The following is a 115,343-nucleotide window of genomic DNA, read 5'->3' as shown; positions in this document are numbered from 1 at the left end:
CAGGCCGAAGATCGTGTTCGATCTCACGGGCTACGGCGAGATCAGCGAGCAGGGCAGGCGGACCTGGCGGCTCGCGCTCGACGAGATCGGGGTTTCCGAGCATCTGAGCCCGGACCAGGTGCACGACTCGGGTGTGCTGAGCCTTCCGCTTCAGCTTCATGACGGATTGAAGGCTGGTCTAGCGTTGATGAATCCCGCCGCTGACCTGCCCCTCTGGCTCGATTTGGTGCGTCCTTACGGCTTCTTGGGAATTTTGCCATGGGAGCGTGTGCTGAGCGAGCAGCTTGCACGTCCCGTTCTCAGACTTCCGGATTTCCTGGTGCGTCCGCGCGAAAACGCGGACGTGCTGGAGGCGGCCATCCTGTTCGATCCGCCGCCGTCGATAGCGCGGGCCAACGCCGTGGACCAGCTCAAGCTCATCGTCGGCGAGCTGCTCGCCGGCTCGCCGCGCGCCCAGACCCGGATCCACATCTTTCCCAACGCCGCCTGTGCCAAGGCGTTGGCAAATCCGAGCGTCAAGCTTGACAAGCGCGCCCACGTCCACTCCGCAAGCGAGATCGCGGAAAGCGCGGCGGAGGGGCTAGGCTTCGTCTCGCCCTGGTTCGACTGGATCTGTGCGGCCCTGAAAGGGCAAAGCCTCGATGCGGTTCACTTCGTGTGCAGGGCGAGAGCGACGGAGGGCGCGGCTGTGCTTTTGCTGAGCCGCTCGCCAAACGCCGCAGAGGCCCAGATTCTGACGGCCGCCGAGATCGGCGATCTCGGGGCAGGCCTCGCAAGGCTCGGCGCCTGGGCGGCGATGTTTTCGCCGCCGCCGGGGGAAGCCGATCGCGCGGCGATGGCCTTCGTCGCCGACACGCTGGCGCAAAGTAGGCCCGGATCGGTAGCGTTCCATCCTGCGGCGCCGGACTGCGCGCAACATCTGCGCGAAACCTTCCGGTTTCTGTTCTCGCCGGAGCCGGCGCAACCGCCGAAGCTCGCCAAGGGTTTCCTGTATTGTCAGCCGGAGAGCGTCGCCGCCCATGCCGGCTTCCACGCCAAGATCGCGTCCACCATTTTGCCGTCGGAGCTTCCGGAACTCACAAAACAGGCGTCGTGGCTTGACCGGGTTCGCGCCAAGGCGGGGGTCTACATTCCGGTTCTCGGCCTCGATCTCAAGCAGGCGCCGGATTGGGCGGCCGCGGCGCAGCGCTACGTCGAAAGCGCTTCGCTCGATCAGCTTCGTCGTGTCTCGACCGACGTCTTGTTCAGCAAATCCACGGCCACACTCGACCAGGTCAAAGCGGCCGCGCAAAGCGAGACCGTGCAGAAGACGCTCTCTGACATCCAAAACATCGTCGGAAGCTATCTGAAGCGGTCGGAGTGACGCAGGCGGGAGATGGTGATGCGCGACGCGCTTGTCGAAATCACGGAATGGGCCGGCGGCGGTCTCGCCGCGCGCCTGTTCCGCTGCCGCGTCGACAACCAGGATTTTGATTATCCGAACGCGTTGACGTTTCAGCCGCTCACGCTCGATCCGGCCAAGCTGCCGCCTCTGGATACGGTCGCGAATGTCGAGGAGTACGGCACGAAGATCCGCTCCGAGCTTGCCAGCCATCCCGCGATAAAGGCCGAGCTGACCCAGATCTTCGGGGCGCCCGCGGATGCCCTGCTGAAGTTCTTCATCAGCCTTCCGGCGGGCGAGCAATATCGTTGGGAAGCCCTGTGTGAATCACCGCCCCGCAAATTTCTCGCGCATGAATGTGCGGTCAGCCGCCTTGCTTCCATGAACGACAATCCTGCCGACGTCCGGATGTTTTCCGGCCTGATCCGAATGGCCGCGTTCCTATCGCCGGCCCAAATCCCCGCGGCTAACGAGTTCGCCAGCATTGTGACTCAGGTGGCGGCTGCCCGCGCCGCAGGCCTCAACGTCGAGTGCACCATCTATCTCGGCGATGAAAACCTCTTGACTCCGCCCGCCGCAGGATGGCCCGCCGGGGTGAAGGTGGCGCCGATCCCCGGCGACGTCGAGGCGATGGACCGGCTATTGGTGGAGAAGCCGGTCGAGATATTGCATTTCTTTTGCCACGGCGTCGCGACCGTCGGACTCCAGGCCCTCGAATTCGCGAACATCAACGACACCGATATTGAAGCAAAGTCGGGATCGGTTGCGGTGTCGCTGGAGCGCCTTAATCAGATCCTGATGCTGACGAAGACGACTTGGCTGACCGTGCTGAACTGCTGCTCCGGCGGCAAGGTGGTGGCGCGGCTGCACTCGATGGCCCGCACCCTCACCAAGCGTGGCTCCCCGGTCACCATCGGCATGGCCGAGCCCATTCTGGATACGGACGCCTCAACCTTTTCCTCGGCCTTCTATGAGAAGCTGTTTGCGATGATGCGGGACTGCTTGGTCGGCGCGGCACCGAATTCGCTAGTGATGCTCGACTGCGCCTCGGCCGTCATCGAAGCGCGGCGTCGCGTGCACAACAAGTACCTGGTCGCGCCACCCGACGCCTTCGGCCGCTGGACGCTGCCATTGCTCTACGAGCGCGGCGCGCCGTTGGTTGTCAAGCTCGTGCCAGCGGAGGTCACGATCGATCCGGAGATGAAGCGGCGCATCGACACGGTTGCCGGCATGTTGCGGGTGTTGCCGCCGACGACGCCGGCCAATATGCGCAAGGATATTTTGGGCCTGCTCGACAACGACCCAAAGGTGCCCGCAGAATTCCGGCCCAACGCTTTTGGGGTGATAGGTGCGGCATGAGCGATCGAATCGAGCGACAAGGGGCATTGCAGATCAACGCCTGGGATGGGTCGAAGGCGCTGCAGGACACGCTACCCTCTCGTACACCATGGGCGCAGATCGAAAAGGCGACCGTGCAATTGCAATGGCTCGCGCCTTCCGCGCCGGCCGATCAGCGCGACTGGACCCACCCGGATGTCGGCTGGGGTGTCGTTCTTCCCGACAATGATCAGATCAGCGCCGCCGAGAACGCGAGGGGCGACGACGCGCCCGCGCCGATCCGCGACCTGCTCAAGGCGCGCAAGAACGCGCCGGTCCTGCGCTATCGCGCCGAGCTGCAGCAGGGATATTTGCGGCGCTACTATCCAGACATGCCGCCGCAGGACCTCTCGGTGCAGGCGCCCAATCCGGGAATCGGTAAGGGCAGGATCCCGCAATATCTGCTGATCGTCGGATCTCCGCAGCAAATTCCTTGGGCAGTACAATACGCCCTCAACATGTCGACCTTCGTCGGCCGGCTCGACCTTCCTGACGAAGGCCTGCGCCGCTACGTCGATGCGCTGATCAGCGATTGGGTCGGACAGTTCTCCGAGCCGCGAGCGCCAGTGGTGTGGAGCGTCGACTACGGCCTGTCCGACATCACTTGGCTGATGGCCGAGGCGATCGCCGGCAAGCTCTGGCAGGAATTTCTCGCCGATAAGGACCTAAAGGGGCGGGTTCGCTTCAACGCACGAGAGGCCACCGGGGCCGCGCTCAGTGCGGCGCTGCAGGAACGAACACCCTCGCTCGTGGTGACGACCAGCCATGGAATGACCGCTCCGCTCGACAACGAAGCCGCACTGCGGTCGCAGCTCGGTTTTCTCGTCGACGTCGAGCAGACGCCGCTCGGCCCGGCGAAATTCGCCGACTGGCGGCCGTCGGGCGCGATCTGGTATGCGCACGCCTGCTGTTCCGCCGGAACGGACAGCGAGTCCCGCTACAAGGACCTGCTGCCTGCGGATGGGGAGATCGGGCGGATGCTCAACGGCGTCGCGCGTGGCGCCGGGGCGACAGTGGCGCCGCTGCCGAAGGCGTTGCTCGGCGCGCCGCACCCGCTGCGGGCTTTCGTCGGCCATGTCGAGCCGACCTTCGACTGGACGCTGCGCGACCCCAACAACAAGCAGGTCGTCGCGCACGTGCTCAGGGCCGCGCTCTACAAGAATCTCTATCAGCAGGACAGGCGCACGCCGATCGGCTACGCGCTGCAGGACGTCTTCAAGGAAGCCGGCGCTTTCTACGGCGGATGGCAGGCGGCCGTGAAGCAGATCAACAACAACGTTGCCGGAATGCGGGACTGGGCCCTCTATCGCAAGCTTGTGGCGATGGATCGGCAGACCACCGTGATCCTCGGCGATCCGACCGTGGCCATGCCGCTGCTTGGCTGATCGCGCCGGCGAGGGTCAACTGCGGAAAGTGCTTCACTCAGGACACGAAAAGGAGATCCGCCTGACAATTTGCAATTAATGAACGAGAACCGACTCCTCACCGTCATACGTGCTTGTAGTTGTATTTCAAAAAAGGAGATTCCCATGACTCACGCACTGAATCTCACCTTGCCGATCAAGCAGGACGCTGAAACCCTGCAGAAGCTGAGAGGCCTGGAGGCGATCTTTGCCGACAAAGTCCAGCCCGCCATCGATGCGGCGCTAAAAAAATCCAAACTGGTGCATTTCGCGCGTGTCGTCATCATTGACGACAAGTACATCCAAGTCATTACGGAGTATGAAGGCTCGCATCAGGAATATACCGAATTCTTCCGGCGCGAACTGACGGAGGTGTTTGCTGCCATATTCGCACTGACGGACGGCTTGCCGGACGTCAGAGATCCAAATGCATTCTTCGAGTTCTCGAAGAAACATAATTTCCGATCACTGGGCAAGGCAACCGACGGGTCGACCGACATCTCCGGCAACCCGTCCGGCTGGCTGTTTTCAGCCTATGACCACATGACGGTCGAGGAGATTCTCACGAAGCTCGGGAGATAGCTTCCCAGGATCGAGTTCGTTCCGTCGGAGATGACACGCCTGGCTGGCTTTCGGTTCAACCTTCTTGCGAGACGAATGTGATGGTGGATCTCGGCAATGTGCAGTCAATTGTGGCCCGAAGCTCCACGAAGCCGCTGCTTGCGGTTCTGCTATTCAGGCTGGGCGATCCCGCGCATGCACGAGCATTTCTGAAGCAGTGGATGCCGCGCGCCTCTGCGGGCATGGCACCGGACGTCGGAGGGCCGACGTTCCATTTCATGTTCAGCTGGAATGGCATCGAAGCGCTGATGTCAGGCCGGCCCGGCTATGATGTGGCGCAAGGTCGCCGGGAGTTCGATGTCTTCTTCGTCGATCCGACGCAGGCGCCGGATGGTGGCATCGCCCCGCAACTTGGTTTCCTCGGCGCCAGCGCGCCGGGGACTTGGTGGGATCGCAGGTTCACGTCGAGCCAAGTGGATCTTGCCATTCATCTCGGGTTCGACAGCCCCGAACAAAAGGCCGATTGTCTCGCGGAAATTCGGCGATCCGCGGCAAGCTCAGGTGTGGAGGAGTTCGCGCTCGACAGTTGGGATGATCGCGCGCTCTCGGGCTGCCGGCCGGCCGACGGCCGGCTCCACTTCGGCTATCGCGACGGCATCACCTCGCCCAAAGTGGACTGGCAGGACACCGGGGCTGCCGGGAGCGTCGATTTCCGCGAGATCGTTGTAGGCTATCCAACCGAGGACTATCCAACGGCACCGCTCAGGCCGGGCATATGGCAAGACTTCGCCCGCGACGGCTCATTCGTCGGCCTGTCATGGGTCTATCAGGACGTCGCGGGCTTCAATCAGTTCCTGAAGGACAACGCGCCGCTGGCGCCGCCGAACGTCGATCCGGCGTTCGCTGAAGAATGGGTGGCGGCGAAGTTGATGGGGCGCTGGCGGCATGGATCGCCGCTGTCGAGGTTCCCGGACGGGCCGCCGCCGCGGCCCGAACTAGACGACGGATTCGGATACAGCGACGATCCCTCTGGCATCAAATGTCCGCTCGGGGCGCACATCCGCATTGTCAATTGCCGCGATCAGCCGATGAAATTCGCCAACCGGGTCCGGTTCCCGAAGGGGCCCCCACGCGTCGTGCGCCGCGGCTTTTCCTACGGGCCGCATCTGGAGGGCATGCAGGACGACGAAAAGGACCGCGGTGTCATCGGCTTGTTTTATTTCGCGCGGATCAACGAGCAGTTTTACACCCTGCTGCGGTGGATGCAGAAGACAGACTTCAGCGACGCGTACAAGGCCATCCCGAACGGATTGAACGGGCAGGATGCGTTGATCGGCAATCGGGAAGAGACGAAGGCGGAGAAGACCTTCCACGTCCCGCTTGCGGGGAAGTCGGCGCTGACACTTCAGCTTAGGGATTTTGTTCGCTACAAGGGAGTCGTGATACTGTTCTCACCCAGCATCGCGGCCCTGCGCCTGATGATGTCGTAGCGGAAAGATTGTGCCGGATGTTGATGGCCCCTGGAAGCGCAAGATTAGGCGTCGCCCGGACGGTCTTCGTCGAGGCCGGCGTGTCGAAGGCCGACACGACAGCTTAGTGCGACGGTGCCGAATTGAGCTCCAACGCGCCAACTTGCAGGCGAGCCGCTTCACCCACTCGCAGAGCCCGCATCGCGCTCGCCAGACGTGGTCCCGCCCAAGCTAGGCTCGCAGGATTGGCAAGGCGATCTCCCGGATCCCGAGCTGCTGAAGCGCCCGCAGTGAGCGTGTTCCTCCTGGAGAACGCTTGGTCACACCAGGTTCGCTAGCTGTTCGTTGGTCGTTCTCGTTGAGGTCGTAAACACAACCTCGAATCACGTTCGCGGTTGTATGGGAGAACGTCTGAGGAACGCTGCTCCCAGCTCCGCGGTTGAAACGTCGGGCGTGAGGCGGGTGGTATGGAGCGCAGGCGGCGAGGGAAAATGCGCAGACCGCCCCGCTATGACATGCAAAGCATCATCAACGCCGCACTCGCCCATGACACCGAGTTCAACCCGGTTCAGGTCGCCGAGGGGCTGCGCGGGCGAGGCGGAGATTATCGCACGCACAGAAAAACCACGACGCGACAATGTTCGTCAGTGTGGAAAGCAACGCTGCCGTTGCCCGAGATGACGGCATTGTTCTGAAAGGAGAGGTGGGCGCCGGTATAGATGCACGCAACCCTGTTTCTCGGGCGGCGAAGGTCAGAGATGCGCAATCGCGATGAACGCACGCATGGCTCGAAAGCCAGCATTCATATGACGGTATTGGTACTAACGGTCTCGATCGTTCCAGAGTGAGGCAATCGGAGCGGCGGACGGCCCTTAAACGCCTCCGCTCGTGAGCTGTCCCTGATCCGCGAGCAATCGCATTTTGGACACGCAGGAGTTGACACGCACCGAACTTTTTGTTGCAGTGGGCGCGGGGACTTTGACGATACATTTTACAGTGAGTAGCTCCGCTTCTGTTGGCTGATGCGGACGCGATATCTTTTTTCGAGATTTATTTGGGGGTGGGCGTGAACAAGTATATTGCCGTGCTTTGCGCGATGTTTCTGACTGGCTGCTCGGCATTTCCAGGATCGGTCGGAGAAGGGATTGTCGAAATTTCCCAGGTGACGGCAGCCATCGAGTGCGAATTGGCCGCGGTCGCGGTCGAACCAGATGCGGACGTGCGGAGCAAAGCACCCGAGACCTGGGGCAGTTTGACCGACCTCGACTTGACGCTCGTCCGTTCGCTCGGAGGTGACGCTTCCGCGACGGTGACGGCACCAGTCGGTCTGGGCATCATTTCAGCTTCACCGAAGCTCGGCGTGACAGGTACGGACACGCGAACCGGTCATATTCAATTTTCCACGAATATCGTCGCTGCCAAGAAGAAATATGGCGCTACATGCAGCGGGAACGATCCCTCCGAGACGCATATGGGATTGGCGAACTGGTTCATTGCCGCACTTAAAGCGACCGATAAGGCCTCGCTCGCAGGTGTGACGTATACCAAGCAGTTCGAAATCGTTGCCAATCCTGGCGCTCGCTTCGGCTACACTCTCATTCCTGTGACCAACACGGTTTCGATCGACTCAGGGATCGGCGGCTCCTATGATCGGACCAGCCGATTCTCAGTCGCTCTTGCGCCACAAGCGATCGAAGCTCCGAAGAAGCCAATACCGGTTTATATCGTTTCCGAGCCTAGCGCGGGTGCCGGTGCCGCTGGCCCGGGACTGCGAGGAGGCCGCGTGGTCCCCGCATCGCCGGCGAGGGTCACCAACAATCCGGAGCTATATTACCTGCTGCAGAGAAAATCGCCGGTCCCGCTGGCTCGCTGAGCGGAGACCGTTGCGTGAAACGGAGGGCTTCATGAGGTGGAATCTTCTCGCTCTCGTCGCGTTCGCCGCTCTATCCTCGACGTCGGCCCGTTCCGCCGACAAGGTCGACCTCCAGTTTCTGGAGACGACCCAAAGCGTGCAAAACGATCGGAATTCGATCGGTCTGATCGCGGGAAAGCGGACTTTTGTGCGCGCCTTCGTCGATTACCACGGAGCCGCCGCGGTATCGAAGGTCCGCGGTACGATCGAGCTAAAAAGGGCGGCCGGAGGCGTCCGGACGATCGACAGTCTGGATTCCGTCGAGACGACACTTGACCCGTCCGAGAACGGGAAGCTCGATGTCAAACGCAAGAAACTCGATCACAGTCTCGTCTTCGAAATCCCGCTGGACTGGAGCACAGTGGGCGAGGTTGCGATATCCCTGACAGGCATTAGTCTTCACGACGGCACGCGCTTGGTCTGCACAAACTGCGACAAGGGGACCACGGCCACATTCCTGCAGGCGGCTGGGGTGAAGGTCGTTCTGTTGGGATTGAGTTACAAGCGAGCCGGCAAGACCTTCGTACCTCGCGACGTCGATTACAAATCCGCCCTGTCCTGGCTTCGGAGAGCCTATCCATCCTCCGATTTCGAGTTTCAGACCAGAGTGATCGATTGGACGACCGCACCTGCGGCTTTCGATAAGGGCCTCAAATCGTGCAACAACGCCAATGCCGCGATCGCGGCGATCAGGAAGCTCGACGTCGCGAGCGGAAAAAACGCGCTATTCCACTATTATGGCCTCGTCTACTTCGATGGTTCGAGCGAGCTGAATTTCATGCGTGGTTGCTCGTCGCTGCCGCCGAGCCCAGATCCATCGGCCGTGGGAAGCGGGCCGGCCGGCGTGGGCTATGATTGGGACACGAGCCCCTCCTTTGCTGGTTGGTATGCGGGACACGAATTGGGTCACACGTTTGGTCGCCATCACCCGGTGAGCGGGTGTGGAGATCTGGACGAGAACGGAGGCGATACCGCATGGCCCAACAAAATACCGAAGAACAGATTGGGAAGCGCCACCGACCCGTTTGTAGCATTCGACCCGGGCGATCCCGAGCTTCCATCACCCATGACGGTATGGGGTTGGGACAAGGCCGCCGATCTCATGACTTATTGCAAGTATACGTGGCCTAGCGCCCACAATTACGTGGAGATATGCAATCGCATTTCGGCCGAGAACGGCGTGCAATGTCCTTTAGGCGCGACACAAATGGCTGCCGGTGCGCCGGCTCCAGGAATGCAGGATATTTCGGCCGGTCCTGGCGGGGCTCCACTGTCGATCAAGAAGAACCCGGGATTGTTGGTGCCGGTTGCCGATAAGGTCGATCAGCCGATGGCGGGCGGCTCTATTTCGGGACCTGTGATTTCGTTGACCGGCAGGATCGATCTGGATAGCGGAAGCGGGGAGATCTCGGCCGTCAACCGGCTGGACCGCTCGATCGAGAAAGCACCGACCGACAAGACCACGGAAACGCCGACCATCAAGTCCTACGATGCGCAAGGACGGGTCTTGTCCGAAGTGCCCGCGACAGTTCTGCTCGACTCCGATCGTGCGGCCGGTGATCCTCGCACGGGACTCGTGAGCGGCGAAGTTCCTTACTCGAATGACGTCGCTCGGCTCGAGATTTTCTACAAGGACAAGGTTATCGCGGCTCGTGAAGCGGCCAAGACGCGTCCGGCCATAAGCCAACCCACGGCGGATCTGCCGCGTCTAAACGACCTTCTCAAAGGATTGAACACCCTGACCGCGCCGGGCCGCCAGATCGGCGAGTTCACGAAAGCAAACGGCGCGCTGACCTATACCTGGCAGAATCAAGGAAGTAGCTCGGTCAAGTATACGGTTCAGCTCTCGACGAACGGCGGCAAGGATTGGAACACCGTCGCTGTAGAGACCCCTCAACACAGCATCACGATCGATCCGTCCTGGATAGAAGGCGCTTCGACCTTGGACGTCCGGGTGAGGGCGAGCGACGGCATTCACGAGACCATATCGACGAGCAAGCCTCTCGACCTGACAACGCGGCTTCCGCTGCAGTAATAAGTACGCGACGTCCAATGACGCCTGACGGGCGCCCGACGATGGACAGGCGCATCATCTTACTGTTTGCGAAACGAGAGGTTAGAACGTGGAAACACCCAAGCGGCTATCAGACTTCCCGGACGATGCTCCCGGCAGGTTCGGCTACTCAGTTGCCAAGGTCAGCCTCGCTGCAGTGCCTTTTGTTGGTGATGCCCTTCAAGAAATTCTTGAACGTGCCATCGGAGAGCCGCTGAGGAAGCGGCAGGAGGAATGGTTCAGGGAGATCGGTAAGGGTCTTCAGGACCTTCAGGACCGTCTGGATGGCTTCGATCCGAGAGCGTTAGGCGAGAACCCAGTGTTCGTTGGCGTCGTGTACGAGGCGACAGATCAGGCGATGCGGGCGCAAGATGACGAACGGCTAGAGGCTCTCCGAAACGTGGTGCTCAACACCGCCGCAGGCATCGCGATCGACGACGTGTTGCGTGGTACGTTCATGGATTACGTCGGCAGGTTCTCAACGGCGCACCTCCGCGTTCTGAAGGCAATGGACAACCCAAGTGCGTCACCCGCCATGGTGGCACAGGCGAAAGGAATGATGATGGGCTCCTTCTGGCCCGTACTGCTGGCTGGCCTGCCGGAGTTCGGACAGCGCGAAGACCTGCTCGAAGTCATCGTTGCAGAGCTTGAAGCCGAGCGGCTGATCGAGAGATCGTCGAAGGTCATGATGTCCGGCGATTCAATCATGAGCCGGAAGTCTACCGCACTTGGTAGAGCGTTCCTCCAGTTCATCAGCTCCCCGGCTGGCTGAGAAGCACACATTGAGACGGCATAGGGGCACGGGGGAACGCACCCTACCGTCGCCTTTGAGACAAGGCTTCAGAGCTTTTTGCCAGAATCCGCGATGAGCTATCCATCCTGAGAAACGAAGCTCTCACTGAGGGCATGTAGCTTCGCTCGGGCATGGGCAATGTCGTCAAAGGATGGCCGCGTTTAGAGCACTGACGCTTCGGAGCGCACCTCCGATGTTAGTCTCCAAGCTCGCTTCTGCAGCTATTGCATCCGCCTCCAGCTTCGCTTGCTGCTCTTCGTCGGGGGCGTCTTCGCCACCCAGATAGACATCCCAATTCATGACCCAAAGATCGCGTGAGAGCGAGTTCAGCTTGCCGATCAGATCTGCCCTTGCCAACGCAGCACGTTCTCCATCAAGCCGCAGCGCCGTTTGCTCGGACAAAAACTCTAGGAAGCGATCAACTCGTGATGCTGTGTCGTGCGCCCAAAAGCTCATGGTCTTGATGTGGTCTGGGTACCACTGCAACTCCTGCCGCACGAGCTCGGTCTCGCCAGCAAGATCGTCTCGCATCTTGTTGAGCGTGGAGATGCGATGACGGAGTGCGTCGCTCTTTAGAATGTCAGTCTGCATGCCCTGTAGGCGCACCTGTCGCCAAACTGGAAACACAGCAAAGGCAGCGATAGCGGCAGCGATCATCGTCTGATACCTGGAAAGCAGGAACTCCGCGCAACCGAATGGCGCGTTTTGAGGATCGAGTGGGCACCCGGTCGAGAAGGTAGCGCCGAGTGCGAAACCTGCAATGCCCGCGAAAACAACTGCTGCTAGGTAACACACGGCGGCGTTCCATGTTCGGTCGCTCACCCGCCGCATCAATATAGCCCCCTGGAGTTGTATCCTGACAAACATGCCACGGTCGGGAGCATTCGTCACGCTCGACGGCGGCGAACAGCCAGCTTTCTCGGTGCTGCACGAACTGCGCTAACCTTGCTTGCCACGGGCAGACCCTTCGCATTGGCGTTGAGCAACTCTACCGGGCCGCGAACGTCCTCACCGGAGCACTCGGCAGTCGATTGCGTGCACTGAAGCCAAGATCTGGAGTTCGACCGACGCAGCATCGCCAAGCATCGATCAAGCGCGACGAGCAGCGGCTGGATGCGATCCCGGTGTCGGGCCGGCGCTGGCAACAGCTCTGGTCGCCAGCATTGCCGGTCCCAAGGCTTTCCGATCAGGACGAGACTTCCGGGCATGAGTTAGAACTTTGACAAAGCAGAGCCCGAGCGGGCGCAAGGACAGGCTGGGTAGCATCAGCAAGCAAGGTCACGGCTATTTGCGCAGCCTGAAGGACGGGGCGCTCATGATGTTCATCTCAACCAAAACGCCTGCGCCGTGGCGTCGGAGTTCGTGATGAGGCAGAACGCTTTGACCATTGGCGCGATCTAATATGCCCTGGAGCCATTCTCACGCGCGAGTGTCTCATCGGCCGTTCGGCAAATCCTTTCTTCATTCTGCGAAAGCCTCGCACGCCGAACCTCGCAAATGGAGACGCCGCAGAACGGAAAGGCCTCACCGAAGCTTCTGCCGGCTAACGGCCCAATTCGCCGGGCTCTGGCCGATGTGCGCCAGGTAATCTGTATAGACAAGGGCCATCAGGTTACTTAGCGGTTCGATGCACAGCGGGGCTCCAGCGGTTGTTGAAATCAAACGAGATTCGCCCTGCTATGGCCTTGGTTGTCTCATGCCGCGAGCGTGCCCAGGGAGGCACAAGTGTGGCCGGCACGGCGGCTGCTAGCGTTCTGCAGGTCCAAACCCGCAAAAATCGTAAGCAGCGCTGTCGCTCTTTTCGGTTGAAATCTGTGCAGGCGTGAGCCAATAATGATGCTACTTTAAGCTTTATGCACCGACCAGCAGGTGCAACAAACGGTCACCAACTATAGATTGCGTGGCCGGGGATCGTTGCCGCTCGGGGAGGAAACTGGACGCGGGCCAGGGCACCTTTACAAGTTCAAAGCTTCAGCAAATGCGGGCTAACAGAAGGATTCCGAGATAGTCGCGAACCGATTGGTCCGGAAAGAATTTTTCCAAATGGTGCCGGTGGACGTGGCCAGCCATTTTCCAGAAGCGCTTCATCTTGAGAAGTGTGGAGCTCTGACTCAAAGCCAACATTCATAGGCGTGTTCTGAATACGACAGGTCTGAAGGTTTGGCCTACGCTTGGCGATCTAGATTTTGCTGTTCTTATTTGGGTGGATGATATGCTTCTGGCGATCCCTTCCCGTTGTTGCGGCGCAGTCCTCATATCCATCTCGATAGCTGTGCCAGTCAAAAACGCCTTTGCTCAGGTCGACATGCCCGGGGAGTATCGACAACTCGTTCCCGGGCTGCTCAGCCGATCAATTTTTAAAGGCGAGGCGGGAAGCCGCACCGTCGAGGTGATCGATCTTTTGGTGGGCCCACGTAAAGCCTCCGAAGAACTCACCGCGCCCGGTCGTGCAATGCTTGACGTGCAGGCCGGTGACGCGACTCTGATTGTCGACGGCAAGTCCCAGCAGGTGCGTCCCGGCACCGTTATTCCGCTCGATCGCGACCAGCGGATTACAATCGACAATACTGGCGGGGAACGCCCCTTTGTCGCGCGATTGATCGTGGTTTCGTCAGCGCAGCGCTGAGGCGCGGTTTTTGGAAAAGGGAGGGGCGCATGCTGGTTCGTTTGGCCATTTCCACCATAGTCAGCGCTATGATGGTTGGGTGCGCTGTCGTGAGCGCACAGCCAGCGCCCGAGCGAGATCCGCATTTGCAACCGGGTGGCGGAAGATTTCAAAACAATCCGGAGGTGCTCTCGCCAATCCTGCTCACAAGACCGATCTACGAATGCGCGCAGACAGTAGTCGTGAACGGTTATGTTCCAGATGCGCAGATCGAGATCTACCTTGCTGGCCAACCAAATCCCGTTGGTTCGGGCATTGCGTCCGAGATCGCCAATCAGCCTATCAGCGTCGCAATGCCATTTGAAATCGGGCAAGTCATCACCGCTGTCCAAATTGTGGGTGGAGTGAAGAGCAAGCCTTCGAATGCGGTGACGGTCACTTCCTATAAGGATGACTATCCGGCAGGCCTGCCGCAGCCGCGGTTGAATCCAGCGCCTTGTTACGACTGCGGACGGGCTGTCGGCATTGCCGACGTAATTCCTGGGGCATGGTGGAAAGTATTTGCTGAGGACCCGCTGGCGGGTGGTGGCTTCGGTTCGAAAATAGAAATAGGTGGCAACGCGGATTTTTCCTACACCTTTGTGACCCCTGCGTTTCGGAAGGGGCAACGCATCACTGCCCAATCCGGAATTTGCCGCGATGTCAGTGCGGTCTCGCGCGCCGAGATTGTGCAGTCGCAGCCGTCCTCAATACCCGGGCCGGTCGTTGACACCGTGTATGAAGGTGCCCCCGTTGCTGTGGTGCGCGGGCCGGCATCGAGTCCGCTGCTCAATGGCGCCGATATCAAGGTGTTCGCTGACAACATGATACCCAATCCCAACCAGGTCGGGGGACAACCCACGCCTGGCGGTGCGCAGCAGGTTGGACTGAACCCTCGCGGGAAGGGGACGGGCAACTATTGGGCGACCCAGGCACTGTGTAGTGCCAGTGCACCGGGACCGAAGACGCCGGCGAAGCCCTGCAGCCAGTTGCCGGCCGCAAGGATTCGTCAGCCGCTACCGGGTGACACGACCATCGAGGTAGTGGAGTTCGTCCCGGGATCAAGGATTAGCATTTACGCAGAGGCGGAAGAAATCGGTGATGGAGGTGGTGCTCAGGTCGCTCTGACGCGCGCGATAAAGGAAGGCGAGAAGATCTCCGTGGTGCAGTCGATGGGACGTTGTGTGGCGGATCTCGTCTACGTTGCCAACGCAGGCTGTGGAGACCGTGATCCGAAAGTCTGTTCCCGGGAGTGGCCAGCTTTTCGGCACAGTGGACTGCGCGACGCGCAGCAACCGTTTGACTCTCCACTGGCAGATCCGCAACAAGTCAAGTCGCTCAAGGTAAAGTGGACGTTCCGGCCGCCGGATGATCCACGCGGTTTCCGCGCATCCGCCATCGTCCACCAAGGGCGTGTTTACATCGGAAACGCAAATGGGAGGCTCTACGCTATCGATGCGGCAAGCGGCAATCTGCTCTGGCAATATCCAAAGGCCGGCGATCCTGCGCTGCGCTCGCAATATGAGACAGTCTCCGCACATAACCCTTCTTCCGAAGGACTCGCGGCGAGCGCATCAATCGGCACGGTCAGGGAACGAGATGCAGTGATTTTCGGAGCGCCGGATCAATCTGTCGGACGCGGTTTAGGCAGCGGCCGGCTTTTTGCTCTCGATCCCGCGAGCGGTGCGGAGATCTGGAAGTCTCCAGAGATCGCGGCTCTCAATGGGCTCACACCAGGCGACGGGCGGGAACTGCACGAGAATATCGGTTACTCCTCGCCGCTCGTAATCGGAAATCGTGTGTATGTGGGGATCGCAAACCATGCAGACAGCCCGATCCAAAACGGGCGTGTCGCGTCGGTCGACGTCAATTCAGGCAATATCGTTGCTTCCTTCAATTTCAAGGCCACGAACACCCGCGGCGGCGGAATCTGGTCCTCACTGGCGGGGGGGCTGTTGGGCAATGCAATCTACGCGACCACCGGTAATGCGCGGCTCTGGAATGGCGGAAGCCAACCGCAGCCAAGTGTCGATCATTCGTTGAGCCTGCTAAGACTGAATGCCGCAACTGGCGCGCTCGACTGGAAGCTCAAGCCGGTGCCATTCAACATGGATGATGATCCCGATTGGGCGTCAGGTCCTACGCTGCTGGACGCACGTTGCGGGGCGACAGTTGCTTCGACCCAGAAGGATGGCTGGAGTTATGCTGCGCGTGCGGGTGCCGGTGCGGGTGGAAATCCGGTGGTACGCTGGCAATTTCCTCCAACGGGCATCCCGTTTACAAGCGGAACCCACGGAGATACGCGCTATCTGATTCCGGGCGCTGCCTGGCGCGACACGTTCATCACGACCACCGGGGGCTATGCCGTGGAAGCCGGGCAGGTGCCGCCCGGCTTCACCCGGTTGCATGCGCTCGATGTCTGCGTAGCGCCTTCTGCCCCAGTGCGGTGGGTAGCAGACATTCCGGGCACAAGGAAAAATACGGCCTACCAGCTTGGGCCGCCGACGGTCACGCGGGGCATCGTGTTCTTGGGCACTGCCCGAGGGCACCTCGTTGTGCTCGCAGATCCATCGGTCTGGCCACCAGCCGCGTCGATATGCGATAATCCGGAAGTCTTACAGGCGGACTGCGTCTCGAACGGTTTCAGACTCGTTCCACGTCCGCAAATCCTCGCGGACATCGATCTTGACCCCGGTAACAATAGTGACCGCATTTTCGCCGAACCCGTTCTGGCCGATGGCCGCGTGTTCGTTGCGACAACTGCCGGCGTACTCTACATGCTTGAAACGGCAAGATAACCGGAGAACATCGATGAGCAGCGTCCCACTCCGCGTCCTCATCGCCACCGCCATACTCTCGTTGTCCCACCAGCCCGTTTGGGCACAAACTGCTGCAAATACGGCAGGCATTTTCGCTCGCGACCGCTACTCTGGCCCGCTGATCGCTCAACGCGCCGTCGGGAGGAACCGGCCAGCTGCAGCGCCACAAGCGGGTGGTGCGGGTCTCGATGTGCCGGTCGTTCACTATCAGGAAATGAGCCTGCGCCCTGGCACACAGGTGGCCGGCGCTACTACGGCGCCGCCGCCCCCGGCGGCCGGGGCAGGGTCTTCGCTCCCGCTCAAAGCTAGGGGCGGCTTTCTAATCTACGAGTTGAGGGCAGGAAAGCTCACGACAATCATCAACGGCAATCGGCAGGAGCGCGGGTTAGGGGAATTCTGGATCGTGGGACCCACAGACACCGTTACGCTTGAGACCGAGGATGATTCAGTGGTCCTTCGGACGATCCAGCTCGCAGATCAATAACTAAGCGAGCCGTCGCACTCGGCGCTTTACCGACAGTCGTCTCGAAATTCGGGCGCCAGCATTTGCGCCGACCCGGAGCACGTCATCCGGAAGCTGCGCCAGATCCATCCCGGCCATGGCTTGCCCTCCGCCAGCACAAGAACCGCAACTCGACACCGGTCGATCTCGTCATCCCGATCCCCCCTCAGCTCAGAAACGCGCACGCGGTTTGCGTCGAAAAACTGGCGGCGGCGTTCTGGACGTGCGCGAGGCATTTGTTCGTGTCGCCAGACGCGTCGCTGGCGCAACCGCGATTCCCTTTGGAGCAAAGGGAGGTTGACTGCTAGATTGGTCATTCCGAGAGCAAAGATAGTCACCTGTCATCAGTTCATCGGCTACCCTACGGCCAAAGCCTCGGCCCCGTTGGGCTGAACAAGGGGTATCACCGGGGCTGCTCCCCGTGGCGCTCAACCTTCCATTTGGGCACTTAGAGCTTCAGGCGATCGTCTCCAGTTTCACGCTGGGTTCGCTCCTAACGTTTGGGGTTTCTCGTCATCGGCGGCGTTGCTGCACTGCTTATCGTCCCCAATTCTTCGCAAGTGCCCGCGGAACGCTGGCAGGAATGGTCATTGACTTGAGCAAGCCGGCACAGTGGGTGGCACGGCGAGGCACCGATTGTGGGCCGCGGCGCAGATCCTGACGCTGCATGGGCTGAAGGCGGAACTGGCAGCCCGTGGGGTCAAGGTCTCACACAACGCGGTCTGGCTGTTCCTGCGCCGGGAAGGGCTGCGGTTCAAAAAAAACACTGTTCTCCCTCGAACAGGCTCGCGCCGACGTCTCGCGTAGGCGCCAGCGTTGGCGATCCTGGCAGGCCGGACTTGATCCGGGCCGGCTCGTCTTCATCGATGAGACCTGGATCAAGACCAACATGGCCCCTTTGCGGGGCTGGGGCCTCAAAGGGGCACGCCTGCGCGGCTTCGCCCCACACGGTCACTGGCGTACCCTCACATTCCTCGGCGCGCTCCGCCATGACCAACTCACGGCACCCTGCGTCTTCGACGGCCCGATCAACGGCGAATGCTTCCGCGCTTATGTGAAGCACCTTCTCTTGCCAACCCTGCGCGAAGGCGACATCGTCATTTTCGACAATCTCGGAAGCCACAAGTCCAAAGCTGTCAGGCAGATGATCCAGGCTGCTGGCGCCAGGCTCTGGTACCTGCCGCCATACTCGCCCGACCTCAACCCGATCGAACAGGCCTTCTCCAAGATCAAACATTGGATGCGGCAAGCTCGGAAGCGCACCATCGAGGACACTTGGCGCCACATCGGTCACCTCGTCCACGACATCCAGCCTCGCGAATGCGCCAACTACTTCGCCAACGCCGGTTACGCTTCAGTCAAAATGTGAAACGCTCTAGGTGTGTTGATCTTGCCTGTCCGGGTCCACCATTTGCAACCGCTCAACCATCGAAGTTACATTCATCCTCTCCAGCTCATGGAAATATTTTGCGGTCGCAAATCGATTGACAATGAACTGACCGCCGTAGGCGACCCAAAGCGCACCGCCAGGAGGCATGAGATTCGTGTCAATCACAGTGCTATGTGGAGTAGATGAAATGTTCGGCGGGGATCCTTTTTCGGCGTTGATTTCGCCTAGCCATGCTTCGTGACGTTTAGTCGCTTCTTCAGACAGAATATATTCGCCGCCCTGCATGGCGCCAATCAGAACGAAGACGCCAGCACCTTGATGTTGAAGCAGCGGTATGTCGTCTTCAGGGCCGTCGCGCCCCAAAACAAGCCCGCCGTATCGAGCGTCCATGATTGTTCTGCGCTCCAACTCAGCAAAGAAGTCATAGAAATTTAGACGAGGAGGTGCGGGCTTGGAGCACTCGGGGCAAGCCTCACACTCTAGCGGCACCTGGGAGGAGCAATGCACGCACGCAGTGCTGCCGGCGAATTGGGGACTGAAGTCGGTCAAGTGGACAATCCTCATGGGGCCAGAGGCAGGGCCGTACTTGTAATCTTCAACCGCAACGAACTGCAACCGTAACGAAAACGCAAGCCGCGATGCCGGGGCCCCTGTGCGGGCTTCAGTGCGCTGGGATGCAGTGCGTTACAGCTCGACGCCGTGTGACCGCGTGCTACGCCAGTAGTCGCGGATTTCCGCTTCAAACCAGCCCTCGGCCTCGTAGCGGGGATCACTACGCGATCGAAAATTCAAAAAATGATCATAGTGCTTGGTTTCGAGCCACGTCTTAAACGCACCAAAACTTGGATAGTGATCTGGCTTTTGGCGGTAGTCGGTTTCGCGCATCCATTCAAATGCTAGATGCCTTATCATTTGCTCGGCGTCGGCTTTTTTGTGCATGTGCGTCGTCAGGGCCATTTCCGAACGGGGATTCATGAGATCCAAGCTATTGCGCCAAACGTTTCTCTGCGTCCCGCTAGGACAGACGCGGGTTAAGGGGGGACTCCGCTCCATTCAGAGTCTGTGTAACCACGTCACGAAAGAGGGGTAATCGGGTGCCCTCCGTCCTTCCCATAACTGCACAAGCTATTGCCGCGTTGGTTTTCCGGCAGTTCAACCACTTGGACAGGAATTTTCAACGATGCGTCAATATTTCTCGAACAGATGAATGCGACCAAGATTTCAGACGTTTCGGCGATATGCTCGGTGACCTGAGATGTATACGCGGAAATCGGTATTCTTGGTTGAGTAAACTTGCGATGGTGCACGGCAATCGTGGGAGGAACGACCTCGTTACTGGCCGTCAGAGAAAATCAGAGACCTCGACCCGCTCATTTGGCTTCCTGTGTGCTCGACGCAGTTGCGAGTAGTCCTAATTGATTTGCAGAAATTCGGCACGTCCGACGTCAGCCCATGTAATGGCTGTCGCCTTTGTGCTTTCGCGATACCTCTTCTGCTAGGCCTTTAAACCATCCTTAAACTTGCATCCGTAGACATCGAAGCAATCACAAAGAGCGCCTGGGAGTCGAAGCTTAGCTCAATTACCTTCGTAGACTCAAAGTTGGGACCTAGGAAACCCTTCTCAAAAAGCTGCTTGCCGGTCAGCAGTGTTTTGGCCACCAACGGGGAGTCTGAGCCGTAATCCAGAACCTTCTGCTGCGAGTTTGGCACATTGATATTGGTGCGATCAGGATCAATTTCGTCGGCTAGCAAAATCCGGTAGATCGAGTCAGTCTTCACGGTGTGAAGACGCTCGCCGATCCCTCCGGACGGTCCCACGTCCATGGACATCGCAGAGTCGGGAAGGTGATCAATCGGGCGCTTCATTTGCTGCGGTTAGCGATCAACGAGGGGTGATCTTCGGGCGGGCTGCGGCAAACCGAAGCCCGCCCGAAGACTTACTTCAAAATTGCTGCATAGACTCAGAGCTTCAGACCATTGAGCAGTCCGAAGGGCGCCTCTGGCTTGTTGCCACCTGACAGTACGTCCCTCAAACCCAGAAGGCCGCCAAGGCCTGCTAGCGAGTTGTGCTGCGAGTTCAACGGAGGGCACAGGCTACGGATCAGCCGCTGCTCCACATCGTGGAAATGCACCTTGCTATGTACGTTCGTACGGTGAACCCATAGCTCGGTCGCCCCGTCGCGCTTAGCTTCGTCAATACGATCATGAGAGCCGATCCGACTGGCGAGATCCTCAGCTCGGCCGATGTAGTGCACGAAGCCGTAAGGCGCGACGAAAGCATACACGCAGTCGCGCCCCTGAGGCTTGGCATCGATCGGGTACCGCTGAAACTCGAACTTCCACTGCCAATCTTGCAGAGAGCGATTTTCTGCAAAAGGGGTATTGATCAAAGTGCCGTAAAGTGACATCGGTTAGTCCTCCATTGCGAGGCGCCCGGTTTCCCGATTCCCCAAGAAAAGGTCCGGGCGCGGTTCGCGCCACGAATCATTTCGCGCCGCGCCCTAGAGGGCACACGTAGAACAGATTCTACGCAACACCGCGCCGTGACTCGAGCAGTGGTTATTCGACCTTTTCGCAACCCACAGAGGATCGGGGCGGAGAGGCGCCTTACGCCCGATCCACGCTCGCGACTGGACCATCGTCCAGGAAGACGATCCCAGTAGATTTGATGTCCGACGAGGGTTGGGCTTTTATTGAGGTTGCCACTTGGCAACCAATGGCGTTCTTTATATGTTCGGCAAGCTGACCTTGGCAGCGGAGATTCGGCAAGATGAATATGGAACTTCTCACTGCCGTGAAGAAGCTTGCGAAGCGACGGGCGAGCGAAAAGCTGTCCCGTAACGCTGCGCTACGTCTCTTAGTTAAAGAGGGTATCAACAACACCCGCGGCGGACTGACCAAGGAATACGGCGGTGTGGCTTTGAAAAGAAAGGGCCGCGCTCTGCGTCGTAAATGAGCCGTTCGGCGACATCGCTGACAATAGGCTTCCACGGATGCAAGCGAGAGGTTGGTCTGCGCGTGCTACGGGGCGGCGATTTCACACCCAGCGAAAAAGCATATGACTGGCTCGGCCCAGGTGTCTACTTCTGGGAGGGCGACCCAGTAAGAGCATGGGAATGGGCCAGAGATCGAGGCTATCCTAACCCCTTCGTCGTCGGCGCAATCATTGATCTCGGTGAGTGCCTCGACCTTACCCTGCGCGAGAATCTCGAATATCTGAGCGTCGCCTATTCAGATCTGCGGCGTGTTCAGCGCCAAGCCAAATCCAGAGTTCCGGTGAATAAGGATGGTCGCCGCCTACCGAAGCGCGACAAGGTGCTGAGATTTCTTGATTGTGCGGTGATCACCCATCTTCACCACATGATTGCTGATACCATCACCGAAAATCCGTCCGCCCGGTTCGATACCGTGAGAGGAATGTTTGAAGAGGGCAAACCCGCTTTTCGTGGTGCTGGTTTTTATAGCCGGACACACACCCAAATCGCGGTACTGAACCAACGTCTTATTCGCGGTGTGTTTCGGCCCAGAAGTCTGGATAGCGAGTCGCTTAAGCAAGCGATGTCTGGCTCATAGTCCGGCCATTCACTTCCTCGCCTTCAGCCCGATCTCAACCAGCCGCCGTATCGCCTCCGGCCTCCCAGGTAGATCTTCTTGCTCGCGGACGAGTACGGCGATAGGCACGGCAAGCCTCGCGTATGTCTGCGACGACCGGGCAGGGCGCAAATAGCTTTGCCCGCGCCTCTTTACACGCCAGGATTCTGGACGCCTACCGTGTAGCCATGAGCTCGGACGGGCCGCCGCAAGTGACGCGGCGCGTCAAGGCCGGCAGCATAGCGGCTGCCGTAAACGGGTCGTGGGAGTGAAAGAGAGACAAAATCAGGCCCCACTGAGGCGGCCTTACTGCTTCGTCGCGTTTGCGGGGCCGCGGACCTCGGTCATTCCTTCCGCTTCACCTCAGGTCCCGCGGCCGCAATTGCGCGTTCAACCTCGTCAGCCAGAACTACCAGATGGGCGGCCAGCCTTGTGAACAATTCTCGCTTCTTGGGTTCAGTTGCCAGATCGCGGATCAAGGCGCACTCGGCAGCGTCCGTTCGGAGTTTCTCCAGCTGAGCCTGCATGTCTTTCATTGCAGTCGGTCCGTCCCAAGGGGAACTATACCCGGTGTGTGCGAAATTGGACAGAGCAGCTTGCCAGTTTTTCCTGAGCTCAAACCACCTTGGCGTTTCCCATTACCGCCAGGCACTTTCAGCGGCCCCAGCACCATCAGGATTGCTGGGGCCGTTTCTCTGCCGGTGTCGATCAGCCGGGGGCGCCTTAGCACAGGAAGCGATTCGAATTATGCACAGTGGGGTCAACAGCCCCGGACGCACCGAAGCGCTGAAGGGGATGGATTGGCGGCGCAGGCCCACAAAGCTGGCGCGCCAAGTTTAGACTGGCAATGAAGATCCCGATGCCAAAGCCGACGATAAAGGCCGAGATCGCATAAGCAACTACTGTGTTGATCGGCCGATCCACAGGCAACTGGATCGATGCCTTCAGGACGCGCCGCGGCACCAAACTTTCCAGCGCGCCGAGGCGCCCCCGTCAGCAAGGAGAGTTCTTGCTTGCAAAATAATGCCGTAAGGTCGTCGTAAGGGAGTAGTGTGGCCGAGTGCTGTGGGGCGGTCGGGCGTAATCGGCGAGGCCATTTTCTCAGGCTGGGAGCTTTTGGACAAGTTTAGTCTGGTCTAAGCGGTTAGCCGTGCGCGCAAAAAGGCGAGAACCTGAGGTCTGCTGAGCCGGGACTGAAGCGTCCGCCGCCTTGGAAATCACGCATCACAGACTCTGGTCTTAAGGGTAGACCCGAACCTATAGACAGTTCGATGCGTCGCACTGCCAAGTCACGCATTCGCCCTTTTCGGAGTGGCGAGGTGCGCGAGATCACCCTTACCTTCCGTCAGACCGCCATTGCATGAATCAGATGTGAGGCTTCGTAGAGCCGACCTGATTAGAGCCTTGTCCACATAATTTGTAAAAAATCTGGCGGAAGATGCGACACCAGAAGTTTCTGGTCAGAATAGGTCGAACGTACTATGCGGCCTCAAGGGGCACGACTAACCCTCCGGCAAACTGGAAAAAGCTGTGTGAGACGGTTGATGGCGTCCCTTTTCGAGAACACCATTCGCTCTGGATGCTCAGGGAACGACCTGTACGCGCCTCATCGACTTGCGCAAAGCCTCGACCAAGAGCCAAAACTGGGCGTTTGTTGTGTTTTTCCGCCGTGGTCGCGTGTTGATTTGGAACAAGCTTCTACGAAAGCTCGTGCCCATCTCGAGCTGGGCGCAGCCACCAATTCTTGTCTTGTTTGCAATGTTGTCCGGATGCCTACCGTCAAGCATCGGATTGGTGGAAACCTCAGCTGGAATTCCTACAGCATCCAGTTCGTCCAGAACGATATCCCGCAACTCTTCATCCAGTCCGCCAAGCTGGATTCTTCCGTTCGCTTGAGCATCCGTACAGCCGTGCAAGCTGATGCAACGTTGAGCGTTTTCAACGATCTTCGTCGCTATTGCCTCATCGTAATGAGAAGCTGTGACATGCAGATCGCCATTGCCTGATGGCAACAACCCTTCAAACAGCCATAGGTCATGCAATCCATAGCCGTCACCTGTCGTAGCCAGCGTTGCTGGATGGTAGCCGGCCGTCGCAAGAGCTATCTCGCTTGTGCCGGTCTCAATGCCGCCTCCGTGGAGAGCCATGACCAACTTTTGTGTTTCCGCGTTGTCCGTGGCTTGTTCTTCGACCATTTGACGCCACTCGTGGCGTAGCCATCTTTTTCCATATGTAATCCCTTCGGCGTTGTTCGGATCATCATACAGGGCCGTCATGGAATCGTATGTGTCGGGTCCTCGTGGCATATCTCCGATCTCCCATAGTTTGTTTGAGTGATCAAAGTCTAGTCGGTGCTATGGCTCTTGATAGCGAATGGTGGACCTACGAGTCATGGTGTCGACATTGCCGCCTGCCGCTCTAAAGGAAACGATCTTCGTGACGCAGAAGCAATGCGAAAATCCTTCGTGTGCACGGCATCGATCAGAAGCGGAAACAGCTGGCGCCTGGAGCGCGGGATTGTTCGCAAACTAAGATAGTGGAACCTGGACGTACACCCTTGAGCCTTGCACAAAGCGATGGTTAAGTTCAGGATGTTTGCAACAATGAAGGTGGCGATGAAATACATCGCAGCCACGGACTAGCTGCTCTGACTACGAGCGATCTCCACTCTGCTGTGATCGAGACAGGGGAGGCGTGGAGGCATGGTCGATGCGAGGCGCAGAATCGCAATCGTCGGTCGTCTGGGGGTTTACCCGATGGTCCGGCTGTCACTCCCAGGACGGCGCATACTGGCATACTTGGCGCTCCGAGGGCGGCCTCTAGCTCGGGGGGTGGCATCAGCCGAGCTCTGGCCAGATGTGCCGGACGATGTCGGGCGAGCCAACCTCCGCCGAGCGCTGTGGCATTTACCGCGCGGCTGGGTTAGCGCCGTCGGGGACGAGCTTGTGCTCGAGGCGGAGAGCGATCTCGTGCACGCGCATCGCGTGGCGGCGAGCGCACTCCACGGCGAACCGTTGACCCTCGACGAGATCACGCTCCTGTCGAACGACATCTTGCCCGGGTGGCACGAAGAGTGGGTCCTGCCGGCGCAAGAGGCATTCCATTTGCTCCGGGTGCAAGCCCTGGAGGCAGCTTGTCGGACGATGGCGGTGTCCGGTAGTTATGCGCTTGCCACGCAGGCGGGAGCGGCCGCCATCGCAGCGGAACCGTTGCGCGAGTCCGCCGCTGAGGCGCTCATCAATGCGCACCTGGCGCAGCGCAACCGGTACGAGGCGGCGCAATGCTTCCGGGCGTTAACCCGCCGGCTCCACGATGAGCTCGGCGTCGCGCCAGATCCCTCTCTCAGCAAGCGCCTCGCCGGCATCCGCTTGGTGGTTCGTTAGCCCTCTATCATCGTGAGCGAAGGAAAGATCTCGCACCCGTTGTGCGACGGAGTGCTTCGCTTTGCTCCTTTGCTCCGGATGACTGGAGAGATGAGGAGCGGCCCTCAATGAGGACGCGATCGGGACGCCAGGGCGACGATTGCGCAATGATGAGGCGGTCATCATGGCCACGCCGTGGCGGCGCTGGCCGGTACGACTTCGGACGGCCTCTGTGGTGAACTGGGCATGTTCCCTAGCCACGGAGCCGATCATGGCGATCATGGAGGACTTGCGCGAACTCGAGTGGACAGTTCAGTCCGAGCAGTACAGCCCATTTGCCGAGGCGGCGCCCGCGGACGCGCCGGCGCGGAGTGTCGGGTTCGCCGCCATGAGCGAGACTACGACACCCTTCGCGGAAGCGCCGGCCGGACTTACCGCCGAGCGGGAACAGGATCGCATGCTGGCCGAGGCCTTCGCCGAGCTGCGTGACGAAACCTTCGACGAGGCGCTGGCTTACCTAGCGGAAGAGACGGAACAGGCTGTTGCGGATCGCTTCGCGGGGGAGTCGCCGTCGTCCGCCCAGGAGCGCGAGCGCTATGCTGACGCACAGCTCGCGCCGGTCCGTTTCGAGTCCCTGCAGTACCTGGAAAGCCTGCAAAGCGGGCTCGCCGGCATGGACGTCGAATCGCTGAGCGAGGAGCAGCTCAACGAGGTGCTCGATCGCTTCGACCCCGAAATCGGCGAGCTCACGCCGGCCGGCGAGGAGTTCATCAGTAGCCTGGTTCGTAAGGCCAAAAGCGCCGTAACGTTCGTGGCCAACGCCGCCAAGGGCGTGGGCAAGGTGGTTGGCAAAGTCGCCGGTGCCGCCCTCGGACCGATCCTTCAGAAGCTCCGCGGCCTGATCAACCCGCTCCTACGCCGCGTGCTGTCCTTCGCTATCGGCCGGCTGCCAGCGGCGCTGCAGCCCGCAGCGCGAACGCTGGCGGCGCGCTTCACCTCGGAAGTGGGCGAGGACGAAGAGGAGAGCCTCGACGAGACGCCCATGTCGCCTGCGAATCTCACCGATGTCGAAGCGCTGGCTGAGTCGTTCGATGCTGCGCTGGCTGAGACGATAATCGGCGAGGCGGCGGGCGAGACGGATGGCGAGCTGGAGTCCTTCGAAACGCTTGACGGTGCGTACGGCATGGAAGGCCGCGAACTCGAGAGGCTGGCCTTGGCGCGCGGCGAACTGATTGATCGGCTACGCACCGCGCAAGACGAAGAGGATCTCGCTCCGGCCGTCGAGCAGTTCGTCCCGGCCCTGCTCGGCGCGCTGCGGCTCGGGATCAACCTGGTGGGTCGGCCGAAGGTTGTGGGCTTTTTGGCCCGCTATGTTGGGCAACTCATCCGCGGGTGGGTCGGACCGCAACTCTCCGAGCCACTCTCGAACGCGATCGTCGACACGGGCCTGCGCCTGATCTCGCTGGAGGCCGAGTTGCGGGAGGACAGTGGCGGGCGCGCCGACGAAGCAGGCCCTGTTGCCCTTGCCAGCGTGGTCGAGGATACGGTCCGCAGGCTCGCCGAGAACGAGGACTACATCTACGAGAACGAGGACCTGATGCAGCTCGCGACCGCGGAGGCGTTCAGCCAGGCGGTGGCGACCCACTTCCCACCGCAGTTCGTGCGACCTGCGCTGCAGCAAGCGCCCTCGCTTGGTGGCACGTTTATCGCCCGCCGACCGCGCAGTGTGCGGACCTATCGAAAGTACAGCCGCATCCCGGAGATCGAGGTCACCTCGCAGATCGCCGACGCGCTTCCAACGTTTGGCGGATCGAATGTTGGCGCGGCACTGCGCGCCGCAGGCGCGACGTTTCCGATCCGGGCGCGCATGCACATCTACCAGGCGGCGCCAGGGACGACGCTGCCGCGCATGATGCGCGTTGACCGCGCCACCGCCAGCGGCGGCCGCGGCTATGTCACGGCCTCGAATGTTCATCCCTTGACGCCCGGGGCCGCTGGATTGCTGCTGCGTGAGCCGCAGCTCGGCGTGGCGGTGCCCCCGGGCTATCTCCGCTCGCGCCATCGCATAGCGGTAGGGCAGCGCTTTTACGTGCTGGAGCCGATCGGCGCGGCCGGCGCGCTCGCGCTCCCCGTCAGCGCCGCCTCGCGAGAGGTCGCTCAGCGGCTGGCGCCGAGCCGTACCTGGACGGTGGTCAATCGGCGGCAGTCGCGGATTACCGTTGGCTTCTACCTCTCCGAAGCCGAAGCTCAGAGAATCGCCGCTGCTATACGGCAGGGCACCGGCGGCGCGGCGTTGCTGCAGGCGCTGATCGCGGCCTATCGTGCGATGGACAGCTCTACGAGTCCTCACGGGCACTTCCGGATTCTGGGTGAGGACGGTGAAGACCTCGAGGCGCGCGTGCTGCCCCTCGGAAAACTGGCGGGACGCCTGCTGCCGCCATCCTCCCTCGCGTTCCTGCGCCGCCGACTGCGCGGCTGGGTGCTGCCTGCGCTCGCGAATTGGGCGAAGACCAACGCGGAGGCTTTCGCTCGTGCCGCGGGCCATCCCGATGCTGGCGTCACCGTCCGGGTGCGGCTCACAGCCGTGCCGGGTCTAAACCTTCTGGGACAGGGCATCAAAGCCCAGTTAGGAGGCGGCGTTGCGGGCGCGCTAAGTACGCTGCGCGGCACGCCCTCCATCAGCATCTCCGTGACGCCGGGCCGGGGGCGGGAAAAGCGCAAGGGCCAGCAATGACGGAGGTCGCAAACCTCGGCCAACGACTCGTGGCGGCAGATCTCGAGCGGCAGGTTGCCCATTGGCTGGCCGCTGCTCGCACCTTCCGCGATGCCGAGGAGTTCGCTTCGCTGGAAGCCTGGCGGGCGGTCGAGCGCGACGTCGGCGCGCCGCTGCGTCGGCAGCTGAATACAGTCGTCGAGGAATTGATCGCGCTCGGCGATGCAACGGCCAAGCTGATTGCGACGGCGCGATACGATGCTGCGGCACTGAGTCAGGCCGCCGCCGCGGTCCAGCGCTTCCGCCGCCGCTATTTTCAAGTCGATGTCACCCTCGACTTCATTGGCGATGCCGTGAACACACGGACCAGCCCGGTCCTGCGCGCCGCTCTGACGACGCTCGATCGTCTGGCGGTCGCCAGCATGGTCTCCGTTCTGCAGAAGGCGAACAAGCCCGTGCCACGTGTCCTTGTCTACCAGGACAAGGGCACAGGCGCTTCGATCCTTCGCGCCGGCGTGCGGCTCTGGGCACCTGGTGCGGTGATGCCTTGTGCCGCAATCAAAATTGTCAGACATAATCTCTATCGTCCGACGTCACTTTTCCACGAGACGGGCCACCAGGTTGCCCACCTGACCGGCTGGAATCCTTCGGTCGGTGCCGCACTCGCGCAAGCTCTCGGCCACGACGAAGAGTTGCGGGCGATGTGGACGCCTTGGGCCAGTGAGATCGCGGCAGATGTCTACGCATTCCTGCACTCAGGCTACGCCTCGGTCGCCGCACTCTATGACGTAGTTGGCGATGCCGAGACGATACTGCACTGGCCGATCGGCGATCCCCATCCTATCGGATGGCTGCGCACGGCACTCGGTTGTGCCTTCGCGCGGCGATGTTTCAGCGAAGAAGGACCGTGGGTCGCCCTTCAGCGCTCCATGGAAACGCGCTTTCCGATTTCGGCGGCCGATACCACCCTGCAACCACTTCTCGTACGTTCGATGGCCGCGATGCCGCGCATCGCTGAAGCCTGTCTCTCCGCGGGAGTCCCCGCTCTCAACGGCCGCCCAATGACTGACGTGCTCGAGCCGGCGCGCGTGTCCCCGGCCGCGCTCTCGGAACTCGAACGCACCGTGGGCGCGGCACTCTGGACCTCTCCGCATTGGCGAGAGACCGAGGGCATCCGGATCGTTGCGCTGGCCGGTCTGCGCGAAGCCGAACATCCCGAGACCGCATCGGTATGGATCAACCGGGCTCGTGCATGGCTGACGAGCGAAGCACGAGCTGCATAACGCAAGGGAAAGGAAAGCCAATGGCGAGCACGAAAATCGACGAACTTCAGGACCAGATCGACAGGCTCACGACGATTGTCCAGAAGCCTCAGGAGGCGCTCGAAAAGCTCACCACCACGGTCCAGGAGCTTCAGGACCGGGTAGACAAGCTCACAAAGAGTGTCGGTCAACTCGCTCTTCTGAGCAACATCGACAACACTTTATCAAACGCGTTGTTCTCGATTTCCGATCAACTTCGGCCGCTGCGGGAGCTCGAGGGTTTGCGCGATTTGACCACGCAGCGAAGGCGCGTGGAACCTGAGCTCGCAGCTCGACTGGAGAACCTTAGAGAGGCACTGGAGCGTCCCAACTGGACGGATGCGGGTTCATTGACGGTGAGGGAAGACCCGGTTCGATTCATCGGGGGAAATTACGTTCCTTCGCCCCAACCGGCTATTCAAGGGCCTGGGTACATGGCTGCGCCTATTTTTGGGTCGACAATGGACCTTGGCTCCACTCGATCGGGGAGCGACGCACCATGATTCAGCAACTCGTCCAACGGATCTTGCTTGCCAATCCAGCGCTCAACCAACAGACCGCTGCAGCGATTGTCCTCGGTTCGGACCCACTTGATCTGGTGCTCCATATGGAGCAGGTCTGGGATGCCTTCGACCCATGGGCGCCAAACGGGCTACCGGCCGGGCCCGCTCGCAGATTACTGTGGGGGCTCGGCGCCTTTGGCTTGTTCGCTCCGCCCGCGGGTATCCCCGCGTTTGATCACCTCGGCTACAGCTGGGCGCTCGAGCAGACCAGAGCGGTTCAAATCCTGCGTCGCGTCATCCGTGAATTCCGCTCAGGTGAGGGTCTCGGGATTCCTTCCGTCGCCACTCAGCGATGGCTCGATGCAACAGAGACGCTGCTTTTCGGTGCGGCGAATCCGATTTCGGCATGGCTTTCCACGAGTGCGGTCCGGCAGGACGCGGAAGGCGTCCGCCGCAATGCTTACTGGCGGCTCTTCGGCCTCGACTTATCATTTGGCACCGACGACAACCGGCCGGCCGCCTACGACAAGGCAAACGCCGCCAACACCAGCTTCGTCCGGTTGTTCGAGGAGTTGCTGTTCGAACTCTGGCAGGCGATCATCAACGTGCAGAACAGGGTAGGGGTCAATACTTCTGATAACGACCGGATCTTCCGCATCGCTGAAGAGCTTCGGTTCGTGCTCCGATCCCGACGACAACAACAGATGCTGGGCCGCGAAGAGCTGGCCGCGACGACGGTCCTCGGTTGGGTCGAGCTCACACTCAGCGCGGATACGCCGGTCGTCGTCGACCTCCGCGCGCAGGCGACAAGTGCGGCCGATCGCTTGCGACTGATCGGCGAGCGGGTCGGCTTGGCTCCGCATAGCAGGTCCGCGGCGTTTTTCTCGATGTGTTCGGAACTGTCAATTTTCCTGCGCACCATCGAGTCAGGCGTCGTAACCACTCCGGACCTGGCCTGGATTCTGTATCTCGAGCCGGCGGCTGCGCCACCGCCACCGCCCACGCCGGTCGGAGTCGAGAGCCGACGCGTTATCACTGAGTGGGCGGCTGCGACCGGAAAGGATCTCAAGGCGCGCGGCAAGCCCATCGAAGTGAGCAGACCCCGGCTTGTCACTGCTCGATGACCGACTGCGACAGGAGCCGGGAGGTAGTGCGATGTCCGACATGATGAAGGTCTCACGACGCACGCTCGACGAACTCGGACTGGAGGTCCCGTTCGCAGCGCGCCTCGAGGCCGCAGAAGACCTCGACGCAGGACCTTTGCTGAGCGAACTCGGCGAGACGCCGTTCACGGAGCGAGGCTTGAAAGACTCAGGTATCTGGTCGGAAGCTTCGGCCGGAGAGTCCGTCGTCTTCGAGAGCGAGAGTTTCCCCTCGGGTCTCGTGTTGCAGACAACGTCGGGGGCGACCGGTCGCGATGAGGAGCACTGGGATCCGAACAATGTCGGCCTGCCGCTACTCGCGACCGGCCCTTCGGTCCAGGGTAAGCTCGTATCGCCGCATTTCACGGTAAAGGAGCTAGTCTCCAGCGGCGGCGATGCCTCTCATGTCGCTCGCATCTCGCCCGCACTCGTGAGCGTGCTGGAGGCGATCCGCGAGCGGGCGGAGAAGGCGGTGCAAATCACCTCGGGCTATCGCTCATGGGCTCGTAACAAGCAAGTGTACGCTAAGCGCAAGCAGAAACCCACGAACAGCCGCCACTGCTCGGGGCAGGCCGCCGACATCAAGGTCGCCGGAATGACCGGCACCGAACTCGCCAAGCTCGCGATCGATGCGGCAGGCACGGACCTCGCTCTCGGTATCGGCGCGAACTACATTCATGTCGATGTCCGTGGAACGTGGGTGCTCTGGACCTACTTTCCCAAAGGCGGTCCCGCCGACAAAGCCGCGAGGGAGGCGGTCGAGGGGCATCGCACGCGCGCGCTCCGCAGCCGCGCGCCGATACCCGTGCGGGCGGCAAGGCCGCCAGCCCCAACGGCGTCAAAACCGGCGCCGCCGCGGTCCAGCCCGGCCGCCGCCAACCGGCTCGTGGTCCCGCGTCACCCGCTCCTGCGCAGTCACCGCGGCACGGCTCCCGACCTGATCCTGCGCTGGAATCGCATCGAGAGGTCGGGCAACGTCGATGTTGTTGTCCACTTCCATGGCTTCGCCGGGCAAGGCGAGGCGATGCGCATCAATATCGACAAGGAGCCCATCAGCGGCCTCAACTTCACAGATCCGGCAGCTCCCGGTGTACCCGGCCGCGATCGGCCGACCCTCGGCATCCTGCCGCGCGGTCACTACCATGGCGGGACTCGTGGGGATGTGTACCACTTTCCAGCTCTGACGGGACCGGGGGCGCTCCAGGCGCTGGTGCAGGACTCATTGGCGCGGCTCAGTCGGCAGACCGGATACACGCTCGCCCAGGCACGGCTCATCCTGACCTGCCATTCCGGCGGCGGCGCAACGGTGTCGGCAATTCTCGCTCACACCGACCCTGACGAAGTCCACATCTTCGATGGCACCTACAGCCCGGGAGCGAACATCGTGCGGTGGGCAGAGAAGCGCATTGCCCGCGAGCTCGCCACGCCGCGTGCCTTGCCGCCGGCCATGCGCATCCTCTACAGGCCCGGCACGAAGAAGCATCCGGGTACGCAGCCGCACGCGGAGGACATAGCGCGCAGCCTGTGCCGCCCGCTCGGAGCGGCAGCCGCGCTGCGGCTGCGCCCGTTCTTCCGGGCCGATCGCACGCTGGTGGACCACAACTCGATCCCCCGCCGGTTCGGCTGGCTCCTGCTCGCGAATCCGGCGGCCGACCTTCCTGGCGTCACGACCTACGCCTGTGCGGGTGGTGCTTCGGGCGAAGCTGGCGAAGAGCAGGAGGCATCCGCCTTCTGGGAGAGCGCCGCCGAAGAGGCGATTGACATCAACCAGTCCCAGGTCAACGAGGCAGACGAGGCGCTCGCCTGGCTCGATGTCGAGGCGCCGTATATGGAGGAGGAAGAATTCGAACCGTCGATGACCGAGGCGGCAGGTTTGAGGCCGGAAGCCCTGGAAACGGAGCAGCCCGAGTCGGAGACGGGCGAGGGGCCTGACGGCGAGGAGCTGGACTCGTTCGACGAGAGCGAGATGTTCGACGAGGGTGAGGGCTTCGAGGAGGGTGAGGGCTTCGGCCAGGCGACCAGTACGGAACGGCTTGAGGAAGGAGAGGAAGGGGAAGCGGGCGAGGTCGAGCGGTTCGGCGAATTCGGCGACGAACGCGACACTGAGTGGGAAACCGATCAGTCCGAGGGTGAGGACATCTATGCCGAGGCATTGGTCGAGCCGATCGCCTTCGAGACTGATCTAGAGGGGGAAATCAGCCTGGCAGCGAGCGGCCTTACGCCGGCCGAGCGGAAGGCCATCGAGATCACCAGCACTTTCGAAACAGGAAAGCGCGGCGGCTTTTTCGGCTTGAGCGGAAACTTCGACGGACAAGGCCTGTCGTTCGGGCTGGTTAACTGGACGATGGGGACTGGAAGCCTGCAACCCCTGCTGCGTGACTTCGCCGCCGAGAACCCAGGCCGATGGAATGCAGTATTTGGGCCGGATAGCGACCGCTTTCGTCAGCTCATCGCGCGACAGGGCAAAGCCGCCGTCAAGGAGCAGCATAGCTTCGCCATCAAGGAGATGAACTCCTGCTCGATGAGGAAGGGCAAGCCCGTTTGGGCAATTCGCGAGCCTTGGTTCGGCTACTTCAAGAAACTTTCCGAGGATCCAACTTTTCAAAAAATTCAGCTGCGCTACGTCCGCAAGCTCCTGTCGCGGGCCGACCACTTTTGCCGAGAGTACAAGCTCCGCAGCGAACAGGCATTCACCTTCCTGTTCGATACGGTATCAAGCCACGGCCAGTGGTGGCCAAACAAGAAGAACCGAGACAAGCTCGTAGAACAGCGCCTGAAAGCACTCGCCGCTCGGTACGGCGAAGGCAAAATCCCAGAACGCGAGACCCTGCTCGCAATGGCCGACGTGCTGGGCGCGACGTCTGCCCAGCGTTGGGCGCAAAAGGTCCGGACACGCAAGCGCTGGTTCGTGACAGGCGAACACCCGCGTGCGCGCGAACTTGCGGATCTAAGGCCACGTCCTGACGTTGTCTATGCGGTGTCCGCGCCCTCCGCGCCACGGCAGCCTGCGGGGGTGTCCTCAGTGCCTGTGCTGAGCGCTCGGCCGTCACCTTCGCCGTCGACCACGGCGCTGTGCAGCGCGATTGTGCGGATCGCCGAGCAGGAATATCGACGCTGGCACCCGGCGAGCGGCATTTTGCGCGAGACCGATAGTGCCGCGGTGCCGATCCTGCAGCGATATTATCGCGAAGGGCTAAACAGGAACGTCAGCGCCGCCGACCTCCAGAATGCCACGTGGCAGCAGGCGCATCCGTGGAGCGCCGTGTTCATCTCCTGGGTGATGCGCACGGCCGGCGCCGGCACCGGCTTTGCCTACTCGGCCGCGCACCAGAACTACATCCGCACGGCGCGGCGCAACCGGCTGAACCGCGTGACGAGCAGCTCGTTCTGGGCTTATCGCGCGACCGAGGTCGTGCCGCAGGTCGGAGACCTCGTCTGCGCCTCGCGCTCCAACAGCGGCGCCACCTACGACAACATTGCCGATCCACAGAATCGGCCGACCCATTGCGACATCGTCGCTGAAGTTCGTGCAGGTTCGCTCAGAGTTATCGGTGGCAACGTCAGCCAGAGCGTCGACGCCAAGACGATCCGCACGCAGCCGGATGGCCGCCTCGCACTCGATGGCGCCCAAGCCCGATTTTTCGCGGTCCTGAGCTGTCGCGGCGCGCTGGCAGGCCTCGCACCGCAGCTCGGAGTAGTGCAGACGCTGCAATTTCAAGAGGGATCGCTGTCAGCTCATGAGACGTGAAAACACCGATTGAAGTTTGAGTCCGGAGCAATGGTTGCAGCCGACATGTCGGCAGATATTAGTGGCGAGCGACCCAAAGTAGCCGCTCGCCTTTCAGCGGGCGTTCACAGGCGCTTCTTGAGCTGATCCCTGGGTATTTCGATCGGTCCAGTAGTGACCATTCATCCTCTTGGGCGGCGTGCCGATAACGCGGTAGCGAAATGCGCCATAGTGGATTTCGGTCTGCGTGCCGCGGGCGAGCATGTCCGGGTCACTCTGATAGACGCCGATCACTTCGTAGACCCCGTCATTGTTGCGGATCAACCGCCCGGCAAGCTGAAAGGATCAGGAAAGAGGCGTCCGCCGAGATCGACCGGCTGATTGACTTCCTGGACGCCTCAGATCCCCACGTTATGACCGAATGCGAAAAGGTGATCGATGAGGTGCCCCGCGACACCGACGAACTTGAGGTGAGGGAGGGGGAAGATGAGGATGGCGATAGCGATCCGTCGCTCGGCGGCATTGAGCGGCACCCGAGTTGCTATGGCGTGGTGGACTGCCGAAATTGGACCGGCGATCAGACCGCGACCACGGCACCAAAGACCCGAGGACGAGCACGACGATGCCGAACCGTGGAGAGGATGCCGAGCCGTGTGCTAGCTCCTTCGATCGCCTGACTAACCAAAAGCATTCTTCGGCGGGCGATTACCTTATGGACTTGAGCAGGACGACTGCGGCCGCGAGAACGACGAGCCGTTGTTGAGTGAATGCGTCTTATCCGAGCCCTATGGGCTCTTGCAGAGGCTCAAATTTGCCAGATGGCGCGCTGAGTGCTGCTTTAGAGCTCGTAACCCACCGTCAACCACTTGTCGGTAGCGTTGCTCTATCGCGGATTGGTCAAGAGTACCGCGGTACGCAATGGTCATTGAGAACCCGTCGGCTTCCAGGCCGGCGGGTTTTTGAATGGCTAGCCGCCTGGGAGGTAATGCCGAGGCGACCGCAGGTGAGTGCGAGTCTTTCTTCTGATTTGGAATCTTCAAAGCAGAATCTGGTGCCGATTTCCGCGCGGTCGGTGCACCAGCCGACGTTGGCTGCTTGCACGATACGGGAAGCTTCGCCCCGTAACAGGTCAAGTTGTTTCCCCGCAGCACGAACAACCAGGCAATTCTCCTTCGGCATGAAACGTGCTCCAATTGCAATGGGACGCGCCAAAATTATCGATGCGAAAACGGACAACTTGGGGCGCAACAAAGCCCCTTCCTGATTAGCCGCGTCAGCAGGAAGGCCGCAGCGAAAGATCGCTGCGGCCCGCGCAAGGTCAAAAAAAACCGGGTGAAAAGATCTAAGTAAAATATGCAGCCAGCCCCGGCCCGCCCACCCTACAGCAGGGCTGACGGTTGCGGCACCTACAAATGTGAATCGAAAGTTAACGAGTGCGGGAAGGCACCGCCGGGCTGGCTGAGCTGGCGGGCCCTCTACCACAAGCACCGGCCCTTACGGAGTTGTGCTGGAGCAACACTGAGCTGCATTTCCTAACAGAGCAACCACCTGTTTCGAAAATGCACGCTATACATTTACCAAGCATCGTCACCGGCGGGTCTCGGATAACTTCGGAAATCGTCTGCCCGCCAGTTCACACTGGCGGGGCCCCTTGCTACCTGAATGGCGTGCCGCGCCGATCGTGCGGAACGTCGCGGCGCCGGCCGCAGGGGTCGTACCAGAGCGGCGCTTGCGGCCTTTCGCTTTGTCAGCAGACCTGTGTGCATTTGGACACACATCCGGGAATAATCGGCGATCAAAGAAACAGCAGGCCGGAGATCTGCTTGTGTTCCCGGTGAGAGCCGCAGTACCACGAGGCAAGAGCCGGTCCGGAAGCCCCAGCATCATCATGCCCGCCGGCCGATGCTGGGGCCGGCCCGGGAGGTCGTTTCTGTACGAGGCGCGTTTGGACGAGACTTGGAGAGTCGTTTTCGCGATTAGTGCGACGGTCATTGTCGTCGCTGGCTCGTTCTTCGCTATTCGGTTTATCATCGGTTTGCACCTCTGATATCGATCTGAATTGATCGCTCGTCCTTGCCCGAAAACGAGTCGTCCATCATCACGGTCGAAGCCGGCGCGAAGGTCAGCGCCGCGAGCACCGCAGCCTTGGCAGACGAACCGGGCACCGATATCCGAGAGCCATACATCCTCGGCCCGGCGGTGCGCTTTCGACCGACGTAATGGCCGCAGTGGCAATCGACCAGGATGCCGCGCAGTCCATCTCGCGCAGCTTGCCGAACGGATCTTGAGCGTGACGTTAGGTCCGCGGGCGTTGGCGTCGACCTGAACGAGGCATGTCGCCATCAAAGAGGCATCGTAAGTACCTGGCTATACCTAGCCGCCCCGAAAGCGAGCGAGCTACTGCCCGGTCGTGAGTTTGGGCGACCCCGACGGGGTCTTTGCCGGTTCACGCTGGCGCGCCACCGGCTTTCCAGCCTGCTTGATTGAGGTCAAAATCCGGTGTCCAGCCTACCGCACCGAACAAAAGCTGACGCTCAGCCCAGCGGCCCCGCAATCCACGCCCTCAACGAACGCCCAATCCGAGTGTCGCCGGTGTCTATGTTACGGGGGACGTGTCGCGGGATGTCCTGCTTGTCGCGGTCGCAATCTGCGAAGGCGCCAGGGCGGCCCTCGCTATTAACAAAGCATTCCTGAAGCGCGACGGACTATCCGATTAGGCTCTGCCTTGCGTAAGCTTCGATGCGGAAAACACGAGTGCCTGCAGAAAAACGTCGTCCTTGACCTCTTTGAAGTCGCCTTCCTCAACACATGAAGCATGAAAAAAAGTTTCTTAGCGCTCCGAAGGAGCAGGCCTTGCTTAAAGACATCGCCAGCCTTCCCTTCAGGAGTCAAGTTTCGGCTTCGCCGGCAAGCGAAAAACCGTCTCGTTCGGCTGGCGATACAACTTCAATAGCCGAGGGCTCAGCAAAGCAGACGACATGCCAAAGCTACTAGCAGGCCTTCGCGCGCGCGAAGAACTCCGCTCGTACTGCGCAAGGCGGCTTGCAGCAGGTCCTTGTAACGGAATACGCGGCCGGCGCAGGGATCGGCTGGCACAAGGACCGCTCCGTCTTCCGCGACGTCGTCGGCATCTCCTTGCTTTTGCGGTGGGCCGGTAGCCGCGCTGAACGCAACCAAGGTCCTGGAAACGCGTTTACTCACACGAGCCTAGCACTTGCCAGAAGGGGGCACCGGACTGGCTAGACAGTTGAGGATAAAACAATGGTCACCAAGAAGCACGGAATCGTAATTGAAACGCCTAAGGAGGCGTGGCAGGCGGAGCCCGGACCTTCCGTCTCGAGGCTTCTCTCGGCAGCCTGATTGCGGTTGCGGTCGGAATGGCCGTCGTCTGGTTTGTTTTCTTCCGCACATAGCCCGGAGCATGGTGGCGCTTCACCTGGCATGTCCGGCGAGCTCGTAATGGGAGCAGGTGCGAGCGTGTCTTTGCTGCCTGGACTAAACTACGAATGCTCAGCAAGCCAAGGCGACCGTTCCCCTCAAGAATGCAGCCTGACCTCGTCGTAGCCATGGATCTCCAACGCGAGGAAGAGCTGAAGTCTCAGCCCTCGGAGGGGTTTTCGTTGCGGCAGATCAGTTTTTCTCAGGCGACCTGAACGAACGGCCGCGAAGTACTCGTGAACTCGACCAATCTGCGGGTTGTCGCCTTCGACAAACAATCCGCAGCATCTCTTAGTCGACGTAAAGCGTTCGAAAGAGGTAGAGATCGCGCAGCATTCAGTTGTCGAGGGTAGCGCCAAGTCGCGTCCAAAATCGTTTACGCCGAGACGCTTCCCGCGGGCTTGGTGGGTGCGGGGCAACGGGCAAGGCAAGTTGGTCTTGCCTCGGGCTGGTCTTGCCGCACAAATGGGGCTTCTCAGACTCGTCAAGAACCTCAAGCATCTCGAGGATCTTCCGTCCCTGCGGAGTGATCATCCAATATCCTTGCTGCCGCTCGATCAGCTTTTGTCCAAAGACATCGAGGTTGGGCTCGCGGCTTGCGATGCGCTTCATCCGCGCCGGCCACTCGGGCCCACTGGTGTAAAAGATCGCAAGGTGCTTTTTGATGAGTTCAAGACTGGCTTGGCCGCCCGGTTGCCCAGCAAGTATCTTCAGTATGGACAGCTGAAAGCTCATAGGCGCACCTAACGATTCAATAAAGCATGACAATGCCTGGCTACCGGAGCGTCGTAGCGCACAAATCGGTTTTCAAACGGAAACCTGCTGATACGGCAACCAACGGGCCAGGGTACCGCATTTCATATGCAGCTTTCGAGCTTTCATATGCATTCGAAGCTGAAAGTTCTGCTTGCCAGAGCCGAGCTGCGCATCGCCTGGCCAGACCGGTTGATCGGAATCTATGCGTTCTTAATACGTTCTCCCGCCTTCGGCGATCAGCCGCAAGCTGATGGACCATCACCCGACACGCGCGAGATCGTCATGCGGCGATGAAACACGCCGATCTAGCTGCAAGCGCCACGGATGCCACCCCGAAACAGAAGCTCGAAATAAACGGCAAGGCGCCGATTTCAAGGAAGGCGCCGCATAGAGCCGGACAGCGGCACCATCAATTTCAACCGTGCACTGGAGGCGCTGACGAGGTCGGGAGCACCGGTGTCTCGTGCCCTTCACCAGCTTGAGCCAGCACTCTGTGATTGACGACAAATCTAGTTCGCTCCAGACAACGACCGTCCCCTGGTTGCCTGCCCCTGGGCTGTGGCAAACGGGGCAGCGTGCGCAAAGCTCAAGGAGGGGGGAGCGACCATAGTCTATGGCTCGCTACGCGCGCGTCTCGACATCTGTGATCCGCTCGCGCAAAGCGCGAGCTTCAGAGCTCGTTACGAGAAATCCTGCCAGGTCCTCATACCCGATGAGGTCGCCACTCACCTTGTGGTCAGCATCGTACCCCCGCGCGCCAAGCGTGCGATGCCGATTGTCTTGTTTGAGACATCCTGTCGCGCATCAAGTCAGCTTGGATGAAAGCGGGGATCATCCGTAATCAAGCTGTCGCAGTTGGCACGGGCCTTGAAGGTGAGATCTCATCGATTGCTCAGGAACGCAGGGATAGCTTACGGGATGATGGGCTTGCAGTGCATGGCGTGGAATCAGGTCCAAGTTCGAGCCTCCAACCTTCGGCATCAACGAAGTCCCGCACATGAATCGCCTTCTTGATCGATCTCGCTCGATCCTGATGCGCACCATTGCGCGAAGGTGATCGGGGACTTTGAGGCATCCAAGCTGTCTTTGCCACTTGCGCACCGCATCAGGCCGGCAACGAACCAGGGTGTGGGCTGACTACGAAGTGTGGATGCCTTGGTGAAGAGGCGGTGCTTCGCTCGCCGAGGCAAGCGGTAGCGTGATCACATGGACAAAATAGCGGCGACAAAGCCGGTATCGAACTTGGGCCCAGAAGTGACGAGACGGGCGACGATGCATTGTTTCGCTGTCGAGCTCGGCGAAACCGCGAAAATCGCCTGGCCAATGGTGCTGACGCAGGTTGGGCAGATCGCGATGATAACGACTGACCTTGCCTTGATCGGTCGGATCAGCGCCGAGGCGCTTGCTGCGGCCGCCCTAGCAGGCCGGTTCTATCTCATCAGCTTGACCTTAGGCGCGGGGCTACTAAGTGCCATCGCACCCATGGCAGCGCGGGCGTTTGGAGCGAATAATCTAGCCGCAGTACGGGGTGCGCTGCGCATGGGATTATGGGCCGCCATGGTCCTGTCTTTCCCAATCATTGCTGTGGCGCTGCGAGCAGAGCAAATCCTTATTGCGTTAGGCCAAGCCCCAGATGTGGCGCGGCTCGCCCAGCAATACCTCTTCGGATTAGGATTCGGCGCGGCGCCGGCACTTTCATTTTTCGGCATCCGCAATTTCATGGGCGCGGTCAACCGGCCACAGCCTATCTTCTGGATCATGCTATCAGCGACCCCCCTGAATGCCTTGCTGGTCTATATGCTGGTCTACGGAAAGCTTGGACTGCCTCGGCTGGACCTATTGGGGGCAGGTCTTGCGACCACGCTGGTAAACTGCAGCATGTTTCTAGCCGGCTTGTGGTTCGCTGCACTGCGTCGTCCGTTCCGTGACTACCATGTGCTTGCGCATTTCTGGCGCTTCGATTGGCGCGTCATGCGAAAGCTCATCGCAATCGGAGTGCCGATATCAATGGCTTCATGGATCGAGTCGGGGCTATTTTGGGCCTCGTCCCTCCTGGCAGGCTTGATCAGCACCAGTGCATTGGCCGCCCATCAGATCGCTGTCCAGATCGCCGCAATTCTGTTCATGATTTATGTGGGCGTTGGCACTGCCGCAGCCGTGCGCGTTGGCTATGCGGCCGGCCGCAACGACATTGCAGGCGCCAAGCGGGCACATTTAGCAGCGATGCTGATCGGTGTTGCCATAGCAGCATCGCTAACGCTCGCGCTGATCGCCGCGCGTTTCGAGATCGTCAAGCTGTTTCTGGGCAGATCGGCCGGTGAGGCAACGACTGGCCTTGCTGCCGAGCTGCTCGTTGTCGCCGCAACACTGTTCATCACCGACGCTGTCCAGTGCATTGCCGCAGGCGGCCTGCGCGGACTGAAGGACACGCGGATGCCGCTTCTGTTTGCGATCATTGGTTGGTGGCTGATCGGCTTCTCCCTCAGCTATTGGCTCGGTCTGAAAGCTTGTCTTGGCGCAACTGGCATATGGATTGGCTTGTCGACGGGAACGACGATCTATGCGGTGCTTCTCGTCTTGCGGTTCCGCAGTATGACAAGGCGCGCTCACTGATTTGCGCATATTACAACTGCCAAACGGCGACCATACGCCAGGACATTTACCAGGCCAAATGCGAGCCGGTCGAAACTCAAGATTGACTGCAATCAAACATCGAACCTCGCAGCGCGGCCCTCAGTGTAAGAGAGGCACGATATCGCATTTCTCGATCATTCCGTTTTAAAAATAGATGACCCAAGTGGCGGGCTCGTTCGGGAGCGGGTAGGCCTCCTCAAGACTTCTTTCGCAACTCGCCAGCTTTCCAATTTGTCACCTCCGGCAGAATGGCTCAACCGAGCCCCTCCCTCGAAATCGATTGCTGTGACAAGTCATGCGGCTTAGCCAATTGCAAAACACGCTGCCGCGATGACGTTCGACCGAAGCATGTCGATTGGCCATTGGCTGGTCGGTTGTCTGCGATCTCCGCAGCCGCCGAATTCCTGCCAAGCACACGTGGTGTATCGCAATTGCCGGAATCAAGCCGCCAAGCGATCCGCGGCAGGCACGATTCCGCGCTCAACCGCATGGTCGACCAGATCAGGATCGGCTACTGCGCCGTGCAGGTTCGATTGGACAGAGCCTTTGCTCTGTTGTTTGCGAGGCAATGCTCACATTGGCTTGCTGGGTATCCTAGGCAACCTCGTCGCTCAGAAGCCGCTAGCGCAGCAGCCGCCGCCCAATCTCCCCCGGCCCAGTCTGCGGCTGAGGAGAGCTGGTGGCGCTCTCACGGCAGTCATCCGGGCACAGTGCCGGGCTGCACGCCGGCGAAGTTCTGGTCAGCATGGCTGGGAGCTTCATACCGGCATCATTCTTCCGCAAACGATCGGCGTCGGTCCCCGCGATAAAGGCGCTGGGCAGCGGCACCAAGCCCCGGCCGCCCCCCGGTGCGCTGGTGCCAGCTAGACGAAAGCCTTACCATCATGTCCAACCGACCGGACCGGCATCGGGTCCTCATCGTCCTATTTGATGGGCTTCGGCCCGATCTCGTCAAACCATCATTGACGCCGAATCTGGTCAGGCTTCAGCGCCGCGGTGCGGTGTTGGCCCGGCAGCGGACCGTCTATCCCAGCGAAACACGAATAGCGCTCACGAGCCTCATCACCGGCGCAACGCCCGATCGGCACGGCATCGTCGGCAATCAGTATCTAGACCGGCACCTTCCGGCACCGCGCCTGGTCGACACAAGTGACGCGGGTCTGATCGAGGACCTTGATGCCGCGAGCGGTGGTCATCTACTCGGTGTGCCGTCACTTGGCGAGATCCTCGCGGCTAACGGCAAGACGCTGTCAGTCCTGGCTTCAAACTCGCCGGGAGCAACGCGCCTGCTGAACCACAAGGCCCGAAAGCTCGGCCAGTTGACGCTCTCCGGCCACTTCCCTTGCATCGCGACCTCCGCCGAGATGCTCAGACAGGTGGAGACCCTGCTCGGGCCGACGCCTGCGCCGCCCCCCCAGGGCACCCCAGATCTTGCCTCTCAATCGTTTCTAAGTTCAGCGTTCCTCGAGGTCATCTGGCCTCAAATTAGGCCCGACGTCACAATTCTCTCGTTCGGCGAGCCTGATAATTCCTCGCACGTTTGTGGAACAGGCGCGCCAAAGACCCTGGAAGCGATCAGCTTTGTCGATCGGCAGTTTGGCCGCGTGCTCGATTGGTGGGAAGCTGAAGGCGTGTGCCAAGGCGTGCACCTAATTGCAGCCTCTGACCATGGGCACGTGACGGTCCATGAGCGGGCCGACCTCTTCGAAACACTTGGGACTGCGGGGCTGCGCTGCAGCACGGCACCGGCGACCGGGATCGATGCCATCGTCATACCTGGGCAAGTCGGAGCAATTTACCTCGCTGAGCCATCGCAGAGCGTTATCCGTCGAGCCGTCGGGGCAATGATCGAAAGACCCTGGTGCGGTCCGGTGTTCACAGCGGGCGGGGCGGTCGATGGCATTGCACCCGGCAGCTTCGCCCGGCAATTGGTGTTCGCCGACCATGCCCGATCGGCGGATATCCTGTTCTCGTTTCGGTCGGACGGCGGCCTCGATCCATTTGGTCTTATCGGGCGCAGTTGGAGTGCAGATGGGCCAGTCGGCTTCGGAGTGCACGGCGGGTTGCATGCCAAAGAGATGTCGTCTGTCGGCATTTTGGCAGGACCGCTCGTCAAAGACGGCTTCGTCTCAACAGTCCCCTCAAATATCTGCGATTTTGCGCCCACAGTGCTCGGTCTTCTGGGCATCTCACGCCCGGCAATGATGACGGGGCGCGCCCTCACTGAGGTCTTCATCCACCAGGGTGGAGACGTGCCTCGGCCGATTGGAAATGTGTATGAGACCAGCAGCGGCGCATACCGCCAGCACCTTCGTCGCGTGCAGGTCGGTGGAGCAGTCTACCTTGATTCTGCCGACGTGTTGGATCATCTCAACAACCGGGCATAAATGAGTGTCGACGCAAGCCTCATCAGAGGAGGTTGCATCGCAGTGCATCTTTCTTCTTGCTCGTAAGCGCATCGCTCGAGCGTGATTCGGCAGCCATGCGCAAGGATGGCGCGAAGTGTCGCCATGTCACAGCGCGCAAACGATTGAGGCGCGCCGACGGCTGACACCTTTAGGCAGTGGCGCACCTTCCAGATGTCAGACCACCTGATCATGTGGCGACGAGCGTTGATCAAAAAGATGCTTATCTGAAGGCGTTAGCCGCTTGGGACGGCAAGTAGCATGGTCGAGCGCGCTGGGTCTCTCGTACCTTCGGGACAAGAGGGCGTCTTGTGTCCCGCTGAAAGAACTATCGCGGAAATAAGATCTTACTCGGACGCTGCTGATCGATGAATCGATATTTCCAGTTTCAGATCCGCCGGAGTTTGCTGTTGGAGGCTGTGAAGAGGTGCGTCGGTTCCGCGTGCGATAGGCGTCGCCAGTGTCGGTGCTGACCCGGCCGCACCTATTGTCAATACTGTCTTCAAAAGGAACAGCCGCCGACAGCGCGGCTATCACGTTGGACTTCATGGTCGTGCTGCTTGTGTTGGCGAGCCAGATGCGAACAGCATTCACTTAATCAATCGACCGAAGCCGTGCAGCGTGCGTTTCGTGTCCGATCTTAGACACGCCGCCCGTTTGTAAACGCACGTTGCGAAGACAACATCGCAATCGAAAGCCGCTGCGGATGCGAATTGCGTCCGCCGGCTTAGATCCTGCAAACCACAAACGCTGCGGAAGCGGCGCCAATCAGTCGGCCATTCGGTCTTCGTTGCAAGGTAACGCGCGTTCTGTGTTCGTGAGGTGAAATGCGATCCAAACTTCTTCTTGCGACGCGACAGCAGCTGCGCTCGCTGCAGGCAGCGCCATCAATTCGGCGGATAGAGCCTCGGTGTAATGTTGATAGCAAGGAAAAATTGCTGTCGGCTTACAGCCATTTCTGCAGTCCATGTGCTCCGCATAATACCGCATGCCGCTGCGGCTGGTCGCGACTAAGCTCGCGCGCCTGATGGTAACTTCGATGAGCAGCACGCTTTTGTCGACGCGGCACGCACACGTCAATCGATTGAGGGTGTAGATGTCCGACGATGTTGGACATGCGACATCGCTGTCTGGGCTGCTCCCGCTGATTTGAAGGAGCTTCTTTGGCACGAATAATGCTCAAGGTATGCGCAAACACATCGGACCGACAACAGTATCGCGTAAGGAACCTTCGATTGAGTTGTCGGACAGCCAGAGTTCGATTGAGTTGTCGGACAGCCAGAGAAAGACATCGATCGCGACTCACTCCTTGTGCCAACGAATTTTTATGGAGCTCTCAAACGACCATGCCAAGCCAGCAGCTGACGAACATTATCAATGACGCCGGGGCTAAAGGCCCACCGACCTCTCGTACTTTCTTCCCGAACTTTCGGGTTCGAGCCTCTACAAGGATTGTGATGTCTTCATATCGATGGGCGGCTCGCCTTGTTGCCGCACTGCTCACGACTTGCGCGCTCTCCACTGGCGGCCTGTTCGCCCAAACCACGGCCTCATCGGCTCCGCCCACCAGCTTCATGCTGAGTAACGGACTTCAGGTGGTCGTGATCCCAGACCATCGCACACCGGTGGTGACGGAGATGATCTGGTACAAGGTAGGCTCCTCCGACGAGCCAGCCGGCAAGTCCGGACTCGCGCATTTCCTCGAACATCTCATGTTCAAGGGCACCGACAAACATCCACTGGACGAATTCATCCAGACGGTGGCTCGCGTCGGGGGCAATCAAAACGCTTTCACGGGTGAGGATTATACCGCCTACGTCCAGCGCGTCCCGCGCGAACAATTGCCGACAATGCTGGCGTTCGAGGCCGATCGTATGACTGGCTTGGTTCTTAACGACGAGAATGTGCTGCCTGAGCGCGAGGTGGTGCTCGAAGAGTACAACACGGGCGCGAACGATCCCAACGAGCGCCTGAGCGAACAGATCATGGCCGCGCTTTACCTCAATCACCCCTATGGTCGGCCGATAATCGGCTGGCACCATGAGCTCGAACAGCTCGATCGTAAGGATGCGCTGGCGCTTTACCGCCGCTTTTATGCACCGAATAATGCGATCCTGGTGATTGCCGGGGACGTCGAGGCCGCTGACATCCGCCCGCTGGTCGAACGCAATTTCGCCTCCATCCCGGCCCAGCCCGCGATCCCGGCGCGGCGCGTCCGTACGCAGGAGCCGGAAACGGCCGCGTCGCGCGCCGTCACGTTGTCCGATCCCCGCGTCGAGCAGCCAAGCGTCACGCGCGCTTATGTGGTCCCCTCGGCAACAACTGCGGATCCCGGCGAGAGCGCCGCGATCGAAGTGCTCGCGCAATTGATGGGCGGCGGCAGCAATTCCTATCTCTACCGCGCCCTCGTCGTCGACAAGCCGCTCGCAGTCTCCGCCAGCGCCCGCTATTCGCGCATCTCGCTCGACCCAACCCAGTTCGCGATCACGGCCTCGCCGAAACCCGGCGTCAGCTTCGCCGAAATCGAGCAGGTGATCGACAGCGTCATCGCTGACATAGCGCGGAACCAGATCCGGGCCGAAGATCTGGAACGGGTCAAGACCAAGCTGATCGCGGAGGCGATCTATGCCCAAGACAACCAGATGGTTCTCGCGTACCAATATGGAGAAGCGCTCAGCACGGGACTGTCCATCGAGGATATCCAAAGCCGACCGGACCGCATCCGTGCCGTCACTGCGGAACAAGTCCGCACCGTCGCGCAAAAATGGCTCGACAAGGCGCGCTCGGTCACCGGTTATCTGATCAAGGACACCACCACCCCCAAGCACGAGGAGAAGCGTTCGTGAGCTATTCTTTTCTTCGAGTTGCATTCTTCCTTGCCACCGGCGCCGCCCTTGCGCTCGCGACCATCTCGCCATCGCAGGCGGCGGCAAAGATCCAACGCGTCGTCTCGCCGGGCGGCATCGAGGCCTGGTTCGTCCAGGACGCCACAGTGCCGCTGATTGCAATGGAATATTCCTTTGCCGGCGGAGCGGCGCAGGACCCTGCTGACAAACCGGGTGTCGCCAATCTCGTAGGCAATCTGCTCGCCGAGGGCTCCGGCGATCTCGACTCCAAGACGTTCCATGAACGGCTCGACCGCCGCGCCATCAAACTCTCCTTCAGCGCGACCCCCGATACGTTCCGCGGCAGCCTCCGCATGCTGCGCGACAACAAGGACGAGGCCTTTGACCTGCTCAGGAGCGCGCTGACCTCGCCGAGTTTCGAAGCGGCCGATGTCGAACGGATCCGTTCGCAGGTCATCTCGGGCCTGCGCCATGAGTCCACCGACCCGAACGCGCTGGCGAACCGCAAATTCCTGCAGGTCGCCTTCGGCGATCATCCCTATGGCCGGCAGACGAACGGTACCCTCGACAGCGTACCGACCGTCAAGGTCACCGACATGAAGGACTATGTCGGCCGTGTGCTTGCCAAGGACACGCTGAAGATCGCGGTGGTCGGCGACATTGATCCGGCAACGCTGGGTAAACTGCTCGACCAAACCTTTGGCGCGCTACCAGCTAAAGCGGAGCTCAAGCCGGTCGCCGACGTCGAAGCGGCCGCGCCGCCGCGTTTGGCCTACGTTCCCCTTGACGTCCATCAGACGGCGATCAGCTTCGGCGGGCCCGGCGTGAAGCGCAGTGATCCGGACTTCATGGCTGCCTATATCGTCAACCACATTCTCGGTGGTGGTTTGTCTTCCCGGCTCTTCCGCGAAGTGCGCGAGAAGCGGGGGCTGGTCTATTCGGCATCCGAGTGGCTCTTATGGATGGAGCATTCGGCCGTGTACATCGGCAGTAGCGCCACGCGCGGCGATCGCGCCGGCGAGACCATCGATGCCATTGCGCGGGAGGTGTGCCACATCGCCGAGGAAGGTCCGACCCAGAAAGAGCTCGACGATGCCAAGTCCTATCTCAAGGGCTCGCAAATGCTCGGACTCGACACCTCGTCCAAGCTGGCCCGCGAGCTGCTGCAATATCAGATAGATAAGTTGCCCATCGACTATATTGCGAAACGCGACGCGATCATCGATGCGGTCACGCTGGAAGATGCCGGAAAGGCTGCGAGGCGCCTGTGGGGCCAAGGGCTTCTTACCGTCCTGGTCGGGCGCGCCCCGCAAGCCGCAGCGCAGCCCGCTACCCCGCCGGCACCAGAGTTGAAGTGACTACCTCGTCCCTTCATGGCCGGGCTCGTCCCGGCCATCGATCTCTTCATGAACTTGCACCGTGATGATCAGCAGCCGGTACTCTAAGCGCGCTCGTGCCAAGTGGCTGGTGTAGCTGACGATCCTGCTGGCTTGATCCAGTTGCCGCCACTCAGTGGAACTCTGCTTCCCGCGAGCCTAGCTCCCAAGACGTCCACAGATCGATATTTAGATCCTATAGCTTAGTCGGCACGGTCAAAAACTGCTGATGAACCAGGGTTGACGCCAGAGCTAAAGCCAGAAGACACAGGCGCTAAATCATAGAAAGTGTGTAGCACCGGCACGCCATGAGCACGACGCTCAAAAGCACATAATTCGGGATAGTTCTTCATCGCCGGCTCGGCGTTAGCCATTTCTTGTCTCTCCCGAACAGAGAAATAATCATAAGACGTTGCAGCCAGCTCCGCCGAGAAATGGCCTGACTTGCGAAAGCGCGCTATTGATGCGCAACCGCAGGCAGAATGAAGACCTATCATCAGGGTAGCAAGGAAAGTATAACAAGGAAGACATGAGAGGACTCGATGCCTTGCGTCACCCCCGCGCAGACGGCCCGGTCGCTGAGCTGGAGACCTTCCTGGACTCGACCTCGATCAGTAGCGTAGTTCGAAGCCGAATAGTTCGTCATCCAGCTTTACTGCGAGGTCTCCCTCGGTTGTTCCTGGCAGTCTTCTGCTAAGCCGCTTCCAGCTCGACATGACCGGCGAGGATGGGAAGTGTGGTCCTTTGTCGGAGGGTTCTCGACCTGAACCGACTTGGCTTTCGGCACTGGAAGGGAAGTGAGAACGGTCCGGTGAAGCCGTTGCTGGCAGGAGGTGAAGCTGCCGATCGTCGCTGTTGCGGCGGTAAAGAACGAGGCGGAGCTCGAAGGGACGACGCCCTTCGCTTGCCGATCAAGTACGAGAAGGGTTTGAGAAGAAACCGCCGAAGAACACAAAGAGACTAGATTACCGCTCGTCGCCGATCGACAATTCCACAAAGGCTCGCAAAAAAGGAGGCCCGAACCAGGAGCGTAGTCGGCTGCCTCGCCGAACGCGTCTGCGTCGTCCTTACCGTCTGCGAGCTTATCGCCCGCGCTAATGAGGCCTCATCGGCCCAAGCCGTACGACAGCCGAGGAGCGTGGAGCAAGAGAAGGACTCTTGCGAGAGATTATTCAAGCAATCAATCGGTCCGAGCCGGCATGCAGCGTGCGTCGCGTGTCGGACTTTAGACGAGCGGCCAGTTTCAAACGCACCAATCTTGTAGGGAAGACAACATCGCCATTGAAAGCCGCTGTGCGTCCGCTGGTCCGAATCCTGCACACCACAAGCGCCGTGGAAGCGAGCCAACAACGCCAGCCATTGAGTTGGCGTTGCAAGTTTGGCGCGCGTTTTGTCTACGTGAGGAAGAATGCGACCCCAACTTCTTTTTTGTGGCGTCACAACAGCTGCGCTCGTTGCAGGCGGTGCCGTCAATTCGACCGATCTTAAGCGGGCGGTAAATGTCCCCACCGCCGTCTGGAGATGGACCGGAGGATATATCGGTGGGCACGTCGGCGGGGGTTACGGGCAAACATCATTCAGCGATCCCTATGGCAAGTCGCTCTATGGAGACGTTGTCCAAACCCCCGTGTTTCTGGCGGGAGGTCAGATCGGTTACAACTGGCAGAACGAACGATGGGTATTCGGCGTTGAACTGGATGCTAGTCGCGCTGCCTCAGACGGTACAAACACCTGTCTTGCAGCCTCCAGCTCTGTCATCAGCGCAAACTGCAGCGCCGGTCCAAGCGTGTTTGCTACCGGAACGGGTCGCCTCGGGTATGCGTTCGGCCCGCATGGCCAAACACTTGTTTATCTCAAGGGAGGCTTGGCGTGGCAGAACAATAGCGGCGTTGTCGCCAACAACAACGAATTCGCTGAGGACAGCACTTACCGATCTGGCCGGGCGCCACAGAATTCCACCCGTTTCGCCTATGGTCGTGTCGGTGGCACAATCGGCGTAGGCGTCGAGCAAGCACTTACGAACGCATGGTCCCTGAGCCTAGAGTACGACTATCTGAAGTTCAACGGACCAAGTGTTGCGACTCCTCCGACCCTGCAATATCCGCCGTTCGCAACCGTCCCCGCCAACACGACCGGCCTGTCCAGCAGCTATCACATCGGAAAGCTTGGACTGAACTACCATTTTGACGCACTCCCACAGGCGCCAGAGCCAGATACGCCGCTATACGCAAAGAAGCCGACCGTCAGCGCCTCGCCCAGTGGCCTTGCTGGCGGGTGGTCGCTGGAAGGCGGCACACGGCTGTGGTTGAGCCGGGGGAGGTTTCAATGGGATGTCGGGAGTACTGATCTAATATCAAGGCTCACTTATCATGGGCTTGATGGGATTTCCGGTGAGTTGTTCGAGCGGCTGGACAGCCCTTGGGGAATCTTCCTGAAGGGAAATATCGGATTCGGGCGCTTCAACGACGGAAAAATCAACAATGAAGATTGGGGCGTGGACCCGCTCGCTTATCAAAACCACCTATCAGGCCAGGGCAACGGAAGGTTCACGTATTATACCGCCGATGCCGGTTACGATGTCCTGCGCGGCAGCACCTACAAGGCTGGCGGGTTCATGGGCTGGAGCTACTACGGCCAGAAGTCTGACTCGATCGGATGTGTGCAGACGGTCTCCTCCAAGGCACCTTGCCTCGCTCCGGGCGATAGAAGGATTATCGGCAGCCAAGACACTGACTGGAATGCGCTGCGCGTCGGCATCAGCGCCGAGACCACATTGCTAGACCGCTGGCGCATAAATGCCGACATCGCTTACTTGCCATGGACGGATTTTCGCGGGCGCGACAACCATCTGCTGCGCCATTCAACGACCTTCGACGATCAACGCGGGAGTGGTGGCGGCGGTGGTGTGCAGCTCGAGGCAGCCCTATCCTACTCTATCACCAAGAACGTCAGCGTTGGCATCGGTGGCCGGTATTGGGCGATGTGGACTCCAAACCAAAGGAAGCTGCTCCAGACCACGGCCGAGGCGGAGAACTCCTATCCTGTAACCTATGGGCCTTCTTCTTCGAACTATCGCATGGAACGATGGGGCACATTTTTCCAGGCCTCCTACAAATTTGACTGAACTGCTTGCTCCTCGTTCCAAGCTTCAAGCGCTCGACGTTATCTGGTCCAACGTCGAGCGTGCGAAGATCTGGTAATTGCTTTGGCTCCCTGCAGCGGCATCCTGGGTCTCCCTATTCCGTTCGCCATGGTATCTGCGCGGGCAATTTACGTTGCGTCATTTGTTTGGCTGTCTAGTACAAGCCGTGCTCGGCTATTTCCGTCGGCGTTGATGTAGACCGCGCGAGAAACAGACGTCCCGCTTGCCGCCGACGGCCGTGATGCGACTGGGCTAGGCTTCCGTGTTCTTCCGATACATGACGCAAACACCGATCTAAAATCCAAACGCGTGTCCGATTCCTTGAAGCGCCTTCGAAGTCGGATGCGCCATACCAAGTGCCGTCGCGGCGACCTGACGCTTCGTAAGCTAGAATAACTCCAGAGCTCAGTTTGCGAGGCCCAGAGCATGCCGCATCTCGCTGGCGGCTGAAGAAGCCGCAACTCGCTCGCCCGCGCTTCCCCGAGATCGACATGCGAACGCAAGGTACGAGTACCCGACATCCAGACAAGCCAGTGTCAAGTGTTAGCTGCGCTTGTAGGTTGACTTTAACGGCATGTCAGTCTTTGAAGCACCAGTCGCGAGTTCTTTAATGTGACGTCGTCATTGCGCATGAAATCGTCCTCCTAAAATTTATCAGATCGTGGAGTTGGGTTGATGGCGTGAATGTCACGAGCTCTACAAAGTGTAGTAGCCATTCGATGAGACATTTCTGTCTCACAAGCATTTAAGCAGGCGAGAATCAAAGCTACACGTGGCACACCGATTGCCTAAGGATCTGTGAGCCGTCTTGGGCAAACCGGTCCTGGCGGCCTTGCCCAAGACCCGCTTTGGAGAGTGAGCCCGCCCATGTTGTCCGATTTTGAAAATCAATCCATAAACCGAGAGGTCGATAGGCTGAACCTTCCGAACTCTCGGATCAAGCACTTCGCTCCCGTCAGCTACGCACAAGGCGGAGAAGACGTGATTGTTGAAGGGATCATGGCTGCAAGGCTCTGCAAAAGCCAGAGAACCTGGGACAGTGTGTTCTATGTCGAGATCGGCGCTAATCACCCCATTTCTACCTCGAGTACGTATCTTATGTACCAAAGAGGCGCGCGAGGTGTTTTGGTCGAACCCAATCCTGAATTGGCTGCACTGATCAGGACAGCGCGACCGAAAGACATTCTCGTGCCATCAGTTGTCTTGCCGTCGCCGAGGCCGTCTGCGACGCTTATCATTGGAAACGCGCATGAGCTTTCCTCAGTGGATGAAGCGCATATTGCGAGTTTCGGGGATTTCGACGGCTTGGGAGGCATCCGAGAACAGATCGAGGTAAGCGCTCTTGGAATCAATGAGCTCTTGAATGCCTATGCCAACAGAATTGATTTCTTGTCGATCGATTGTGAAGGACTGGATCACGATCTCGTCAAGGCCATTGACTACGAGCGCATCAGGCCGAGCATTATTCAGTGCGAGCCGAGTGAGCATTTTTTGAAGGGTAACAGAGGTCGAATTATCAATCTGATGGAATGCAGATCATATCGGCTTGCTGCAATGACTGATATCAACGTTATCTTCGAGCGAGTGACGTAGAGCGGCCGCGCGATTCAAGCGGATGTCATCAACATCTTTGAAAGTTCCATCTGCAGCGCAGATCATCGCGAATGTACCGCGGGAAAATACGCAGCAGAGTTGAGCCAAACTGTGCGGGCGTGGCGCATGCGCACCTAATGTTTCCGATCTTGACCGCCTCGCCAACGCCCCGATGCGACAAATCGATCATCAAGCGCGACATGGGCTGACGCCACAGGAGCGGCTACGTATGCGCAACGAACGCAGTCGTCCGCTCATGGTGGCAAGAAAGCTTAGGCTGCGCGGCGATGTGCAAAGATCTTCGGCCAGAGTTAAGGCCGCAAATCCATTGTCTATCGCCTAACCCGATGAGGCGGTCTGACGGGCGACCCTGACGGGGGACGGTTCTTGTCGTGCAACCCTGCTGAGCGCAAGATCCGGGCCGGGGCAGTCGTCCGCCACAACTGGAGGTTTGCGGGTTTGTTGCCGGGCTTGGCGCCTAGTCCCCCCGGGATCACTGATGCCGATCCTCACGCTTGGCCCACCGAAGTCCTCACCCGCCTAAGGACAACCCCGCCAAGCGCCTCCCTCGCGTCTGATATCTTAGCCCGCCGGCCTCATCAGTTGCCGTTGATGGATTTTGATCAGCGCGGAACGCGATTGTAAGCCGCTGCTTCTGTATCACAAAAAGCTGGCGCTTCCGATCTTCGGAAGAGCCGAGACGACTAAAACAAGGAAAGGGGAGGGCAGACGACAGGCGCGAACGCCGTGCGGGAGCGATCGATGTTCGAGCGAGGAGTCCTGCTCCCCATTCACCCGATTTGCTGCTGAATAGGTGCGAGACGGCAGGTCTTGGAGCGGGGGAGGCGCTGTGCGCCGGCGCTGACCTGTCGCCCACGATGTCGCTTGCTCGGCTTGCAAACCACCAGGCGCAGGATCTGGAGGAGGTCTGGAGATGAGTGTTGAGCTTACGATAAAGGAGAGATCATACACCGTCGACGTGGCCTCGGATAGGCCGCTGCTGTGGGAGTTTCGCTGCGTGATCGGGCTCACCGGCGCGAAATATGGCTGCGGAATGCTCAGTACGGCGCCTGCACGGTCCACGTGGGCGGTGACGCAGTCGCGTCGTGCATCACGGCCGTCGGTGACGTTACGCAACCAGTCATCACAATTGAAGGATTGGATGCAGAGGGTAATCACGCCGTTCAAAGGGCATGGCGAGAGGAGCTCGTCCCGCAATGCGGTTATTGCCAGGCAGGACTGATCATGCAGGCCGCTGCACTCCTTGCTGAGATCAGCGATCCCTCCAATCAGCAGGTCAGCCATGCAATGGCGGGAAATATCTGCCGCTGTGGTTGCTACCAGCGGATCCAGTCTGGGGTGCGCCCTAGAGCGGCGATTGAGCTCGAGCACAATCATCAAAAATTGTTGGCCACTAGAGGAGTGAAGGGATGTCCAAGGTAAGCAGGGCGCGCGCTGGAGTATGGGAGACCTTTAGCGTGATCGTCGGAATTGGCCTAATGGCAGGGGTCCTCGGCAGTGCGGCGGCCGCTGCCGATGAGACGACCGAAAAGCGGCTTCTCAATGCGACGCAGGAAACGAGCAACTGGCTGCATCACCACCGCGACTACACGGCACAGCGTTACTCACCTCTGAGCCAGATCAATCGGAATACCGTCAAGGGGCTGCACGTTGCTTGGACAATGGCGCTGGGCGGTATCGAAGGTGGCGGCATTTGGAGTCACGGCGGCCTCGAAGGAACTCCGATTGTCGAGAACGGATTCATGTATGTCACCGACGGATGGGGATCTGTCTACAAGATCGATCTTCACGGCGGAAACGGAAATCTGGTCTGGAAAATGGACCCGAAGACCGACCACGACTGGGCCGGCGCAATTGCTTGTTGCGGCGTCAACAATCGAGGCGCTGCGCTATGGGACAATTTTGTGATCTCCCATACCCTTGATGGGCGTTTGGTTGTGACCAATAAGGACGATGGCAAAATCGCCTGGGAGCGTGAAGTGGCCGATCCCGACAAGGGCGAGGTGATCACTGGCGCGCCTTTGATCGTCAAGAACATGGCCATCACTGGTGTGGCGGGTGCCGAGTACGGTATCCGAGGTTGGGTTGCTGCCACCGACCTGAAGTCTCAAAAGGAAGTGTGGCGAACCTATACGATCCCGGCAAAGGGTGAACCGGGGAACGAAACCTGGAAGGATGGTCATGATGCGTGGAAGACGGGCGGCGGATCGACTTGGGTGACTGGGTCGTACGATCCGCAAACTCACTTGATCTACTGGGGCGTCGGAAATCCTGGACCGGATTTCGATTCCGAATACCGTCAAGGCGATAACCTTTATACTGATAGTACCCTTGCGCTGGATCCAGACACCGGCAAGATCAAATGGCACTTTCAGCACACACCCAATGATCCATTTGATTATGATAGTGTTGCGGAGAGAGTTCTCGTCGACCTCACGTTCAATGGAAAGACGCGCAAAGTCGTCCTTGAAGCCGACCGCAACGGCTTCGGTTATGCGCTCGACCGTACCGACGGCTCCTTCCTTTGGGCCACCCCGTTCGTGAAGAAGGTAACCTGGACCAAGGGCATCAACCCTGAGACTGGGAAACCGATTGAGTATGATCCCGGCAAACCCGTGCAGACCTACGATCCTCAGGCTACGCTGAACCGGAAGAACACGCATGTCACCATTTGTCCGGGACATAACGGTGGCAAGAACTGGCCGCCAACCGCATACCATCCGGACCTGAACACCTGGTACATCCCGGTCATCGAGAGCTGCGACGAGTTGGATAACAAGGAGACCAAACCTGGCGACTGGAAGGCTCGTGAATTCTTCACAGGGGGCGGTCCAGTCGTGAAGATGCCCATAACAGGAAGCGTGACAGCTATCGACGCGACCACAGGTAGGGTCACGGGAAAGTATGAGACCAAGTATCCAATGCTGGGCGGGCTTCTTGCAACTCCTGAGTTGATATTCGCTGGCCATCCCTCCGGAGAGCTTTACGCTCTCGATGCCAAGACTCTCAACAAGCTATGGGAGTTCAACACGGGCGGCGGGGTCAACGCTCCACCCATGACGTTCTCGGTCGACGGAAAGCAATATATCGCGATTCTCGTGGGGCTGGGCGGCGCATGGGACAAGTGGAACCTTGATTCCACAAAGGGCCTGGAGAAGGTCCCCCCGGGCTCCATGCTTTACGTTTTCGCATTGTGATCCGCTGGTTGGCGAAGTGGGCGCTTCAGTGCGCCCCACTTCGTCGATAGTTCAAAAGAAAAGGAATGGAATTGACAGTTGTGCGCGCGAATCAGAGGGCTAAGAGCGCGCTGCGCCTTGGCGCAATTAGCTTGATCGCAGGCATTTGCTTGGCGCTTCTCGCGCTATCAAACTTGGCTCGGGGCGAAGGTGGCACACCCGTACCGGGGCCGGTTGTCAACGGAGTGCACCGTGCGCTCGATGAAGGGCAGCGCATCTACGAAAAAGCAAATTGCGTCGGCTGCCACAAATGGCATGGCGATGGAGGCGGCGGTTATGGTGGCGCAGCGCTCTCGTTGCGAGCAACACAGCTCACCCGCGATGAAATCGTCGAGGTCGTCCATTGTGGACGGCCAGGAACGGGAATGCCGCACTTTGATCGTGACGCCTACAAGGAGTACCGCTGCTATTTAGGCATCACGGCTCAAGACCTCGGCAAGGATCTGCCTCCGGATGCAGCGACATCTCTCCGGGCGATGGAGATCGAGAAAGTCGTTGACTATGTTCTCAAGCGTATCAAGGGGAAGGGGCCGCCAAGGTATCAAGACTGCACTGACTTCTATGGAGAGGGCTCACGGGCCTGCGAAGTCTACAAGAACATCTCGATCAACTCGCAGGCGACCGAGACGGAAAAGAAGCCATGACCCGAACACCATCGGTCTGGGTGCTACCACTGTTACTCCTATTAACCGCGCGCGGTAGCGCCAATGCGGGGGAGGCCGCCGATTTGCGCGACCTCAGTATTGGGATGTCGGTCGCCAGCATCCCGCCTGAGGAGTATATCAATCTTGCTTGTGCCGGCAAAGAAGGAGCCAAGCTGGCTGGCTGGAACGACTTCCAAGCGTGTCCCGCTGATCAAACGGGTTTGCACAGTCTCTCGTTTCGCTTCAATGACGACCTCAATCCACTGGCGGTGCTCAGCGATAATTATCGGGGTACGAAGCTCGGCGGTCATCCCGTGCTGCTGACGGGCCTCGTCGACGGCACTGGCGCGTTGCAAGGTATTCGGATCGACACGGATCCGAACGCTCGTCCCTTCTGGCGAAAGAAAGCATATCTGTTGGCACTCATAGTAAGAGCTCGATATGGGGAAGCCGGGTGGAGTTGCCGAGAGACAGAACCCCACGAAGGAGAAGTCCCGGTGGGCGGTTTGCTTATCAAGGAGCACTGCGAGAAGCGCGCAGGGCGCCGTCGACTGGTTTTAGATCGGGAAGTCTACCGCCGTGCCGGCCAGCCTCTGTCCGACTTTGTCAATGCGACCCGATTTATCATCGAACAGACGAAAGGCCCATGAACAGGGTATTGCGAAGGACCAGGTTAAGAGTACCTGGCGATCTGCGGTACCTCCGTCAGACCAAGACTTTGCAGTGGAATGATGAGCGGCATAGGTCATGAGCCAGCATCGCTACGAGGAGCCTAACTGGCGGCTTATAAAGCGTCGACGCCGGAGCGTATCGCGTCCGATCGCAACTATCCGCTGGCAGACCGGCCTCGTCTGCTCCTCCTGCACTTAAGCCGCTGTTGGAGCAGTCCAGCAGCGGCCTCTTTTTGTCCTCCCGGTAGGGCGTACGAGAGCCAGCCTTCGGCCGCACGACAGCCTCTCCTCTTGCGCGCGGAGCAAGTCGTTGAAGCGATCAAATGCTGATCGAGAGATTCTGCGCGGTGATGGTGAGAAACTCAACAGGAGCGTTGCTCACATCGACATCGATTAGCCCGAGACGGCGAAGCACAGTATCCAGCGAGCGGCGCGCCTGGGTCGCCGGCGCACCATCGATGCAGATATCCATCAAACCGGACCGAAGACATTTTGCGGTGCCGTGACTGAGAGCGTGGCCAATCCAGAATACCTTGGCAGGATGCGTGTCTAAAGCAGCCGCGATTCCCTCTCTACCGGCACCTACGGTGTAAAGTCCGATAACGCGATTGTCGTCCTGCAACGCCTCGGCGAGCCGTTCTGCCGAAAGCAAATTGTCGTCATGTCCGAAAATGACAAGGTAGAAATGGTGATCACCATTCCTATGCTGTGTGAGATAGTCGGAGAAGCCGCGTATTCGCTCCCTATGTGCCCGGTAAGCTCCGCTGTGGCACATGGCGAGGAAACTGCCGCTACGTCCTTGTAGCATGTGCGACATATAGTAGGCGGCAGTCCTTCCCGCCGCATAATTGTCGATGCCAATATACGGCACATCCTCGCCGGCGCTTCCCGTCAGCAACTGCACAACTTCCACGCCCGACATGCGGACTTGGCGGATGCTCTCTGTAATTTTCGGATGGTCTGGAGCCAGAACGATAAGACCGGCTCGGCGAACTGGGGGCTTTGCAATATGTTGGGCAATAGCGGCGATATCGTCCTCTCGAACGAACGTTCGGTGCACTAAAATTGATGGGTCCAGCGAGGCAGAAATTCGCTGGAAAGTAGCGTTGAGGTCGGCATAAAACATCTCAGCCTCCGGCTGAACCAGAAGCACCTCGATCCGAATGATGCCGCTGTGAGGCCTAAATCGCCGATCGCCATATTTTAGTTTCTTCGCGGCCTTGATGACTCTTTCGGCTAGCTCGGTCCTCACGCCGCCGCGGTCGTTGAGAACCCGCTCGACGGTTGCAGTCCCAACATTCGCTTCGCGCGCAATGTCTCTGATCGTCGGACTACTCAAATGCCTGCCTCCGGCGTGACTTTGGTCAAATCGGAATCGGAACCTGCCGCTTAACTCGCTTACTCGCTCCAGTTGTCCTTGTGACCGTTGCTGTCTCGTATGCGGTCTTCACCGTTGTGTAGAATTCTTGCGCGCAGCGGCCTTGCTTGCGGGATACATAATTTGACGCTTTGCGGCCGCCGAACGGTACGTGATAGTCCACGCCAGCGGTCGACAGATTGACCATCACCATGCCGGCCTCTGCGTTGCGATTGAAGTGACTGGCGTATTTTAGCTCGGGGTGCAGATCCCCGACGAGAGGCCGGACGGGGTGTCGTTGGCGAGTTCAAGCGCCTCATCATAGTCCTTGGCCCAGATCACGGTGGCAAAAGGCCCGAAAATCTCCTTGCGCGCCACACGAATCTTGTTGCTCACGCTCCGCGAGCAGCGCGGGTGCGAGATAGAATCCGGGCGCCTCGCGTTTCAATAGCTTGCCCCCGGCAATAAGTTTGGCGCCTTCCGCCTGGCCAATGCTGATGGACTGGAGGTCCTGCTCGAGTTGGCTCTCATCGGCGACCGGCCCGACATTTGTCCCGGCTTTCACGGCATCGTCAATGACAAGCCCCTGCAGCTTGTGCAGAGCAGCCGCCTCTGGGATGTCATGCCGAGCCTGAATAGCGGAGTGTGACCGAGCGGGAAAGGCATCAGAAGCGGCGCCAATCGCGCGCTCAGTCTCGATGGCCGAGGCGCGGGCATACTCGCCCACAACGGCGCTGGTGTTCGAGGGGCTGATGTTTGGAGAGGCCTTCGCCGCAGCAAGCCACTCGCCAGCAATATGATTCTTTGTCATCGATAAGCTGCTCTAAACTCGGATCCGATCTGTATGTGCATAAACGTCGGTCTTGCAGATCACGTCGCCCGGTAAGTGACTTCAGCAGAGCTATTCAGCGTCCCCAGTGGAGAGCCAACGGGTTGACCCCGCGGGCAAGCTCAATCAGCCCGGCTTTCGTTTTTGGATGAATTTGCGCCAAGGGATGCCGCACAGCGTCACACCTGATGACGTTGCCTTCCCTCATCACGCTCTTGGCCGCGCGAAGGCCACATTGACGGTTCTCGTAGTTGATCAACGGCAGCACTTTTGCATACGCAGCCGCCGCGTCCGCGCTCCGACCCGCCTTATGATGATCGAAAACAGGGCGCAACAAATCGGGACAGAGCGCGCTCGACATCGTTCCGCTCGCGCCAGCTTCGAGATCTGCCATCATGGTAATGGCTTCTTCTCCGTCAAACGGACCAGCTATGGCAGCGTCTCCCGCTTCAATAAGGTCTCGCAGCTTCGCTGCAGCAAACGGAACTTCGATCTTGAAATAGTCAACGAGCTGCACCTCTCGCGCTAGCCGCACGAGAAAAGGTACCGAAAGCGTTACCCCGCTGAGAGGCGCATCCTGAACCATGATCGGGATTCTTGCCGCATCAGCAACGCGAGCGAAATGCTCGATCATGTGGGATTCGTCAGCCTTGAGACCTGAACCGTGATAAGGCGGCATCAGCATGAGAAGGCTTGCGCCTCTTTCCGCTGCATAGCGCGCGCGCGCCACCGCGATACGAGTGCTGAAATGACTGCAGGTCACCATCACCGGCTTGCGGCCGGCCACATGAGACAAGGAGAGGTCAACGAGCAATCTGCGTTCCTCGTCGGACAACAGGAATTGCTCGGAATAGTTGGCCAGGATGCAAATTCCGTCGACCTTCTGATCGATCATGCAATCCAGGACACGCCGTTGCCCCTCAATATCAAGATCGCCAGAGTCCGTGAATGGCGTTGGCGCGACGGGAAACAGGCCACCATAGATCGCACTTTTTGGTGATTGCATGAGCAAAGATCTCTCTCCGGGAAATGAGTAGCATTGAAACGAGCAGCTGGTGTAGGACGCATCGATCCGGTATCACGAACGTTCTATGGCTCGAGCAGTATGTGAGAAATGGCCCCATCCTTGGGCCCGAGCAATCTGCCAGGCATTACGATGGGCGATAGCGGTCAGCCCTCCTGCTATTCGGCCGCAATCGGCCGCAGGTGGCGCGAACACCGTTGAGGAGGCTTGGAAGCGCAACGAACGACTGTCGTTCGGCCTGTAAGTTTAGTGGCACCAGACAACACGCGGGTTCGTCTTCTGTCATTGGCGATCTCGCGCAGGTGCAGTTGATCCTCGAACGATCAACCGTGTTTCGAGCTCCACTCGGGAATGTATGTCCAGCGAAGTGTGATCTGCCAAAAAGTAGTTTGCTGCCTGTTCGCCCATCACTCGAGCTGGGACGTCTACCGTCGTAAGGCCGGGCGTGAGGTATTCGGCAATATCGAGATTATCAAAACCAATTATCGATATGTCTTCAGGTACGCGTAATCCAGCTTCCTTGCAGCCGCGCAAAACTCCGACAGCAAGCACGTCGCTTCCGCAAAATATCGCCGATACATCTCTATTTTGATTGAGAATGATCTTAGCTGCGGCTCGGCCACGGCTGAAATCGTACGGCGATTCCACAACGACAATGCTGGAGCGGTCTATTCCACGACGTTCAGCCATGGCCAGGAAACCCTCGAGGCGACCGGATGCACGATCGTTCTCGCGCGTTACGCCGGCTATGACTGCAAGATTCTTGTGACCCAGATCTGCAAGGTAGTTTGCTGCCAGAGCCCCGCCACTGCGATTGTCAAAACCCATGCTAGGAATCGAAACGTCTTCCGAGAGGGCATAGGTGACAGCAAATCTTACCTTGTGTTCGCGCAGCAGCTTCAGGGTTTCCTTTCGATGACAAGTGCCCACGAGAACAATGCCATCGACGCCCTTTTCAATGAGATTGCGTACAACGCGAATCTCTCGGTCCAAATCGTAAGCTGTTGCAGAGTACACCAGCGACGCACCCGCCGGCGCTAGCCGGCTCTCCAGGCCTTCCAGCATTCGAGTGAAAATCGCACTGTCTAGCGTCGGAACTATCACGCCGATCAGTCGGGAGCGCGAGGATCGTAGCGCGCGTGCTGATCCGTTGGGAACGTAGCCGAGCTCATCAACGATCCGCAGAATGCGCTCCCTCAAACCGATTGCGACGGTTTCCGGTCGGTTCAACACGCGGGAAACAGTGGCGATAGAACAGCCGGCCCGCTGAGCTATCTCCACGACAGTCGGCGATTGCCTATGGTTCGCACGAGCCACTTTTTCCAAAGCCATGAGCCTATTTCTTCCTCAACGAGCCCTGAAAGGCTGCGCGCCTGAGCATCCTGTGAAATCGTTATCATATCACGTTGTGGTCGGGAACTGAAATATGGGGCGAAAAAGGTCTCGTAACCGTCAAAGGAGGCGGCATTCCGAGCCAAACAACTTTTCCTCTTGCGTAGGGAAAGGGCGCCATGTAAACCTTTTCATAGATCGACCTCCATTGCGGCAGGTGCACTGGGCATCCCCGTTGTGATTGAGGCAAAGCTTGGTGGTCAGACGTAATGAGCCGGCGATTGGGCAGTGGAGAGGGCATGCGAGCGAAGGACAAGCGGACGGGCGAGGTGCCAGTTGTTACGGCTGAGCAAGCCGTATCGCTGATCTCCGATGGCGATTGCGTCTATTTCGGTGGTTCGGCTGGAGTCGCCATCCCTGAGTTAATCATCGACGCGCTGCGCGACCTTCATGCCGAGCGGGCATCTCCTAAGAACTTGATGCTGGTTGGCACGGTGGCCATAGGTGATTGGGCCACGACCGGGTTCAACAAATTGGCGGCCCCAGGACTGGTTCGTCGAGTCGTGGCGAGCGGTTTGAACAATTGCCCAGCGCTTGGACGCCGGGCGCTGGCCAATGAAATTGAAGCGTACACTATTCCCCAGGGCGTCTTGGCGCAGCTTGCTCGTGAAAACGCAGCCGGGCGCCCCGGTGTGATTACGAAAGTTGGGCTCCGGACATTCGCCGATCCTCGCATCGGCGGCTGCAGGCAGAGCGAGTGCAGCAAAGAGGATATGGTTGCTGTTGTGGATATCGAAGGAGAAGAGCACCTGCTCTACAAGACCTTCCCAATCCAGGTCGCGATCCTCAGGGGCAGCGTTGCGGACGAGAAGGGAAATATTTCGCTCGAGGACGAGGCCTATATTGGCGAAAGCATGTCGATCGCGGCTGCAACACGCCGCTCAGGTGGAATAGTCATTGTCCAGGTCAAACGGGTCGCCGCTTCCAATACGCTAAACCAGCGAGAAGTGAGAATACCTGGTGTTCTGGTCGACTACCTCGTCGTCGATCCCAATCAGCGACAGACTTATGCCACGGAGTACAGCCCGGCCTATGCGGGAAAAATGCGCGTGCCGGACGGCAAAATCGCTGCTCTGCCATTCGATGTGAGAAAGGTGATCGCGCGCCGCGCGGCGCTTGAATTGACCCCCGGAGCGACTGTCAACATCGGCTACGGTATCTCGAACGGAATTGCGGTCGTCGCTGCCGAAGAAGGCATATACCGATCAGTCACATTGACGGCAGAGCAGGGGGTGATCGGCGGTATCCCTGCGCCCGGTCAGGATGCCGGAGCTGGCACGAACTACGACATGATAGCGCCGCAACCGGATCAGTTCGATTTCTACGATGGCGGCGGGCTCGACATCGCATTCCTGTCTTCCGCCGAAGTTGATCGGCACGGCAACGTCAATGTGAGCCGCTTCGGCGACAAGATCATAGGACCTGGCGGGTTCATAAACATCAGTCAGGGCGCTCGAAAAGTCGTCTTCTCCGGCACCTTCACGGCGTCGGGATTGAAGGTGTTCCCTGACAGCGGTTCTCTCGTCATTGCGAGCGAGGGGACGGTCAAAAAATGGGTGAAGGACGTCTGCCAGATCACGTTCAGTGGCGTTTTTGCGAACGAGCGTCAGCAAGAGGTCGTATTCATTACCGAGCGAGCCGTGTTCAAGCTTACGCGCGATGGCCTGATGCTGACCGAAGTCGCGCCTGGCATATCAGTCGAAAAGCACGTGCTGCCGAACATCGAATTCGAGGTAGCCGTGTCGCCGGAACTGAAGATGATGGATGCCAGGATCTTCAAGAATGAGCCAATGAATTTGGCCGTCCGCTTCCTCGATAGCGCCGGACAGGCGTAAGGGAGGGCCGACGTGAAGTTCGTTACAAGAGACTACGTGGACAAGGTCGAGATCCTCGCAATGAATAGGCCAGAGCGGCGAAATGCTCTGGGCCAAGATATCTTGGAAGATCTGCTTGAATCGGTAGACAGGGCGGCCAACGATAAAGACGTCAACGTGATATTGCTGGCCGGAAACGGTCCCGGTTTTTCAGCCGGTGCAGACCTCAAGGATTTTTCGGCCGGCGACATCAACGACACCTTTGATCTGAATCGCCGACTGGGCGCGTTTGTACGCTCCCTCCCTCTTGTCAGAAAGCCTGTCGTCTGTGCTGTCGATGGGTTTGCCTTGGGTGGCGGCTTCATGCTCGCAGCTTCGTGCGACGTTGTCGTAACGGCTCCAGTAACGCGCTGGCATTTGCCGGAGGTTTCTCTAGGCTGGTTGCCCGGCTTCGGGCTGGATACCTTAGCTGCACGCGTTGGACCGTTTGCAGCTCGCTCCTTGAGCTGGAGCCCGTCTGCGATCGATGGCGTTGAGGCTCACAGGTTGAGGCTGGCTGACATCCTGTCGCTTCCAAGTGAAACTGCTCGCGAGGCAGCGCTCCACTACGCCAAGAGCTTGGCGGCAATGCCGGCTCACGCGGTGCTGACCACGAAGCAATTTTTTTCAACGTCGGTGACCGCGAGAGCAGAAGTCATGGATGACTTGGCGAATCGCTACTTCGCTCAGGACATCCTGCACGAGACCGCGCGAACGAGTATGCAACGCTTTCTTCCGAAGAAGACCGCCGGCACCTAGGTTCTTTGCAGGGAATGAAATGAACCACCTTACCCAGTCCCTCATCTTCGCCGAGCTGCCTGACCCGGCCATACTCCTGCTGCGCCTCAATCGCCCAAGGCAAAGAAACGCACTGAGTGCGGCCCTCCTGGGCCAGCTTGCCAATGCGCTTCGCGCGGCTCGTTCCGATGAGTCTGTGCGATGCGTAGTTCTCAGCGGTGATGAACGCGCCTTCTCCGCTGGTGCTGACATCAAGGAGATGCAGCAGCACGGCTTCGAGGCACTGAGCGATCCGTCACGGCAGGATGCATGGGAAATCATCGCCGGTTTCCCCAAGCCGCTCATTGCAGCCGTTCGAGGCGTGTGCCTGGGCGGAGGCCTCGAGCTCGCGATGCTCGCTGACATCCTACTGGTGGCGGAAGACAGCGTGCTCGCGCAGCCGGAAATCACGATCGGGATCATTCCCGGTGATGGCGCTACGCAGCGGTTGACGCGGATAGTCGGCAAGTCGCTCGCCATGCAGATGGTATTGACAGGTGAGCCAATCAGCGCGCAACAGGCGGTGGCTGCGGGGCTCGCGTCCGAAATGCTGCCAGCATCCGAGCTGCTCGGACGCGCGCTCGCGATCGCGCGTGTCATCTCCAATCGTGCGCCGATCGCCGCCCGTTTGGCCAAAGAATCGATTCAGGCAGCCTACGAAACCCCGCTGTCGGCGGGCTTGGCGATCGAACGGCGCGCGATCCGATATGCGTTCACCACCGATGATCAAAAGGAGGGCATGGCTGCCTTCGTTGAAAAGCGGCCACCGCTATTCTCCGGACGTTGACGAGCGGGCAGTCTTCGGATCGCCCATGACTTAGCAGTCGTCCGCACGGCAACACTCAACGGCGGTTCTTTGCGCCAAAATGTAAACGTTTTCATAATAGAAACGGAGGGAATGAATGACCACTATCGTTGAGCCCATTGGTCCAGCCACCCAACAAGCCATGGCGCCGGGCGCCTCGCATGAAAAACAAGTTGCTACCAGGAGCATGACCATTGCTCTGGGCGGTGGCGTAGCCCTGGAGTGGTACGACTGGACCGTCTATGGGATGATGGCGTCTTTTCTGTCGCCGCTCTTCTTCCCCTCCAGTGATCCCACGACTTCGCTGCTCGCAGCACTTGCCGTGTACGGCGCGGGCTTCTTCGCGCGACCGGTGGGAGCAGCGATACTCGGTCCCATTGCCGACCGCATCAGCCATAAGCGGGTGATGATGATCTCCATCACCGCCATGGCGTTGTGCTCGCTGCTGATTTCCGTCTTGCCCGGCTATAACGAGCTTGGCGTCGCAGCGGCGGTGATATTGCTACTCGTCCGGCTCATCCAAGGACTCGCCACCGGCGCTGAAGCGGGCGTTGCCAACTCCATTGCGATCGAACTTGCACCGCCCGGCAAAGAGGGACGGTATCTTGGCTTGATCAGTGGCTCATTCATCCAGCTCGGCGTCTTCGCATCCAGCTTGGTCGCCTTTCTCGTGAGTGCCTCTGTAGCTCCCGAGACAATGCACGAATGGGCTTGGCGGCTGCCCTTTGCGTTCGGCGGAGCACTCGGCCTGCTGATCATCTATTTGCGTAGCAAACTGCCCGAGACCTTAATCAAGCACGTCATGCACCGCGATGAACTGTCGCGCACTCGGGAAACTACAGGCGACGTGTGGAAGACACTCTGGAGCGTACGGCTTTCGCTGCTCGCCGTCATCCTGGTCGTCGGAGCGGTGCAGATCGCAAACTATGCCTGGAATGCCGGTTTGCCGAACCTGGCCAACGGAGTGTTCAAGGAGAACAGCACCTGGGTGTACGGCATCACGACTCTCATGGGCCTGATCTGGATCGTCACAGCGCCCTTCGTAGGCGCCTTCGCAGACAAGATCAGACCCTCGCGCGCATTTACGTTGCTGCGGCTGCTGCTCGTTGCGTGCTTCTTCCTCACGTTGGTCTATTCTGAGAAGAGCATTTCCACGTTCTTCTTCGTGATGGTGTTTGGCGGCGCAGTCGTTGGCTTCAATATGGCCCTCTACAACTTCATCGCAACGACCCTGATGCCTCGTGCGGTGCGTACGACCGGCATCGCTGTTGGATATGCGCTCGGCGTGTCACTGTTTGGCGGAACCTCACCCTATTTGCTGGTGTGGTTGCAGCATGCGCAGATGGCCTGGATGTTTCCCGTCTATGGATCAGTGGTCGCGGTGTTGAGCGTGGTTGTTTATCACGTCGCGAAAAGGCGCGGCCACGTCTACATCGGCGAGTGATAGCCCTCCGTACAGCGAGAGAGTTTTCTTGGGAGAAACCATGTCAAGAAGCGATTTCTTATCCGCCCGCGAGCGGATGTTGATGCGCATCGCGCAAACGCGTGATGTTTCCACAGCGGGTCTGCCGCATTGGGCCCGCACGGAGGATGGAAAATGGACGTTCACGTCCGATGGTGATTGGACCGGCGGAGCCTTCGTCGGCCAACTCTGGCTCGCCCATTTGGCCGATCCGCTACGCTTCCCGATATCTGACGCCCATTCTGCGCTGGCCCGGATGCTGCCTCGCGCCGAACGCCGGACGGCATTCAAGGGGTTCGGCTTCTATCACGGTGCTGCGCTTGGAAGTATCCTCTTCGGGGATGAAACGGCCCGTGATGCTGCGTTCACGGCAGCTAGGTCTCTGCAGCAGATGTTCGACCCGACACTGGGTTTGATCCCGCTAGGACAGGACGCTGAGGAGGCTAGCGCCGTGGGGATAGCCGAAAGCAGCATCGATACCCTCCAGGCGACGGGCCTGCTTTACTGGGCCGCGGATCAGCTGGGTGACGCGCACATGGAAGACGTCGCCAACGCCCACATGCGAAGAGTATTGGAGATCCATGTGCGCCCGGATAATTCGGTGATTCAATCGTCAACGCTCGACCCCCAAACAGGGAAGGTGCTGAGAACGCATACGCATAAGGGATATAGTGATGTGAGCACCTGGGGACGAGCGCAGGGTTGGGCGATGCTCTATGCCGCTCACGCTGCCATGGTTCGTCCAAAGCAGCCTTTGTGGCGCCAATATGCCGTGCGCGTGCTAGACTGGTGGATCCACCACGTTCCCGGGGACCTCGTTGCGTACTGGGACTTTGATGACCCGGCAATTCCAACTACCAGCAGGGATACTGCGGCGACCGCTATCGCAGCGGCAGCATCCTTGCGACTTGCGTCCGCGCTCGGACCGGTTGATGGTGCCAAGTACCAGGAGTTCGCGGAACGTACCGTGGCTCAGCTAGCTTCCAGCTATCTCACGCCTATCGCCCCCGGCGACCAGCGCCCGCTTGGAATGCTCACTGGGGGATGCTTCACCCACAAAGCCGCACGCGATATCGACACAGCGCCTGACGCAGAACTGATATTCGGTAGCTACTTCCTGTTTGAGTCTCTTGTAATCCTAACCGGCCTCGTTCCTACGGGCCGGATCTAGAGGGACCGACTAGGCCAAAAGCGAGGTCATGCGTGTGGCAAAGGCCACGGTGCTTAACGCAAAGAACTCATTCTTGACCAACGTGTCTTCTGAATGGGCTCGATTGTTGGCGGACTTGGTTCTCGGCGCTGTCAAGCCTCGAGCGGATTCAAAGAAGCCGCACACTTTCCGCCGTTTGGATAGATGTCGACCACATAACACGTTTCGGAAGCATTCGCCTCCTTCGTCGGTCTCTATGTGGTGGTGATACCGACGGGAGCGACCCTGTCCGCCAACTTCGCGTTCTACAGAAGGCGCCGCACTTGAGATCGTCTGGTACGGGGTGCTGCCTCGCTGCTCTTGACCGCACCTCCATTGCGACGCTGCCCGAACAAAAGATCGATCAACAGCTATGAACAGGAGAGGTGCGGTAACCGACCATTCCGACCAAAGGGCGTCATCAAACAGGGGCCGTGTGGAAAGAGTTTCGTCGACCAACTTGAACTATGACAGGCTGTTCGACGCAAGCCGGCCGGGGCATAAACACGGAGTGTGCGAGCCGGACGCTAGAAGTCGCAAGATAAGAGTGGAGCCTTTCAGCGCGCCAGCGCGCACATTGTGAGCTGAAGACGTACATTCGTAAGGTGCTCGGGAGGAGGTTTTAAATTGGCAGGCTCTCACAACGGAACGACGTCTTACGCTTGGACCAGGCGGTCGCACTCCATGGTCCGCAATGCCGCCATGAAGATCGACAAAATCGATGCGCGTCTTCTTGATCTGGTCCAACGCAATAACCGCCTGAGCAGTGAAGAACTCGGCGCGAAGGTGGGCCTATCTGCATCCGGAGTTCAGCGCCGACTGAAGCGGTTACGAAAAGAAGGCGTGATAGAATCTGACGTTTCAATCGTTTCTCCGAAAGCGATCGGCCGAAACGTGACTATGCTGGTAGCCATTTTCTTTGAGCGCGATCGCGCAGACATCATCGATCGCTTTAAGCGCGGGGTCCGCAGGATGACTGAGGTCATGAGCGGCTTCTACGTCACAGGCCAAGCCGATTTCATCCTTTTAGTAACTGCAAACAATATGGAAGAATACGAGCAGTTCACCCGACGCTTGATAAGCGAAAATCCCGACATAAAGCGCCTTGAAACTGTCGTGGTCCTGGATCGAATCAAAGCCGGATTCACCCTACCAATGGGATGTCTGGCATGCTGGTGATCGAGCTTGTCATGGCCGTGACCGACTGATCTTGCATCAAGCATGAATAGTTTTTGTGCTCTGGTAGCAGTCTAACGAGATCTCGGAACGCTTGGTCCGATGTCCATGCGGCCTCATTGGAGTAGGTATTGTTCCTGTATATCTGGCTCGACGCATGCTCCTCAACGTCGATGCCCCGGCAATGACCCCACGCTCTCTGCGATCTGGAGCTGGCACAGAAGTTAGGTCATTCAAAACACTTGGCGTGATCGATAGGTCACTACGTTTCGGGCGATCGACCGGTCCGTTGTTCGCGGTTGGCTCGGGGAATCTTCCGAGTATCAACAATCTTGCTCTGATTAACGCGCGTCGTGTATGCGGCGCGCTCAATGCGCTGGCGCAGCGTCAATTCGCGCCGGCTTTCAATTTTCTTGACCGCGACGGCGAAGGAATTTCGCTGCGAAGTCGTGCGCCAATTCGGTATGCTCTCTTCGCGCGACTGGCCGCGCCTTTACTCGGTCTCTCGTGCCTCAAATGGAAAGGAAAGCGTCATGAAAAAGAAGATCGCTGAAATCGGGACCACCATCCGCACGACCACTCCTTACATTGGCTGGTGAGGGTGCCGTGAACGCCATCGACCTGATGAGAGCATAGCGGCATCGGAGGGTGGTTCTTTCGACCACCCTCCCTTGTTCCGGGAGAGTAGAATGATTGAGTTGATCCAGCATCGCATTGCTCCGGTCATAACGTCGTCCGTCGAGGTCAATCCAATCACGATTGTGAAAGCGGAAGCCGGCATGGCACCCGTGCCGACGATCAAGTCGGCACTCGCGAGCTCTAGTTCGGACTTTTCAGTCACTGACGGCGACTGGCGGACGGGCGGTTATCTCGCCGGCCTGCAAAAGCTCATCGACGCCGAACTGAGGTGGGCTGCTGAAAATAGACCGAAACTTGTTGAGGCGGCACAACAATCCTTGAAGCGGCTGTTTCCGCTCCTGGAGTGCGATGCCTTTACCGTGCCGAAGGATCTGACCAACACCTCGAGCAGAGAGGAACGTACACGCTTCTATCATCACGAATATCAGAACAAGCTCCTCGTCGGACTAGCCGAATTCTTACTGAAGTGTGCCCGGGAGCGCAACGAACGTCACATCATCGTCATCGATCACGCGGATGCCCTGTCCAATTCGACCAAAAATCTTATCAAGCTCCTCGTCAGGCTGGACGACGATGCGCGCTTGTTTCGTTTTGTCCTGATCGATTACGAACAACGCCTCTATTTTCCGAACGCCAACGAAGTCCATTTCGGCAGATATAGCTGGCAGGAGCTGGCGCCCATTCTTGGCCGGGATCCCGCTGTAGAGAAACAACGGCAGATCTATGAGGCAAGCGGCGGAAATCCGCTAATTGCAGAGGCCTTAAGCACATGTGAGGCGGCCGGATTGCCGGTCATCGGCTATCTCGACCCGATTGCGATCGTAGACCTCTATCTAGCCAGCCTCAACATCGGCGAACGGCACAGTCTTCTCAAATCGTACATCGAGTCAGATTGCACGACGCCTGATTTGATTGCGCAACGGAACTATGCAGTATTCGAGCACGCGACGGCAGATCACCTTCATGAGCAACTGCACCGCGCTTGCCTGGATCGTTATAAGGCGGGCGAAGCGCCGCTCGTCATGATTCATGCGCTCGCAGTACGAGACAAGTACAAGCGGCTGGAATTGCTCGCAGAACCGAGTGGGATCCTCCAGAGCATTGGCCTGTATGATCTCTGGTTTGCCTACTTCGGCGAAAGTCTGGCTGATCCTGAGCTTCGTGCCTACGGATCGGGAGACGCTCCGGTGAACGCCGCCTTCATCGGTGCGGCCTTTGTGCTGTACTCGCTCGGGTGCGGGCGAGTGTCGGTTCCTTATCTGGATGAATTCCACAAGATTTTCCCAAAGAGCCAATATACACCGACCGTCCTCTATGCCCAATCAATGACGTATGGACGGTATCAGCAGCCGGTCAACCTTACGGTGGCCGAACAGTATGCGGTGCGCAATCTGGAGACAATCGAACGGGATTTCAAAGATCAGGACAAATATCATTATATCAAAGTGTTTGCAGAAAACGCGTATGCCTACATCAAAGCCAAGCAGAAAAGGTACGACGAGGCGCTTGCCCTATGCGCGGATGGCCATGGCAAGATGCTGGAGGTTTATGGCGAAAAGCGCTTCAAGCTTCACAAGTCAATTCTTATCTACAATACCAGTCAGGTCTATGAACTCGTCGATGATCTTTCTCGTGCCGAAAAGCAACTGCGCGAGGCTATCGCGTACGATCCTTATTACGGAGAGTATCATAATGACCTAGGAAACCTGCTTTCGAAAGTACCGGGAAGGGAAGCTGATGCTCTAGAGGCATATGCGCGCGCCATTGAGCTTTGCCCACCCTATTATGAGGCCTATCTTAACAGGGCCGCACTCCGCAACAGAATGGGAGATGCCGCTTGGGCTATGGCCGATCTCGAAAGAACGCTTGTTATCAAGCCAAAGGAATGGCGAGCTCACTTCGAGAAGGGCAACATCTTGATGCGGCAAGACAGCCCGAAAGCGGCTCTGGCGTCATATCTAGCAGCAGCCGAGATCAATTACAAAAGCGCTGATCTGCTAAGTAATCTTGGCCTCGTCTATTCGGAGCTCGGCAAGGCGAACGAGAGCATCGCGCACTATCTTCGAGCCCTCGAAATAGACCCTAGGCATGCGCTCACACACAACAACCTCGCCATAGAGTACTTCAACGATGGCCAGCTAGACATGTCACTGAACCACGCGACGGTCGCTGTTGAGATCGGGGGAGATCCAGACTACCTCCTCACCCGTGAGCATATTCAGGCGAGGCTGCAAGCGGATCTGGCTTCGCGGCGGGACAAAGCGCCTGCGTCCTCCCCTTGAGCATCATGAGCGTGCTGCTCACAGCCTGCTTGCCGTCGCACTAAGGCGGCGTGCAACACGGTTCGACAGGGATGTAGCTATTCGTCAAGGAGGCTCTGGGCCAATGTCTGGCGAAACTCGCAGACCGCTCGCGATGCTCTCGCGGGCTTGTCGCGGCGATCCTCGAGCACAAGGACCTGCGTCATCCTCGCTTCTGTATCAAGCGATATCCACTCGCGTTTATCGGCTGAGCTAGGTCATAATGAGTGAGGCGAGCGCACGGCAGCTGGTCTATCTGTCGCATCTGATGATTCAGATCGGCAGCTGGGCTTTCCGAATAGGCATCCTGATCGACCTCGTTCAATCCGGTATGAGTGCCGCCGGTGCTGGCGTTGCGGTCATGTTTGCTCCTATCATCTTTGGGAGCCTCTTCTTATCCCCGCTAGTCGACAGAAGTGATCCGATCACCGCCATGATGATCGTCAATGCAGTGCGAATATGCGCGCTGCTGTCCATCTTCTACGTGGACGGGCCCGATGCCATTTTGAGCTATGCTTGCATGGCCGTCCTGAGCTTGGTCCAGCCCGTCCACCTCTCCGCAGAAGTATCGTTCTTCCGTCGAACCATGTCAGAAGGCCGCATGATTTCAGTGCTGCGCAACATCGCCAATATCGATTGGCTTACCTATCTGCTCGGAATGTTTGCAGGTGCCGCATTAGCTGAGAAGTTGCATTTGCGAGGCGTTCTAGCGCTCAACTTATTGGCGGTCTGCCTATCCCTGATGATGCTCTTTGCCGTCAAGCAGCATTTCAAAAGGCTTCGGTCAGCGTCTGAAACGTCGTCGTCGTCCGGAACCATCCTGGATTTGGCACCGCTCTATCCCGCATTCTTTGCGGTCGTTCTTCTCAATCTCGGCGCGGGCATCATCAATGTTTATCCGGCAATACGCGCCACAGCCGGAGGAGTTCTGGACAAAGGTGTTCTACTGAGTATCGTGTTGATCAATGGCGTTTTGGCCCTGCTGGGAACCCTAGCCGCCAAGCCGATCTTCAACTGGATGGGGGCTTTGCCAACCATCGCAGGGGCCGCATTGCTGCTCGCCACATGCCTTGCGGTCATGTCACTCGATGCTGGGCTGTCGGTGGTGATCGCGTCAAGCAGCGCAATGCTTGGCTTCGGCCAAATATTTGCGGTTGCCGCTCACACGCACATGGTTTCGACGGTGTCTCTGGATCGAGCCGGTCGCCTTTCCGGTCTATTTCAATGTTGTACCTGTAGCGGTGCCATGGGAAATGGCATCGTTGTGTCTCTTTTGGGTGATCGGCTCCCTTTCGGCATTATCGTGCTGATATGCGCGGCTAGCGCATTTCTCGCTTTTGCCGTTGCGATCTTCGCCATCGTCAGATCTGGGCATCCTCAAGTTTCGTGTCCTGTCGATCGATAGATCCGAGATCAACATGATGCCAAAAGATCAGCTGTTTCTTTTAGAACAACCTTTTTCAGATCCTGCATTTCCCGGACAGCAATTCTGTTGCTGGCAATGCTCGCTGCTGGAAGGGGTGCTGTCCGCGTTTCCAAGCTGCGCTACGAGACTCGATGTTTTTCGAATTGCGTGGGCCAAGCCACGAGCCGCTCTCATCGAGAGGCTCGGCCAGGATCATCAGTCAGCGCCGGTTCTCATTTTCGATAAGGGAAGTCCTACGCCGAAGAGCGCGAAGTACGCGAACGGGTTCGCCTATGTCACCGATCCGTGTTCGATCCTCCAGCTTTTAGCCATGCGCCACGGATTTCCGGTCCCTCATCCGTGAAAGGTCTGCCTTGTTGCCCTGACTATCAACGGACTGACGCCAACAGTGACTGCTCGGCCTCTCGAGTTGCGCCTTTAGAATGCGAAACCAGATCATCCCGGGTGAGTATTTCTGAGAGTACCCAGCTCCGAAACTCTTTAACAGCGGTCACATTTCGCGCGTGTTCATTGATGAACATGTGGATCGAGCGATCGATCGGCACAAACCCAAATGGAGCCACAAGCTCTCCCTTTTCAATATTGTTTTTGACCAGGATCTGCGAGGTTATCGCGGCCCCAAGGCCACTTTTAGCCGCCTCGAGGGCCAGAAAAAATGTATCGAACACGACGTGGCGCGATCCCCGCAAGCATATTGCAGCTGCTTCGGCCCATTCGTTCCAAGCATCCGGCTTGGCGGACTCGCGCAGCAGAGGGATAGAGATAATGTTTTCGGGGCTTTTGATCGCCTCGAGCGCGACGGGCGCACACACAGGCCCAATCGTCTCGTTCGATACGTGCACCTCACGGAAGGGAAGCGGCCGCTTAAACAGGCCTGAAATGAACAATACGTCCACCGCGCCAACAGACAGCGAGTCTAGATCGGAATCGGTCTTAAAAACAAAATCAATATCCGAATGGAGTTGACGGAACGCACCAATGCGGGGCAAGAGACTGTGCGCCAAAAATGTCGGTGAGCACCCCACGACCACTGATTGCCCCGCATCGCGCCTTCGTAGTGCGTAGCATCCTTTCTCGAGCATTGTGAACGCGCTCGCACAGCTGCGCTTCAGCTGTTCCCCGTCGGATGTCAGCCGCACACCCGAGTTGCGGCGAAGGAACAGTCTCCTTCCAAACCAATCCTCAAGGAGGCGCATCTGATAACTTACCGCTCCGGTTGTTATGTTCAAGTGCTCAGCCGCCTTCGAGAAGCTTGAAAACTCGCTCACTGCCTCAAACAGATGAAGGCTTTTTAGAATAGGTAGCTTGCGCATCTGACTTATTTCTTTCTCGATTCTGGCTGCGGTGGTTGTTGGCATAAGCATTGTGCTCCGATTGTCTCCGGAACGGACAAGTTCTAGTGATGCGGAAACGCCTGACAGCTGATATCTCTTCAGCGCCGGCACGTCCCGCCGAACTCGCCGGCCTGGCTCCCTGACGCGCTTTCGGCCAAATCTCGATTGAGGCGCTACAGGCGCTTCGGATCTTGTCGGCGTTAGAAGCGCCTGCTCAGAAGCGTGACTGCGCGATCTCTTCAAGAAGATGGAACGGAGCTTGAGGTTGGAATAGCAATTCGCGGGCCAAGAGGCTCTGCGAACCGCCGGGAGTCCAACGAGAGGACGCCGGGCGAGCCATGCTCTATGACGACGGGGTGATCGGGGGAGGGCCTCTGTTCGAGCAGCTCCGTAACAGCGGTGCGAATTACTCGAGTCGACGTCAAGATCCGGTGTCAATCACAGCGTGGATCAGATCAGCGTTATATCGGTTTAGGATGCTTTCAATTGCCGGCAGCGTCCGCTTGAGGATACGGCCGCCCCGGTTGATGTTCGGTCCGAGATGCCGCGCTGCCGGCACAGCCACTCCTGGACAAGAACTCGAAAAAAGCAAGGCGACTGAGTCACAAACGTCACGCGGTAAGCCTCGAATTGTGCCGAATCAGACCCCTCCGGCTCGGTGTAAGCGTTTGGTAACAAGAAAACTTTGCAGTAGGTTACAGCCAACTCTGCAGTCTATGTGCTCGGCATAATGCCGCGTGTCGGTGCTGATTGCCCTACGCTCACGCGCCCGATTGTTCACTTCGATGAGCAGCACGCCTTTGTCGAGGTGGTAGGTCAAAATTCGATTGAGAGTGTACGATATCCGACGAATGTTGGACATGCGACATCGCTGTTCTCGCTGCTCTCACTACAGATGAAGGGCTTTTTGGCACGAATAATGCTCTGGCTTATGCGTATATGCATCGGACCGACAACGGTCTCGCGTAGGGAGCCTTCGATTAGATTGCCGGACAGCTAGAAATGAACGTCAATCACGACCTCACTCCCTGTGCCCAACGAACTGCTACGGAGCCCTTAAACGAGCATGCCAAGTCAGGAGCGGACGAACATTCTCGATGAGTACGCCGGGGCCAAATGCCCGCCGACTTCTCGTACTTTCTTCACGGGCGTTTGGCGTCGAGCCTCTTCAGGGATTGCGATGTTCCCAGGCCGTTTGCCGGCTCGCGTTCCTGCTGGACTGATCTTAACCTGCGCGCTCTCCACCGGCGGCCCGGCCGTCCAAACCACGTCCACTTCGGCTCCGCCCACCAGCTTCGTTCTGAGTAACGGACTTCAGGTGGTCGTGATCCCCGACCATCGCACGCCAGTGGCGACGGAGATGATCTGGTACAAGGTTGGCTCCTCCGATGAGCCAGCCGGCAAGTCCGGTCTCGCGCATTTCCTCGAACATCTCATGTTCAAGGGCACCGACAAGCATCCACTCGACGAATTCAGTCAGACCGTGGATCGGGTTGGGGGTGACCAAAACGCTTTCACCGATGTTGACTACACCGCCTACGTCCAGCGCCTCCCGCGCGAACAATTGCCGACAATGCTGGCCTTCGAGGCCGATCGCATGACCGGCTTGGTTCTTAAGGACGAGCACGTGCTGCCCGAGCGCGACGTGGTGCTCGAGGAGTACAACATGCGAGTGGCCAACAATCCCCACGCGCGCCTCGGCGCGCAGATCATGGCCGCGCTTTACCTCAATCATCCCTATGGTCGGCCAATAATTGGCTGGCGAGAGGAGATCGAGAAACTCGATCGCGAGGATGCGCTCGCCTTCTACCGCCGCTTCTATGCACCCAATAATGCGATCCTCGTGATCGCCGGAGACGTCGAGGCAGCCGATGTGCGTCCGCTGGCCGAGCGCGAGTTCGGTGCGATCCCAGCGCAGCCCGCGATTCCGGCGCGGCGCGTTCGTCCGCAGGAGCCGGAAATGGCCGCAGCGCGCGCCGTCACGTTGTCCGATCCCCGCGTCGAGCAGCCAAGCGTCACGCGCGCTTATGTGGTGCCCTCGGCAACAACTGCGGCTCCCGGCGAGAGCGCCGCGATCGAAGTGCTCGCGCAATTGATGGGCGGCGGCAGCAATTCCTGTCTCTACCGAGCTCTTGTCGTCGACGGACCGCTCGCGGTTTCGGCGAGCGCCCACTATTCCAGCTACTCGCTCGACCCGACGCAGTTCGTGGTCACGGCCTGGCCCCAGCCCGGCGTCAGCTTCGCTGAAATCGAGCAGGTGATCGACAGAGTCATCGCTGACATGGCGCGGAACCAGATCCGCGACGAAGATCAGGAACGGGTCAAGACCAAGCTGATTGCGGACGCGATCTATGCCCAAGACAACCAGCTGGTTCTCGCGTACCAGTACGGACAAGCGCTGAGCACGGGACTGTCCATCGAGGATATCCGAAGCCGACCGGACCGCATCCGTGCCGTCACTGCGGAACAAGTCCGCACCGTCGCGCAAAAATGGCTCGACAAGACGCGCTCGGTCACCGGTTATCTGATCAAGGACACCACCGCCGCCAAGCGCGAGGAGCAGCGTTCGTGACCTATTCTTTCATTCGCGACAAACGTCTGCCGCTTATATCTGCGAGGTGCGCCGCAGCCACTGCATCAACGGCTTCATCGCAGGCTGCCGCAAGAATCCAGCATTTGATCTCGCCAGACGGGATCGAGGCCTGGTTCGTGCAGGATGCGACCGTGCCGCTGATCGCAATGGAATATGCGTTTGCCGGCGGAGCGGCGCAGGACCCTGCTGGCAAACCGGGTGTCGCCAATCTCGTGGCCAATCTGCTTGACGAAGGCTCCGGCGATCTCGACGCCAAGACCTTTCAGGGGCGCCTCGAGCGACGTGCCATCCAGCTCTCTTTCAGCGCCGGCCACGATGAGGTCCGCGGTAGCTTGCGGATGCTTCGCGACAACAAGGACGAGGCTTTCGACCTGTTGCGAATGGCACTGATCTCGCCGCATTTCGAAGCGGCCGATGTCGAGCGCATCCGTTCGCAGGTTATCTCTTGCCTGCATCATGAGACCACGGATCCCACCGCGCTTGCGAGCCGCAAATTGTGGGAAATCGCCTTCGGGGATCACCCTTACGGACGTCAGGTTAACGGCACTATCGAGAGTGTTCCCACCATCACAGTGGCAGACCTGAAAGACTATGTCGGCCGTGTGCTTGCCAAGGACACGCTGAAGATCGCGGTGGTCGGCGACGTTGATCCGGCAACACTGGGTAAGTTGCTTGACCAGTCCTTTGGCGCCTTACCAGCTAAAGCGCAGCTCAAGCCGGTCGCCGACGTCGAAGCGGCCGCGCCGCCACGTTTGGCTTACGTTCCCCTCGACGTTCCTCAGACGGCGATCAGCTTCGGCGGGCCCGGTGTGAAGCGCAGTGATCCGGACTTCATGGCCGCCTATATCGTCAACCACATTGTCGGCGGCGCAGGTTTGTCTTCCCGGCTCCATCGCGAAGTGCGCGAGAAGCGGGGGCTGGCCTATTCGGCATCCGAATGGCTCGTATGGATGGAGCATTCGGCCTTGTACATCGGCAGTACCGGCACGCGCGGCGATCGCGCCGGCGAGACCATCGATGCAATTGAGAGCGAGTTGTGCCGCATTGCCCAGGAGGGTCCGACCCAAAAGGAGCTCGATGATGCCAAGTCCTATCTCAAGGGCTCGCAGATGCTCGAACTCGACACGTCGTCCAAGCTGGCCCACGTGCTGCTGCACTATCAGATAGATAAGTTGCCGATCGACTATACCGCGAAGCGCAACGCTATCATCGACGCGGTCACGCTGGAAGATGCAAGCAAGGCTGCGAGGCGCTTGTGGGGCCAGGGGCTTCTTACCGCTATGGTCGGGCGCGCCACCCGAGCCGCAGCGTAGCCCGTTACCCCGCCGGCACCAAATTTGAAGTGACTACTCGTCCCTTCCCGGTTGGCCGGGCTCGTCCCGGCCATCGATCTCTTTCGTGATGCCGCACCTTTGAGAAGCAGGGTACCTTAAGTCCGATCGCGCCCAGTTGCGATGTGTAGCTGATAACCTTACCACGCGGGCTTGATCCAATTCCCACCACAACGAGCTCTGTTTACGGCGAACCTAGCCTCCAACATGTCCAAAAGAAGCGAGAATCTCCGAGGGACGGAACTTTCGGAACGGCTGATGGACCAGGGCTGACGCCAGCGATCAAGGCAGAAGGCGTCTCACCTGGAAGTATGCAGATCGGCAGCGATCGGACAGTTTCGTCATCACTTGCTTGATTAGTGTCGCTCCCGAACGGAGATATAATGACTTGGCAGCCTCGGCTGGGAAAAGGCATGGCTCGCGAAAAAAAAGGCGCTTTTGATCACGAGTGCAGTCAAAATGAATGACCGACGGATAGCGCAGCAAGAGAGTAGAACAAGTAAGAGATGAAAGAACTCGGTGATGCCTTGGTCGCGTCAAGCTAGCGCGATCTCGGTCCGAGCAGCGTAGACGGTTGGTCACAAGGCGCGCGCTTCCATCACAAGGGCCGGTCATTAAGATGATGGATCTTGTCGCTCCGATTTTGCACTTCGATCGCACGACGTTTCAGCTGGCCGCTTGTTTGTTTTTATAGACCGGGTGCTTTGGAGGCGGGGCCGGCGGTGCTCGATCGTTGCTCCGCCTTCATGTGCTTCATAGAATTGGCCGCTTGGACTTTAACTAGCATGAGCTGAGGCGAGCTAGGCAAGCGGCAACTCTCATGGGGAGCCGCTCGCGGCCCGGGCCGGTGTGGCGAACTGCCCGGTGCGCCCAGCAGCAAAAACAGGGCCCTGTTTGCTTCATAACTGGCGGCTGCTCGATTGCGCTTAGAACCGATCATCACCAGCGAGCCCGTGTCCGTCGAGAGGGACCATGACCAACATCGCCGGCGGCGCTTAAGCGAGATCTGAAAGTATGAAAACTGGTCGAAAATGGGCAGTCGTTGCATTTCTGGGGCGCGGCGAATTCCGGCCCGTAGCCGGTTCGCCTCCTCTGCTCAAAGGGCGGGTGTATAACCTAGTATGCTGCGAGCCGACTGAACAGTTCTATAAATAGTGTCCATACCAACTCGGTGAAAATCCTCGAAAAGTGTCGGATCGGCGCTGGATTTCGGCGGGGCCGCCGTTCTGTAGCACTGCGTTATAGGGGGAGCAGCATTTTCGGTGGCGCATCCAAGGTCTTGCAACCAACTACAGGACAATTGTCCACTAAATTTGGAGTTTCGCAGCTGAAAGGTCGTTTGAAGAGGTATTCATCGCGTCTCTCGCAGTTTGATCTTTTATATTTTGGAGTCGCAGAGTGTTGGATCCAGCCACCACTGCCCTTCTAAACACTATCCTCGATGAGGTCTGCGAGGGCATATCCCGCAGCGAGGCGGGCCTTCGCGCCCATGTCGCCTCCAAGATGCTCGTCGCCGCCGGAAAGGGTGAAACTAGCGCGGAGCGGCTGAGGCAGGTGGCCATGGAGGCGCTTCGCTCGACGCCAACGATGTGGCGATAGGTCTCTGTGTTCCTGAGTTGAATTTCCAGGTAACAGTGCAGAGAAACCCTATCATTTGTCCAGTTGGATCCGCATCGGTGCCTCGCCTCCAAGCAAGGCATGGCGATCTTTGCTACGGGCGCGCCGGACGGGGTGACCGCACGAAGAGAATGGGTGCGCGTGTGCCTGCGTCTGCATCTTTCGTTACGGTCGATACCGTAATCGAAGGTTGGTGCGTTCTGGAAGAGCCGGCCATCCTTAAGGTGACGGGAGCAAGGTCGTTCCAATAGGTGAGGGCGAAGCTGGCGTCAAAACCCACGCTGCTGCCGACGCGAATGTAACCGTCAAATTGCCTGTGATCCCTGGCCACGCCTCTTTCAATGGGACCACGCACACCAACTTTCGGCGAAACGAGGGCACCTTCGGAGGTGGACTGCACCTTGCGTGTTGGCGACACTCTGCACCACTGTGGGTCTCATAATTCGGAACCCGGCTGCACTCAAAAATCTACAACTGTTTGGTTCTCTGAACATGCTTGTGTCTGCACTGTTGAGCGACTGCGCGTCTCGGGCCACAGGGACGCGCGTCATTCTTTGATGCATCCAATCGAGATCCTCCGCGTACGGCGCCCCAAACGCGGACAAATGGCGCAAGTCGACAAGATCCTTTCGGGTGACACGCTCGCAGCTAGCGCGCTCGCCGAGATGCGTGTTTCAAAGGTGCTGCTCGTCGTGGGCCTCTCCCGATCCTCGCCGACGGAGCATTCGTCCGAGTGAAGACGTAAGTGCTCCAGATGAACAACATGTCGACAATACTCTTCCTGCTCGTGCCAGGCTTGCGGCTCAGGGCGCTCTACTGGGGGGGTATAAGGGTCTCTTGAGTGCAACGAGAAACCTTTTGCTCTTGTCCACTCAGAGTCAATCATTGTAAATGGACAATCAGATGAGACTGTGCTCCCGCCCCTGCAGGGCAGTGATTGGCCACTTCACATCCTGCTCGCATGAAGCCGCGGCGTCATGAGGCCTCTCCAGCGGCTTGAAACGGCCATGCGCGCATCTCGACAGCACTAGACGGGTTCGTGCTGCGCTACGTCTTAGTAGTCGCGAAAGATGCCTTAAAAATGCGTTTTTGATGCGCAACGGCCGAAATCGTGCGCTCAAAGACCTTAAGAATGCACGTTCAAGCCAAACGCGGAGACTCGGCCAGCTGAGACACCCATGCGCTAGCACAAATTCATTTGAGAAAGGTCACCGCAGCGTGCTGTTCTCCCAAGGGTATGGCTGTTCGGCTTCCCGTTTCTCAAGAGATACTTGATTCAACGCCTCGCCTCCACCCGGGCGCGGGCCACAATGGACATGGGTTCGCGTTTCCATTATCGGCCCGCAGGTAGGCTCTGGAAGCCATAAAGCCTCTCCACCTCCCTTTTAATGATCTTATTGAAGGCGCAATTAAGCTGGGTGTCATTCTATGCTCCGAAGCAAATGTGAAAACAAGCGCGTCCGCTTTGAACATGAACATCGGGTAGCTCTACTGGGTGCAGATGGAAGATGGTGGCGCACTTGCGTCCTCATGGAGGCATCCGAAATGGGGGCGCGCCTTCTGATTGAAGAAGCGCCAGACGTGCTCCCATCCAGCCATTTCTTCTTGCTGCTCTCGAAAACAGGGTTGGCATTTCGTCGATGCGAATTGGTTCGACTTGATGGATGCGAAGCCGATATCGAGTTTGTGACCGCCAGAACTGCTCGTGTGCGCGGCCAGGCAAAGCATACGCCGCTAACGACGTTAGCGTGTTCAAGCGATCGAGCGATCGCTCGGACGGAAGTGAGGACACGTCAAGTGGGGGGCTTAACCCATAGTAATCACGACGAGTGATGCCCGCAGTCTTGACGGGATAGGCAATGTTTGCGCGTGATCGGCATGTCTTCTTCGGCGAAAACGTATATGCAGCCGCGTAGCCTGGATCGGTCGCATGAGATTGAAGCGGTCGACGCCGTTCTCGAACTGGATCGCTTTCTCGCGGACCGGCCAAAGAACGTAATCTAAGTTGGTCGATGGGAGCAGGCCGGTTGGGTCCGGGTCGTTGCCAACTCTTGGTCTCGCTCCATAAGGACGAGCTCTCCTATAGCCAGCCTCCGAGACCAATACGCGGTCTGGACTGCGCGCCCGAATGGCCGAGCGTGCGATGTTGCCGGCCGTTTCCCGCTAGCGTGTTCTCGATCTAGGGTGCGGCTTTGGCTTGGTATCGCTGCTGGATGCGATCAAGGCGCAAGCTCCGTGCTTGGCCTGGACCTCTCTGAAAACATGATCGGACGGGCAAAGGCGCAGACCAACATGACTACAGCAGCGAGAATTCGCGAGCTCATCAGGATACACAAGGAAAACCTGAAATCCTCAAGTGGTGAAATCACTGCGTCTACGGTCCGCGGCTTAGCTCAGATGGATAACCCGCTAGTCTACGACGTTCGAAGTTGGCTCACGGCAGATATGGCGACTCGACTCATCTATGGAGCTTGCGGCAGGGTTCCAGGTTCACGGCTTCGAGGTTGTGAAGGGCCTGAAAGCCGATGAGACTCGATCTGGGGCGCCTGCTCGAAGCGCTGAGCGAGTAGATCCTTGCCGCGAAGAAAGGTACGGCAAATCTGGGCTTCGAGCATCGAAACGACCATTCATGCCGCCGAAATCTAGCGAGCTCAGGGCCGGGTGCTTGAACTCACTCCTCCGCAGCCGGGAACAGGTGCGGATAACGCCAGCTAAAAAGGGTCCGGTTTGCCGGCCTCAGATCAAAACAGAGAGCGTCACGAGGGCCGCTCTACATGGAGCAAGGTCAACCGAGTTGCTCTAATCAACGGCTCCTTTTAGTGCTTCCACCAAAAGCTTGTTGTCTGCTTCAGTGCGGCATGCGATGCGCAAGAACCGTTTGCCATTTCGAAGTGTCTTGCCGCCATTGTGCCTGATCAATATACGACTACTTTTTAAAAGCGTTGACGCGATCACGTCTCCATCCGGCCAGTGAGGCGGCAGTTTGCAGAACACAAAATTTGCGTCTGGCTTTAGCACCCTCATTCCGTCGAGGCTGCGCAGGTCTGCGTATAGTTTGTCTCTGTCGCGGCCCACTCTCATCCAACTCTGTTCTGCCGCGTGCGCAAGACGAGGGAGCTTGCTCAGAAAAAACTCGCCGAACGTATTGACATTCCAAGTGGGGACGGCGGCTCTAATGTCCGTTATCAGCTGTTCATTCGCTGATGCCGCGTACCCAAGCCGCAAACCGCATGCCCCGTAAATCTTCCCTAAACTTTTAAGAACGATCACATTGGGAAATTCGAGCAAGTGATTTTCCAGGCTCGCACTTCGTCCGAGCTCACTAAATTCAATGAACGACTCGTCAATCAATAGGAGTTGCTGTTGAGCTCGAAGTGCGGAGGCGAGATATAGCAGATCCGGATGAGGTACCATCCGCGAAGTAGGATTATTCGGCGATATCACGATGGCGGCGTCGACGCCGCTTGTGCGCGCAAATGTTGCATAAGCGTGCACATCAAGTTCGAAATCTGGCGGCGGCAGGAAAAAGCGAGATAAGCGCCCGGGTAGGGCGCTGGTTTCATAGGGATTGAAGGTGGGGACCGGGACAGCAATGCTCATACCAAGTCGCCCGAGTAGGATGGGAATCAGTTCAGCCACGCCATTGCAAATGACCAGGTTATTTGCCGGAGTGTTCAGGGCATCCGCAAGAAGTTGGACCATCTGCGTATTAGGGGAGGGATAACAGGTAATAAGCCGCGGCAGAGCCTCCTTAAGTTCGTCAAGGAACGTTTGCGGAGGAAAATATGGATTCACCAGAAGGACGAAGTCGGTGATGTCATACTTCCAATAACCCCCAGGGAAACGGTTGACGAGGTCAGAGGCTTCGTCAGGCTCAAAGCCTACGCCGGCTTGTGTTGTGCTGTTCATGAATGCGCGGGCAAGGCAAATTCTAAAAGGATAGCGGTATTTGGCTGATCAAGTATCGAGCAGCGTGGATTCGTGGGGGGAGTGACCCGACATTGGTCTTGGCATAGACTGCGTTGGTAGGGTCCCCGTGACCATATGACCTGCATGGTACTGAACACAGCAACACGATGGCATCTACGCTGGGTCATGAGTCCATCCCCAGTCAAATGGAACGGCTGACTAGAGCCAGCGATGATGCGGCGGCGAAGATGCATATTGCCGTATACGTTGTTGCGCAGTGTGGTGGCACACGAACAGGCGCGACATGCGCCATAGCGAGCAGCAAGAGGACGACGTTCACAGCGTCGGAAAATGTTTCAGCAGGAATAACCGGCTTGAGGAGAAATAGGAGCGCCAGGAGCGGCATGTCATATGACAAGGGAAGGCCAAAGAATCGTCCATCACGCGACATGCCGAAGTTTGCGAAGTAGCTAAGCCTTAGTGCGCCAGCCAGCAGTAGGGTGGTTGCGGTCGCAAGGGCGAGAAGAGATGCTTGGCTGACCTGTATCACAATTACGCCAGGCAGAATGGATCCATAGACGATATCTGCAAACCCGTCGAGGCTCGCTCCCATCTTTGCAACATTTGGATCGCGACCTTTCGTGCGTGCCGCCACGACACCATCGAGGTGATCGGCTAGAACAGCCCAAAGCGTCACGGCCACCGATAGCTCAAGGCGCTCCGAGAGCGCAAGAAACAGGCCGGTGGAGGAAAAGAGTAGACCCGCGATAGTTATAGCGTTCGCTGGATCCCACAGGTATTTTAGCATTGGACTCTCACCTGCGTTTTATCAGGTTCGACATACGGGCGTTCGTTCGGCCCCTGAAAATTCGTTCGGCAATTTGCAGATCTTCAGCATTGTCAATCTCGTACCAGCTGAGGCCATCGCAGCGCGCCGCTGAGAGCCGCAGATCTCGTTTTTCTATCAGATACCCAAAGAATTCTTCGGTGTAGGTCTGCCTGGCTCCGGCGACGATAATATCGTCCAGCGCGGGAACGATCGAATTCTTAAGGGTCGGTGCCGAAAGACGTAGCAAGTTCATTGCCTTGAAAAGCGTTGGACCATGCTCAACCAGATTTGACGCGCTTTGATGCAATCGAAAGCCTGTGATGAATCCGCTGTCCGACAGCAGAACGGCCGACCCCTGCATTGAATCATCGAAGGGAACGACCGCAGCCACATCAGCCCCGCCGCAGCCTACCAAGTAGCGCAGCGCGTCCTCTTCGAAGAAGACGTCGCCCTCGAGAAGGAAGCAATCTCCGCAGAGAAGAGCCTCACGCGCCAGCCACAACGAATAGGCACTTCCGGTTCCCTCAAATACAGTTGACTCGACATATCTGATTTTGATTTCACCGAATCGGCTGCCGCACGCATATTGAATGGCGTCCTTGCGGTAACCCACGACGATCGCTACCTCGTTTACGCCGACGGCCTCCAGATTGCAGAGAGCGTTGTGAAGGATCGAAATGCCGTTGACCTCGACCAGCGGTTTCGGTCGAAGCTCCGTTAGAGGACGCAGGCGAGAGCCGCAGCCAGCGGCGAGAATAACGGCGTTCTTGGGGGCAACGGTCACCATTTGGTTCCTTTCTCCCGTGCGCCGCTCAAGGTGAAACATCGACGAGCGTTTTCGCCGCAGGGCACGCTTGCTGACGCGTCAAGACCCGTTGAAAGGAAGAAGCCCAAGCATGCGACTAGGCGACCATCAATCCCCCAACCTTCCAAGAAGCGGCAGATCCGACTTGCCAACTCGCAATCAAATTCAAGGACGTGATGAAATAGAAACATCATCCTGTTCCGACGATACGCTCTGCGGGCTTCAGCGTCGGACCGCAGTATTCCGCTTCCGCGCGGGCAAGTTCGTCATATTTGAACAGTTCGAAGACTTCCTCGAGCGTGGCGATACCCGGCTCAATGCCCGCGGTGCTTTGCTCAGCCATGATACGATGGCAGACTTCACGCATTGACGCTGTTGCCGCTCGCATGGACTGGTTGGCCCAAATCACAGCCGAGACGCGAGCTTCGTGGAATACGGAGATCGGTGTTCGGTAGTATTTCGTCGGAATGATCACCACCGGGAGTCTGTTCTGCCATGCGCGGGTGAACGAAAGGATTTCGTCCGCCGTGCTCCTTCGTGAATGAATAATGATCGCATCGGCTCCCGCCTCGGCATAGGCGTGAGCGCGCGAAAGTGCTTCGTCCGTCCCATGCCCGGCGATGAACGCCTCAGTCCTTGCCACGAGCACAAAGGCGTCCGCGACTCTATCCTTCACTGCTCGAAGCCGGCCAGAGAACTCGTCGGTATCGGCGAGGGGATGCCGATCCCCAACAAACGAGTTCATCTTCGGAAAGCAGCTGTCCTGGATTGCGACTCCGGCAGCACCGCGCTGACAGAGCTTACGCGCCACGAGGCGCGCATTGTTAAAATTGCCGAAGCCGCTATCTCCGTCAACGAGCACCGGCAATTCACTGGAGTCAACAATGCGCTCAACCACGGCGACGAGTTGGCTCCATGACGCTTCGTTGGCATCGCGGTAACCCAGAGAGCAAGCAATGGAAAGGCCCGACGCCCAGAGGCCTTTGAAGCGTGCGCCTTTAGCGATCGCGGCAGAGAGACCATCATGCGCTTCCATGAAGAACGATAGCTTTGTGCTGTCGTAGAGCTCAGCACGCAGGATCTCAGCAAAAGAGGAACGGGTGGGTTGATGAGAGACGTCGCCGGGGACATCTGGGAGGTGATCTTGCATGCCGTTCCTTGGGATGACTGATCGAGCTGTTCGACAGGCTATCGCTCGATAGGTGACATGCTGTGTCGCTTAGATCAATCACGAGGGTTGGTAGTTGACCTTACCTAAACCCAGCTGGCTCCGGAGTGCCTCAGGAGACATGGCTACCTCGTACCCTCGCTTCAGGGAGACCCAACTCGATAGGGCATCGATATCCCAGCGGACGTGGCCATCGAGTGAGCACATGAATCATCCGTCATTATTCGGTTACGTGCGCCACGTTCAGCAACGGTGAACCGGATAATGTGAATGGTTGCCTATAAGCTGCTTGTGAAACGTATTCTGTCGGAGCCGTTGGTTCCTCCAAGAACGTGCGATCGGCGAGGCAATCTCCAAGGGGCGTGCGTGCTGTCGGCTGCCGGCAGCTGCCAGCTCTATCACGAACGCTGAACGGCGCGAGAGAGGTACCAGTGCGTTGCTTAAAGGCTACCCATGCATGTTTCAGAATCGAGAGCAGTCGGGCCGCCGCCACAGCCTGCCTTCGCCGCAGCACATGGATGGCTACGACCCGAGAAGCTGCGAAACAGCATTCGCCCTTGGTATTCCCCAACTGTGCTTCCACGCTACGTCCGGCCGGAGGCGCAACTGATGAATGAGGTGCGCAGCTCCGTCTCGGGAATTCATATGGCGAAGGAGCTCAGCTGCGATAAAGGAGGACATCACATATCAATCCACCCATAGGCGACAAGCTCGTTATACAGGTTGATTGTTTCTTGATGTCTCGGGCAGATTCGCCGGCCGGGGCGATGACCACCTACCGAATTGGTAAGTCGCAACAGTCGTTAAGCAGGACCAGTACATGTCCATAACAGTCAAAGCACGTCATGTGTTTTCGACATTGTCGACGAACTTTCATGCGGTCTCGGAAGACATTGGCACGTTGACAGATGGCGGAGCGATCAAAGCGGCTGCGTCATTCATTAGATCCGCTGAGTTTCTTCTCTGTGAGTGAACTTGCACCCAGAAACAACGTCGCTAGTTCTGCGGGCGGCTTAAGGCGGCCCACGGCGATTGAAATTGGCGGCGACGCGACGAGCGCTTAGGGACGACTTGAAGCGCTGGCTGTCACGCGCCGCCAATTTCGGTGGTCGGCCTTACCGCCCTGATAGCAAGACTGACCAGCCCACTCCCGAGACGGTGCGATCGCGGGGGTGGGCTGAGTTGTATCTCAGAAGCAGCTTGCGAGGCACCTACCGAAACTGGTGGTTGATCGACGCTTGAATGTGTTGCGTACTCCGAGGCCCAGGACATTTGTCCGGGGTGACGTTTCGCCATGTATTAGGCCCGCCACCGAGAGCGAATTCCCTCTTAAGAGTTAGATACGCTGCCGTCGATAATTGCCGAAATTGAATCTTAGCACAAGCACGACCTTGAGTATATTGCACTCTTGAATAAGCCCCCCGTTCGATGCGAGATCAAGTAGCTGCTCGATTCGCATGTAAGTGATGTCCGCAATGATCTTGCGGCGATTGCATCCGCGCCTGCTTGCCGGCCCACGGCAAGGGGCCCGAGAAGGCGCGGTTTGAGGTCCCGGGGCTCCGGCAAACGTCCGGGATGGGAGAAACCCGGGAAGTAGCGTCCCTTGCACAGCTTGGGGGACGCGCAGTTCGATCGCAACGGCGCGCATCTCGAGTTGCGGTCACAGCAACCATTGCGCTGGGCAAGGCGCTCGGCGTTCTTCTCGCCGTAAGCCGCACCGGTCAGCCGGCCGCCTCCATGTCCATCAATGGGCGGCGAAGCCGATCATCTCGCCTAGCAGGTCGGCATCAGGGGCTTTCTCCGCGTTCCCGCCAAAATTCATCACCTCGTGGGCCGGTGATCCCTAGAACCACGGTGGTGTCAGCAACCCGGTCCTACGCGAACTGCCGGTGACCGCCGCAAAGCAGTCCGCCTGCCACAGCGCTCCTTCAGGGCGCGCGTTCGTCTCCAATCATTTAGAGTTTCGCCAGATCATCCTTTATATTGATGTGGACGCGGAACGATATAGACCCGGATCAATGATTCCAGGCCGAGTTGCCTAAGGCTGGCATTCTTGCCGTGCACCTCCTCTATCTTGTGCTGGTCGCATCACGCTTTTGACAATGAGCGTTTTCGGATCCCGTACGATCCGTTCGATCAGGCGTTGAACGTCAATCGTTTAGGACACAGGAATAGGTGCCCGTCAGCGGCACGGTAAAGGCAACCGAACTCCTCGCGCAACTCACGTCGAGGTCATGCGGCGGATCGGCAGGTTCCCAATCTGCTTCCTGGACGCCCCCATCAAGCTGCGCTAGAAGGCACGCCCACCACTGTGTAGCCCGTCCGAATCGCGCCTTCTGTGTCGTATGCAGCGCAAGGGTCTCACATGCATCTCGGTCATGAGCACGCGTAGTTGGGTTTGTTCGCCAGGCCCCTTGCCGTGCTGCTTCCGGTGAAGCTCTCCAGGTCTGCGCCAGAGGCCGCGCCAGCGAGGCTATGAGTTCATGCCTGAAACACGTCTGCGCGAGATTCGGCTTGTTTCGAAATGACGCGCGCCTGCCGCTCCCCAGTCATCCAATTGCTTGTGGCTTCTGCAAGCATCATCTCCTGACCGGCGCTGTTACCGACTGGGCCGTGAGGTGAATACTACCCGACTTGGTAGGTTTGGTGCTCCTCGATTGTCCGCTAAGTGCGTTGGACCTTTTGGGAGACACGCCCCGTGCGGTCCACGTTTGAGCGGCCGAAAGCTCGGCCGGGATGGGAGAGACTCAATGCAATTTGAATGGACCGCGCTGCGCCGCACCTCACTTGCGCTGGCCCTGTTTGCCTGTGGCATGATGGGGAGCGCTTGGGCCAACAATCCGCCGCCACGCCCCGACGCCACGACGCTGGCCGACCAGAAGGACGGTGACCGCGCGCGCGCAGGCCAAACACTTAGCACGCCCTCAGCCGCCGAACAGCATCGACTTCCGCCGGACTCCACCACGAGGCAAAAGCTCGAGCTGCCAGGTCGGACGCTGGCATTCACTGCGACCGCAGGCTCGATCCGCCTGTTCGACGACAAGGGCGAGGCACAGGTTGACGTCGCATACACCTCCTATCAGCTCGACGGGAGCGATCGCACCACGCGCCCGGTGACGTTCTTCTTCAACGGCGGGCCCGGTTCATCGTCGGCCTGGTTACAGCTCGGCAATGCTGGTCCTTGGCGACTGCCGATCAATGCTGACGAGGTCACACCATCGATCTCACCGGAGGTGAAGCCGAATGCGGAGACCTGGCTCGATTTCACCGACCTCGTCTTTATCGATCCGGTCGGGACCGGCTATAGCCGCTTCGTCGCGACCGGCGAGGATGTCCGCAAGCAGTTCTTTTCCGTGGACGGCGATGTCAATGCGCTTGCCGTCGTAATCCGCCGCTGGCTCGAGAAGCACGACCGACTATTGTCGCCAAAGTATGTAGCGGGCGAAAGCTATGGTGGTATCCGCGGGCCAAAGGTGGTGCGCCAGTTGCAGGTGCAGCAGGGCGTCGGTGTCAACGGCCTGATCATGATCTCACCATTGTTTGACTACCGCGAGTTCGACGGCACGAGCCTTCTTCAATATGTCATAACGCTGCCGAGCTATGTAGCGACCGCACGCGAAGCCAAGGGGCCGGTGAAGCGGGTCGACCTCGCCGACGTCGAAGCTTACGCGCGCGGCGAGTTCCTGACCGACCTCGTCAAAGGCAGGGCAGACAAGAAAGCGACGGCGCGGTTGGCTGAGAAGGTCGCCACGCTAACAGGCATCGACCAGGCGGTGAGCCGCAGGGTCGCGGGCCGCTTCGGTATCACCGATTTCAGTCGCGAGTTCGACCGCAACAACGGCCAGGTGACCGGCCGATACGACGCCTCGGTGCGTGGCTTCGATGCCTACCCCGAGTCCAGCTATCCCGCATACGACGATCCCTCGGGCGAGACGCTTCTCGCGCCGCTGACCAGTGCCGTCGTCGATCTCCTTACGCGCAAGCTGAACTGGCGGCCGGACGGCTCCTATAAGCTGATGAACAGTGCGGTCCGGCAGGCCTGGGACTTCGGCCGCGGTCAATATCCCGAGTCGGTTTCGGAGCTGCGCCAGATCCTAGCAACGGACGCGAAGATGACACTGCTGGTCGGGCACGGCCTGTTCGACCTCGTGACGCCCTACTTCGGCTCGCAGATCGTGCTTGATCAGTTGCCCGCCTTTACTGCGGCGCCGCGCGTCAAGCTCGCAGTCTATCCGGGCGGCCACATGTTCTACTCGCGTGATGCATCGCGCCAAGCCTTTCGCGCAGAGGTCGAAGTGATGATGAAGCCAGCGGCCAATTAAGTCTTAATCAGGCGCTCCGGGTGCGAGCCAATCGCGCTTCCCAATCTGATCTATCGGGACAGCCCGTTGCTGCGAGGCCTATCGGAGAACCTTCGACCGATTGCGCGAGCGCTTGCCTGACGAGAGGGCCTGCCGGATCATAGTCGATTTCCTCGCTCGCTCATAAGTGCGGCCGCGAGGCCGAACTCGCCGATCAGCTCACGGCCGACCTTAACGCCGGCCGACTGCCGAGCTCGACCGGCTGGGCGCTCACTTCGCTCCGGATCCCGCCTACCTTCCGAATGTCCTGGTGCAGCTCGCGCCGCTTGCCAGCTACGAATGGTTCATCGGTGACGCGGAGATCCGAGGTGCCGCATGAGCCAACACCGTTGATCACGCGCCCTCAACCTGTCTCTCAGGGAACTCCGCCTGCCAGCCATCAGTGCCGCGGCCCAATTTGCCGAGCACTTCGACGAGGAAGGTTGGCCGCCGGCCCACTTCCTCGCCACCAATGCCCAGCATGAGATCGCCAAACGCAGTCGCTGGCGCAACGAGCGCCACCTCGTCGAGACGCGGCCTGCTAGGCGGGAAGACCTTCAGCTTCGGCTTCGAGACCGTGCCGACGATCTAAGGTGCAGGTGATCGTCCTCGCCGCCAGTGACAGCTGGCTGGATAAGAGCGCCAATTTGCTCCTGTTCGGCCGCCAGGCGGCGGCAAGAGCCACTTGGCGGCAGCCATTCGGACCGCCCCTGATCGAGAGCGGATAGCGCTTCTCTTCACCCGCACCACGATCTCGTCCAGAAGCTGCAACTGGCTCGCTGCCAGGTCGAGGCAGCGATCAGCCGCCTCGATCGCTTCGATCTTCCTGGTCATCAATGATCTTGCCCACCTCACCAAGGACGCCTCCGCGGCTTGAACCAGGCGCGGGGTCTGCAGGCCAAGAGCACGGGAGGTCTTCCTCGGCCCCGATGATGATGCGCGAGAAAGCCTAGCACCACAGGTCGCTTTTGGAGTTTAGATGCGCCTTCGAGCTACGGCTCGCTGGATGGGAATGTGGACCATGCCAGGACGCGAGGGATAGGGATCCGCCGCTACGCGAGCGTTAAAGATGACGCTCGCGTCCTGCGAAAAGTCAGCATGATTAGGAAACATCGACGGTGCCAGCCGCGCCAAGAGCGACTTTCATTGTGATCCCTGCCGAGCTCGCTCTTTGTCCCTCTCGGCATGCCGACAACCCTCAAGAGGACCGCTTCCCATACGAATAAGCTGCGGCATAGACGGAGCTCAGTGCAGTGCCGGCGCTTTAGGTCGGCACCACTGCTGGACGCGGACACCTCGTCGCCGCACAGCACTACCGGCAGTTTGCGCGGTTTACGCGCAAAGGCGATATGCCGGAGCGGCGACATGACCAAGCCTCCGGACCATGGACGAACCTCAACAGACGATCTGGTATAGGGCCGGCCGGGACGTCCCCGTCGCAACTAGATGAAGCTCGCGTCCAGCTCGAGGCGATTGAAAAGAAGCCGAAGTATCTGTTCCACTCGATACGACGTTGATGCAGATTGCTGCGTCAATGCAAGATTGCGGACTGTCATGCCGTCTGTCATGCGGCGGCAATCTAGGTTGATCTCAGCCGTCGGAAAACCTCCTGTCTAAAAAGCGAAAGCGTGCATTCGCCGATCTTAACGTGCAGCGACTTAATGGTGGATACGGCCATCCAACTTCCTGCTGCGGCGAGGCGCCTTCGACTCTCTCTCATGATGTGATCTGAACGTGAACGCCGGACGTCAGCCTACGCCGCTAACCTGGGATCACCGTTACTGTCGCCCCTAATCCGGTAAGTGGTTCCGGCGTGCACGTAGCCTCATCTTCTCGGGACAATCGTCGGTCAAGCTTGCGCTCCGTCAGGCAGGAGCCCCACTGATGGCTCTTCACATCTTTGGGCGGGCTCTGCTAAACCATTTTCTCGGTAGGCCGATGCAGTAGCCACGCCTGCGAAGCTCTGGCTCGGACCGGTTGAGCGTTTCGCAAATGGTTTTCACGGGCGCGCCTGCATCAACGAGCTCGCGCAGCAGTTCGTCTTCCCGCTTGGTCCAGCGAAAGAAGTGGCTAGTCAAGTTCAAGATTACTCCTTGGGGCTTCGACTATAGTATTCTCGATGAGCATTAGCTGGATCCTGCGAAAGCCTGATGTGCTAACCGAGCTTTGTCTGAGATGTTCTGAATGCGCAGTGCAGTCCTAATTAGAATGGCGAAGTTTGCCGCTCACAACAACTCTTGCGTAGGTTGCGGAAGTCCCTCACATGTGTGACCTGTTTGATCGGTTCCCCAGCGGCTCGGTGAGCTTCATGCGGCCACATACTACGGGTCCGATGGCTCGCAGTACTCGATCGCGGCCGCCATTGCCTTCAGATCAGCGGACGAGCCGTCAACAATCATGACTGAGGGCAGTTAGCTTCCTTCTCCCGACAGAACGATCTCGCCATCAGCGGCTTCGATTCACTTGTTGGCACCTTTGGACGGGGGTCACCAATGGGAGGCGGCTGTTTCCACTCGGCGAGCATCGTTTGCGACGGGTACCCCACATAAGTTTGGCGTTCTCTTCCGTCCTGGTCTCTTCTCGACCAGAGAAGAATGCCACGTGGACCGTTCCTTGAATAGTATACGTTGGCATAGCCGAAGCCCCCGCAGCATTCGTCGGAGCCCGCGCGAGTGTCGTCCCTATTTCACCGTTCAGGACGCGCAGCCTCAGCGCGTCATAGCTCATTCTCCTCGGGACCACGCCCTCTGACAAACAGACGGTTCGAACCCGAAGTGACCGGATCGATAAGCATGCCGTCCTGTATTGACTAAGAACGTTGACGTAGCCTACCACTCCGCGAATTTCCGCCCGCACCATGACCACACAATCACCTTGCGAACGAGCTGGACAGTCCACGAGCCGCGCGGGCGCACAACCACATCTTGAGGTTTTATGCTTGATCACTGTCCACTGTCGACTAGGCAGGGCTCGCAACCAGCCCAAGCTGACTGCCGAGACCTGAGGTTCGATTTCGCCAAAGGCATGCTCATCATCTTGGTGATTATCGGACATCTAATACAGTACGTCATCTACGGAGATGGGGACTATTGGTATTCGCCGTACTTCAAGGCGATCTACATGTTTCATATGCCTCTCTTTATGGCGATAAGCGGATACTTGTCTTCGGGAGCTCTCCTGCGAAAATCGCTCGCTCGAAGCGTCGGTGAGCGTGTGATGCAACTATTAGTTCCAGCGCTATTCTGGTGCATGTTTATGGAGACTGCTAAGTTTGCAGCGTTTAAGTTCGCGGGCGCCTCGCCTTCAGACAATCTGACGGGAGGGCTACCGGACTTTGTGAACGATCTCATTGGCTCATATTGGTTTATATGGGCAGCATTTGCTTCATTTCTTGCCATGAAGCTTCTCCTGGCGGTCTGCGGTCGCGTATCGACGTGGATCATATGCATTTCAGCAATTTTGGTTGCACTCGTTCCCGTGACATCTTCTATAGTGCCGTTGGTAAGATATACTTATCCGTTCTTCTGCCTCGGATTCTTGTTCGCTCAGCCGAGCGAATGGCGGGCGCGCATAATCTCACGTCACAGACCTCTCTTGATGTTCTCACTCGTTGCAATTAGTTGTGCGTGCTTTTTGAGCTGGAGCAAAGAGACTTATGTCTACATCAATCTTGTTTTAGTTCACGATGCAGCGTCCGCTAAGCAAGTGTTGCTTATGCTCCTCGGCTCTGCAGCGGCGTCCGCAGTCGTGATGGAGTCAGTGCTGAAGTTCTGGAGTTTCTGCGGGGCAAATCGATTGGTCCGTCTTATTGCGGTAGAGCTTGGCCAGAGCACTCTGCTACTTTATCTGGTCCAGGGCACCGCGTTTCGTCTTATGGATTTGATCCCATTGGGAGAGCCTTGGGATTTCTCGATCAGAGTCGCTGTGGCCGGCACGCTTGCAGTCGGGATTGTTGTTATCGCAACGACAATTCGGCGGATTGTGCGTGACATTGGATGGATTTCTCGGATTGTTCTCGGCGCGCCACCCCGGTCGCTCAGCTCAACGATCAATAACTAACTGTCTGACTTGGTCAAACCTTGCCCTTACAAACCAAGAGGTCTCTGTTCGACGTAGCATCCGCGGGTGGATTAAATGCTATCACTGCCGATTGCATATCGATTCCTCTCTCGCGACAGTGCCCTCATCGAAAACTCTGGCGGCGTTGCACTCAGCACTTGGCGGGCAAGGCGTGGCAACACCTGTCATTTGCTACTATCTGTCGAGTGGAGGTGGCGCAACATGGCAGCGATGTCATCGTATCCTCGTAGTGGGTGCCTCATCCTCATGAAGGTCACTTCAGTAACCTCGTGACCGCCCATGCAGATGGGGCAAGAGCCGCCAGGCACGATACGCCAGGCACGAAACGCCTGACATCCGACAAGGAGAGGTGTGTTTGGATGTGGTCTTTCGCGGTCGCTTTTCAGGGCCAAGCCGCCGCGGCTAACATTGATGAGCACAATCCTAGATCATTGATGTCAGTCCCTCCGTTGGGGGGGGGCGCTCTTTGGTTGGTGGGCGACCCCAATTACTACCATATCAATCGCGTTCTTCTGCCAGACCTTGGCCATCAATCGACCATTGCCTGCCGGAAGCGACAGGTCAAAAGGCCTTACCGATCTCGGCGTGATTCGGCTTTCGATCGAACACGGAGATAAAACAATGAAGCGTTCAATCAGCTCATGACTTCGAAGCATACACTGCCTACCATGTGGCAGGGAGTTCGTCTCTATGCCCGTGCACCAAGCGCTGCGTGTCCGCAACGGCATCTGCGGTTAAAGATGCCATCTTGCGCAGTCAGAGAGGCAACGGCTGACATACGGCCAATGTTCATCTCCTACAAGGCAGGGTCAAAGGCGCAGCAAGCACGAGGAAATCGATGATACGTCGCTTTCGCCATTGGATTCTGTTGTCCGTAATTGCCTCGGTGGCGCTCTGTCCGGCCGCCAAAGCGCAGGACCGCCGCATTGTCGCCGAACCTGTTGCCCCTCGTACTGTGTGTGACCGCCCGGTGCCGTCTGGCAGGCAGGATACGACGAACCTGCAGAACGCCATTGACGGTTGTCCGGTCGGAGAGGCAGTTTACTTGCAGCGCGGCGAGTTCCTGTCGGGTCCGCTCGAAATGAAATCAGGCGTGACTTTGTGGATCGGACGCGGTGCCACGCTAATTGCGATCGCTGAACCAACGGCTTATGACAAGGGTCGGGGGCATTGTGGTCGGATCGCTGGCAAAGGCGACGGTTGCCGGCCGTTCATTAGCTTTTCCAGAACGCGCGGCGGTGGCATCTATGGCGAGGGCACCATCGATGGCCAGGGCGGCGCGCCTATGGCCGGCAGCGCCGAATCTTGGTGGCAGCTGGCACGCCGCGCACAGGCTGAGGGCGGCAACCAAAACGCGCCGCGTTTGATTCAGATCGACCATGCGCAGGACGTGACTCTGTACGGCCTGACGTTGCGCAATTCGCCAAACTTCCATGTGGCGATGAATCAAGTCCAAGGAGCCACCTTTTGGCGCCTCACCATCGACGCACCTGCCGATGCCCGTAACACAGATGGGATTGATCCGGGCGCAAGCCAAGACATCACCATCGCCCACAGCGTGATCCGCACTGGAGACGACAATGTTGCGATCAAGGCCGGCAACAATGGTCCAACCCGTCATATCTCCATTACCGATAATTATTTGGGCTGGGGACATGGATTATCGATTGGCAGTGAGGTGAACTCCGGTGTCAGCGACATCCTGGTGCGCGGCCTTACCCTGGACGGCACCACTTCGGGCCTGCGCATCAAGAGCGATGTCAGCCGGGGCGGTCTGGTGGAGCGGGTGACCTATGAGGATGTTTGTCTGCGCGGGAACCGATGGCCGATCATGTTCGACACAAAATACGATTCCCTAGCCCGGGGTGATAGCATTCCACTCTACCGCCAAGTCGTTCTGCGTCGTGTCCGTGGTGATACGGGCATGCTGCTGATGCGCGGGCTCGACCGATCGCATGCTCTCGAGATTACCCTGGACGATGTACGGTTTGCCGATTCCGCGACCTGGTACATTGAGAATGCCAATGTGACTGTGGGACCTTCCGGCGTGTCGCCGCCGCTGCCGCGGGGTCCAGCTGAGGGTCCTCTGCCCCGCGGATCGGAGAACTGTGCAAAAGCATTCCCGAGCCCGTAGAGAGCAGCAGAACACATGGTGCCGAGCGTTATCTCCCCTTCCAGGACATGCGCGTAGACTCGGCAGCATTGAACTGAAGCTGCTGCGCAGCAGGTGGATGACGCTTTAGCGTTTATTGCTGCAGGCCCCTGGACACGTCAGCTGCGCGTTCCATGAAGACAAACTGCACTTGGTTCAATGAAAGTACGGTCATGATGAAGGTATATGTGTTTTCCGCTGCAGTTCTGGGGGCTTGTTTCGATTGTCCGCATATACACGCTCAGCCCTTATTGGTCTCTCAATCCAGCGATATCGCTTATCACTCCCTACAGGCAGCCATAGATGCACTGTCGGCCCAAGGCGGCGATATACTGGTCGCGCCAGGCGTCTATCGCGAAAAAGTCAAGATCGCCAAACCAGGTGTTCATATTAAAGGCACCGGCAAGAGGCCGGATGATACGGTCGTCGTCTATGGCGACGGTGCGATCTATGTGGGGGGAACATTTCGTTCCGCGACGTTGGAGGCGTCGGGAGACGATTTCCGGCTCGACAATCTAACAATTCAAAACGATTACTCGCTCAATCCGGCTCATCCACCCTCGCAGGCTGTCGCGCTGTCCATTACCGGAGACAGGGACGTTCTCACTCGCGTGCGGCTCCTCGGTGCACAGGACACACTGCTCGCCAATAAGGGCCTGAACGGCCGCTTGTCGCGACAATACTTCGCCGACTGCTACATTGAGGGACATGTCGATTTCATATTTGGCAATGCCAAAGCCTATTTCCGCAAATGTGAGTTGCATGGCATAGCCCATCAAACGGTTGTGTATACCGCACAAGGCAAAGCGGCGCCGGACGAGGACAGCGCCTTTGTGTTCGATCATTGCACTTTGACCGCCGATCCCGGAATAGGGGAAATCGCCCTCGGCCGCGCTTGGCGGCCCTACGCTGCGGTGATTTTCTTGTCATCCAAGATGGATGCACCTGTGATCGCGGAAGGGTGGCGCGAATGGAGTAAGGGGAAGACCGACACACTGAGGACAGCCTACTATGCCGAGTACAAATCCACCGGCCTGGGAGCCGATCCTGCACAGCGCGAGCCTTATTACCATCGACTGTCTGACAGGGAGGCGCGGCAGTGGTCACTGGAAACGTTCTTCGGAGACACGAGCTGGCTGCCGCATAAAAGGTCCAAATAGCAAAGAGCATTTGCAAAACGAAGTGTGTGCCGTCAATCAAATTGTTCTTGATGATAACCGCTGCAAGGGCAGCGTCGGCTTTGCTCGTGCCCGACGATCTCCTTCATCCTTCTTCTCAGAGTTCCCGCCCAGATGTGAATTGCTCGATCAAACTCTCGTTCGAGAACGATGAAAAGGATCTGGCACCTGGTACGCGAGCATGCCCGCCGAGATTGGTCTGCAGCACTGGACGCAGCCTACGTGGCACCGCGAACGCGACAACCCGCTGTCGCCTAGGCTTGTACAAAGAGGCGGCAGCGTTCTGGCCGCGGTGCACTTAATCCGTGCACGAGAGAACGGCCTTCGAGGGCCCAAAAGAGTTCGTCGCTCGTACGGCCCATACTGTATGTGCCGCCATTGTCAGATCCGGCAGCTTCCGAGTTGCGCGCGGGAGCTCATCAAGGAGGTTCTACGCACAACGATCATCATCCTTCTCCCGCACTTCTCGATAGGAAGTGCGGCTGTACACATCGCGAATGTGTGTCCTCGGTTTCTCTGCGCTGGCAGGACAACCTGCGCTCAATGATCCGCAGCGACAACCATATCAAACCAGATGGGCATCCGCCAGGGCTTAGAAAAAGATCGACGTAGACAACAGTAAATTCAAAGCGTGGTTTGTCTCGCGCGTGTGTGTGACGCTTGTTGGCTTGTTGATGTATGTTAGTCCCAGGCTTGCATAGACCCCAGGTGCCAGATGCGCGGTGTAGGTACCCGAGATCGCTGTCGTGTCGTGATGGGCAAGATGTCCTTTAACCAAGGCGCCGTTTACCGCAAAGTTACTCCAGGCCGCGTTAGTTGCGACGATCGCAATCTGGTCACTGGGTCGACTATCGAACAGCCCTTTCGCATAAAGACGAAGCTCGTAATATTGAGTGACTCTGTTCAAGTCGGGCGGCGCATACATTACAGAGAAGCCGCCATAGACACCACGAGATGCCGAGCCTTGAACGTCAGACTGCCAGAGTTGCCTGTCGGCAGCAACGTAATAAAGGATGTTCTCGTTGGCTCGCGGACGATTTGGATGCTCTAAATTCGTGAAGCTGCTGGTGTTGAAGCCGATGCCGGCTCGCAGCCAGCTCTCGGGTTCGCCCGGAGCAGCTCTGTTCTTGTAGCCGGTCTCATCGAGCCAAAGAATGCGCGCGTTAGCCGTATTCCAATTTAGGCCGGTGGGGTTCTCGATGATATGCGCATACTGGCCGTCCGGACTGAGCGAACGTTGGATCGAGACTCGATTATAGAAGTGATCATCTAGATTGTACTTCAGGTTAAGAGCTGGAGTGGGCGCAGCATTGTTGCTCATGCCTGCCTGATATAAGATGTTTGACGAGGGCCCCAAAACGCTTGCTGCTGCACTGCCACCGACCACAGTCCCCGCGAACTCATTTTGATTTCTAAGATAACCCATTTTGAGTTCGAGCTTACCGCCGAAAAGGGTCTGGTAGTAGGCAATGATGTTAAGTCCCAGCCTGTCTGGTCCGCCCGGTTCCCATGACCAGTATTGCTGCTCGGCACCGACGATGATTTGACCATCGGGCACTCCAAAGCGGCTCAAATCGTATGTCACGATCATGAAATTCACAGTCCCAAATGTCGGATTCTGTCCCATATAGAGCTGATTGGCGACCCTGGTTCGGCCTGCATTTGGCAATTGATTGGTTATGAGGCTATTTACTGTTCCTCCCACATAACCAATTCCAACCCCTGCCAAGGCCGATCTAACGCCCCCTTTATCTTCATCTATGGTATCGGCAGGACCGGGTATAATGAGCCACATGCCCTTCTCGCGAAGTTTATCGAACTTTGCGAAGGGGGCGACCTTCTTTTGAGCTCTCTCCCTGGCAACCTCGCTTGCCTTGTCGCGCTTTACCAGAAGCATAGTGGTAGAAATCGTTGAGCTATCGTTGAAGCTCGACGCTAGCGAAGTGGGTTCATGATGTATCCTTCCCGTAAGCTCAGTCGAGATGTCATTTCTCTTGAGCAAATCGGGAGTTTGTGCCGGCGCCAAATCAGGAATGAGGCTCGTTGCGAGGAGGACTGCAACTGCGAGTCGTCGATTTGCCGAACGTTGGGGAAAGCTCAAGACGAGGGTCGCAGTCGATCGTGACTGAATCCACCTCGATGGAGCAGTGCAACCGCGCCTCGTGAACTCCGCATCCATATCGCTCGCCTTCAATGAAGTGTGTTCCAGCCTGATTGGGCTAGAGTGGATCTGTCGTTTCGCCGTGTGTGGAGGGTCTGGGCGACGCTTGGGCGAAAACTTACTTAGGCCGCGACGTTCTTAGCTTGGTGTGGGTCTCGGTCGAACCCGCTATAAAACTCGTCGGAGACGTGCGTGCCGTTCTTCTTTTGCGATGCTCGTTCGTCGAAGCTAATGCGGCGGATGCTCCTTGCTGTCTTCTCTCCAATAAGCGGCGAGCGATCCCATTCCTTTCCACCACTCTTTGAGCGAGGATCTCGTGCTTTGCCGCGCATCTTGGTCGGAGAAGGCCACCTGTTCGAGAAGGTGATATCCTTCACAAAAATAGGGCACTTGTTCGAGAGGGATGCAACTTTCGGAAGAATACCCTCGCCATGTACCTTGCACTGCTAGAGGCGTCCACGGCGATTTCGTGGTTGCCGACCCAGCCTCAAGCCGGCGACATCCAAGGCCAGTAGTGTCTGACAATTGTACGCCTGGCAATCGCGGCAGAACGAAAGCCATCGAGCTCCATGAACGAGTCGAGATGGCGCTTCTCGCCGATCTGATAGCTCCAAGCACGAGATTGGCAAGTCCATCAGCTCCGCTGGCGCGGCACGATCTATGTTTCATCTTGAATCCTGACGTGTGATGCGCGTCGCGTTTGTTGGTACTTATTGCCATTTGTCAGTCGTCGCCACCAATCGCCAAGGTAAGTAGTTGACTCGTTCGGGCCGGCTATCTGCGGAGATCCTGTAATTTGGCCGCGGCGAGACCCGGTCAGACGAATGTTGGTGATGCCGCTATCGCGCGATACAACTCCTGAAGGGTGCTGCTGCTGCCCCAGCTTTTCTGAGGTTGCACCTCCACCGAGAACAATGCAGGTGATCTCTAAGCCGAAACTCATTACCATTCACGAAGCGTCAGACTGCTATTGGCATACCTCAGCCCTGCTGCGGCTTAATATCCGTTTCGCAGAAGCAAACCGTATATCGCGACCCCAAGTAGAGCGCTCAGGCCGCAACGTCACGCTCGGTCCGTGTATGGGCGTCACTGCCGCAGCCCGCAGAGACCTTCGCCAATTTGCCGGGTTCGATCGCCTTATGCCAGGCCCAGCGAAAAATGGTAATCGAGGTCCGCGACTGAACGGTTTTCTGAACTGTACCGCTCTCGGGCCGGCCGTGCTAATAGGGTGAGCGGTCAAGATAAGCGTCGAATGCGGCAGCAACAGCGCGCATTAGAAAACGATGCTCCCGCTTTATGCGGATTGTACCCTGGTGGATGTCCACTATTCCGTCTTCGGCGAGTATCGGCAAGCGTTCAGCTGAATTAAGAAAACGAACTGGATCGAATCCGTGGGCGGAGCAAATTGCAGAAACATCTACCTCCAGATAACACATTAAACGCTCAATGACTGCTGCTCGCAGGCGGTCTTCGTCGCTGAGACGGTAGCCCTTGGCCGTCGGCAGACGGCCGGCGCCGATGTGCTCGCCGTAGGGGCTCGTTGCGACTTCGTTCTGGACGTACCCGTCCCCGAGACGACCGATGGCCGACGTGCCCAAGCCGACTACGGTTCTACAAGTATCAGCCGAGTAACCCAAGGAATTGCGCCGCAAGCGACCAGCGTTTTGCGCGAGTGCGAGCTCGTCATCGGGTAAGGAGAAATGGTCGAGCCCGATTTGCAGGTAGCCGGCGGCAACGAGAGTATCGGCGATAGCCGAAGCCTGTTCAGCGCGAGCTGCATCGTCCGGCAGCGCCGTCTCATCAATCATGCGCTGACGCTTCATATACGAAGGAACATGCGAATAGCCGAAAACCGCAAGCCTATTGGGGCGCATGGCCAGCGCCGTCATAGCGCTCTGGATGCAGGACTGCACCGTCTGGTTCGGAAGACCGAAGATGAGGTCGAAGTTGATACGGCTTATTCCATGCTGGCGAAGGGTTTCAACAGCCCTGAACGTCTGCGCCTCAGTCTGGATCCGATTGATCGACCTCTGAACAACGGGATCGAAGCTCTGCACGCCGATGCTCGCGCGACTGACTCCGGCTGCCCCTAAGGCGTCGGCCATTGGGATCGTAAGCGTGCGTGGGTCGATCTCGATCGCGAGCGTCGTAGTGTTCTTGAACGCAAAGCAGCGACGCAAGTGTGTCATGAGAGCCAGGAACTGCGTTGGATCGATAAGGGTCGGCGTGCCGCCGCCGAAGTGTACGTCACTCACAGGCAGCTGTTGCGGCGTTTTCTTAGCGACCAGGTCGATTTCCTTGCGCAGCACCTCCAAATAAGAGAGATAGGGGGCATCCTTACGGGCTAGGGCTGTAGTGAAGCCGCAATACCAGCAGATCGATCGGCAGAACGGAATGTGTAGATAGAGCGACACGGGCTCGTCCGACCGTCGGCTCAGCCATTCTTCACAGGTGTTCGAGCCTACTGCCACCGAGAAGTCCGGTACAGTTGGATAGATGGTGTACCAAGGCAGCCGGGCATCGCAATACTTTGTCAGGAGTGACTTCTGCAACGTTACTGTCCCATGATGCTGTGAGACACACCCTAATCGCGGCGCTCGCCATGTCTTTGCGCTATGTCAATCGACCGGCTACAGGTCTGAGAGGCTTCGGAAGCATAAGCGCAATTGCAACAGAGAGCTTTATCCTCATTGAAGCGGCGGCGCGGGCGAGAGCAGAGTCGTCTCTGTTGTCGGACTGTAGCCACGGATTTGTCTCGGCTTCTGCAGTCGCCCGGCTAAGAACAGAAGGCTTGCAACGCCAGCAGCAAAAGCTGGCGGAGAAAGACGCAGGCAGTCTTGAAGCCTATGGTCGTTGCCAGCAACGAGAGCACGTGGCCGACGAATGAGAGCTAGAAACCGCGAGGCCGTAAAGACTGGAATCCAGTTGCGAGTTCCCCGAATGAAATGGAAGACCGCTCAGGTGGGCCGCCGAGTGAATGATCTCACCGGGCGGGGGCGAACGCGGTTCTGCTCGCGCCCGCAAATCCGTCGTGGCCCTCCGCAATTGTGTTGCCCCACGACGGGCCAAGCGCGATCATACATCCTGACGTAACGTTGGATTCAAGCTCTTCGATGCTGAGTGTGAAAAACTTCAGAGCGAGTCCGATGAAGTAATGGGCCTCAATTCCGCCACGCTGGTTGTTTCATTCTCGACAGCGTCATCACGGATGTACTGATGATGTTGGGGTGAACCCGGCGCACTTTTTTTTAGCCCCCCCGGTTAAGTGCGTCGGGGGCGCCTTGGCTCAAGCGTCAGATCATAAACGTCAAACAATTATAATCACTTGGGACAGTGATGTGACGAGGCCGGCGATCAGACTGCACAACTTGCACAGAGCTTGCTTACCCTTGAGTTCTTGCCGAAGTCTTTTGCGGCGAAATGGTCGCCCGCGGTCAACGCGCTCTTCGAAGCAAATCGCCAACGTGCCTTGGATGATCATGAAGCGGTTATCGCGAGGCGGCAATCTGTGGGCTGATTATCTTTGTCGGCCTCGGCATGAAACCGTGAAGATACGGGTGAACAACAGGGATAATGGCTTTGGAAACGATGCCCACGGTTCAGATGCAGTTGGGCCACGACGATATCGATATGGAAGCTGATAATACAGAGCTTGATAAGTCAGCTTTTCGCTGCGAGGGTGCCGGCTAATAGTCGCGCCTTCGCGACGCCGGACGTGACTTGGGGAGTGAGGAGTGGCTTCTCCACCAATCGAGCGGGTTTACCTTCCCGTCTGCGTCGGCACGCTCCGTTGACCAAATACCCACGAATCAGCAATGCCGTCCTTCGGCTGTGAGTGAGCGTTTAGCTCAGACCAACCGTCGTCGTTTTCCACGTATCGACCGTTGGAGTGCGACCCGCGCGAAACGCCTTGTCGCCGCTTTGCAACTCGGTCCAGCCTCGCCGGAGGACATCGCAGCTCAATGAGACTTAGTCATATTTCGAATCGCGGCCGCGACGCACGAAGGACAGACGGTCACAAGGGTTGTTGCGATATGCCGGCGCCTTCCGAGCGCCGGGACGTAGATGTGGTCGTCTTGAGAGGCCCATGAAGCGCTCCTTGGTCGCACAGTTGACACTTGTGACGCCCCTAACTCCGCGTGTCTCTGCCGCGAGGCGGGACAAGCACCCTGGTGGCATGCGATCGAGCAATGGAGCTCACATCTCAGTGCCCGAGCCGCCTGTCAAGAGTCTCGGTCTGACTGCGCTCGTATCCTAATACATAGTACGGCCGGGAGGTGCGGCTTGTACCCAGAGTCGACAGTGGAGGGGCTTTTCATCCCTGACGGTCTGGATCACCCATCCAATCCCAGACTTGAGTCTCGATAGACCAGCCTTCTTGGAGAGACGAGGTGAAGAACAGAAAGCAAAGCGGATACCGCACTCTCCACTACCTTGAGGACGCCGGGAGGTGCTTCCGTGGACGAATGCGAGTCAGAAGTTTGATGAAGTTCTCGACGAAATTGCCACCAGAACAGGGGGGCGACAGCCTACCTCGTGTTAAGCAAGTATGCGTTCCGAGCGTTCGCCTAGCAGACCGCTCAGAGTGAGGATAGTCAGATGATCTCACTAATTCGACGGAACTGGAATCCAAAATATTTTTTCGATGAGTTGAAACCTGCGGCCTTCACGGCTGGCCCGGCGACTGTGCGCGCACGCCGGACCAAGCTGTGGCCAGGGTTGTATACGGAATACGACGCGAGGCATTTGAGGCAAGAAGTGATCAATCGAAATCTGATCGCGAGCAGCGAAGCTGAGGCGTTCTTCAGTGCCTGGGCCGGGGATGAAGAACGTCATACCGAGAGCTTCATCCAGATCATGGAACTCGTCGCGGGTGAATCCGAAACGGATCTTCGAGACAGATTGGCAGATCGACTGCATGATTTCTCCGCCATTGATGAATACTTAAAGGACGAATTTTCTCTCCTCGTCATGATCGCGTTTGACGAGATGTGCACTTGCCGCGCCTATGCCGCGGATAGAGAGTTCTATGCCGGACTGGGGAGCAATTTCCTTCGCTGGCTGAGAGAGGTGGTTGCCGACGAGGCCGTTCACTCGATCAACGCCGCTAATATTATTCGCACCCGCTACCGCGAGCGCATTCCCGAAGTCGGCGCAATTCTCGACGCCGTAATCAGCAGCGTGGGCGATGATCTGGAGTATAACGGCACCTTCGTGATGGACTACTTCGGCGGCAACTATACGCAGAAGATGTTTGCCAACTGCCGCGCCGCCGTCCTGAGAAACGTTGCTAAGCCGCTCACAACCGTAGCCACAAATTGACACGTTTTGGTGCGCGTGGACAGGCGAACTGTCGCGCATCACAGACTATCGATGCCTCAGAACTTCATGTGCTCAGCCATCAGGAGGGAGGATCGTCTCACAAAACAAGCTCGGAAATCCAGTTAACCGGCTTTTTCTTGCCGGTTGCTTCAAGTTCGTTGCATGCGACACGCCACAACGAGCCGATCCCGCGTAACCTGACAACAAGGGGCCGACACCGACCAAAAAGAAGGAGCCAATCAATCAGTCATGATGAACAAATCGGCCAAATGCACTGTCGGCTTTCCTCCTGATGTCGCGAGTCACCATCGCAGGCCTCCCCACCGCATCTATCTAAAAGCTTCCTAATCATTGTCGTGAAGCCCCACTTTGAGGGGCCATGGAACTGGTACGACAATTGCTGTGCTGATCCGCAGGTTTTTGCTTCCGGAGCTGCGCATGCAAAGTGTCCGCTGCACCAAGAGGATCCCCCGACTGCGAGCACATCGGGGCCGCCTCCTAACGACCATCCTCCTGCGCCACGAAGCTCCGTCAGCCTCAACGCTCAAGAATTGTTCGCGTTGGAGATGCAGGACCCTGGCACTCAGGCGTTATGCACGTTCTACAAATAGAGCGAAACTTGCGCGAAGATCGTGTCGGGTTGCTCATCGTCGGCGTTATCGCCGTCGTCGACGCCTTGAAGACCGGTTGCGGACTGGCGATACAGAGTCGTACGACCGCGCACGATCGCCTCCCATCTCTTTTTATGTCGCCGGCAAACTGGACGTCGACGGTGACGTAGCGCCCGTTGAGCGCATCATCACGGAGCGGCTCGGCGATGGACTGGAACTTGCCTCCCCTTGATAATGGCTCAATCGAGCGGCGCAACACCGACCTCTTGGGCCAGCCTGCCGGGGCGCCTCAAATGGATCTTTTCAGCTTCACCGAGTGTGCGACGAAAACGCAGTCGCTCAGAGCGGTTTTCGAGCTTCTTGTAAGCTGTGCAAGCCACGAAGGCTTCAGCGAGGTCTCTTACGGAGCACTCAATTTCGCGGAGCCGCTTCGTCTACCGGAGTATCCACCGCCGACGGTGGCCGTGAAGTGGCCGCCCGACTGGTGTGAACGCTATTTCAAACACAAATACCACATGATTGATCCGGTCGTCCTACGGACACCAATGCTTGCGCGGCCATTTCTTTGGGATCAACTCGCCGAGCAATATCCACTGCAGCCTGAAGAACGGCGCGTACTTGATGAGGCCAGAGAGGCCGGTCTCAAGCACGGCATGAGTGTTCCCTTGTTTGGACCATTGGGGCGAATATCTGTCATATCGTTCGCCTCTCGGTTCGACGATGCCGATCCTCAGCGTTGTAAGGGCCATCTCAACGCGTTAGCCTGGCACTTCCACGCCGCTTGCGTGGAGATCACACGTCCAGCGGAAGATAATTGCACAAAGAGAGTGTCCCTATCGGAGCGCGAACTCGATTGTCTCCGGTGGGTCGCACAGGGCAAATCATCATGGGAGATCGGGAAGATCTTGCAAATTAGTCTGAATACAGTGAATTTTCATCTTAAGAACGCGATGCGCAAGCTCGGCGCGACCAGCCGGATCCAAGCCGCAATCTTGGCGATGCGCCTCAATCTTATCTTGGTACATGTTGCGTGAAGGATCTTGCTGGCATCTGATGATCTCGAAGCCAGTGGGCGGCTGGAATCTGTTGAAGACACAACGTCGGCCTTAGGGGCAATTCGCTCGGCGAGGCGATGGAGTAAACTCAGCCGACCATATGATATGAGCCAAGTTGCTGCTCGCAGAGAGCAAGTGTCGTGCAGGATCAGGTTATTCGCTCCGAAACGTATCCGTCTTTGCCGCAAGATCACTCTGAAAAAGGGGACGAGAAAGACACGCTCCCAATCGTCGTCGACGGCCAGCTTGGGACTCAATCGATGAGTGCTCCTGTAGTTTTCTCAGGCATGATTGCTGTCGATCGAGGCACTCTGAATCACGAGGACGGGCTCGATCATCAGTCTTACGCCACCCGTGGCGGCATCAGATTGGCGGCGAATCCCGCCGCGATCAAGCCTGAGAGAGCATAGCCGAGGCTTGGCAGTATCAGCGTCACCCTGTAGCCAAATCTCGCCGCGATAAATCCGCTCACAGCGAAACCTGCCAATGCGAACGCCGACATCGCCGAAGTCAAGAATGTGACATCTGTCCCCGCTTTGCCTGGCCGGGCGAGCGCGAGAAACCAGTTGGTGAATGTAACGTGCTGGACGGCGAGGGCGGAGAATACGATCCCAACGCTGGCGACAGCGCTCACGCGAACGTTGACATAGCGGTCCATAATCGCAAACGCGCCAAAACCGATGGCCAGGATTGCACAGCCCCAGATCAGGCCTCGATGCGGCGCCACTCGCGCTAGGATTACGGTGGTCAGCGGTGCAATGATAGTATACGTCAGGACGTTCGCTATCGCTCCGATCCATCCAATGTCTGCCGTGGCAAAGCCGAGATCGACCAGCCGCAACTGCACCATTGCGAACGCCAGTGCGATTCCGGCGACGCCGGGCGCTATCAATGCGGCCGTTGTCCATAGACCAGTGTTACGCCGGAAGATAGACAGCCGCTGCGGTGAGCGCGATTGAGCCTTGAAAGGGAGTGGTTCAGGAATCGCAAACACCCATACAGCGAAAACGGCTACCAGCAGCGCTAGTCCCAGCAGAGCCGGACGCCAACCGATAATTTCGATCAGCTGGAGGAAGATCGCGCCGCCGATCACGTGTCCGATGACCCGACCCCAGCCCAGCAGCGTGGCCCCGAACGGACGCTCGGCGGAATCGAGGGCTTCGGTTATGTAGCCCAGGGTTGCGATCCGCTGGGTGGCGGCGACGCTGGCAAGGGCGAGAGAAACCAGAAAAACCTGAACAAAATCAGTTTTCGGATTCAAGAATGCCATCACTGTCAGCGCAGTGGTAGCGGCGACTTGGGTCAAAAGGATCCAGGATCGCCTAAGCCCCAGCCGATTGAGGCTCCATCGATCTACGATGGGGGCCCAAAGAAAGCTAATCGTGAAGGCAAAGAATGCCGTGCTATACAATCCAACCAGTTGCAAACTCGCGCCGTTGGCTCGAAGGATCACCGGAATGGCCGAATAGATCAACGCGATCGCCAGATACTGCTGGCTGGCCAAAGCAACCATCCCAATATGTGGCATGTAGCGACTTGCCATCAGCGTCGTCCTTTTAAGGAGCAGTTTCGCGTGTTCCTCGACAGCATGCTTGTGACAGGTAGCGGATCAGTCCAGCGCAGCTGCACCTCAAGAGAGATGCGAAGCTTTCGAGAAATGTGGAGTAAGCGCGTGGGAGGCAAATAGCTCATTCGTTCGACCATTTGCTCGCGATCACCTTGCAACATCTTCTGTTTTGCGCACCGGTATATGGTGAGAGGAAGCAGGTCCTTGACCGGGCCCCAATTCCAGGGTGCTGCGAAATTCATGACTGCGCACTCTGGATTGGAGCAGCTGAGGAGCGGATATGGTTGTCCTCCTGGCCACCTTCAGGTGCTCTCGAGGTCGGGATCGCTGACGAGCTCCGTGGAGAGCAAAACCGGCGGCACCAAGAGTCGTCGCCGGCAAGGCGGGTGAACGATCACAAACAACAAACGCCCGGACACCGATGCTGACAAGAACAATCCTTGCACTCTGCTCTTTCCGGTCAAAGCGCTGCGAGCGAGGAGGGCGAACTCGATGGTAGCGTCGGTTGTACGGGGTGAGATCAGGGTGGCCGTGCTGCGACTTCGAGCATTTCGCACGCTGCGCCTGACCTTCATCTTGTCGAGCAGTGCAGCGTGCCACAAACAGGAGCGGCTATGCGTGGCGAAGCACGTGTGAGGATGTTCGGCCATACTCTCTCCGGCCTGGGTGACAACTATCCTCTGACCAGCCCCACAGAGCTGGCGCCAGCTTTGTTTGCCGGGCTAAAGGCAGCCGGAATGACCTCGCGGGTGCGATCATCGCTGGCCCGCTCGAACGAACTCCAGATCGCATCAAACCCTCCGCTGCGCTCATCGATTTTGGCCAAGCGCCGTGGGAGCTGGTCTCGCGGCGAGAGTACAAATGAAGCAAGCAACGTGCCGCTTGGTAATCGAGGTCCGCGCCACGCCTAATGTCCGCGGGCGCGTCAGTTTGCCGACATCGTTATCTTTGATCCGACACTCGAGTCCTATGCCTGACGGTACATATTTCTGTCAGATCAAGCGCAACCAGTCTGCGGGTTCCGGCAGGGTGCCAGCGCCTTTCCGCGGGCGGCGGCACTTAAAAAAAAGGGGGGATGTTGGTGCGGGAATATACTCAAGAAAAAGCCCCGACCGAAGGTCGGGGCTCCTGGCAAGCGCGTCGATCGCTATTTTGCAACGCCTGGGAACAATTTGTAGTTAAGCCGAAGGGTTACCATCTCGACATCCTGGTGGATGCGATCCGACCCGGCTGCGGAGAAGGTTACGTTGCTTTCCGGCATGAATAGGTGGTCATACTCGACGCCAGCTGACCAGCCAGGGGCGAAGTTCACCTCCACGCCAGCGCCTACGGCACCACCCCAACGGACATTGTCGCTTTTGACCTCAGGGCCATTGGGCGTCGAGTTGATCTGATACGTGTTGCTGGTCACCGCAGCACCGGCCTTGGCGTAAAGCAGAACGGTATTGAAAGCGTAGCCGATCTGGCCGGTGAGTAAGCCGAACGCATCTGTCCTGGTCCGATTGATGTTCGACTGGAAAGCCGCGCTCACATTGGAGCCGCTGAAATCTGCCCAGTTGCCTTGGCCTTCAACGCCGTAAACGATATTGAAGATTTGCCAGCGATAGCCAATCTGGCCGCCGATAGTGCCGCCGGTCGTACCATGGCATCCTTCTGGAGTACCTCCTGCTAGATCCCAGCAGTTATGGCTCGAGCCCCAGCCGCCGTTAACGCCCAAATAGTAACCGGTCCAGTCATAGATCACGGGAGCGACCGGCAGCTGCGGCGCCTTGGTTATGACAGGCTGTGGAGCGAGATCCGCGCCAAAAGCGGGTACCGCCGTGTTGATTGCGACGATGCTTGCAGTCAGAAGCAGCAAATTCTTCATTGCAGTGTTGTTCCTTTCTTGACCCCGGCTCTGGGCGTATTAGCAACATCAATGTGAATTGCTGTAACTTCAGCACAACATTCCTCAGTAAGAAAACGCTCAAATCTCACGGTGCGTTAGGTACCAGCGCGAAAAAGTCCGGCATATCCAGATTGTATCCCTGGCGCTATTCGTGGTTAACATCACAACCGAAACAAGTGGCTCGGATCAACCGGCAGCTAGTGCAGCTCGTCAAGCATCGCAGAGCAGAAATGATCATGATCCGCGAGCGGTGGCTTGAGCGACAAACAACTAGACGCGACCCGCGTCGCAAGCGTCAGACCCTCACGAGGATTGGCTATGGGAAGGCCGGCGGGATGGGCAATCGGGAGCGTTGCTCTCGATGATTGGCCAGCGATTTGGTCCAAAGATGCGCAAACAGCGCCCGGCATACGCTGTTGCGAGTTGCAGCCGAAGTGCCAAACGAACTTCCAAGCAAATGTCAGCGACGGCCCGCAAGAAAGTTCTTGCTTCAGACGGACCGGGTATATCAAAAATGGCGCGGGCCACGAGTTGAAAGAGCCCAGCTAAATGCCCGGCACTGCTGCTCTTGATCAGCGACATGGAGTGACTTCTGGTGCGTTCATTTAGGGTGCCAACAACACACCGAATGAAACCGCGGAAAGTCAGCGTGCTTAATGGAGGCGAACACAATGGGCATCGCCGCTGCCGGCGAGCCACCAAGGTATGGGAGTTCCTTGTCCAATTTACCAGATGGTAGCGATCATTCATCGCAGCATGGATGAGCGCTCCGCCTGATCAATTCGCAAACGCATAGCGCATCATTAACTGCATGGAAGGCCTCGGGCCGGCCATTAGTGGCCACTGCACGCGCCAGAATCAGCTTGGCAATTATCGTCCGGTTGTCAGGTGTCTGCATAGCTGACGGCAGGGCCGCGACTGCTTGATCAAAAAGGCGGCCCAAAGCCTGAAGGTCCTCTGGATAGAAAACACCAGCTTCTATGTCGGGCCGTCGGTTGGGCTGCCTTTGGCCGGCTGCAGCCCCGGCCCTCGTGGCGCTGAGACCGCTCTCGATTCTCCCTGTTATCAAAGTGCTCGTGTTTTTGCTGAGCATTTGAATTGGGTCGAGCGGTTGCTTCTCCTCGCAGATCAGTCCTGTAACTGCCTCGACCTGCTGATTGAGCCCGTTGTTGGAGTCGGGCACACTCGAATTGCAAAGATCAAACTCCACAGCGCGTTCTCTCTCTTGTTATAACATAACGATAAGTAAGGGATGACGTTCGTGTCGCCCTGGTCGAGGGTTCTTGCGCTGGCCAAACTGCAGCGGCTCCGCAACTGTCGCGGTTTGCGCTTGTGCGGTCGGTGTTGCTCTATGGCGTGCTGATTCGTTACGAACGACGAGCTAGGTCGCCTGACGCGCAGCCCACCTGGCTCGCGTCTCAGGCGTTGATTATCATCGACGAGCACCTGGATTGTGCCAGCAGACTGGCACGGTAGAGCACGCCCCTGCATTTGAACGATGGGATGGCTTACGCTCGTGCAACATGCTGTCGCAGAGGGTAAATTCGCCTGCAACCTTGCTGACGACAGTGAAAAGCATTGTCATAACGACCCTTCTGATCGCGGCTTCCAAATCCGGCGATTGAATATGAGGATTGAGGCAGATCCGGTAAAATTGATTGTTTTTATGGTAACCATCCAAGCCGCCGATAGGCCGTTGGCGCGAGCAGTCGTCGGCGGCATAAGAATCCGGGTTCGACCATCGTGATGTCGCCGCAGAGCCGCCCAACAGTCATGGTGAGTACTGAAGTGTTGTGCTGGCGAAACCTGCTGATCGTCTAGGGAGTACTCCTGGACTGCGCTGAGAAGGCGCGAGCAGGCACGTGATCGCACGGGCGCGATGAATCAGGGTCGGCACTCCCGCATCGTTCCGATAGAATTGTGATTGCCGTAGCGTCGAAAGTCTCGCGGCGCGCTGCCAAATGCAAGCTAGCAAACCATATAGTTGGCGACCCTCATCGAACGCGTTAAGAAGAAGCTGTCGCACGGGAATTGCCTCCGGCGCCGGCCAGTCTAGTTTTAGAGGACTTGTCGAGCCGGAAGATCGACGCGCTCCCTGCGAGTAGCAGCGCGATGAGCGGCCGAGCTATCTGACTTAAATCCAAACCGCCGATCGTCGCGGTGCCAAGAAGTGCATTTGGAAATAGGATCGCGGACGTGCATCGGCCCTATGGGCCTGATTAATGCGGTTGATCCTCCAGGCCAACAAGGGCGCTGTCGAGATACTGCATCAGGTGCGGATCCCACCCGGCTAGGCTGCGAGGATCGCTCAACCGTGCCAGAACCTTCAAGATGGTTGAACCGGTCGAATCATTTCCCGCGATCTCGTTGATCAGCAAGCGCGCCTCAAGCGCCACGGCCTTTGTACGGTCGCTGCACGGATGCTCGCTTCGGTCCATACAATCGCGTAAGTCGTTGCGGATTCGCCGCCACCGCTCCTCGCGATCCGCTGCAAGGGCGCATGTGCATGGATTTGCCTGAGGACGTTTCTCAACCCTCGACATTGCATGAAGCGCGGCAGGTAGCTCGTCAACGCTCACTTGGGCGTCACCGTCGGTCGTCATATTGCGCAAGCGATCTCGTAACTGAGTTGCACGGGCGACTTGAACCTCAATACGCTGCAGGTGCTTGCGTAATAGGTCCGTGAGAGAGGTGCGACCGTCCATCGCCCTACCGATCTCCTGAAGTGAAAATCCGAGCTCACGGAGGGCCCGAATTTGATGCACTCGTTGAATGCTTTCGCGGTCATACATCCGGTGACCGCCCTCGGTGCGCTCCGACGCAGCAAGTAGCCCCGTGTGCTCATAGTGATGCAGAGTGCGTACCGTTACTCCGGTAGCCCCTGCAAGTTCGCCTATGCGCCATCGACGCCTTCGTGGTGTAGCTTTGGTCATGATTTTCTATTTCAAAGCCTACAACCTAACGCCACGTGAGATTCAAGCCATTTCAATGGTCTAGCTGAACGATATTACCAGGCGCACGCGGAAGAGCTTATCGTGAGTGCGCTTGATCAATTCGCGAAGGAAAGGGTGCGCATCAGAATCAATAGGCATGCCAGCTCGGCTTCGCCTGCAGCTCCGAACTGCAGGACGAGCTGCGCGATTGCCGTTCTGTTTTCCGGAGTGCGCATCGCTACGGGCAACACTGTAACTGTCCGTTCAAAAATCATGCCCAAGGTTGAAAGCTCCTCTGATTCAAAGATGCGATGATCTCGCTGCAACGTTCAGCTCCTAGAGTCTCACTGCGCCGGCGGCGCACGTGGCGAAGGTGTTTGGCTGTGCTGGGGCCAAAAGGAGACGGACTGGCGGCGCAGACCGACAATGATGAGTATGCGCATCGAATGATGCCACTGTGCAACACCTTGGCTGCCCAGATCCGTCGCATAGCTGTTCTCCGCACTTTTAGGTAAGCGGTGCCCATTCACTGCAGAGTGCGAGGCGCACGGGAGGTTTCGAGCGCGGATCCCGCTGACTTTGAGGTCGTCTCCGACGGGCTGGGCTCGATAGCAATTTGCAATCGTTGGCACAATAGTGTCAGGGAGCGATCCAAGGGCCGCAAACCGTCATGAGCCCGTAGGACCGGATTGCTCGAGGCAACCAATGAAGTCGGGCTCAAGTGAGCTGCTTTGCTTGCGGCGAATACCGGCGTGGAAAGGTGGCCGTTAGGACGAACGAGGCTCAGCTATTTGCATGCTTTGACCGAGAGCGGATCTCTGCGAAGAGCAGATGAC

Annotated in this window: 72 protein-coding genes and 5 pseudogenes (1 of these 77 only partly in view); 51 read left to right on the top strand and 26 right to left on the bottom strand. The window is 58.4% G+C overall.

What is annotated here, in order from left to right:
* From BCCGELA001_RS29450 to BCCGELA001_RS29410, 9 genes are all read left to right on the top strand, one after another.
* Positions 1–1,363 carry the 3' portion of a hypothetical protein gene (locus BCCGELA001_RS29450; protein WP_008558386.1) on the top strand. Its footprint begins 113 nt before the window's first position, so only the last 1,363 of its 1,476 coding nucleotides appear in the window; its start codon lies beyond the left edge, outside the window; its stop codon occupies positions 1,361–1,363.
* 18 nt (positions 1,364–1,381) lie between these two features.
* Positions 1,382–2,740, top strand: coding sequence for a CHAT domain-containing protein (locus BCCGELA001_RS29445; RefSeq protein WP_158511649.1), 1,359 nt, complete (start codon positions 1,382–1,384; stop codon positions 2,738–2,740).
* Complete coding sequence (locus BCCGELA001_RS29440) at positions 2,737–4,143, top strand: hypothetical protein (protein ID WP_144441543.1); 1,407 nt, start codon at positions 2,737–2,739, stop codon at positions 4,141–4,143. The genes BCCGELA001_RS29445 and BCCGELA001_RS29440 overlap by 4 nt, the downstream gene beginning before the upstream one ends.
* A 144-nt stretch (positions 4,144–4,287) precedes the next feature.
* A complete protein-coding gene (locus tag BCCGELA001_RS29435; RefSeq protein WP_008558383.1) occupies positions 4,288–4,743 on the top strand; it encodes a hypothetical protein in 456 nt (151 codons plus the stop codon).
* An 80-nt stretch (positions 4,744–4,823) separates the two neighbouring features.
* On the top strand, positions 4,824–6,212 hold the full coding sequence (locus BCCGELA001_RS29430) for a Dyp-type peroxidase (protein WP_060736914.1): 1,389 nt from the start codon (positions 4,824–4,826) through the stop codon (positions 6,210–6,212).
* Between the two features lie 470 nt (positions 6,213–6,682).
* The gene (locus tag BCCGELA001_RS29425) at positions 6,683–6,886 is read left to right on the top strand and encodes a hypothetical protein (protein WP_144441542.1); all 204 of its coding nucleotides are present in this window, start codon (positions 6,683–6,685) and stop codon (positions 6,884–6,886) included.
* Positions 6,887–7,206: 320 nt separating this feature from the next.
* Positions 7,207–8,064, top strand: a complete 858-nt coding sequence (locus BCCGELA001_RS29420; protein WP_008558380.1) for a hypothetical protein — start codon at positions 7,207–7,209, stop codon at positions 8,062–8,064.
* A 31-nt stretch (positions 8,065–8,095) separates the two neighbouring features.
* Positions 8,096–10,138, top strand: coding sequence for a hypothetical protein (locus BCCGELA001_RS29415; protein ID WP_008558378.1), 2,043 nt, complete (start codon positions 8,096–8,098; stop codon positions 10,136–10,138).
* Positions 10,139–10,226: 88 nt separating this feature from the next.
* Positions 10,227–10,928, top strand: a complete 702-nt coding sequence (locus BCCGELA001_RS29410) for a hypothetical protein (protein ID WP_008558376.1) — start codon at positions 10,227–10,229, stop codon at positions 10,926–10,928.
* A 165-nt stretch (positions 10,929–11,093) separates the two neighbouring features.
* Here BCCGELA001_RS29410 and BCCGELA001_RS29405 read toward each other — a convergent pair whose 3' ends face one another.
* Complete coding sequence (locus tag BCCGELA001_RS29405; RefSeq protein WP_144441541.1) at positions 11,094–11,771, bottom strand: hypothetical protein; 678 nt, start codon at positions 11,769–11,771, stop codon at positions 11,094–11,096.
* A 1,390-nt stretch (positions 11,772–13,161) separates the two neighbouring features.
* Between BCCGELA001_RS29405 and BCCGELA001_RS29400 the strand changes: the two genes are divergently transcribed.
* The 3 genes and pseudogenes from BCCGELA001_RS29400 to BCCGELA001_RS29385 form a co-directional block, all read left to right on the top strand.
* On the top strand, positions 13,162–13,575 hold the full coding sequence (locus BCCGELA001_RS29400) for a hypothetical protein (RefSeq protein WP_060736911.1): 414 nt from the start codon (positions 13,162–13,164) through the stop codon (positions 13,573–13,575).
* A gap of 29 nt (positions 13,576–13,604) precedes the next feature.
* On the top strand, positions 13,605–16,391 hold the full coding sequence (locus BCCGELA001_RS29395; RefSeq protein ID WP_083543436.1) for an outer membrane protein assembly factor BamB family protein: 2,787 nt from the start codon (positions 13,605–13,607) through the stop codon (positions 16,389–16,391).
* A gap of 1,129 nt (positions 16,392–17,520) precedes the next feature.
* Positions 17,521–18,283: pseudogene (locus BCCGELA001_RS29385) on the top strand (IS630 family transposase); the annotation flags it as partial.
* A 6-nt stretch (positions 18,284–18,289) separates the two neighbouring features.
* Here BCCGELA001_RS29385 and BCCGELA001_RS37500 read toward each other — a convergent pair.
* From BCCGELA001_RS37500 to BCCGELA001_RS29365, 4 genes are all read right to left on the bottom strand, one after another.
* Complete coding sequence (locus BCCGELA001_RS37500; RefSeq protein WP_144441540.1) at positions 18,290–18,694, bottom strand: hypothetical protein; 405 nt, start codon at positions 18,692–18,694, stop codon at positions 18,290–18,292.
* A gap of 294 nt (positions 18,695–18,988) precedes the next feature.
* Positions 18,989–19,279 (bottom strand): hypothetical protein, encoded by a 291-nt coding sequence (locus BCCGELA001_RS29375; protein WP_144441539.1) that lies wholly within the window; start codon positions 19,277–19,279, stop codon positions 18,989–18,991.
* A 528-nt stretch (positions 19,280–19,807) separates the two neighbouring features.
* Positions 19,808–20,134, bottom strand: a complete 327-nt coding sequence (locus BCCGELA001_RS29370) for a hypothetical protein (RefSeq protein ID WP_144441538.1) — start codon at positions 20,132–20,134, stop codon at positions 19,808–19,810.
* A gap of 131 nt (positions 20,135–20,265) precedes the next feature.
* On the bottom strand, positions 20,266–20,712 hold the full coding sequence (locus BCCGELA001_RS29365; protein WP_008558359.1) for a hypothetical protein: 447 nt from the start codon (positions 20,710–20,712) through the stop codon (positions 20,266–20,268).
* Between the two features lie 362 nt (positions 20,713–21,074).
* Between BCCGELA001_RS29365 and BCCGELA001_RS37495 the strand changes: the two genes are divergently transcribed.
* Complete coding sequence (locus tag BCCGELA001_RS37495; protein WP_144441537.1) at positions 21,075–21,260, top strand: hypothetical protein; 186 nt, start codon at positions 21,075–21,077, stop codon at positions 21,258–21,260.
* Positions 21,257–21,877 (top strand): hypothetical protein, encoded by a 621-nt coding sequence (locus BCCGELA001_RS36355; RefSeq protein ID WP_083543435.1) that lies wholly within the window; start codon positions 21,257–21,259, stop codon positions 21,875–21,877. The genes BCCGELA001_RS37495 and BCCGELA001_RS36355 overlap by 4 nt, the downstream gene beginning before the upstream one ends.
* Positions 21,878–22,239: 362 nt before the next feature.
* On the opposite strand, the gene BCCGELA001_RS29360 is transcribed toward BCCGELA001_RS36355, so the two are convergent.
* On the bottom strand, positions 22,240–22,431 hold the full coding sequence (locus BCCGELA001_RS29360; protein ID WP_008558358.1) for a hypothetical protein: 192 nt from the start codon (positions 22,429–22,431) through the stop codon (positions 22,240–22,242).
* Between the two features lie 1,047 nt (positions 22,432–23,478).
* The gene (locus BCCGELA001_RS29355; RefSeq protein WP_158511648.1) at positions 23,479–24,171 is read right to left on the bottom strand and encodes a poly-gamma-glutamate hydrolase family protein; all 693 of its coding nucleotides are present in this window, start codon (positions 24,169–24,171) and stop codon (positions 23,479–23,481) included.
* Positions 24,172–24,840: 669 nt separating this feature from the next.
* Between BCCGELA001_RS29355 and BCCGELA001_RS38995 the strand changes: the two genes are divergently transcribed.
* The 6 genes from BCCGELA001_RS38995 (at position 24,841) to BCCGELA001_RS29325 (ending at position 34,664) form a co-directional block, all read left to right on the top strand.
* Entirely contained in the window at positions 24,841–25,278 is a 438-nt protein-coding gene (locus BCCGELA001_RS38995; protein ID WP_236840770.1) for an AfsR/SARP family transcriptional regulator, read from the top strand.
* Positions 25,279–25,528: 250 nt separating this feature from the next.
* Entirely contained in the window at positions 25,529–27,991 is a 2,463-nt protein-coding gene (locus BCCGELA001_RS29345; protein ID WP_060736907.1) for a hypothetical protein, read from the top strand.
* 29 nt (positions 27,992–28,020) lie between these two features.
* The gene (locus BCCGELA001_RS29340; protein WP_236840769.1) at positions 28,021–29,253 is read left to right on the top strand and encodes a hypothetical protein; all 1,233 of its coding nucleotides are present in this window, start codon (positions 28,021–28,023) and stop codon (positions 29,251–29,253) included.
* 20 nt (positions 29,254–29,273) lie between these two features.
* Entirely contained in the window at positions 29,274–29,774 is a 501-nt protein-coding gene (locus BCCGELA001_RS29335) for a hypothetical protein (protein ID WP_008558332.1), read from the top strand.
* Entirely contained in the window at positions 29,771–30,898 is a 1,128-nt protein-coding gene (locus tag BCCGELA001_RS29330; protein WP_008558330.1) for a hypothetical protein, read from the top strand. Before BCCGELA001_RS29335 ends, BCCGELA001_RS29330 begins: the two co-directional genes overlap by 4 nt.
* A 31-nt stretch (positions 30,899–30,929) precedes the next feature.
* Positions 30,930–34,664, top strand: coding sequence for a DUF2272 domain-containing protein (locus BCCGELA001_RS29325; protein ID WP_008558327.1), 3,735 nt, complete (start codon positions 30,930–30,932; stop codon positions 34,662–34,664).
* A gap of 93 nt (positions 34,665–34,757) precedes the next feature.
* Here BCCGELA001_RS29325 and BCCGELA001_RS29320 read toward each other — a convergent pair whose 3' ends face one another.
* Positions 34,758–34,967, bottom strand: coding sequence for a hypothetical protein (locus BCCGELA001_RS29320; RefSeq protein ID WP_008558325.1), 210 nt, complete (start codon positions 34,965–34,967; stop codon positions 34,758–34,760).
* 3,450 nt (positions 34,968–38,417) lie between these two features.
* Positions 38,418–38,816 (bottom strand): hypothetical protein, encoded by a 399-nt coding sequence (locus tag BCCGELA001_RS29315; protein ID WP_008558315.1) that lies wholly within the window; start codon positions 38,814–38,816, stop codon positions 38,418–38,420.
* Between the two features lie 147 nt (positions 38,817–38,963).
* On the opposite strand from BCCGELA001_RS29315, the gene BCCGELA001_RS38025 reads away from it, so the two are divergent.
* The 5 genes from BCCGELA001_RS38025 (at position 38,964) to BCCGELA001_RS29290 (ending at position 48,080) form a co-directional block, all read left to right on the top strand.
* Positions 38,964–39,131: a hypothetical protein gene (locus BCCGELA001_RS38025; protein WP_158511647.1), complete on the top strand. Its 168-nt coding sequence runs from the start codon at positions 38,964–38,966 to the stop codon at positions 39,129–39,131.
* 912 nt (positions 39,132–40,043) lie between these two features.
* Complete coding sequence (locus BCCGELA001_RS29305) at positions 40,044–41,450, top strand: MATE family efflux transporter (protein ID WP_083543433.1); 1,407 nt, start codon at positions 40,044–40,046, stop codon at positions 41,448–41,450.
* A 905-nt stretch (positions 41,451–42,355) separates the two neighbouring features.
* Complete coding sequence (locus BCCGELA001_RS29300; RefSeq protein ID WP_060736905.1) at positions 42,356–43,858, top strand: alkaline phosphatase family protein; 1,503 nt, start codon at positions 42,356–42,358, stop codon at positions 43,856–43,858.
* 1,475 nt (positions 43,859–45,333) lie between these two features.
* Positions 45,334–46,722, top strand: coding sequence for a M16 family metallopeptidase (locus tag BCCGELA001_RS29295; RefSeq protein WP_060736904.1), 1,389 nt, complete (start codon positions 45,334–45,336; stop codon positions 46,720–46,722).
* Positions 46,719–48,080 (top strand): M16 family metallopeptidase, encoded by a 1,362-nt coding sequence (locus tag BCCGELA001_RS29290; RefSeq protein ID WP_008558280.1) that lies wholly within the window; start codon positions 46,719–46,721, stop codon positions 48,078–48,080. The genes BCCGELA001_RS29295 and BCCGELA001_RS29290 overlap by 4 nt, the downstream gene beginning before the upstream one ends.
* Positions 48,081–48,301: 221 nt before the next feature.
* Here BCCGELA001_RS29290 and BCCGELA001_RS38020 read toward each other — a convergent pair whose 3' ends face one another.
* A complete protein-coding gene (locus tag BCCGELA001_RS38020; protein ID WP_158511646.1) occupies positions 48,302–48,472 on the bottom strand; it encodes a hypothetical protein in 171 nt (56 codons plus the stop codon).
* A gap of 1,034 nt (positions 48,473–49,506) precedes the next feature.
* Between BCCGELA001_RS38020 and BCCGELA001_RS29285 the strand changes: the two genes are divergently transcribed.
* From BCCGELA001_RS29285 to BCCGELA001_RS37490, 6 genes and pseudogenes are all read left to right on the top strand, one after another.
* Entirely contained in the window at positions 49,507–51,222 is a 1,716-nt protein-coding gene (locus BCCGELA001_RS29285) for an outer membrane protein (protein WP_083543432.1), read from the top strand.
* Between the two features lie 885 nt (positions 51,223–52,107).
* The gene (locus BCCGELA001_RS29280) at positions 52,108–52,833 is read left to right on the top strand and encodes an FkbM family methyltransferase (RefSeq protein WP_008558276.1); all 726 of its coding nucleotides are present in this window, start codon (positions 52,108–52,110) and stop codon (positions 52,831–52,833) included.
* A gap of 934 nt (positions 52,834–53,767) precedes the next feature.
* Positions 53,768–54,276, top strand: a pseudogene (locus BCCGELA001_RS29275) ((2Fe-2S)-binding protein).
* Positions 54,264–56,051: a PQQ-dependent dehydrogenase, methanol/ethanol family gene (locus BCCGELA001_RS29270; RefSeq protein WP_008558270.1), complete on the top strand. Its 1,788-nt coding sequence runs from the start codon at positions 54,264–54,266 to the stop codon at positions 56,049–56,051. Before BCCGELA001_RS29275 ends, BCCGELA001_RS29270 begins: the two are co-directional and overlap by 13 nt.
* Before the next feature lie 65 nt (positions 56,052–56,116).
* Entirely contained in the window at positions 56,117–56,734 is a 618-nt protein-coding gene (locus BCCGELA001_RS36345; RefSeq protein ID WP_083543431.1) for a c-type cytochrome, read from the top strand.
* Positions 56,731–57,384, top strand: coding sequence for a hypothetical protein (locus BCCGELA001_RS37490; RefSeq protein WP_144441535.1), 654 nt, complete (start codon positions 56,731–56,733; stop codon positions 57,382–57,384). Before BCCGELA001_RS36345 ends, BCCGELA001_RS37490 begins: the two co-directional genes overlap by 4 nt.
* A gap of 340 nt (positions 57,385–57,724) precedes the next feature.
* On the opposite strand, the gene BCCGELA001_RS29250 is transcribed toward BCCGELA001_RS37490, so the two are convergent.
* From BCCGELA001_RS29250 to BCCGELA001_RS36335, 4 genes and pseudogenes are all read right to left on the bottom strand, one after another.
* On the bottom strand, positions 57,725–58,744 hold the full coding sequence (locus tag BCCGELA001_RS29250; protein ID WP_008558263.1) for a LacI family DNA-binding transcriptional regulator: 1,020 nt from the start codon (positions 58,742–58,744) through the stop codon (positions 57,725–57,727).
* A gap of 25 nt (positions 58,745–58,769) precedes the next feature.
* Positions 58,770–59,387, bottom strand: a pseudogene (locus BCCGELA001_RS36340) (aldehyde dehydrogenase family protein); the annotation flags it as partial.
* A gap of 280 nt (positions 59,388–59,667) precedes the next feature.
* Entirely contained in the window at positions 59,668–60,597 is a 930-nt protein-coding gene (locus BCCGELA001_RS29240; protein ID WP_008558249.1) for a dihydrodipicolinate synthase family protein, read from the bottom strand.
* 300 nt (positions 60,598–60,897) lie between these two features.
* A complete protein-coding gene (locus BCCGELA001_RS36335) occupies positions 60,898–61,947 on the bottom strand; it encodes a LacI family DNA-binding transcriptional regulator (protein WP_083543430.1) in 1,050 nt (349 codons plus the stop codon).
* Between the two features lie 299 nt (positions 61,948–62,246).
* Between BCCGELA001_RS36335 and BCCGELA001_RS29230 the strand changes: the two genes are divergently transcribed.
* From BCCGELA001_RS29230 to BCCGELA001_RS35605, 10 genes are all read left to right on the top strand, one after another.
* Positions 62,247–63,842: an acyl CoA:acetate/3-ketoacid CoA transferase gene (locus BCCGELA001_RS29230; RefSeq protein ID WP_063921114.1), complete on the top strand. Its 1,596-nt coding sequence runs from the start codon at positions 62,247–62,249 to the stop codon at positions 63,840–63,842.
* Positions 63,843–63,854: 12 nt separating this feature from the next.
* Positions 63,855–64,619, top strand: a complete 765-nt coding sequence (locus BCCGELA001_RS29225; RefSeq protein ID WP_144441533.1) for an enoyl-CoA hydratase/isomerase family protein — start codon at positions 63,855–63,857, stop codon at positions 64,617–64,619.
* A gap of 19 nt (positions 64,620–64,638) precedes the next feature.
* Positions 64,639–65,424, top strand: a complete 786-nt coding sequence (locus BCCGELA001_RS29220) for an enoyl-CoA hydratase-related protein (protein ID WP_008558230.1) — start codon at positions 64,639–64,641, stop codon at positions 65,422–65,424.
* A 115-nt stretch (positions 65,425–65,539) separates the two neighbouring features.
* Positions 65,540–66,886, top strand: a complete 1,347-nt coding sequence (locus BCCGELA001_RS29215; RefSeq protein WP_083543429.1) for an MFS transporter — start codon at positions 65,540–65,542, stop codon at positions 66,884–66,886.
* Positions 66,887–66,926: 40 nt separating this feature from the next.
* Positions 66,927–68,075 (top strand): glycoside hydrolase family 88 protein, encoded by a 1,149-nt coding sequence (locus BCCGELA001_RS29210; protein ID WP_063921113.1) that lies wholly within the window; start codon positions 66,927–66,929, stop codon positions 68,073–68,075.
* 720 nt (positions 68,076–68,795) lie between these two features.
* A complete protein-coding gene (locus tag BCCGELA001_RS29205; protein WP_060736899.1) occupies positions 68,796–69,272 on the top strand; it encodes an Lrp/AsnC family transcriptional regulator in 477 nt (158 codons plus the stop codon).
* 368 nt (positions 69,273–69,640) lie between these two features.
* A complete protein-coding gene (locus tag BCCGELA001_RS29200; protein WP_144441532.1) occupies positions 69,641–69,868 on the top strand; it encodes a hypothetical protein in 228 nt (75 codons plus the stop codon).
* Positions 69,869–69,958: 90 nt separating this feature from the next.
* Positions 69,959–72,190 (top strand): tetratricopeptide repeat protein, encoded by a 2,232-nt coding sequence (locus BCCGELA001_RS29195; protein ID WP_060737915.1) that lies wholly within the window; start codon positions 69,959–69,961, stop codon positions 72,188–72,190.
* A 241-nt stretch (positions 72,191–72,431) separates the two neighbouring features.
* Positions 72,432–73,613 carry an MFS transporter gene (locus BCCGELA001_RS29190; RefSeq protein ID WP_008558219.1) on the top strand — a complete coding sequence of 394 codons (1,182 nt, stop codon included), beginning with the start codon at positions 72,432–72,434 and terminating at the stop codon, positions 73,611–73,613.
* A 13-nt stretch (positions 73,614–73,626) separates the two neighbouring features.
* Positions 73,627–73,977 (top strand): DUF3088 domain-containing protein, encoded by a 351-nt coding sequence (locus BCCGELA001_RS35605; protein ID WP_083543428.1) that lies wholly within the window; start codon positions 73,627–73,629, stop codon positions 73,975–73,977.
* A gap of 25 nt (positions 73,978–74,002) precedes the next feature.
* On the opposite strand, the gene BCCGELA001_RS29185 is transcribed toward BCCGELA001_RS35605, so the two are convergent.
* Complete coding sequence (locus tag BCCGELA001_RS29185) at positions 74,003–74,992, bottom strand: LysR substrate-binding domain-containing protein (RefSeq protein WP_008558211.1); 990 nt, start codon at positions 74,990–74,992, stop codon at positions 74,003–74,005.
* A gap of 1,156 nt (positions 74,993–76,148) precedes the next feature.
* Between BCCGELA001_RS29185 and BCCGELA001_RS29180 the strand changes: the two genes are divergently transcribed.
* Complete coding sequence (locus tag BCCGELA001_RS29180) at positions 76,149–77,540, top strand: M16 family metallopeptidase (protein WP_060736898.1); 1,392 nt, start codon at positions 76,149–76,151, stop codon at positions 77,538–77,540.
* Positions 77,537–78,874: a M16 family metallopeptidase gene (locus tag BCCGELA001_RS29175; protein WP_060736897.1), complete on the top strand. Its 1,338-nt coding sequence runs from the start codon at positions 77,537–77,539 to the stop codon at positions 78,872–78,874. The genes BCCGELA001_RS29180 and BCCGELA001_RS29175 overlap by 4 nt, the downstream gene beginning before the upstream one ends.
* Positions 78,875–83,308: 4,434 nt before the next feature.
* On the opposite strand, the gene BCCGELA001_RS29165 is transcribed toward BCCGELA001_RS29175, so the two are convergent.
* The 5 genes and pseudogenes from BCCGELA001_RS29165 to BCCGELA001_RS39505 all read right to left on the bottom strand — a co-directional run.
* Complete coding sequence (locus tag BCCGELA001_RS29165; protein WP_008558184.1) at positions 83,309–84,418, bottom strand: pyridoxal phosphate-dependent aminotransferase; 1,110 nt, start codon at positions 84,416–84,418, stop codon at positions 83,309–83,311.
* Between the two features lie 202 nt (positions 84,419–84,620).
* Positions 84,621–85,226, bottom strand: coding sequence for a CDP-alcohol phosphatidyltransferase family protein (locus BCCGELA001_RS29160; protein WP_008558182.1), 606 nt, complete (start codon positions 85,224–85,226; stop codon positions 84,621–84,623).
* Positions 85,227–85,233: 7 nt separating this feature from the next.
* Positions 85,234–86,034 carry a phosphocholine cytidylyltransferase family protein gene (locus tag BCCGELA001_RS29155; RefSeq protein WP_060737914.1) on the bottom strand — a complete coding sequence of 267 codons (801 nt, stop codon included), beginning with the start codon at positions 86,032–86,034 and terminating at the stop codon, positions 85,234–85,236.
* Between the two features lie 208 nt (positions 86,035–86,242).
* Positions 86,243–87,088: an isocitrate lyase/phosphoenolpyruvate mutase family protein gene (locus BCCGELA001_RS29150; protein ID WP_442855181.1), complete on the bottom strand. Its 846-nt coding sequence runs from the start codon at positions 87,086–87,088 to the stop codon at positions 86,243–86,245.
* Positions 87,089–88,777: 1,689 nt separating this feature from the next.
* A pseudogene (locus tag BCCGELA001_RS39505) lies at positions 88,778–89,042 on the bottom strand (transposase); the annotation flags it as partial.
* Between the two features lie 928 nt (positions 89,043–89,970).
* Between BCCGELA001_RS39505 and BCCGELA001_RS29145 the strand changes: the two are divergent.
* From BCCGELA001_RS29145 to BCCGELA001_RS29125, 5 genes and pseudogenes are all read left to right on the top strand, one after another.
* Positions 89,971–91,542, top strand: a complete 1,572-nt coding sequence (locus tag BCCGELA001_RS29145; protein WP_060736896.1) for a S10 family peptidase — start codon at positions 89,971–89,973, stop codon at positions 91,540–91,542.
* A 24-nt stretch (positions 91,543–91,566) separates the two neighbouring features.
* A pseudogene (locus tag BCCGELA001_RS38985) lies at positions 91,567–91,900 on the top strand (IS21 family transposase); the annotation flags it as partial.
* Between the two features lie 2,594 nt (positions 91,901–94,494).
* Positions 94,495–95,619 carry a nodulation factor fucose acetyltransferase NolL gene (nolL, locus tag BCCGELA001_RS29135; protein WP_060736894.1) on the top strand — a complete coding sequence of 375 codons (1,125 nt, stop codon included), beginning with the start codon at positions 94,495–94,497 and terminating at the stop codon, positions 95,617–95,619.
* 859 nt (positions 95,620–96,478) lie between these two features.
* Positions 96,479–97,774, top strand: coding sequence for a glycoside hydrolase family 28 protein (locus tag BCCGELA001_RS29130; RefSeq protein ID WP_060736893.1), 1,296 nt, complete (start codon positions 96,479–96,481; stop codon positions 97,772–97,774).
* Between the two features lie 191 nt (positions 97,775–97,965).
* A complete protein-coding gene (locus tag BCCGELA001_RS29125; protein ID WP_008558154.1) occupies positions 97,966–98,952 on the top strand; it encodes a pectinesterase family protein in 987 nt (328 codons plus the stop codon).
* A gap of 610 nt (positions 98,953–99,562) precedes the next feature.
* Here the strand turns inward: BCCGELA001_RS29125 and BCCGELA001_RS36320 are convergent.
* Both BCCGELA001_RS36320 and hemN read right to left on the bottom strand, forming a co-directional pair.
* Positions 99,563–100,867, bottom strand: coding sequence for a carbohydrate porin (locus BCCGELA001_RS36320; protein WP_008558152.1), 1,305 nt, complete (start codon positions 100,865–100,867; stop codon positions 99,563–99,565).
* 1,484 nt (positions 100,868–102,351) lie between these two features.
* On the bottom strand, positions 102,352–103,683 hold the full coding sequence (gene hemN, locus BCCGELA001_RS29115; RefSeq protein ID WP_060736892.1) for an oxygen-independent coproporphyrinogen III oxidase: 1,332 nt from the start codon (positions 103,681–103,683) through the stop codon (positions 102,352–102,354).
* 50 nt (positions 103,684–103,733) lie between these two features.
* Between hemN and BCCGELA001_RS37485 the strand changes: the two genes are divergently transcribed.
* From BCCGELA001_RS37485 to BCCGELA001_RS29100, 3 genes are all read left to right on the top strand, one after another.
* Complete coding sequence (locus tag BCCGELA001_RS37485; protein ID WP_144441530.1) at positions 103,734–104,018, top strand: hypothetical protein; 285 nt, start codon at positions 103,734–103,736, stop codon at positions 104,016–104,018.
* A gap of 1,712 nt (positions 104,019–105,730) precedes the next feature.
* Complete coding sequence (locus BCCGELA001_RS29110; protein WP_008558150.1) at positions 105,731–106,453, top strand: hypothetical protein; 723 nt, start codon at positions 105,731–105,733, stop codon at positions 106,451–106,453.
* Between the two features lie 904 nt (positions 106,454–107,357).
* Positions 107,358–108,098 carry a LuxR family transcriptional regulator gene (locus BCCGELA001_RS29100; protein ID WP_060737909.1) on the top strand — a complete coding sequence of 247 codons (741 nt, stop codon included), beginning with the start codon at positions 107,358–107,360 and terminating at the stop codon, positions 108,096–108,098.
* A gap of 364 nt (positions 108,099–108,462) precedes the next feature.
* Here the strand turns inward: BCCGELA001_RS29100 and BCCGELA001_RS29095 are convergent, their stop codons facing one another.
* From BCCGELA001_RS29095 to BCCGELA001_RS37480, 4 genes are all read right to left on the bottom strand, one after another.
* Positions 108,463–109,662, bottom strand: a complete 1,200-nt coding sequence (locus BCCGELA001_RS29095; protein WP_083543424.1) for an MFS transporter — start codon at positions 109,660–109,662, stop codon at positions 108,463–108,465.
* 1,171 nt (positions 109,663–110,833) lie between these two features.
* Complete coding sequence (locus BCCGELA001_RS29090) at positions 110,834–111,553, bottom strand: outer membrane protein (RefSeq protein ID WP_008558146.1); 720 nt, start codon at positions 111,551–111,553, stop codon at positions 110,834–110,836.
* Positions 111,554–113,793: 2,240 nt separating this feature from the next.
* Positions 113,794–114,507: a MerR family transcriptional regulator gene (locus BCCGELA001_RS29080; RefSeq protein ID WP_083543423.1), complete on the bottom strand. Its 714-nt coding sequence runs from the start codon at positions 114,505–114,507 to the stop codon at positions 113,794–113,796.
* A gap of 116 nt (positions 114,508–114,623) precedes the next feature.
* Positions 114,624–114,833 (bottom strand): hypothetical protein, encoded by a 210-nt coding sequence (locus tag BCCGELA001_RS37480; protein WP_162492949.1) that lies wholly within the window; start codon positions 114,831–114,833, stop codon positions 114,624–114,626.
* Between the last annotated feature and the right edge of the window lie 510 nt (positions 114,834–115,343).

Origin of the sequence: Bradyrhizobium sp. CCGE-LA001, assembly GCF_000296215.2 — a bacterium.
Lineage (GTDB): Bacteria > Pseudomonadota > Alphaproteobacteria > Rhizobiales > Xanthobacteraceae > Bradyrhizobium.
The sequence above is the reverse complement of the archived record's forward strand: the minus strand, read 5'-3'. Positions and strand labels throughout refer to the sequence as shown.

Bases quoted from the DNA above. Each gene is read 5' to 3' on its own strand.
- BCCGELA001_RS29355 (WP_158511648.1), bottom strand. From the start codon at position 24,171: ATGACGGCCCTGTATGATGATCCGAACAACGCCGAAGGGATTACATAT.
- BCCGELA001_RS29335 (WP_008558332.1), top strand. From the start codon at position 29,274: ATGGCGAGCACGAAAATCGACGAACTTCAGGACCAGATCGACAGGCTC.
- BCCGELA001_RS29230 (WP_063921114.1), top strand. From the start codon at position 62,247: ATGCGAGCGAAGGACAAGCGGACGGGCGAGGTGCCAGTTGTTACGGCT.
- BCCGELA001_RS29280 (WP_008558276.1), top strand. From the start codon at position 52,108: ATGTTGTCCGATTTTGAAAATCAATCCATAAACCGAGAGGTCGATAGG.
- BCCGELA001_RS37490 (WP_144441535.1), top strand. From the start codon at position 56,731: ATGACCCGAACACCATCGGTCTGGGTGCTACCACTGTTACTCCTATTA.
- BCCGELA001_RS36335 (WP_083543430.1), bottom strand. From the start codon at position 61,947: ATGGCTTTGGAAAAAGTGGCTCGTGCGAACCATAGGCAATCGCCGACT.
- BCCGELA001_RS29130 (WP_060736893.1), top strand. From the start codon at position 96,479: ATGATACGTCGCTTTCGCCATTGGATTCTGTTGTCCGTAATTGCCTCG.
- BCCGELA001_RS29440 (WP_144441543.1), top strand. From the start codon at position 2,737: ATGAGCGATCGAATCGAGCGACAAGGGGCATTGCAGATCAACGCCTGG.
- BCCGELA001_RS29295 (WP_060736904.1), top strand. From the start codon at position 45,334: ATGTCTTCATATCGATGGGCGGCTCGCCTTGTTGCCGCACTGCTCACG.
- BCCGELA001_RS29400 (WP_060736911.1), top strand. From the start codon at position 13,162: ATGCTTCTGGCGATCCCTTCCCGTTGTTGCGGCGCAGTCCTCATATCC.
- BCCGELA001_RS37495 (WP_144441537.1), top strand. From the start codon at position 21,075: ATGAATATGGAACTTCTCACTGCCGTGAAGAAGCTTGCGAAGCGACGG.
- BCCGELA001_RS29185 (WP_008558211.1), bottom strand. From the start codon at position 74,992: ATGCCAACAACCACCGCAGCCAGAATCGAGAAAGAAATAAGTCAGATG.
- BCCGELA001_RS29180 (WP_060736898.1), top strand. From the start codon at position 76,149: ATGTTCCCAGGCCGTTTGCCGGCTCGCGTTCCTGCTGGACTGATCTTA.
- BCCGELA001_RS35605 (WP_083543428.1), top strand. From the start codon at position 73,627: ATGATGCCAAAAGATCAGCTGTTTCTTTTAGAACAACCTTTTTCAGAT.
- BCCGELA001_RS29125 (WP_008558154.1), top strand. From the start codon at position 97,966: ATGATGAAGGTATATGTGTTTTCCGCTGCAGTTCTGGGGGCTTGTTTC.
- BCCGELA001_RS29240 (WP_008558249.1), bottom strand. From the start codon at position 60,597: ATGCAATCACCAAAAAGTGCGATCTATGGTGGCCTGTTTCCCGTCGCG.
- BCCGELA001_RS29425 (WP_144441542.1), top strand. From the start codon at position 6,683: ATGCGCAGACCGCCCCGCTATGACATGCAAAGCATCATCAACGCCGCA.
- BCCGELA001_RS29430 (WP_060736914.1), top strand. From the start codon at position 4,824: ATGGTGGATCTCGGCAATGTGCAGTCAATTGTGGCCCGAAGCTCCACG.
- BCCGELA001_RS29375 (WP_144441539.1), bottom strand. From the start codon at position 19,279: ATGAATCCCCGTTCGGAAATGGCCCTGACGACGCACATGCACAAAAAA.
- nolL (WP_060736894.1), top strand. From the start codon at position 94,495: ATGCTTGATCACTGTCCACTGTCGACTAGGCAGGGCTCGCAACCAGCC.
- BCCGELA001_RS29315 (WP_008558315.1), bottom strand. From the start codon at position 38,816: ATGAGCTTTCAGCTGTCCATACTGAAGATACTTGCTGGGCAACCGGGC.
- BCCGELA001_RS29145 (WP_060736896.1), top strand. From the start codon at position 89,971: ATGCAATTTGAATGGACCGCGCTGCGCCGCACCTCACTTGCGCTGGCC.
- BCCGELA001_RS29090 (WP_008558146.1), bottom strand. From the start codon at position 111,553: ATGAAGAATTTGCTGCTTCTGACTGCAAGCATCGTCGCAATCAACACG.
- BCCGELA001_RS36320 (WP_008558152.1), bottom strand. From the start codon at position 100,867: ATGCTTCTGGTAAAGCGCGACAAGGCAAGCGAGGTTGCCAGGGAGAGA.
- BCCGELA001_RS29080 (WP_083543423.1), bottom strand. From the start codon at position 114,507: ATGACCAAAGCTACACCACGAAGGCGTCGATGGCGCATAGGCGAACTT.
- BCCGELA001_RS29445 (WP_158511649.1), top strand. From the start codon at position 1,382: ATGCGCGACGCGCTTGTCGAAATCACGGAATGGGCCGGCGGCGGTCTC.
- BCCGELA001_RS29150 (WP_442855181.1), bottom strand. From the start codon at position 87,088: ATGGAAGCGCATGATGGTCTCTCTGCCGCGATCGCTAAAGGCGCACGC.
- BCCGELA001_RS29215 (WP_083543429.1), top strand. From the start codon at position 65,540: ATGACCACTATCGTTGAGCCCATTGGTCCAGCCACCCAACAAGCCATG.
- BCCGELA001_RS29435 (WP_008558383.1), top strand. From the start codon at position 4,288: ATGACTCACGCACTGAATCTCACCTTGCCGATCAAGCAGGACGCTGAA.
- BCCGELA001_RS29365 (WP_008558359.1), bottom strand. From the start codon at position 20,712: ATGTCACTTTACGGCACTTTGATCAATACCCCTTTTGCAGAAAATCGC.
- BCCGELA001_RS29305 (WP_083543433.1), top strand. From the start codon at position 40,044: ATGGACAAAATAGCGGCGACAAAGCCGGTATCGAACTTGGGCCCAGAA.
- BCCGELA001_RS29160 (WP_008558182.1), bottom strand. From the start codon at position 85,226: ATGCTAAAATACCTGTGGGATCCAGCGAACGCTATAACTATCGCGGGT.
- BCCGELA001_RS29285 (WP_083543432.1), top strand. From the start codon at position 49,507: ATGCGACCCCAACTTCTTTTTTGTGGCGTCACAACAGCTGCGCTCGTT.
- BCCGELA001_RS29220 (WP_008558230.1), top strand. From the start codon at position 64,639: ATGAACCACCTTACCCAGTCCCTCATCTTCGCCGAGCTGCCTGACCCG.
- BCCGELA001_RS29100 (WP_060737909.1), top strand. From the start codon at position 107,358: ATGGATCTTTTCAGCTTCACCGAGTGTGCGACGAAAACGCAGTCGCTC.
- BCCGELA001_RS29415 (WP_008558378.1), top strand. From the start codon at position 8,096: ATGAGGTGGAATCTTCTCGCTCTCGTCGCGTTCGCCGCTCTATCCTCG.
- BCCGELA001_RS29345 (WP_060736907.1), top strand. From the start codon at position 25,529: ATGGCGATCATGGAGGACTTGCGCGAACTCGAGTGGACAGTTCAGTCC.
- BCCGELA001_RS29195 (WP_060737915.1), top strand. From the start codon at position 69,959: ATGATTGAGTTGATCCAGCATCGCATTGCTCCGGTCATAACGTCGTCC.
- BCCGELA001_RS29325 (WP_008558327.1), top strand. From the start codon at position 30,930: ATGTCCGACATGATGAAGGTCTCACGACGCACGCTCGACGAACTCGGA.
- BCCGELA001_RS29165 (WP_008558184.1), bottom strand. From the start codon at position 84,418: ATGAACAGCACAACACAAGCCGGCGTAGGCTTTGAGCCTGACGAAGCC.
- BCCGELA001_RS29205 (WP_060736899.1), top strand. From the start codon at position 68,796: ATGAAGATCGACAAAATCGATGCGCGTCTTCTTGATCTGGTCCAACGC.
- BCCGELA001_RS29360 (WP_008558358.1), bottom strand. From the start codon at position 22,431: ATGAAAGACATGCAGGCTCAGCTGGAGAAACTCCGAACGGACGCTGCC.
- BCCGELA001_RS29300 (WP_060736905.1), top strand. From the start codon at position 42,356: ATGTCCAACCGACCGGACCGGCATCGGGTCCTCATCGTCCTATTTGAT.
- BCCGELA001_RS29270 (WP_008558270.1), top strand. From the start codon at position 54,264: ATGTCCAAGGTAAGCAGGGCGCGCGCTGGAGTATGGGAGACCTTTAGC.
- BCCGELA001_RS29110 (WP_008558150.1), top strand. From the start codon at position 105,731: ATGATCTCACTAATTCGACGGAACTGGAATCCAAAATATTTTTTCGAT.
- BCCGELA001_RS29210 (WP_063921113.1), top strand. From the start codon at position 66,927: ATGTCAAGAAGCGATTTCTTATCCGCCCGCGAGCGGATGTTGATGCGC.
- BCCGELA001_RS29155 (WP_060737914.1), bottom strand. From the start codon at position 86,034: ATGGTGACCGTTGCCCCCAAGAACGCCGTTATTCTCGCCGCTGGCTGC.
- BCCGELA001_RS36355 (WP_083543435.1), top strand. From the start codon at position 21,257: ATGAGCCGTTCGGCGACATCGCTGACAATAGGCTTCCACGGATGCAAG.
- BCCGELA001_RS37500 (WP_144441540.1), bottom strand. From the start codon at position 18,694: ATGGACGCTCGATACGGCGGGCTTGTTTTGGGGCGCGACGGCCCTGAA.
- BCCGELA001_RS38020 (WP_158511646.1), bottom strand. From the start codon at position 48,472: ATGGCTAACGCCGAGCCGGCGATGAAGAACTATCCCGAATTATGTGCT.
- BCCGELA001_RS29395 (WP_083543436.1), top strand. From the start codon at position 13,605: ATGCTGGTTCGTTTGGCCATTTCCACCATAGTCAGCGCTATGATGGTT.
- BCCGELA001_RS29330 (WP_008558330.1), top strand. From the start codon at position 29,771: ATGATTCAGCAACTCGTCCAACGGATCTTGCTTGCCAATCCAGCGCTC.
- BCCGELA001_RS29200 (WP_144441532.1), top strand. From the start codon at position 69,641: ATGCGCTGGCGCAGCGTCAATTCGCGCCGGCTTTCAATTTTCTTGACC.
- BCCGELA001_RS37485 (WP_144441530.1), top strand. From the start codon at position 103,734: ATGTCTTTGCGCTATGTCAATCGACCGGCTACAGGTCTGAGAGGCTTC.
- BCCGELA001_RS29370 (WP_144441538.1), bottom strand. From the start codon at position 20,134: ATGTCCATGGACGTGGGACCGTCCGGAGGGATCGGCGAGCGTCTTCAC.
- BCCGELA001_RS29095 (WP_083543424.1), bottom strand. From the start codon at position 109,662: ATGGCAAGTCGCTACATGCCACATATTGGGATGGTTGCTTTGGCCAGC.
- BCCGELA001_RS38025 (WP_158511647.1), top strand. From the start codon at position 38,964: ATGCATTCGAAGCTGAAAGTTCTGCTTGCCAGAGCCGAGCTGCGCATC.
- BCCGELA001_RS29190 (WP_008558219.1), top strand. From the start codon at position 72,432: ATGAGTGAGGCGAGCGCACGGCAGCTGGTCTATCTGTCGCATCTGATG.
- BCCGELA001_RS36345 (WP_083543431.1), top strand. From the start codon at position 56,117: ATGGAATTGACAGTTGTGCGCGCGAATCAGAGGGCTAAGAGCGCGCTG.